This window comes from Arthrobacter sp. TMT4-20 (genome assembly GCF_054510775.1).
The window spans coordinates 1-115,343 of sequence record NZ_JBTNDW010000002.1; the positions used below are offsets into that span (position 1 = coordinate 1).

Genomic DNA, 115,343 nt, shown 5'->3' on the forward strand with positions numbered 1-115,343 from the left:
ATCGACCCAACCCGCAACTATCAATCCAGACAAAAGAAAACACCCCCAGCCGAAGCTGGGGGTGTCGTCGATGTCGCGACTCACATGTAGTCCATGTCGCGACTCATAACACTGTGCGCGGAGGGGGACTTGAACCCCCACCCTCGTTAGAGGACTAGCACCTCAAGCTAGCGCGTCTGCCATTCCGCCACCCGCGCAGGTGATGTTTTCCGTAGCTCTAAACCTCGGAAGCAGCGAAAAAAACTCTAACACGATCAAGGCCCAAGAGTTTAATCCGCTGCTCGCGGGACCCTCCAGACAAAGTGGTTAGGCTGGTGACACAGCTCATTCGCCACCAGGAGGCCCGCACGATGAATATCAAGCCCGAAGACGAAGTTGTCCGCATCTGCCAGGAACTCATCCGCATCGACACCTCCAACTATGGTGACAACGTGGGCCCCGGCGAACGAGCGGCTGCTGAGTACACGGCGGGCCTGATCGAGGAAGTGGGCCTTGGCACCCAGATTTTCGAGTCCGAACCGGGCCGGGCCTCCGTAATTGCCCGGATGCCCGGCTCTGATCCCTCCCTGCCCGCACTGGTGGTGCATGGCCACCTCGACGTCGTCCCCGCCCAGAAAGAGGACTGGACAGTCGATCCGTTCAGCGGCGAGGAAAAGGATGGCCTGATCTGGGGCCGCGGTGCAGTGGACATGAAAGACATGGACGCCATGATTCTCTCGGTCCTCCGCAACATGCAGCGCGAGAAAATCCAGCCCAAGCGCGACCTGATCTTCGGTTTCTTCGCCGATGAGGAGGCCGGCGGTAAATACGGGGCATCCTGGCTGGTCGACACCCAGCCGGGCCTCTTCGAGGGAGCCACCGAAGCTATCTCCGAGGTTGGCGGCTTCTCAGCGAACATCGGCGGTCAGCGCACCTACCTGCTGCAGACTGCGGAAAAGGGCATTTCCTGGCTCCGTCTGGTAGCCCACGGCCGCGCCGGTCACGGCTCGCAGATCAACACCGACAACGCCGTCACCCGGCTGGCCCGCGCCGTCACAAGGGTGGGGGAGTACCGGTGGCCGATTGAGCTGACCCCCACCACCCGCCAGTTCCTCGACGGTGTGACCGAACTCACCGGTGTCGAATTCGATCCTGACAACCCCGAGACGCTCCTCGCCGAACTCGGCACCGTGGCCCGCTTCGTCGGAGCCACCCTGCAAAACACCTCCAACCCCACGGTGCTCAAGAGCGGCTACAAGCACAACGTCATCCCGGGCACCGCCGAAGCCCTGATCGACGTCCGCACCCTGCCCGGCCAGGAGGAACAGGTCCTCGCCACCATCAAGGAGCTCGCAGGCGACGGCGTCGACGTCACCTACGACCACAAGGACGTTTCGCTTGAGGTGCCATTCGCCGGCAACCTGGTGGACTCCATGATCGACGCCCTGCATAGCCAGGACCCCGGCGCGAAGGTCCTGCCGTACACGCTGTCCGGCGGCACCGACAACAAGTCGCTGAGCCGCCTCGGCATCACCGGCTACGGGTTCGCCCCGCTGCAGCTGCCCGACGAACTCGACTTCACCGGCATGTTCCACGGCGTCGACGAGCGGGTACCCACCGAGTCGCTCAAGTTTGGTTCCAAGGTGCTCCACCGCCTGCTCACCACCTACTAGGCTGCGTCCATGGACACCCCCGAGGAAATCCTCCCGGACCGACTCCTGGACACGTTCCGGGAGCGGGCCGCCGGCTACGACGCACGGAACGAGTTCTTCCACGCGGATCTAGCCGATCTCCAAGCCATCGGCTATCTCGCGTTGATGGCACCCGTGAACGACGGCGGCCGGGGGTTGGGCGTCGCAGCGGTTGCCGCGTGCCAACGGCGGCTGGCGTCCGCGGCACCCGCCACCGCCCTGGCCATCAACATGCACCTGGTCTGGACCGGGGTGGCCCTGATGCTGCAACGCCTGGGGGACCACTCCCTGGGTTTCGTCCTGCAGGAGGCCACCCAGGGGGAGCTGTACGCCTTCGGACTGTCCGAGCCGGGCAACGACGCCGTCCTGTTCGACTCCTTCACCACCGCCACACCACAGGCCGACGGCGGGTACTCGTTCACCGGAACCAAAATCTTCACCAGCCTCGCACCCGCGTGGACGCGGCTCGGAATTTTTGGCAAGGCCACCACACCCGACGGCGCCGGGGAGCTGGTGCACGGAATCGTGACCCGGGGGACCGCAGGGGTCCACACGGTCGAGGACTGGGACACCATGGGCATGCGGGCCAGCCAGTCACACACCACCAGGCTGGACGACGTCGTCGTACCCGCCGAACGGATCTTCAGGCACCTCCCGGTCGGCCCCAACGCAGACCCCCTCGTCTTCGCCATCTTCGGGGTCTTCGAGACGCTGCTGTCAGCGGTGTACACGGGGATTGGCGACTGGTCGCTGACCCTTGCCATCGACTCGGCCCGGCAGCGCACCACCGGTCGCGACGGCGTGGCCCTGTCGCAGACGCCCGAGGTGCGCTGGCAGATCGCCGATGCCGCAATGGCCCTCGACTCACTCGATGCCCAGCTACGGTCTGTGGCGCGGGACCTGGACGAGGGTGCAGATCATGGGAGCCAGTGGTTCGCCAAGCTGGTGGGCCTCAAGCTGCGGGCCACCACCGTGGCCCGGCAGGTCAACGACGCGGCAATGCACCTTGCCGGCGGGCGCGGCTACCAGGCTGGTAGCGAAATCGGCAGGCTCCACCGTGACGTGTTGGCGGGCCAGTACCATCCGTCGTCCACCGAGTCGGCTCACCGCACGATAGCGACCGCCTGGTTGGGTCCGCAGGAGGACAGTTAGGGCCTCCGGCTCCTAGGCCGTGCGTTCCACCCGGAGGACCTTGCGCCGCATCCAGTACCGGCGTCCGCCACCGATGTAGATGCAACTGCGTTCCAGTTCCCATTTGCCGTACTCGGCGTGTTCGGTCAGCGCCTGACGGGCGGCGTTCACCGGTTCGCCCGCGTTGACGGTCAACACCAGATACTCGTACCGGCGTTCGACGTCGCGCCGGGGCGCCGTCGTTGCGTTCAGAAATTGTTCTCGCATTTCCCTCCAATTTTGATCACTTTACCGATAACGTCTACCCATGAGTATTGATCCGCGTGTCGCGCTCCAAACCCTGGTTTCGGCGCTTGAGGAGCATCTTAACGCTGCCGCATCCCGGCGCGGGGACGAGGATCCGGCCGTTGAGGCCGCCTACCTGGCCATCGCCGACGCCTTCGACACCTATGAGGAAGTCCTCTACGACGCCCACGGGGAAGTGACGCCGCTGGTCATCTATGAAGACGGCGACGACGACGACGAATCCGACGAGTCCTAGGACTGGGCCGACACTTCGTCGAGCACCGCGGAGATTTGCGCGGGGAGCGGGTCCTGCCCCGCTGACAGGACATCCTTGAGCTGGTGGCTGGTCCGCGCACCGGTCATCGCGGCAGCCACCGTCGGCCGGTGCAGTACCCACCGCAGCGCCACTTCCAGTGGCGCCAGGTCCAGGCCTTTGGCGGCGGTGACCAGTGCCTCGGTGATCCGCTGCGGCCGTCCCGTGAGATACGGCTCCACGTAGGGCGCCCAGAGGTCCGATGCCGCCCGCGAATCCGCCGGGGTCTGACCCCGGTACTTTCCGGTCAGGACCCCACGACCCAGTGGCGCCCACGCCACCAGGCCCACCCCGAGGGCCTCCGCGGCAGGTGTCGCCTCCCGTTCCACGGTGCGGTTCAGCAGCGAGTATTCAGCCTCGTGCGCCGTCAACGGGAAACCAGCTGTGGCCGAGGCGAGGGCAAGTTCCCAACCCGCTTGGTTGGAGACGCCCACGTAGCGGGCCCGCCCCGTCCGGTAGGCCAGTTCCAGTGCCCCGAGGGTCTCATCCAACGGAACGGCATCAAGGCGGGCCGGGGCCAGCCACAGGTCCACGTGGTCGGTTCCCAGCCGAGCCAGGGAAGCATCAAGGGAATCGAGGAGTCCCTTCCGGGACCCGTCAGCGCGCCGCACCCCGCCGTGCTGGCGTGCCGACCCACCCTGGACGGCAAGAACCAGCTCGGACCGGGCGACGGTATCGCCGATCAGGTCCCCGAGCATCGCCTCCGCCCGGCCATCCGAGTAGCGGGCGGCGGTCCCCACCAGGGTGCCGCCGGCCTCGGTGAACAGACGAAGCTGTTCCCGTGCCGTCTCCTCATCCGCGTCCTGCCCCCAGGTCATTGTGCCCAATCCCACACGGGATACCGTCAGACCGCTGCTACCCACGTTTTGCCACTGCATACGGTAAGCCTAAAGCCTCGGGGAGGGCTGTCGCCTACCGGAGGTTGACGGCTGAGTACTCTAAGGTCTTACTTGTGAATTGGATCGAAGCTGCCATCCTGGGCCTGGTGCAGGGCCTGACGGAATTCCTGCCCATCTCCTCAAGCGCCCACCTCCGGATTGTCGGCGAGTTTCTACCGAACGCCCAGGACCCAGGCGCCGCGTTCACGGCGATCACCCAACTTGGCACTGAAACCGCCGTGGTGGTGTTTTTCTGGCGCGACATTGTCAGGATCATTCGGGCCTGGAGTGGGTCGCTCGTCGGGAAAGTACCCACCAGCGACCCGGATGTGAGGATGGGTTGGCTCGTGATCCTCGGCAGCCTCCCGATCGGTGTGCTGGGGCTGCTCTTCCAGGACCAGATCGAGAGCACCCTGCGCAGCATGTGGCTGACCGCCACCATGTTGATCGTGTTTGGGCTCATCCTGGCGGTGGCGGACGCCGTCGGAAAGCAGAACCGGTCCCTGGACCAGTTGACGTACCGGCACGGCATCTTCTACGGCTTCGCCCAGGCGCTGGCCCTCATCCCGGGCGTCTCCCGGTCGGGCGGCACCATCACCGCCGGCCTTTTCATGGGGTACAACCGCGAAGCCGCAGCACGCTATTCGTTCCTGCTGGCCATTCCTGCCGTATTTGCCAGTGGCTTTTTCCAGTTGTTCAAGAGCATCGGCGAGCCGGGCCCCTACGGGCTGGGGGAGACGGCACTGGCCACCGGTATCGCCTTCGTGGTGGGGTTCATCATCATTGGCTGGTTCCTGAAGTTCGTCTCCACCCGCAGCTACGGCCTCTTCGTCTGGTACCGCATCCTGCTGGGCCTGGCCCTGTTCCTGCTCCTCGGATTCGGCATCATCAACCCCTGATTCCCCTGTCAGCAGAACGTCTGGGGCGGATCGCTGGTCGGCTCACCGCTGCAAGGAACGTATTGTAGAAGTGTGATTGCGTGGAACTCTCGACCTATTCCTGTCCTGCCCGGCGAAAGCGCCGATATCGGCCTGTATGACACCAAGCAGCAGCAGTACGTTACGCTGCCGACGGACTCCCGGCATGGCCTCTACGTCTGCGGGATCACACCCTACGACGCCACCCATATGGGCCACGCCGCGACCTATGTGGCATTCGACCTCCTGAACCGCCTCTGGCGTGACTCAGGCGCCGTCGTGAACTATGTCCAGAACGTCACCGACATCGACGACCCGCTGCTGGAGCGGGCGGCCGCCACGGGGGTGGACTGGACTGATCTCGCCACGCAGCAGACGGATCTGTTCCGCGAGGACATGTACGAGCTCAACGTGATCCCCCCGGACCACTACATTGGGGCGGTCGAATCGATCGAGTGGATTGTCCCGGTGATCGAATCACTGCTGGAACGCGGCATCGCGTACCCCGTCGCCGGCGACGGGGCGGAGCCCGACGGCGACATTTACTTCTCCGTGGATGCAGCGTCCGCATCGCTGACAGGACCGGAGGCCTGGTTCCTGGGCGCCGTTTCCCACCTCGGCCAGGAGGAGATGACCGGGCTCTTCGCCGAACGCGGCGGGGACCCTGCCCGCCCCGGGAAGAAGCATCCGATGGACCCCCTGCTGTGGCGGGTGGCTCGGGCTGGTGAGCCTGACTGGGACGGCAACACCCTCGGCAGGGGCCGTCCCGGCTGGCACATCGAATGTGCAGTGATTGCGCAGCGGTTCCTCGAACTGCCGTTCACCGTGCAGGCAGGCGGCTCTGACCTGGTATTCCCACACCATGAGATGAGCGCAGCCCACGCGGAGGCAGCAACCGGCACGCCTCTGGCCAGGCATTACTCGCACGCCGGGATGGTCGGCCTGGACGGCGAGAAAATGAGCAAGTCCCGCGGCAACCTGGTGCTGGTGTCGTCCCTGCGCAGGGACGGCGTGGATCCGGCCGCGATCAGGCTGGCCATTCTCAACCACCATTACAGGTCGGACTGGTCATGGACCGACAAGGTGATTCCCCGTGCCCAGGACCAGCTGTCCAGCTGGCGGCTTGCACTGGGATCGGCGACTGAGGAATCGGCTGCCGCACTGACCGCTGAACTCCGTGCAGCGCTGGCCAACGACCTCGACGCCCCCGCGGGGGTGGCAGCTGTGGACCGTTGGGCCGCCGAAGCACCCATCTCCGGCGGGACAGCTGACGGTGCCGCCGGCGTCGTCGACGCACTGGATGCGCTGCTCGGCATCAGGCTGACCCGCTAGAGGGGTCCTCCGCCCGGACCCTAGCTCAGTCCTTGCGACGCTTTTTCAGGTACCGCTCGAACTCCCGGGCAATCGATTCTCCGCTCGCCTCGGGCAGGTCGGCGGTGTCCTTGGCTTCTTCCAGTTGCCGCACATAGGCGGCCACCTCGGGGTCTTCGATAGCCAGCTCGTCGACACCGCGCTCCCACGCCTCAGACTCTTCGACCAGCACGTGCATGTCCAGGGACAGGTGCAGCATCTCTTCGAGCCGGTTGAGCAGGGCAAGCTGCGCCTTGGGGGACGGGGACTGCCCCACATAGTGCGGTACGGCCGCCCACAGTGACAGCGTCGGAATGTCGGCCAGCAAGCCCACCTCACTGAGCACTCCGACTATCCCGATTGGACCCTCATAGGTGGACGGTTCAATGTCGAGGTTCTCCCGCACCAGATCATCATCCGAGGTGACCGTGACCGGGATGGGCCGGGTGTGCGGCACATCCGCGAGCAGAGCCCCCACCAGGATGATGCAGTCAACATTGAGTTCTTTGGCCGAGGCAATCAGTTCGGCTGTGTACGCACGCCACTTATAGGACGGTTCCACACCGTGCACCAGGATGAGGTCCACGTTCGTCTCGGGGACCGGGGCCTTGCTGATCCGTGTGGTGGGCCACTTGATTTTGCGCCGGCCCTGGGCGTTCCGGCTAACCACCGGGCGGGTGAACTGGAAATCGTAGAACTCGTCAGCGTCGATGCTGGCAACCTTCTCGCTGCCCCAGTACCTGCCCATGAATTTCAGCGCGTCGCTGGCCGCTTCGCCGGCGTCATTCCACCCCTCGAAGGCGGCAAGCATGATCGTCACCCGCCGGTCGGGGGAACCACTGTCCTGGAAAAGGCCACGAATTCCGGGCTGGACGCTCTCATCAAAGGTACTCACCACTTCACCCTAAACCTCCCCGCGCGGTGTTGGCAGCTATTGACTGCACCTTCGCGCAGAGCCAAAGCGGCCGCCGGGCATTAGCCTCCCCGTAGACTGGGGGTATGGCTAATTCCGATCCCAGTACAGTTGCGTCCATTTCCGGGCACGCCACCCACGACGACGACGACGGCCTCCAGGCAGTCCTCTGGGACATGGACGGGACCATCGTCGATACCGAGCCGTACTGGATCCAGGCCGAAAAGGATCTGGTCGCGAAGCATGGCGGCACCTGGTCCACGGCCGACGCCGAAGCCCTGGTGGGGCAGGCGCTGTCCTTCTCGGCGGGGGTCCTGCAACAGGCCGGCGTTGAGCTGGAAATCCGCGAGATCATCGACCACCTGACCACCGAGGTCCAGACCCGGGTCGCCGAAGCTGCGCCCTGGCGACCAGGAGCCGTCGAGCTGCTGGCCGAGCTGAAGGCACAGCACATTCCGTGCGCCATGGTCACCATGTCCGAGGGGCCCCTCGCCGCTGAGGTGGCAAGTCAGCTGCCGGCTGGGACGTTCGAGTTCCTGGTCACCGGGGACATGGTGCGGCGGGGAAAACCCGATCCGGAGGCCTACCTGCTGGGGTTTGACTCCCTCGACGGATCGAGGGGCACGCTATCCAAGCACCGGGTGGTCGCGATCGAGGACTCCCTTCCGGGCGCGACGTCGGCTGGAGCCGCCGGACTGGTGACGCTGACCGTACCCCACATGATGCCGCTCCCGACCGATCGGGGCTGGTATCAATGGCCCACCCTGAGGCAGAAATCCGTGGCTGACCTCAACCGGCTGGTCCTCGACCACGCGGCGTCGCTCACCGAGCCAGCCGTCCCGGCAGAGTCGGCCTCGCGGTGACCTCACCCGAGGCTCCTGGGCTGCAGCGGCGGGAGGGAATTTCCCTGGGGCGGCTTTGGGGGATTCCCATCGTTCTGGCCTGGTCCTGGTTCGTCATCGCCCTGTTTGTGGTGGTGGTCTTCGGCCCGCAGGTGGCCCGCGCCTTTCCCGGGATCGGGGCCGGAGCCTACGGCGTGGCCCTCGGGTACGCGCTGCTGCTCGCCGCGTCAGTGCTGGTCCACGAGCTCGCCCACGCGCTGTCAGCCCGGGTCTTCGGCTGGCCGACCACGCGCATTGTGCTCAACCTCTGGGGCGGGCACACCCAGTTCGAAAACTTCAACGCCAGCCCGGGCCGCTCGCTGATCGTGGCGCTGGCCGGCCCGGCGGCGAACTTTCTCCTCGCCCTCGCTGGCTGGTTGGCGGTCCCACTCTTTGAACCCCAGTCGGTAGGCCGCCTGCTCGCTGACATTTTCGTGTGGGCAAACCTGTTGGTGGCCGTGTTCAACGTGCTGCCGGGCCTGCCCCTCGACGGCGGACGAATTGTTGAATCTGCTGTCTGGAAGGCTACCGGCAACCAGGACAAGGGCACCGTGGCGGCGGGCTGGGCTGGCCGCGTCATCGTGATCCTGCTCGTGGTTGCCGTCCTCGGACTTCCCTTGCTGGCCGGAGGGACGCCCGACCTGATGGTGGTCATCATCGCAGCGGTGATGGGCGCGTTCCTTTGGATGGGTGCGACGGCGGCCATCAACAACGCCCAGATGCGGCTCCGCCTCCCGGCGATCAGTGCCGGCCGGTTGAAGCAGCCAGCCTTCAGCATCCCGGCCGGAACCACCGTGCACACGGTCAGGAAACTCGTCCGGGACAACCCGGGGGCGGCTATTGTCCTGACCGGTGCGGGCGGACAACCCGAAGCAGTAGTCGATACCGGCGCCCTGCTCAGCGTCCCGGACGATGCGGCCGAGACCACACCGATCAATGCGGTGGCCCGGGCACTCTCTCCCGGGGCCTACGTGCCGGAAGCAGCCGTTGGCCAGGAACTGGTGCAGTTCCTGGCCAAGCTGCCCGGCAGCGAATACGCGGTCATCGACCGGATGGGACGGGTCACCGGCCTGCTCCACCAGTCGACGGTGGTGTCGGCGATCACCGGCAAACCCTTCCCCGGCCAAAATTCCTGACCTGCCGCCACCGACGTGTGCGTGCTCTACCCCCAATAGCTAAGGACGATCGTTGATGAACACCCCCGGAAGCACCCCCGCGGAACACCCTCCCCATGGTGCAGCCGTCCGCCGAGGCCCTTTCCGTGCAGGGGAGCGTGTGCAGCTGACCGACGAGAAGGGCCGCATGAACACCATCACGCTGACCCCCGGCGGCGCGTTTCACACCCACAAGGGGTTCCTGCTCCACGATGGGCTGATCGGTTCCCTGGAAGGGACTGTTCTCACCAACACCAGCGGCCAGCTGTATCAGGCGCTGCGCCCGCTCCTGTCGGACTTCGTGCTCTCCATGCCCCGCGGCGCAGCAGTGGTCTATCCCAAGGATGCCGGCCAGATCATCACCATGGCCGATATCTATCCGGGTGCGCGAGTGGTGGAAGCCGGGGTTGGCTCCGGTGCCCTCTCCATCTCGCTGCTCCGCGCCGTCGGCGACGCCGGTTACCTGCATTCTTTTGAACGGCGGGCCGAATTCGCTGACATTGCGCAGGGAAACGTCGAGACCATTTTTGGTGGGCCCCATCCGGCCTGGAAAATCACCCTGGGCGATTTCCAGGAGCAGGTAGTCGAGCAGGAGGAACCCGGCAGCGTTGACCGGGTGGTTCTCGACATGCTCGCACCCTGGGAATGCCTCGACGCGGTAGCCACCGTCCTGGCGCCGGGCGGGGTGTGGATCAACTATGTTGCAACGGTGACGCAGCTGTCCCGCACCGCCGAAGCCATCCGGGCTGATGGGCGTTTCACCGAACCGGACGCCTGGGAATCGATGGTCCGTGGCTGGCACCTGGAAGGGCTCGCCGTCCGACCCGACCACCGCATGGTCGCGCACACCGGCTTCCTCCTGATCACCCGCCGGTTGGCGCACGGGGTCACCGGTCTGACGACCAAGCGGCGCCCCTCAAAAACGGATTTCAGCGCAGAGGATCTGAACGCCTGGACACCCCAGGCTGTGGGTGAGCGTGAGGTTTCGGACAAGCGTCTGCGCCGGGTGGCCCGCGATGCCAGCTCCACGATCCAGCGCGGCGCGCTACCCGCTGACGAGGCGCAGGCCCGTCGTGACCAGATCGCGGACGCTGCCCGTGAGGCGGACGAGCCGACAGAAAGCTAGGGCCGAATGCTACCCGGGGCGGCGACTATCAGGAATAACCCGGCTCACTGCGCTATGGTCGAATGAGAGCATCAATCGAGCACTGAAGGTGGGCGATACGCATGGCTGACTTCGAGAACGTAGACCCTCCGGAACTGTCCGCTGCCGCCCCGCCCGAGGCCGGGGCGGGGGCGAGCCAGCTCGCTGCGACTCAACGGCAACTGAACGTCCTGCGGGACCGGCTGCGCAACATTGACCGGCAGTTATCGTCTGCGGCCCAGAACAACACCAAGCTGGTTGCCGCCCTGGAGGCGGCACGTGCCGAAATTGTCAGGCTCAAGGGGGCCCTCGAGAACGAAGGCGCCACCCCGTTCAGTTTCGGCACCATCATCGAACTCAATGCGCTGCGGCCCGGCGACGCGGCGTCCGCCGCGTCCCAGGACAGTGCTGACATTCTGCAGTCTGGCAGGAAGCTGCGGGTCGCGATCAGCCCGCTGGTTAATCTGGCGCAACTGATGCCCGGCCAGGAAGTACTGCTCAACGAATCCCTGACCATCATCGCGGGGCTGGGGTTCGAACGCTCCGGCGAGCTGGTGACCGTCAAGGAACTCCTGGGCTCCGACCGCGCCCTGGTTATCGGGCGGGCGGATGAGGAGCGGGTGGTCAGGCTCAACGGTCCGCTCCAGTCCGAGCGGATCCGTGTTGGTGATGCGCTCTCGGTCGACAACCGGTCCGGCTACGCACTCGAAAAGGTCCCGCGCAGTGAGGTTGAGAACCTGGTGCTCGAAGAGGTCCCGGACATCGCGTACGAGGACATCGGGGGGCTCGGGCCGCAGATCGAGCAGATTCGCGACGCCGTCGAGCTTCCGTTCCTGCACCCTGACCTCTACCGGGAACACGGTTTGAAGGCGCCCAAAGGCATCCTGCTCTACGGTCCGCCCGGTTGCGGTAAGACCCTGATCGCCAAGGCCGTCGCGAACTCTCTCGCGGCCCGTGCCATTGAACGCACCGGGTCCACCGAGACGCGCAGCTACTTCCTCAACATTAAGGGACCCGAGCTGCTGGATAAGTATGTGGGGGAGACCGAGCGCCACATCCGGCTGATCTTCGCCCGGGCCCGCGAGAAGGCTTCGGACGGCAGCCCGGTGGTGGTGTTCTTCGATGAGATGGATTCCCTGTTCCGGACGCGGGGTACCGGCGTCTCCTCGGACGTTGAAACGACTATCGTTCCTCAGCTCCTCAGTGAGATCGACGGCGTCGAAAAGCTTGAGAACGTCATCGTGATTGGTGCCTCCAACCGGGAAGACATGATCGACCCGGCCATACTCAGGCCCGGCCGGCTGGACGTGAAGATCAAGATCCACCGCCCCGACGCCGAGGGTGCAGCCGAGATTTTCGGCAAGTACATCACCGAGAACCTGCCACTGCACGACGACGACCTCAACGAGTACAGCGGCAGCCGCGCAGCAACCGTGCAGGCAATCATCCGGCGCACGGTCGAAAAAATGTACTCCACCGAAAAGTCCAACGAATACCTCGAGGTCACCTACGCAAACGGTGACACCGAAATGCTCTACTTCAAGGACTTCAACTCCGGCGCTGTCATCCAGAACGTGGTGGACCGGGCCAAGAAGTACGCCATCAAGGATCTGCTCCTGGACGGCCAGAAGGGCCTGCGCATTGAGCATTTCCTCCGGGCCGTCGTCGACGAGTTCCGTGAACATGAGGATCTCCCCAACACCACGAACCCCGATGACTGGGCCCGGATTTCCGGCAAGAAGGGGGAGCGGATCACCTATATCCGCACCATCGTGCAGGGCAAGGCTGGGCAGGAGCCAGGGAAGACCATCGAAACCACGCCCAATACCGGACAGTATCTGTGACACCAGCCGGACACCACGCCGATCCGTCAGTCCTCGACCCCGAACGGTTTTCCGCCCACCGCGTGATGGGCACCGAAACCGAGTACGGAATCATTGCGCCGTCGATTCCGGACGCCAACGCCACAGTCCTGTCGTCCCAGGTGGTGAACGCCTACGCGGCGACCCTGCGGGAGGGTCTCGGCAACCTCGCCGGCACCCGCTGGGACTACACGGATGAGGCACCCCTGGCTGACGCCCGCGGGTGGCAACAGGCCCGGCACGCAGCCGATCCATCCCAGCTGACCGACAGTCCGCCGATCCTCACCGCCGAGCAGGTTGCCCTGGTCGATGCGGCGCTCGACGACGTCGGCCCGCTGGACTCGGCAGTCCTGATGAACCTGGTCCTCAACAACGGGGCACGGCTGTACGTCGATCACGCCCATCCCGAATATTCCTCGCCCGAGGTGACCAACCCGCTGGACGCCGTCCTGTGGGACCGGGCCGGCGACTCCGTGGCGCTGGCAGCCATGCGCCGGATCGCCGCCACCCCGGGCTTCGCTCCAGTCAACCTGTATAAAAACAACACCGACAACAAGAGCGTGTCCTACGGGTCGCATGAAAACTATCTGGTGCCCCGCAGCGTGCCCTTCAACCACATCGCAGCGGTGCTGATTCCGTTCTTTGTCTCCCGCCAGACAATCTGTGGCTCAGGCCGGGTAGGAATCGGCGCCTCCCATCAGTCACCCGGGTTCCAGCTCAGCCAACGCGCCGACTTTTTCGAGAACGAGATCGGCCTGGAAACGACCGTCCGCCGACCCATCATCAACACCCGGGACGAGCCTCATGCGGTCGCCGAAAAGTACCGGCGGCTCCATGTAATCATCGGCGACGCCAATCTGAGCGAAATTTCGAACTATCTGAAGATGGGGACCACCTCCCTGGTGTTGTCCCTGATCGACAGGGACAACGCGCCGATTCCCGAGATCCAGGACCCGGTCCGGGAGCTGCAGGCGGTCAGCCACGACCCCACGCTGAGTCACCGCATCAGGCTGGCAGACGGCCGGTCGGTGACCGCCCTGGACCTGCAGGAAATCTACCTCGACGCCTGCCTGACGGAATCGGACCGGCAGGGTGGAACCGATCCGCAGAGCGCCGACGTGTTGCAACGCTGGGGCGCCCTCATCGATACACTGCGCCGGGACCCCTTCGACGCCGCACACCAACTTGACTGGGTGGCAAAGCTCAAAGTGCTTGAGGCGTATCGCAGCCGCGACGGAATGGCCTGGGATGACCCCCGCCTGGCCCTGGTGGACCTGCAGTACTCCGACCTCCGGCCAGAGAAAAGCATCTACCACCGGCTCAGCGCCCGCGGCCAGATTGACCGATTGGTCACCGATGAGCAGGTGAACGCCGCCGTGTCCCACCCGCCCGAAGACACCCGGGCCTATTTCCGTGGCCGCTGCATCAGCAGTTTTCCCCGCGAAGTGGTCGGCGCCAGCTGGGACTCAATCATCTTCGAGTTGCCGTCCCAACGTCGGCTGCAACGAATCCAGACCCGTGAGCCCCTCCGGGGAACAGCTGCCCTCACCAAAGAGTTGTTCGCTGCATCGGCCGACGCCGAAGAATTTGTTGCGCGGCTTTTGAGCAGGCCCCAATCCAACATGGCACCATAGACATCACTAGGTTTTGCGCATCACATCCTCAGCAATGAAAGGTGCCAGCCATGGCTACACAGGACCGCAGGAATACCGGGTCACGGCCCGAGCAGCAGGACGAACAGCAGGACACTCCGGCCCCGGACACCGGCGGAGCACCCGAGGGCGGCGCACCCACTGCACAGACCCAGGGGGTCGATGATCTGCTGGACGAAATCGACGGGGTGCTCGAATCCAACGCCGAAGAATTTGTCCGCGGCTTTGTCCAGAAGGGCGGCCAGTAACCTTAATGATTCCGGAAGACGCTACCGCGTCGATTGGCCGTGCAGCCTCCACGTCGTTCAGCGGGTATCTGGGGTCGAACCACCCCGATCTGCTGCCCTCCAGCCGGTCGGCCGGAGGGTTGACCCCGGCCAGCGCCGCGACGGTGGCGCCGCACGCCACCACGATCGTGTCCATGACGTACGCTGGCGGCGTCCTGATGGCCGGTGACCGGCGCGCCACGATGGGCAACATTATCGCCAGCCGGCACATCGAAAAAGTCTTCCCAGCCGACATGTTCTCCGTACTCGGCATTGCTGGTAGCGCCGGAATAGCGCTCGACATCATGCGGCTCTTCCAGGTGGAGCTTGAGCACTACGAAAAAATCGAGGGCACCCTGATGAGCCTCGATGGCAAGGCCAACCGGCTGGCAGCAATGATCCGGGCCAACCTCCCACTCGCGCTGCAGGGACTGGCGGTCGTCCCCCTCTTCGCCGGCTTCGACACCGTCCAGCGGGTCGGCAGGCTCTTCTCCTACGACGTGACGGGCGGTCGCTATGAGGAGCAGGAACACCACAGCGTCGGTTCCGGCGCCGCCTTCGCCCGGGGCGCCCTGAAGAAGCTGTGGAAACCGAATCTCGACGAGGACCGCGCGGTTCGGGTCGCCGTCGAATCCCTCTACGACGCAGCCGACGACGATTCGGCGACCGGCGGCCCCGACGTCGTCCGCCAGCTGTGGCCGGTGGTGTACACGGTCAATAGTGCTGGCGCCCGCCGGATTCCGGAGCGGGAGCTGGCGCTGGCCGCCGCGCAGGTCATCGACTCGCGCTCGGTGGCAGGACGGGAGGCATGAGCATGACACAACAGTTCTACGTTTCGCCTGAGCAGCTCACCAAGGACCGGGCCGATTTTGCCCGGAAAGGGATCGCCCGCGGACGATCGGTGGTGGTGCTCAGTTGCCGCGATGGGATTGCACTGGTCGCCGAGAACCCCTCACCGTCCCTGCACAAGGTGGGCGAAATCTATGACCGCATCGCTTTCGCCGCCGTGGGGAAGTACAACGAGTTCGAGAGCCTCCGCCAGGCGGGTGTCCGCTACGCCGATGTGCGGGGATATTCCTACGACCGGGAAGACGTCACCGCCCGCGGGCTGGCCAGTGTCTACGCCCAAAGTCTTGGCGCAGTGTTCACCGCCGACAGCAAACCCTTTGAAGTGGAGCTGGCCGTCGCCGAGGTAGGGCCCCGCACCGACGCTGACCACCTGTACCGCCTCACGTTCGACGGCTCGATCGCCGACGAACGACGGTTCATCGTGATGGGCGGGCAGGCGGATGCCGTCGGTGACGCCCTGACCGATCAGTGGGACGCCGAGCATAGTTTCGCGGAAGCGGTCAGGACCGCGGTGGATGCGCTCCGGCACGGCGGCGGCGCGACCGGCGCTCCCCGGACGCGCCTCAACCCCGAGACCCTTGAGGTTGCAGTCCTGGATAGGGACCCGCTGACCACCCGCGGCGCCCGGCGGGCGTTCCGGCGGATCCTTCCCACCGAAGTGGGAGACATGCTGGGCTTCGGGAAGGACGGCCTCTGATGGACCGCCGGATTTTCGGCATCGAAACGGAATTCGGCATCGCCTACTCGGGGCCCAACTCCCGCCCGCTGTCACCCGAGGAGGTGGCCCGGTATCTGTTCCGCAAGGTGGTCAGCTGGGGACGCTCCTCCAACGTGTTCCTCACCAACGGGTCCCGGTTGTACCTGGATGTCGGTTCCCACCCCGAGTACGCCACGGCAGAGTGCGACGACGTCGCCCAGCTCATCGCGCACGACCGGGCCGGCGAGCTGATCCTGGAGGATCTGGTGGCCGAGGCGCAGCGCAGGCTTGCGCAGGAGGGCTACGACGGACGGGTGTACCTGTTCAAGAACAACACCGACTCGGCGGGGAACTCCTACGGCAGCCACGAAAACTACCTCATTCCCCGGAAGCTCGAGTTCAGCCGGCTGGCCGACATCCTGATCCCGTTCCTCGTCACCCGGCAGCTCCTGGTCGGTGCCGGTAAGGTCCTCAAAACCCAGACCGGCGCGCTTTACGCCTTCTCCCAGCGTGCCGACCACATTTGGGAGGGCGTGTCGTCGGCCACCACCCGGTCGCGGCCCATCATCAACACCCGGGACGAGCCGCACGCCGACGCCGAGTACTACCGCAGACTCCACGTCATCGCCGGCGATTCCAACATGTCCGAGACCACCGCCCTCCTGAAAGTGGGATCGGTTGACCTGATCCTGCGGATGATCGAGGCGGGCGTCATCATGAAGGATTTCCGGCTGGAAAACCCGATCCGCAGCATCAGGGAAATTTCCCACGATCTCACCGGACGCCAGCCGTTGAAGCTGGCTAGTGGACGCACCATGTCCGCGCTCGACATGCAGCAGGAATATCTGGCGCGGGTGCGCCAGTTCGTGGAAACGAACGGGGCCCACACCCCGCATGTTGAACGGATCCTCGAGCTGTGGGGGAGGACCCTGCAGGCAATCGGCACCGGCGACCATCGGCTCATCGACCGTGAGATTGACTGGGCCATCAAGAAGAAGCTGATTGACAGCTACCGGGACCGGCACAGTCTTGGCCTGGAGTCCGCGAGGGTGGCACAACTGGATCTCACCTATCACGACATTTCCCGGGAACGCGGCCTGTATTTCCTGCTCCAGCAGCGGGGGGAGACCGAGCGCGTGGTCACCGACGTCGACATCAAAAATGCCGTGGACATTCCACCGCAGACCACCCGCGCGCGGCTCCGGGGGGAATTCGTCCGACGCGCGAAGGACGCCAACCGGGACTTCACCGTCGATTGGGTGCATCTGAAGCTCAACGATCGCGCCCAGCAAACCATCCTGTGCAAAGACCCCTTCCAATCGGTCGACGAACGGGTCGAAGCGCTGCTCGCCCAGCTGTGAATCCCCGGTGAAACTGCTCGACGGGAGAAACCACCGGCCCTAAACCGTTACGCTGGATAGGTTCATTCACGAAAAATGGCCAGCTTCCTGCGGCCCCCACGGCACGCGCCACCGATCACCTGCGAAAGAAGCACCGTGCGAAAAGCTCTCACCCTTGCTCTGCCCGTCCTGTTAGTGCTGTCCGCCTGCGGCGGTGATACCGGCGACGCTGAACTGAAGACCGCCGGTGACGCCGCGATCCTTGAATCCGTCCGGGTTGAGGGCGGCTCCGATGAGGAAGCTCCCGAGGTGACCTTCGAATCACCGCTGGACGTGACCGGCCCCGCCGCTGCCACGATCACCGCCGGCGACGGCGAGCCAATCGCCGACGGCGACCGCGTCTCCTTCCACCTGGTGGGTCTGAACGCCGAGGATGGCTCAGTCCTCGGCGACACCTATTCCGCCGAGCCGCAGACCCTCGACCTGATCGAGAAGCTGCAGGAAGACGACCCTGAACTCTACGAAGTGCTGGTGGGCACCACCATCGGGTCGCAGATCGCATACACCAATGTGATCGAAGGCCAGGAGCCCCAGCAGCTGATCGTGATGCAGGTACTCAGTGCCGAGGCAGCACCACCGGTGCCCGCGGTGCTCAGCCCCGAAGCCGTTGAAGAGCTCGACGCCGATGGCCAGCTTCCCACCTTCACGTTTGACGACGACGCACCTGTCATCGAGATTCCCGACAACGAACCCTCAGATGACCTGGTCATCAAGGTTCTCGAAGCCGGCGACGGTGAAGTGATCACCGAAGAAGACACCATCGCTGCCAACTATGCCGGGTGGCGCTGGGAAGACGGAGAGCAGTTCGACTCCAGCTACCCCGGTGGTGAGCCGATCGAGTTCCCGCTTTCCGGCGTCATCGAGGGCTGGACCAAAGGACTGGCCGGCCAGACGGTTGGCAGCAAAGTCCTGCTCGTCATCCCCGCACCGATGGGCTACGGGGATCCTGCCCCGGAGGGACGCCCCTCCGGCACCCTGGCGTTCTACGTAGAAATCATCGAAAAAGTGACGGCCGAGTAATTCCGGCCGCCCCCGCCAACCACCACCACTTAGAGGAGAAATATGTCTATCGGATCCAACGGCACCGCCCGCACCAAGCCCGAAATTGAGTTTCCCGGCACCGACGTACCTACCGAACTGGTCATCTCCGACCTGATCGAGGGCTCCGGCGAGGAAGCCAAGGCTGGCGACACCGTCTCCGCCCACTACGTCGGCGTCGCCTTTTCCACCGGCGAGGAATTCGACTCGTCCTGGAACCGCGGTGCACCACTCGACTTCAAGGTCGGCATTGGCCAGGTCATCCAGGGCTGGGATCAGGGTCTCCTCGGAATGAAGGTTGGCGGCCGCCGCCGGCTGGAGATCCCCGCTAATCTGGCCTACGGGGACCGTGGCGCTGGTGGAGCGATCGCCCCCGGTGAGTCCCTCATCTTCGTCGTCGACCTGATGGGTCTGCGCTAACCAGGACACGCACGTCATGATGAGGGCCGGGGCGCAGTGTGCCCCGGCCCTCCTCATGCGGGTACTCTTTCCAACGTGTCAGCTAAACGAACCGAACGCCTTCTCTCCCTGGTCATGCTGCTGCTCTCCACCCAGCGTGGCTACTCCAAAGAGGAACTGTTCCACGAAATAGAGCTCTACGGTGGGGCGCCCACCCCCGCCGCCCGGGAAAAGCTCTTCGACCGGGACAAGGCCATGCTGCGTGAACAGGGCATCCCCGTCCAGTCGTTCAGCGACGACCCGGCGTTCGACCACGACAACTCGATTCGGCGTTACCGGATCGACGCCGCCGAATACCGTCTCCCGGCGGTCACCTTCACCACCGAGGAGTCTGCTGCGCTGACCCTCGCCGCCGGGATGTGGGATGTAGCCACCCTCGACTCGGCCGCCGCCCGGGCGCTGCGGAAGCTCCAGGATCGCGGCGCTGCCCGCGAGGACGCAGCCGCCATGCTCGTGGAACCGCGCATCCGCACCAACGAACCGCACTGGGATGAGGTCTGGCGCGCCACCACCTCCCGCCGGCCCATCTCGTTCGGCTATCGCGCGGCGAGCACCGGCAGGGAGGAACAGCGACAGCTTCAGCCCTGGGGCATGGGTAGCCGCTACGGGCACTGGTATGTGGTTGGCCGTGACCTCGACCGGGGTGAGGAGCGGTATTTCAGGCTCTCCCGCATCACGACCGCGCCAGTCCTGCTCGATGGATCCTTTGACGTCCCCGAAGATTTCACGATGCTTGCCTCGCTGGCCTCCCTCGACCGGGCCCGCGAGCCGTTCGAAGCGGTGGTCGCTGTCCGGCCCGACACCTGCCACCTGTTGCGTACCCGACGCGGTGCGCAGAGCGACGGTGCCAGCGACGGCTGGGACCTGCTCCGGTTTCCGTACGGTGACACCGGCGAAACCGCAGCCGATATTGCAGCCTTCGGCCCGCGGGCGCGGGCGATCGCACCGCCGGAGCTGGTGGCCCTGACGGGGGAGCAGCTCACCCAGGCCGCCGCTACCCAGAACGGGCCGTTCCCTGACCTCGAGTTCACCAAGGCAGCGCGCCGACCGGCCCGCCCCAAGACCTCGGCTGATGCTCATTTGCGCCGCCTCCTCGACCTGGTGCCGTACCTGCTCGATCATCCCGGCGCGGACATGGATGAGACGGCCGCCCATTTTGGCGTTACCCGCACGCACCTGGCCGCCGACCTCGAGCTCCTGTTTGTCAGCGGCCCCCGCTACTACCCGGATGGGCTGATCGAAGTCAGCCTCGACGAGGACCGGATCTTCCTCAGCAATGCCGACAACCTGGCCGAACCGCTCCGCCTGAACCTTGATGAGGCCTGCACCCTCATCGTCGGCCTGGATACCCTCCGGCGGCTACCGGGACTGGACCCGGGCTCAGCGGCAGCCACCGCCCACGCCAAGCTCACCCAGGCGGCCGGCGACGCCGGCCGTGCGGGCAGTGCCATCGCCGCGACCCTGACCGAGGAAGCGGTCGGGTCAACCCTTGAAACCGTCCAGGAAGCCCTCCGGTCCCGGGTCCGCCTGGAACTGACCTATCTGGTGCCCACACGGGACGAGGTTACCCAGCGCACCGTCGAACCGATCCGGGCATTTTCCCGGCACGATAGCTGGTACCTCGAGGCGTGGTGCACCAGCGCCCGGTCGGTCCGGAACTTCCGCCTCGACCGGATGCAGGCCGTCAGACTCACCACTGATCCGGTGGACGCCGGGCGGCAGCCCGAAGCCGACGGCGACGACGGCGTCCTGTTCCGGCCAACGCCCGGCGATGAGCTTGTCACCTTGCTGTTGCACCCGCCGGCCCGATGGGTGGCTGAACACTACGCCGCCGAGCGAACCCAGGAACTCGCTGATGGCCGCCTTGCTGCGGAAATCAGGGTGGCCACCACGGGGTGGATTCCTGGCCTTATCAGCAGGTTGGGGGGAGCTGCCGCTGTCGCCGGTCCCGAGTCACTTCGACGCGAGTGCTCGGTGTGGTTGGCTGCGGCCCTGGCGAACCGTCCCTGACCTCGGTCGAGGCGGGTCCAGCTGTCCCCGCTGCCGTCCCGGCTCCCTTAGACTTGGGGGTATGCCTTGGTGGACGTGGATTGTGATTTGGGTGGCCCTGCTGGCGCTGACCCTGTTGGTACTGGCCGCGCTCGGTTACTTCCTGTTCCGGAAGGTCAAGGCCCTCCTCAAAGAGGTTGAGCACGCCAGCGAGGTGCTGGACCGGACGACCAACCCGCCCACCAGCGCGGACGGAGCCGTCAGGGAGCCCAGCATCGCGGTCTTCAGGGATCCGGGAACGGTCCGGGACGAAGGCGCCGAGGCCAAGGCACTGCGGGTCGCCTACCGCCGGGAACGCCGGATTCGGCGCAGGGTTGGCCGCGGACAGCCGGTAAGCCTTCGAGACCTCCCCCACGTGTGACACCCCAACCGGGGCATCACCTACCAGCGTCACCCCGGTTGAGAACTATGAAAGGATTTCATTATGAGACCTGAAGGTTGGGCACTAGTTGCCATCATTGTCGTCGCCCTGCTGCTCTTCGGTGCCCCGAAGCTGCCCGGACTGGCCCGCAGTGTTGGCCAGTCGTTGCGGATTTTCAAGTCCGAGGTGAAGCAGATGAAGGACGACAACCCGAACGACGCATCCGAACCGGGTTCCCCGGTTGAAGGACGCATTGTTCCTCCGGCGCGCACCGCCACCGACCAGCCGGAGCAGACCGGGACGGCCGCACCTGGACAGCACAATCCACCAGGGTCAGCCGATCCGACCTCCCGCACACCCTAGGGTAAGCGGGCGGTGCCAAAGGTGAGCGGCAGGAGCCGCAAATCCAACCCCGAGGGTCGGATGGCCCTCGGGGAGCACCTGAAAGAGGCCCGAAACCGGCTGATCAAATCGGGCATTGCACTGGTGGTGGCCACCGTTGTTGGTTTCTTCATCTACAACCCGGTCCTCACAGCTCTCTCCGAACCCATCCTGGACCTCAACGCCAGGGAGGGCAGGGAAGCCGTCCTGAACTTCGACGGGGTCGCGTCACCATTCGACCTTCTGGTTCAGGTCTCGGTCTTCATCGGAATCATCCTGGCCAGCCCCGTCTGGCTCTACCAGTTCTGGGCCTTCATTACCCCCGGGCTGAAGACCAAGGAGCGCCGCGTGGCGCTCTCCTTCATCGCCGTCGCGGTTCCCCTGTTCCTGGCGGGCATCTACCTCTCCTGGCTGGTGTTGCCGAACGCGGTGCGGGTCCTCACCGACTTCACCCCCAGCGGGTTCTCGAACATCATCCTGGTGACTGCCTACATCACGTTTGTGCTGCGCCTGATGCTGGCGTTCGGTATCGCCTTCCTTTTGCCGGTGGTCCTATTCGGATTGAATCTGGTGGGGATCCTCACTGGCAAACAAATCCTCAAGGCCTGGCGGATCACCGTCTTCCTGATCTGCGTCTTCGCGGCGATGGCCGCACCGGGCGGCGACGCCCTCGGCATGCTCTACCTGGCGGCACCCATGCTGGTGTTGTTCTTCATTGCCATCATGCTGTGCCTGCTCAACGACAAACGCCGCGATCGCCGGCGGGCCGCCCAGGACGCCGAGGTGGAGGCCAGCGCCGACACAGCATCCGACCTGGACGGACTCTGACGTCCGCCCCGGCTGGTTGCCAGGCGACGAACCGGGAGAGATTAGGCTAGATCGTATGACCTCCCCCGCCGAGCGGTACCAGCTAGCACGGGCGCGTACCGCACACACCACCACTTTACTGTTTCAGTTCGAGCAGACCCTGGGGTTCGACCTCGACCCATTCCAGCGGGACGCCTGCGTCTGTCTCGAGGCCGGCCGCGGGGTGCTCGTGGCGGCGCCCACGGGAGCCGGGAAAACTGTGGTGGGAGAGTTCGCCGTCTACCTGGCCCTCGAGAAGGGCCTGAAAGCGTTCTACACCACCCCGATCAAGGCGCTGAGCAACCAGAAGTATTCCGAGCTCTGCGCGGTGTATGGGGCAGACCGGGTTGGGCTGCTCACCGGCGACACGTCAATCAACCCTGACGCCGCCGTGGTGGTGATGACCACCGAGGTGTTGCGGAACATGCTGTATGCGAACTCGGACACCCTCGACGACCTCGGCTACGTGGTGATGGACGAGGTGCATTACCTCGCCGACCGCTTCAGGGGCGCCGTCTGGGAGGAAGTAATTATCCACCTGCCCTCGGAGGTGCGGCTGGTCTCCCTGAGCGCGACAGTCTCAAATGCTGAGGAGTTTGGCGCGTGGCTGGATACGGTGCGCGGCCAGACCGATGTGGTGGTCTCGGAGCATCGACCGGTTCCCCTCTGGCAGCACGTCATGGTGGGACAGAACCTCCTCGACCTCTTCGCCGGCGACGTGGCCTTCGACGAGGCCGCACCCGCCGGTCCGGATGCGGGAGCCGAGGACCGGTACGAGGTCAACCCTGAACTCCTTGAACTCGCCAGTTCGGAGACCCGGCTCAACCAGCGTGCCGGGTGGGGAGCGGGCGGCGGGTCACGGCGGGGCCGTGGGCCCGCGAAGCGGCCGCCAGCGGCAGCGTCACGGGTCAGGCGTGCCACCCGGCCACAGGTGATCAGTGCCCTGGACCGGGACGGTCTCCTGCCAGCCATCACGTTCATCTTCTCCCGCAACGGGTGTGAGGCGGCGGTCAGCCAGTGCCTCGACGCCGGTCTGTGGCTCACCACCGAACCGGAACGCGAAATCATCAGCCAGCGGGTCGACGAAGCGGCGGTGGACCTGCCGCCCGAGGACCTGGCCGTCCTCGGTTTCTGGGAGTGGCGGGAGGGCCTGATCAGGGGCTTCTCAGCCCACCACGCCGGGATGCTTCCCACCTTCAAGGAAGTGGTGGAGAAACTCTTTGCGCTGGGACTGGTGAAGGCGGTGTTCGCGACCGAGACCCTGGCCCTCGGCGTCAACATGCCAGCCCGTTCGGTGGTGCTGGAAAAGTTGGACAAATTCAACGGCGAGGCGCACGTCAACGTCACAGCGGGGGAGTACACCCAGCTGACGGGGCGGGCTGGCCGACGCGGCATTGATGTGGAAGGGCACGCCGTCGTACTGTGGCAGCCGGGGACGGACCCGGGAGCCGTGGCGGGTCTCGCCTCCCGGCGGACCTACCCGTTGAACTCGAGCTTCAGGCCCACCTACAACATGAGCATCAACCTCGTCGCCCAATTTGGCCAGCACCGATCCCGGGAGATCCTCGAAACCTCGTTCGCCCAGTTCCAGGCGGACCGGTCGGTGGTGGGACTCGCGAAACAGGTGCGGACCCGTGAGGAGTCGCTGCGGGGCTATGAGCAGTCCATGACCTGCCATCTCGGCGACTTCACCGAATACTCGAGGCTTCGCCGTGAAATTTCCGATCTGGAGGATCGGGCAGCGAAAACCAACTCGCGGAGCCTGCGCTCGGCGGCGGCTTCGTCGCTCGAAATGCTGCGACCCGGCGACGTCGTCGACGTGCCGGCAGGACGCAGCCAGGGCTATGCGGTGGTCCTCAGCTCCGACACCTCACGGGAGCCCCGCCCAACGGTCCTCACCGAAGACAAGCAGCTCCGTCGGGTCGGGGTGCAGGACCTCAGCGGGCCCCTTGAGGTTCTCTCCCACATCAGGATCCCCAAAAACTTCAACGCCCGCAGCCCCAAAGACCGCCGGGACCTGAGTTCGTCGCTCCGGAACGCACTCCATGACAAGCGTCCACCCCGTCGCGGTCCCGGCCAGGACGGTTTCCTCTCCGGTGCCACCGAGCGCCAGGAGGCCGCCATCGCAGATCTGCGGCGCAAGCTGCGGTCCCACCCCTGCCACGGGTGCAGCGACCGGGAGCAGCACGCCCGGTGGGCTGAACGCTGGTGGAAGCTGCGCCGCGAGACCGACCGGTTGGCCGGTCAGATCAGGGGCCGCACCAACACGATCGCAAAAACCTTCGACCGGGTGTCGGACGTCCTCCTGCACTACGGGTACCTGCAGGACACCCCGTCCGGGACCACCATCACCGCTGCCGGCCGTAAGCTGCGCCGGGTCTATGGGGAGAAGGACCTGCTGATCGCGCTCTCCCTCGAGCATGGCGCCTTCGAAGGACTCGACGCCGCCGAGACCGCCGCTTTGGCCTCGGTGCTGGTGTACCAGGCCAAACGGGAAGAACGCGGCCTGCGCCCGAAAATGCCCGGCGTCGCACTCGACCCGTCGATCGACGTCGTCGTCCGCCAGTGGTCAGCCCTGACCGATCTGGAGGAGCAGTTCAAGCTTCCGGTCACCGGTGAACCCGAGCTGGGTCTCGTCTGGCCCATGCACAAGTGGGCCAGGGGCAAGGCCCTGCAGGCTGCGCTGAGCGGAACCGAACTGGCGGCCGGCGACTTCGTGAGATGGACCAAACAGGTGGTGGACCTGTTGGATCAGCTCGCCAAAATTGATTATCTGCCTCCCGGCCAACGCCGTCTGTTTATCGACGCGATTGGCCTGATCCGTCGCGGTGTGGTGGCCTACTCGGCCATCAGCGACTAACCACTTATGCCCACCATCTGTCTGGAGCACGAATGACCCCGACCCGCCCAATTCTGTACCGTAACGGCTCCGTGTATAGCGCCGCAGACCCGTTCGCCACCGCGATGCTGGTCGACGGCGACACGGTCGCCTGGATCGGCTCCGAGCATGCGGCCGAATCGCTGGCCGATGCCACCATGACCGTCGTTGACCTGGCCGGCGCCCTCATCACCCCGGGCTTCGTGGACTCCCACGTCCACACCACAGAGACCGGTCTGGCCCTGGAATCCATCGACCTTTCCTCCTGCACCGGCATCACTGACCTGCTGGACCGGGTCGCAGCGGCGGCGCGCACCGGCGTCAGCACCGTGTTGGGGCACGGCTGGGATGAGTCGCGGTGGCCGGAGCGCATGGTCCCCACCGCCGGGCAACTGGACGCAGCCGGCGGAGGTAAGCACGTCTATCTGGCCCGCGCCGATGTTCATTCGGCGGTGGTTTCCGGGTCCCTCGCAGCTGCGCTGGACCTGGCGAACCTCGACGGCTGGGACAACGGCTTCGTGGTGCGCGACGCCCACGTCACGGCGCGGCTGGCCTCGCGCGATCTAGCCGACGGCGAACGCTCCGGCTACCAGAGCGCTGCGCTCCGGCGGGCCGCGGCCAACGGAATCGTGGCGGTCGCAGAGATGGGCGCGCCCCATATCTCACCGGTCGCCGACCTCCAGGCATTGCTCCGGATCGGCCAGGACCCCCTGGGGGAGCAGCTCCCGGAGATCCTGCCGTACTGGGGACAGCCTGTTACGTCGGTCACCGAGCTTCAGGAGGTGCTGGACCTGTTCGGTGGCAGCCTGGCCGGCATCGGCGGAGACCTCAACGTGGACGGTTCCCTTGGGTCCCGGACCGCGGCGCTCCGGGAACCCTATGCCGATGACGTCCATCGGGGTTCGGTTTTCCTCCAGGCCGACGCCGTCGCAGCGCATCTGGGTGCCGCCACCAGCATAGGAATGCAGGCAGGGTTCCACGTCATTGGTGACGCCGGCCTGGACGTGGTCCTGCAGGGTCTCGCCCTGGCAGCCGATGCCGAGGGCATCGAGGCGGTCCGGCGGGCACGCCACCGCCTGGAACACGTCGAACTCGCCGACGCTGAGGCTATCGCCCGACTGGTGCATTTTGGGGTCACCGTCAGTGCCCAGCCGGCCTTCGATGCGCGATGGGGTGCTGCTGGCGGGTTGTACAGCCAGCGCCTCGGAGCTGCGCGGATGACCGGGATGAACCCGTTCGCGAGCTTCCTGGCGGCAGGGGTCCCGCTGTGCTTCGGTTCCGACAGCCCCGTGACATCCCTCAACCCGTGGGCCACCCTCCGGGCGAGTGTGATGCACAACAACCCCGCGCAACGGATCTCCGCTCGTGCAGCCTTTATCGCCCACACCCGGGCCGGTTGGCGGGCCGTAGGCACGGGACACCCGTTGTTGGGCCAGCTTGTCCCTGGTGCTCCGGCGTCGTACGCCGTGTGGGAGGTGGAGGAGCTGATGGTGCAGACGGCTGACAGCAGGGTGCAATCGTGGAGCACCGACCCCAGGGCGGGGACACCGCTCCTTCCTGCCCTCGATACCGGCGCGGACCCGGTGTGTCTTGAGACGGTCCATCGGGGCCGACAGTTGTTCCAGGCCCCAGGTTTCAACGAAATTTCATCGCCCCTACGGTCCGTGTCCTGACCTGCACAAACAAGTGTTTACGCAGGTCAGGGGGCTGTTGACACTCGCTCCACAGCACGTAAGCTGTGGAGTCAACGGGTCAGGAACTCAGAGAAGATTCACTGACCCGACCGAGCCGATTCAACGCAGGTCCTAGGCAGCCACCGTTTTTCAGTGGGCCTCGCCGCGCGTCACGGCATCGGTACCCCGGAACGGGTAGGTTCGCGCGTCAGTAGAAAACAGCTGTGATTCTTGGATCCGTGCTGGCCCGAAGGCGCGCGGATCTACCCGACCCTCCACGGCATCCCGATTCGATCGGCCTGGTGGCTCTTTTTCTGTCCCACGCGGGCATCCAATATACTGGGCGTTTGGTTCCGGGCCCCGGGATCCGTGCGCCACGGCGTATCAGCTACGTGATCGAAGGTTGCCTGAGTGCGAGTCGTCACCATCATTCCCACCTACAACGAGATCGAGTCGCTTCCCCTGACAGTCGAACGACTGCGCCGGGCCGTACCTCACTCCGACGTCCTGGTGGTGGACGACAACAGCCCTGATGGTACCGGCGGGCTCGCCGACACCCTGGCAGGTGCCGACCCGCAGATCCATGTCCTGCACCGCACGGGTAAGGCGGGTCTGGGAGCCGCGTACATCGCGGGATTCACCTGGGCGCTGGACGCTGGCTACGACGTACTGGTCGAGATGGATGCTGACGGCTCCCACCGACCCGAGCAGCTACAGTCTCTGCTCGACAAGGTGGCTGACGCCGACCTCGTCATTGGGTCGCGGTGGGTCCCCGGCGGCAGCGTGGTGAACTGGCCGCGACGCAGGAAATTGCTCTCCCGGGCCGGCAGCACCTACTCCAGGCTGATGCTGGGCATCGATGTCCGGGATATCACCGCAGGCTACCGTGCGTTCCGCCGGGAAACCCTCGAAAAGGTTGAGCTGACAACCGTTGACTCGGTGGGGTACGGATTCCAGGTGGACATGACCTTCCGGGTGGCTACGCTGGGCCTGAAAATTGTTGAGGTGCCGATCACTTTCGTGGAACGGGAGTTCGGGGCATCGAAGATGAGTGGCGGAATTGTCCTCGAGGCCATTGCCAACGTCACCCGGTGGGGACTCGCCGCACGGTGGCGGGCACTGACCTCGCGCGACAAGAAGTAGCTTCCACAACCCGCCAGGACAGAAACAGCCCGCAGTGTCAGGGTTGCCGGTTCCTTCCGGCAATTATTGCTGTCGGGGCCGCTTTTGGGGCTGGCGGGCACGAAAAAGCCGGGCTGACCCTGAGGGTCGACCCGGCTTTTCCAACTTCCTGTACTGCTAGGCGGACTGGCGCTCTCCGCGGCGTTCCCGCAGGATGGTCAACCGGTCCTGGAGGATCTGCTCCAGCTCGTCCATGCTGCGACGCTCCAGCAGCATGTCCCAGTGAGTACGTACTGGCTTGTCACCTGAGGTGTCGGGGCGTTCCCCGTCCACCAGCAACGCTTCCTTACCGGTTTTGGAAACCCAGACCGGTGGGACGTCAGCTTCCGCTGCAAAAGTGACGAACACCCGCTCGCCGTCTCCGCAACGGTATTCAACCCGCTGCCGTGGAGCTGGCTCAACACCGGATTCAGTCTCCATGCTTTGCGCTCCGAGGCGCATACCGCGCAAGCTACGATCGCTCATGTAATCTCCTACTCAACAATTTGGCATCCGTAACGGCGGATGATGGTGCGGTAGTGGCTACCGCAACCTGCCACTTACATAACGCTGTGGACGTGACGTCTGTTCCCGATCTGACCAGCGAAAGTACGGCAAACACCCAATTATACGCCGGGGCAGGGCACAAAAAGAAACCGGACAGCCGACCCGAGCCAGCCGTCCGGTTTCTACGGTGTCAGGCGCTGTGGGTACGGGACGGGCTATCGCCGTCGGGCGCGTCAGCGGTCGCGTTGCCCAGGACGTTACCGATACCCTTGAGCGCTTCACCCACCTCACTGGGAATGATCCACAGCTTGTTGGACGATCCTTCGGCGAGCTTGGGAAGGGTCTGCAGGTATTGATAGGCGAGGAGCTTCTGGGTCGGGTTGCCCTTGTGGATGGCATCGAACACCTTCTGAATGGCCTGCGACTCGCCGTCGGCGCGGAGAATGGCCGCCTTGGCGTCACCTTCCGCGGCGAGGATGGCGGCCTGTCGCTGGCCCTCGGCCGTGAGGATCTGCGACTGCTTGGTTCCCTCGGCAGTCAAAATGGCTGCGCGGCGGTCCCGCTCGGCTCGCATCTGCTTCTCCATCGAGTCCTGGATGGACAGGGGAGGGTCGATAGCCTTCAGTTCCACCCGGGATACCCGGATGCCCCAGCGACCGGTGGCCTCATCAAGCACTCCGCGCAGTTGGCCGTTGATCTGGTCGCGGGAGGTCAGGGCCTCCTCAAGGTTCAGACCACCAACCACGTTGCGCAGCGTGGTGGTGGTCAGCTGTTCCACGGCCTGGATGTAATTGGCGATCTCATAGGTAGCCGCCCGAGGATCAGTGACCTGGAAGTAGACCACCGTGTCGATCGAAACCACCAGGTTGTCTTCGGTGATGACGGGCTGGGGAGGGAATGACACCACCTGTTCGCGCAAGTCCAGCAGGGGCAGCAGCCGGTCCACGAAAGGGATCAGGATGGTCAACCCGGGTTGGAGGGTTCGCTGGTATTTTCCGAGCCGTTCCACCACACCGGCGCGAGCCTGCGGGACAATTCGCACCGACTTCACCAGCACGACCAGAACGAAAATGATCAGGGCAATCAGGACGACTGTCAGTCCGATTGCCCCTGCGTCGGTAGGCATATGTTCCCCTTTTGGTAGGTTGGCGCGATCGTTGGGTAAGTCTGGGCAACCGTGGTTGGGCGGCCCGTCTGGGCAACCGCGTCTAGACAGCCCCGGAGTCGGCGGCTTGCGGGCGGGCGGGGGCACTGATCAGCGCGGTGGCACCGTCGATTCGGGTGACGGCGACACGTTCGCCGGCGGGAATCAGCGACCCGTCGAGGGTGCGGGCCGACCAGGTGTCACCGCCGATCTTCACGGTGCCGGATTCGCCGGTCACGATGTCGAGGGTGAGAGCCGACTCCCCGATGAGTCGGTCCACGTTGCTGAGCTGTTCGGGGGAGCCCCGCTTGAGGTGTTTCAGCGCCACCGGGCGGACCACCAGCACCATCAGGAGCGACACCACGCTGAAGATGATGACCTGCAGGAAGAACGCCGCGCCGAGGAAGGTGCTGATCATGGCTGCGAGGGCACCCATCGCCATCATGACGAAAAACAGGTCAAGAGTCAGGGTTTCCACTGCGGCAAGACCAAGGAAGAGAACCAGCCACAGGATCCAGCCGTTCTCCAAAAGCCACTCAAACATGTCTTCCCCTCTGGCTAAGGCGCCGTGAGCGCATACTGCGTTCTTCAATCATGCCAAAGCGGGGTGCGGAAACCTAGGGGTCGAGGCCTCAGCGGACCGGTTGTTATCGATCCGCAAGCCTCAGCGGTCCTGGTGCCGCCGGAAAACCTGGACGGTGAACCGGGCACTGGCTGGAGTCCGTTCGGGGAGCACCGCCAAATCCGCCCACAGGTCTTCTGGGACCAGATGGTGGCCAGCCGGGCCCATCAGCGCGACATTGTAGATATCGGTGCGGGACAGCTGCAGGGAGAGCTCAACGGTTGCCGAATCGGCCTCGTCGAACAGTCCGGTCAGGCTGGTTGCCACCGCCGTGGCCTTATCCGGGCGCACCTCAAGCAAACCGGCGTCGTCGGCGATTTCGGCAAGGTGCCCCGGCAGGGGGGTGACAACGACCAGCACACCGCCGTGATTCAGCACGCGATGGAACTCTTCGGGGTTGCGGGGCGCAAAAACGTTGAGGATGATGTCGACCCCTGAATCCCGCACCGGCAACTGCCGCCACACATCCCAGACCACGCACACACCGTCCCGCAGGATTCCGGCTGCCCGGCGCAGGGCGAACTTCGAAATATCGAGGGCCAGCACCGCGGCCCCGGGATGTCGGCGCTCCAGTTCGGCCAGATAGTATCCGGTACCGGCGCCGGCGTCGAGGATTACCCTGGGCTCGGCGACGTGCCGTTGCGCCAGGTCGGCCACAACCGCCTGGAGTGGGCCGTAGTGGCCTGCGCCGAGAAAGTCGGTGCGTGCCTGCACCATCACTGCGGTGTCCGACTGGAATTCGGTGCCCCTGCCAGTGAGCAGGTTGAAGTAGCCCTGCTTTGCCGCATCGAACCGGTGACCCGCCCCGCACACCAGCGCGCCCGCACCGTCCAGGAGTCCCAGCGGCGCTGCGCACACGGGGCAGCACAACAGGTTCTCCGGAAGGTGGGGCATAGATTCATCCTAGGGCCGGAATTGGGAACACCCAGCGACTGATCTAGTCTCGGACTTGTGAAACCACATGAGCTGAATCACCTCCAGTCCGTAAGTTCACCGTCGATCTCACCTGATGCGCAGCGTTGTGTTGTGTCGGTGACCCGACCCGATTTCGATGCCGACAGTTATGTTGGGCAGCTGTGGGACATTGCGGTTCCCGGGGGCGCCGCGCGACGGTTGACCCGCGGTTTCCGCGACTCCGCACCCCAGTATTCGCCGGACGGCGCCGCCATCGCCTTCCTCAGGGCAGAGCCCGGCGGCAAGCCTCAGCTGATGATCGTTGACAGCCGCGGCGGCGAACCCCAGCGCCTGACGGACCAGAAAATGGGGGTTGGCTCGTTCAGCTTCTCGCCCGATTCGTCGAAGCTCACCTTCACCTCCCGCGTTCCGGAGCACGGCCGCTACGGGACCGTCGACGGCGTCGGCCCCGGGCTGGAAGATCCCCGCCTGATCAGCACGTTCAAGTACCGGATGAACGGGCTGGGCTATTCCCTGGACAAACGGACCCAGATTTTTGTTCTCGACGTACCGAGCCTCGACGCCGAACCTTTCGTGGAACCGGTCGGCAGGGCAAAGGAAGCTGCGGTGGACCCGGCTGGCAGCGAGAAGCCGGCAGCCAAGGAGAAGGCAACCGGCAAGGGGCTTCCGGAGGCCGTGCAGCTGACCACGGCAGACGCGGATCACAACGAGCCTGTTTTCACCCGCGACGGGCGCCGCATCCTCTTCACCGCGGCGCTGCATTCCGACGCCGACACCACCCTGTACACCGATGTCCATTCGATGGCGGTGGATGGGTCCGACGTCGTGCGGCTCACCAACCGCGGCTCTGGTACCCGGCTGGGCTGCAGCCGGCCGGTCGAAAGCCTCGATGGACACTGGCTGTTCTTCCTGGGCAGCGACCTTTCCGAGGACGGGCTGGACTTCCTGGCCCGGAACACCGCGCTCTACGTTGCACCAGCCGCTGCACCCGGCGAAGCTCGGGCCATCACCGATGCCGAGACCGTGGACCTGGGCGAGGTGGGGGACATCGTGCCGCGCGGCGCCGATTCGGTGCTCGTCTTTAACCGGACCCGGGGCCGCGGCACCCTCCTCGAAGCCTCCGCCGACGGGACCGTCAGCACCCTGCTCGACGGCGAACTCATCGTGACAGGTGCAGCGGCGAAGGGCGACCTGGTGGTTGCCGCCTATACCGATCCCACCACGATGGGGGATCTGGCAGTAGTGTCCGGGGGCTCCCTCAAACCGCTCACAGACCTCTCCAACGACCTCCGGATGCAGACCGCAGTGGTGGCACCCAAAGAAGAAACCTTCACGGCCAGCGACGGGCACAGCGTGCATGGCTGGGTGCTGGAACCCGAGGGCGAGGGGCCCCACCCGGTCCTGCTCAACATTCACGGCGGCCCGTTCGCCCAGTATGGCTGGGGATACTTCGACGAGGCGCAGGTCTATGTCAACGCCGGGTACGCCGTCGTCATGTGCAACCCGCGGGGAGCGGCCGGGTACGGGCAGGAGCACGGCCGCGTGATCAAGGGAGCGATGGGTACCGTTGACCTCCTCGATGTCCTGGGCTTCCTGGACGGCGCACTGGAGAAATACCCGTCGTTTGATCGGGACCGGCTGGGCGTCATGGGCGGGTCCTACGGCGGCTACCTGACCGCGTGGACCATCTCCCAGGACCATCGGTTCACGGCGGCAGTGGTCGAACGTGGCTACCTGGATCCGCCGTCGTTCGTCGGTTCATCGGACATTGGCTGGTTCTTCTCCGATGCCTACACCGGCAACGATCCTGATCAGGTGAGGGCACAGAATCCGTTTGCACACGTCGACAAGGTGCAGACCCCCACCTTCGTGGTCCACTCCGAGGAGGATCTGCGCTGCCCGCTGGAGCAGGCTCAACGCTATTACACGGCGTTGAAGCTGCGCGGAGTGCCAACAGAGCTTCTGGTGTTCCCGGGCGAGACCCACGAATTGTCCCGCGCCGGATCACCGTGGCACCGTCGGCAGCGGTTTGAGCACCTTCTCAACTGGTGGGCCAGATACCTGCCGACGGCGAAGAACCAGCAGCCGTAAGCGGCTAGCCCACAGCGGCTGGCTTACAGCGGCCGGCGGCAGCGCAGCATGGCTGGGGAGCAGGATCTCAAAGCAGGCACCCCCGCCCGGTCGGGAGACCACCGTTGCGCTGCCGCCCGTGCATAACCGGTTGCCACCGTGCCGTCACCTGGAGCAGAATCAGACGATATCGAACGTACTGTTGGATGCTGGTGCGCACGAGGCTAGCGACGCCGTTGGGAGCCGCTGCGGCGACCCCGGCAGTAGGAGAGACGATGAGCACGTCGACGACGACGACCGACCCACACGAGTTACCCTCGCACACCGCCGACCAACATGATCTGATCCGGGTTCAGGGTGCCCGTGAGAACAATCTCAAAGACCTCTCAGTCGACATTCCGAAGCGCCGCCTGACGGTTTTTACTGGCGTGTCCGGATCGGGCAAGAGTTCCCTGGTGTTCGCGACCATCGCTGCCGAGTCGCAGCGGATGATCAATGAAACCTACAGCGCATTTGTCCAGGGATTCATGCCCAGCCTGGCGCGCCCCGACGTCGACCGCCTGGAAGGCCTGACGACGGCGATCATCGTCGACCAGGAGCGGATGGGCGCCAATCCACGCTCGACGGTTGGCACCGCCACCGACGCCAACGCGATGCTCCGGATCCTCTTCAGCCGCCTTGGCTCACCGTATGTGGGACCGCCGACGGCGTTTTCCTTCAACGTGCCCACCCGTAAGGCCAGCGGAGTGATGAGTACCGACAAGGGCGGCCGGGTGGAGAAAAGCGTGGTCAGGGATGCCGTCTATCTGGGTGGCATGTGTGCACGCTGCGAGGGCATGGGATCGGTCTCCGATTTCGACCTGACGGCGCTCTTCGACGAGACCAAGTCGCTGGGGGAGGGAGCACTCACCATTCCCGGGTACAGCATGGACGGCTGGTACGGCCGGATCTTCAGCGGTGCAGGGTTCGACATCGACAAACCGCTGGCCAGCTTCACCAAGAAGGAACTCGACGACCTCCTGTACAAGGAGCCGACCAAGGTGAAGGTCGAGGGCATCAACCTCACCTTCGAGGGAGTCATCCCGAAGATCCAGAAGTCGATGCTGTCCAAGGACGTTGAGGCGATGCAACCTCATATCCGGGCGTTCGTGGAGCGGGCCATCACCTTCCAGCCGTGCCCCGAATGCCAAGGCACCCGGCTCAGTCCTGAAGCCAGGTCCTCGACGATTCAGGGCAAGAACATCGCCGATCTGTGCATCATGCAGATCGATGAGCTGGCGGCCTGGGTGCGATCGTTGCAGGAACCGTCCGTGACGCCCCTGTTGAAGGGCTTGCAACACCTGCTGGATTCTTTCGCGGAGATCGGGCTGGGATATCTATCGCTTGACCGGCCGGCCGGCACCCTGTCCGGGGGAGAGGCTCAGCGGACCAAGATGATCCGGCACCTCGGTTCCTCGCTGACCGATATCACCTACGTTTTTGATGAGCCGACCATCGGCCTGCACCCGCACGACATTCAGCGGATGAACGGGCTGCTGATCCAGTTGCGTGACAAGGGGAATACGGTGCTGGTGGTGGAGCACAAACCCGAGACCATAGCCATCGCTGATCACGTGATCGATCTGGGTCCTGGCGCTGGCACCCAGGGCGGCAGCGTCTGCTTCGAGGGCAGCGTCGATGGCCTGCGTACCAGTGACACCATCACCGGTCGACACCTCGACGACCGGGCAGCTGTCAAGGCAACGGTGCGTCAGCCCTCGGGCAGCCTGGAGGTGCGCGGCGCCGCAACCCACAACCTTCAGAACGTGGACGTTGACGTGCCGCTGGGTGTGCTCTGCGTAGTCACGGGGGTGGCTGGTTCAGGTAAGAGTTCGCTCATCCACGGGTCGGTCGCCGGACGCGAGGGTGTGGTGGTGATCGACCAGGGCGCCATCAAGGGGTCGCGCCGCAGCAATCCCGCCACCTACACGGGACTCCTCGAGCCGATCCGAAAGGCTTTCGCCAAAGCGAACGGCGTCAAACCGGCCCTGTTCAGTTCCAACTCCGAGGGTGCCTGCCCCACCTGCAACGGTGCTGGCATTATCTTCACTGAACTCGGGGTCATGGCCACTGTCGAGTCCACCTGCGAGGACTGCGAGGGGAGGAGATTCCAGGCGTCGGTCCTTGAGTACACCCTGGGGGGACGCAACATCGCCGAGGTACTTGCCATGTCGATGACCGAGGCTGAAACCTTCTTCGGTGCGGGCAACGCCCGCACCCCGGCCGCCCACAGAATCCTTGACCGCCTGGTGGATGTGGGGCTCGGTTATCTGACCCTCGGCCAGCCGCTCACCACCCTCTCGGGCGGTGAGCGGCAACGCGTCAAGCTGGCGACGCAGATGGCCGAAAAAGGCGACGTGTATGTGCTTGATGAGCCGACCACCGGCCTGCACCTGGCCGACGTGCAGAACCTGCTCGGGCTCCTCGACCGGCTCGTCGATTCCGGCAAATCGGTCCTGGTGATAGAACACCACCAGGCGGTGATGGCGCACGCCGACTGGCTGATCGACCTTGGGCCCGGCGCGGGTAACGACGGCGGCCGGGTGGTCTTCGAGGGAACCCCAGCCGAACTCGTCGCCAGCAAAACGACGCTGACCGGCGAGCACCTGGCGGCCTACGTGGGCGGCTGACCGCGCCTAACCCGCCGGCTGGAGCGTAGTGCGCCCAGCGTATGCTCCCCGGTGGCCAGCCGCCCGATGCCGGTCCGGGAGGCGCGCTCCTTCGCCGAAGAACTTTTCCCGGAGGGTCCCGGACCGGTAATCGGACTGGGCCAGGCCCCGCTTTCGCAGTTCGGGCAGGACCCCCTCAATGAAGTCCTGATAGGAGCCGGGAATGGTCTGGTTGATGATGTTGATCCCGTCGATTCCCGCGTCCTGCCAGAATTCGAGCTGGTCGACGATTTGTTCAGGGGTACCAGCAATCTGCTGGTTGTACGCCCGGTAGCGCGCAACATCGGCGATCGTCGGATTCCCGCCAGGGACTGAGGCGAACAGGGCCTCAAGTACGCCGCGGGCGCCGTCGGTACGCACCTCGCCCAGAGTGGTGTCGAGGGGGAGCCCGCCGAGGTCAACCCCGATACCGCCGCCGATGTGCGCCACGATCGTATCCAGGTCCAGGTAGTCGTCGAGCTCAGCCCGCTTTCGCGACACCTCGGCTTCGGTGGATCCGACCACAAAGGAGAGCCCGGCAAAGAATTTGATGTCCTCGTCGCGGCGACCCAGTTCGCGGGCAAGGGCGCGGACCGATGCTGTCGTCTTCCGGGCGTAGTCCACATTGGGTGCGAAGAGGAAGGCTGCTTCAGCGTTGGCAGCGGCAAAGTGCTGCCCCCGTCCTGAGGAGCCGGCCTGGAACAGTAGGGGAGTGCGCTGCGGTGACGGAGCCACCAGGTGGGGGCCCTCCACCGAATAGCGGGCCCCGTGGTGATTGATCTTATGGACCTTCGACGGGTCGGCATGGCGGCCCGTCCGCTTGTCCTGGACGAGGGCGCCGTCGTCCCAGGAGCCCTCCCAGAGCTTGTAGCAGACCTCCAGGTACTCGTCGGCCCAGTCGTAGCGGCTGTCGTGTTCGACGAGCCCGTTGTGGCCGAAGTTCTTGAACGAATTTTCAAGCACGCTGGTGACAATGTTCCAGGCGACCCGCCCCTCGCTGAGATGGTCGAGGGTGGACAGTTGGCGGGCAAACTGGAATGGATGAGACTGAACGACGGAGCTGGTCAGGGCCAAACCGAGATGTTCGGTTGTTGCCGCCAGCGCCGATTGCAGGACCAGCGGGTCGTTGGCGGGAACCTGGAGCCCGCGCTCGATGTGGGACGTCCAGCCGCCCCCATGGTTGCCGTACAGCCCGACGACGTCGGCAAGGAAGAGCGCATCGAATTTCGCTTCCTCCAGCGTTCGCGCCAGGTCTGTCCACAGCCGCAGGTCATTGAATCGGTGTTGTTGGGCTTCGGGGTGGCGCCACTGCCCGCCGAGGATGTGGCTTGTGGTGTTCATCGCGAATGCGCTGAGGAGAAGACGTGGGCGTTCAGTGAAGACTGACATCAGGGGGTACCTCCGGTGGTGGATGAGGGGCGAGCGGTGGCGTCGCCGATGCTGTTCAGGCCAGTGGGGGTGGTGCTGTTGATCAGATAGTCGCCGACTGAGCGCGCTTTGAATAGCGCCGGGTTGTGGGTGGCCACCGTCCTCGCGTTGCGCCAGTGGCGGTCCAGTGCCTTGTCCTTGCCGACCGCCGACGCCCCGGCGACGTCGAATAATTCGCTGGTTGCCGCCAGCACCAACGGGGGAACCGAGACGTGAGCCTGGTCGACAGCCAGTTCGGCGCGGAGGAACGCTGCCTCGGGGGATAGTGCCAATGCCGGGTCGACGGCGGCGTCAAGGTCCCGGGCCGCCGCCGTCACGACGGCTTCGGCGGTGTACACCTTCGATGCCAGGACACCGACATGTTCCTGGATCTGGGGATCATCGCGGAACAGGCCGCCCGATCCCGTGTTGAAAGTCCGGATCCGGGCTTGAACGAGGCTCACCGCGTCGCGGCGGGCAGCGCGGCCGATCCCGGCCAGCACCGCAAGGAGGAAGAGTTGAAAAAACGCTGGTTCGAGCGTACTTGTCACCTTCCGCTGCAGGATGTCCCCGGACTCGACCGGCACCCGGTCAAAGCGCGCGGTGCCGGTCCCCGTCAACGGCTGACCAAAACCATCCCAGTCGTCCACGATCGTCACCCGCGGGTCGTCCGCCCTCACCAGCGCGTACTGTCTCCCTTCGAGCCCCTCAGTGCTCGCCATGACCACCACCCAGTCGGCGAAAATACTGCCGGTGGTGTAGAACTTTTCACCGGTGAGGAACCATTGCCCCTCCTCCTGGTGGAGCCTGGTCCGGGTTGTGCCGAGCGCGTTGCCCGAGCGTTCAGTGGCAGCGTTGCCGAAGATTTGGCCAGCAGCGATACGGGGGAACCAACGGTCCTGAAACTCTGCGGACTGCAGCGCGGCCGTTTCGACAAACGAAAAATGGGAGCGCAACAGGTGGGAGACATTCGAGTCCGCCTCTGCCAGTTCAGTGACGAGCCGGAAGAGGTGTTCATGGCTCACCGGATTGCCGCCGAACCGGGCGGGCACCCGAAGGGTGGTGAATCCTGCGTCCCTGAGCCACCCCACCTGGGCGAAGGGCAGGGTCCGGTCCGCTTCACGGGCGAGGGCGCCGTCGGCGATGCGCTGGAACACGGGCCGGAAACGCGCGGCGAGTTCCTCGTATCTGGCCTCTCCGGTGGCCGTACTCTGCTGTGGTGCGTACGGCTGCGGTACGTCCGGCTGGGGTCCGCTGTGCTGGGCGCTGGTGGTGGTGGTCATGGAGTTGTCCTTACGTGGTTGCGAGGGCGGCAATGCCGCTGCGAGTGGAGGCGTGGGCGCGAAGCCGGTGGCCCGGGTTGGAGTTGAGCAGCAGTTGGGTGTAATCACTGGTGGGATTGCCGAAGACCTCATTAGTGGGGCCCGTTTCGACGAGTTTCCCCCGGTGCATGACGCCAACGGCCGAAGAGATTCGTTCAACCACGTGAAGGTCATGGGAAATGAAGAGGTAAGTCAGTCCGAGTTCTTGTTGCAGGTCTGCCAGTAGGTCGAGGATCTGGGCCTGTGTCAGGACGTCGAGGGCTGACAGTGCCTCATCCAGCACCAAGGTGCGCGCCCCGAGCGCGAGCGCACGCGCAATTGCGACGCGTTGGCGCTGACCACCGGAGAGTTCAAGCGGACGTTTGTCCGCGAGGCTCGACGGAATATTCACCTGATCCAGGAGTTCGGCCACTCGTCTGGCACGGGTTGTCCTGGAGCCGATCCGGTAGTTCCGGAGGGGCTCGCCGATGATGTCGCGGATAGGTAGGCGAGGATCGAGCGCGGAATCGGGGTTCTGATAAACCAGTTGCAGGTGTTTCCACAATTCTCTCCTCTGCTGTCGGGAAGCGGAGGTGACGTCCTGTCCGTGGATAAGGATCTGTCCGGCCCCTGGATCGAGCAGGCGGAGAATCATGCGGGCAGTGGTCGATTTTCCGGATCCCGATTCTCCCACCAGGGCGAAGGTGGTGCCCTGGGCAACGCTGAAGGACACGCCGTCGACGGCCCGGTGCTGCTCGCCCGCCCTGTCAAAGTCCCGGATCAGGCCTCTTACTTCGATGGCCGCCGTTGCACCGGGCGCTGCGGTGGAGGCGGCTCTGGCCACCGCAGGGCTGAGCTGGGGAGCGGCCTCCTCCAGCAGCCGGACCGTGTACTCGTTCGCCGGCGCCGAAAGAATGTCAGCCACCAGCCGGTCCTCGAGGATGCGGCCTTGCCGCATCACGACAATCCGCACGGCGTGGTCGGTGGCTACCGCCAGGTCGTGGGTCACAAAAATGACTGCCGTGCCAAATTCGGTGGCCAGACGCTCAAAAACCTCGAGAATCTTCGCCTGGACGGTCACGTCAAGAGCCGATGTCGGTTCGTCAGCAATGAGCAGCTCCGGCCGGAGGCTGAAGGCAATCGCGATGAGAACACGCTGTTTCAGGCCCCCTGATAACTGGTGCGGGTACTGTTTCAGCCGTTCTTCAGGCCGGTCAATCCCCACCAGATCGAGTAACCGAATGACCTCAGACCGGATCGACTCACGGGATTGCCGGGGACCGCCGGAGTGCAGCCGGAAGACCTCGGACAGCTGGGAACCGATCGTTTTGACGGGATCGAGCGAGGCTCCGGGGTCCTGCGGTACCAGTGAGATCCGTACCCCCCGAATTTTTTCCAGGTCCTTCTCTCGCGCATCAGTGAGCGGGAGGTCTCCCAGGGAAATGGACCCCGCGGTCCGCTGCGCAGCTGCCGGGAGTAATCCGATGATCGATTTGGCCAGGGTGGATTTGCCCGAGCCTGATTCACCGACCAGTGCCACAATCTCACCGCGGCGGATGGTGAGGTCCACACCGTCGACGGCGGTCTTCGCCTCAGTTCCGCGACCATATTCGATCCGCAGTCCCTGGATGGTCAGCAGTGATTCGTCGGTCCAGCGAGGAGTTTGTGCCATTTTTACGGCGGGGTTGGGGCTGGGTCGTGCGTGGGTAACGTCCACTGGATGCTCCTGACTAGATTCTGAAGGTTTTGAGTAGCTGTCGGCCCAGGGTCGCCAGTAAAAGGACCGTCAGGACAATGACGAGGCCAGGCAGCGTGGTCAACCACCAGGCGGTCCCGAGATATTGCCGTCCTTCGGCGATCAGTAGGCCCCATTCCGGGGTGGGTGGTGGGGCGCCAAAGCCGAGGAAGCCCAACCCGGAGATGGCGAGGATTGCCGCACCCAGGTCAACCGCCAGCAACGCGAGGACGGGTCCGCTGGCATTCGGCAGGAGGTGGCGGGTAATGACTGACCAAAAAGTTCCACCGTTGAGGAATGAAGCCTCGATGAAGTCAAGATTGCGCACCCTCAACACCTCTGATCGGACCACTCGGGCGAAGGAGGCGACCGAGGCGATGCCGATGCCGACGCCCAGCGAAATTGGCCCGGGGGAGAAGGCGGTGACTATGACGAGCGAGATGAGAAAGCCGGGCACGGCCAGCAGCACGTCCACCAGCCGCATCGCTGTGGTGTCGGCGGCCCGTCCCGCGGTTGCGGCAATGATCCCGACGAGCGTGCCCACCACCAGACCGATGAGGACCGCGAGTCCCGCGGTGAGGAGGGTCTGACGCGTACCGAACACCACCCGGGTGAAGACGTCCCGGCCGAGATGATCGGTGCCGAAAATGTGGTCAGCGTCGGGTGCACGAAAGTTGTCGCCCGGCACCCCGTCGAGTGGGGAGAACGAGGTGAACAGGTCGGGAGCGAGCGCCCAGGCGGCGACGACGGTCAGGGGCGCCGCCGTCAACCAGAGGGACGGGCTACGAAGCGGTCCGCGCCGTCGTCGGGCTGACGGCACAGGAGCGGTCTCGGGCACCGCCGCCCCGAGGCCGGGACCGCCGTTCCTGCCTGGGCCTGGATCTGCAGTCAGTACTGGAGGGGGGAGATTATTGGTGGTTGGCACAGGGAAACCTTTATCGAAGGGATGTCATCAAGTAGCAAGGGCCCGCGGGGCGCCATCTCGACTGCTGGTGAGGATGCGGGGATCAAGGAGCGGATACAGGAGGTCAACTGCCAGGTTGACCACCACAAAAATCGAAGCCGTCAGGAGCACCAGTCCCTGCACCAACGGCACATCCTGGGTGGTGACTGCCGTCAGGACCACTGACCCGAGACCCGAGCGGGCGAAGACGGTTTCGGTGATCACCGACCCGGCGAAAAGCGTTCCAACCGTGATGCCCATGATTGTCAGGGCGGGACCCGCAGCGTTCTTCAGCGCGTGGCGGAAGAAGATCCAGGACCGTGAGGCACCCTTCGCCCGGAGCACATCAATGAAGGGCTGGTCATAGACGTGGTTGATGCTCTTGAGCAGCACCTGGGCCAGGGGAGCGGACACGACAGTGGCCAGTACCAGTACCGGGACGGCGAGGGACAGAAAGGAACCATCGGGGAACAACGACATGACTCCCCAGCGGATGGAGAGCAGATCGAGCAGCACAAGACCGAGCCAGAATGCTGGAATGGCCGCAAACAGGGGAGGCACGTTCACTAAAACCCGACGGATCACCGTCGAACGGGTGAGTGTCGCGGCGCCAACAAGGGAAACGGCGATGAGTACCGCAGTGATGAAGGCGGCGCCGGCCAGGGCGACGGTCGACCCGGCGACCCCACTGATCCGGTCCCACACTGACTGTCCGGAAGCCAGCGAGTACCCGAAATCACCGGAGAAGAGCCCCACCAGCTGGTTCAGGTATTGCGTCAACAACGGCTGGTCATAGCCGTACTGACTCTTCATGGCGTCGATCGCTGATTGATCGACCGCTGAGTCGGCGGTCAGGAAAATTGTTACCGGATCGCTGGGCAGAAGCTGTACGGCGAGAAAAACCGCAGTGTAGGCGAGCCACACCACCAACAGGGCCTGTCCTATCCGTTGCAAGAGATAGCGGATCATGGACGCTACCCGCCGGTTTTCCAGGCACCCTGGAATACCGGGGCGGTGCCGGACGTGAATTCAATCTGGGTCCCGCTGTGGGCACCGTAAACCTGGACCTCGTCCCAGAGCACCAGGGAGTAGGCCTTATCCACCACCAACGCATACTGTTCGTCGGCCAGCAGCTCATCGCGCTCTTCGAGTGAGGTTGCCGCACGCTCGGCCGCGAAGATAGCGTTGAGGTCTTCGTCGCTGGTGTGCGTCATGGTGTTGTTTTCCGGCTCGAAGATCGGGCCGAGACCGCCGTAGATGAACTGTCGGGTGCCGAAAAACTCCACCGCTGGGTCAGGCATTGCTGAGGCGAGAAAGGTGTTGTCGCCGGCGCGGTTGTTGAGCTTGACACCAATCTCACGCCACTGCTGTTCAATCAGCTCGAAGGCCGGTTTGATGACAACCGAATTGTTGGAACTAGTGACGGTCACCTCGAGTGCTATTCCGTCTTTGGCCCGGATGCCGTCGGCCCCGACTTTCCAGCCCGCCTCGTCGAGCAGCTGCCGTGCTTCCTCGGGCTGGTATTCGAGTTCTTCGGACAGGTCGGTGAAGCCGGGTGCCCGGTGGTTCAGGACCGAGGCAGCCAGTTCGTAGCTGTCGGACAGGACGGTGTCCTTGAGACTTTGCCGGTCAATACCAATCTGCAGGGCCCGGCGGACGTTCTCGTCGGCCAGCTTCCCGCTGCCGACCCGGACCGCGGCCATGTTCACTGTCAGGTCCACGCCCTTCGCCGGGAGAACCTGATTACCGGTCGCAGCAAGGGTTTCCTCATCCACCGGCTGGAGGCCCCTCACCAGGTCGACCTGCCCCGACTGGACCGCCCCAGCACGATGGGCGACCTCCGGCAGGTATTTGACGACGACCTTGTCGAGGTACGCGTCACCCTGGTTGTCAGCGGTTTCCGGCGCCCAGGCGTAGTCCGGGCGCTTGGCCAGTACTACTTCCTCATCAGGCTTCTCGGACTCGAAGGTGAAGGGTCCGGACCCGGATATCTGGGAGATGGCTGATTGCCCTGCCGCATCCAGCTCAAGTGTTGCGGGGGACACCAACCCGGCGGTGACCGAGGTGGTGGCCCGCAGGAAGTTCGCGTTGGGGGAGGACAGCGTCACCAGCACCTGATCAGCACCGATCACCTCGGCCGACTCGTACCCGGCGAAGTCCACATTCGGTTGAATCTGGGCCGCCTCAATCCCAAAGCCCTGGGCGTCGAGGTTCAGTTTGACTGCCTCGGCGTCTACCGGGGTGCCATCACTGAACGTCACATCGGGTCGAATGGTGAAGGTGAACTCGGTTGCGTCTGCGTTGGCGGAGAACTCGGAGGCTATCCAGGGGACAATCTCACCCTGGTCGGCGTCGTAATACGTCAGGCGGTCCAGGACGCTGTTGAGGACATTGGACTTTTCATAGAACCTCGCGGACTGGGTCTGCCAGTTATTGATGGGGGTCACCTCGGCATATACCAGGGTGCCGCCCTCGACCGGCTGTCCACTGGCCACATTTTCACCCGGAGCCGTAGTGGCGGTCGAACCGCAGGCGGTGAGCGCCACTGCCGTAAGGCCGATGAGCGCCGCTACCCGCAGGGACCGCCGGCGTGGACCGGGGTTGGGCGGTAGGACGTTGTGGTGTGAGACGGTGCGGGAAATCATGTCGATCCTCTCAGTCGTGATCGAGGTGCCCTACCCACGCACGCTGAAGCATCTGACCGCCAGGAATGGGGTCGACACCAACGGGGGATAAAACTTTCTCCATCGGTCCTGGCAGTAGCACCGGCCCCGAGGGGTGGTTGCTGCGGCTTCAACGAGCCAGGTCTCTCAGCCGCTCTGGATGGTTGTTCAGTCCGGGGGAGCGATACCCTGCGGACTACGGCGATCTAATCGCATAATGATGGGGCGATCAAGAAAGTCCTGATGTGTACGACTTCCGACGCAACATTCAGCATTGGCAGGCCGGTGCAGGTGGGTATACATTTCGGTATGAGGGAGATCAGCACGGAGTGGCGGGTGATCGATAACGTTGCGACGGCATGGTTCGACGCGCGTTCGCTGACCGTCGGGGCGGCGCTGGCCGGACGCATCCTGGAGTTGACACCCGGGGTCGGGACCGATCTGCGCAGGACCGGCGTCCGAGTGCGCCTCGACTCGGACCGCCACGCCGAGACAGTATCGGCGGCTGCGCAGGATCTTGGGCTAACGGCGAACCCTGCCGTGCTGCAGCAACTGAGCGTCGTCGTCGAATCCCCAAATCCGTCTGGGGTGAGGGCATTCTGGCAACGCGTGCTCGACTACGCGCCTGCTGACAACGGCGGTCTGGCGGATCCGTTGCGGCGCGACCCCGCGCTACGGATCCGGCAGTCGACCGAGCCGCGGCCGTTGCGAAACCGCATCCACCTGGACGTGGTGCGGCCGCCTGCGGAGGTCGAGCGGGCGGATCTTGGTCCCGCATCAGGACCGTTCGAAGTCCGTCACACCGACCCCGACGGCAACGAGGTAGACCTGGTGCCTGGCGCGGCGCTCAGCGGGGGAATCGGCACAGCCGACTGGCAGACGGTGTTCAGCGCGATGGCGTGCTACCGCACCACCTCATCGACCCAGCAGCGAGACCTGACCACCGCAGCAGCGGCCCTGGCCGATAACACGGGCTTCCCGCTGCTCATCGATTTACGCCCCGGGCTGGTGATCTTCGACAGCGGCAAGGACCAGTGGGAGGGCGCCGCCGACGGTCTCGACCCCGATTTCGCCCACCTCGCTGGGGGACTGCAGACCGTGGCACGCGAACTCGGAGCCACTGCGGACCACGGGCTGCCACGCTTCCCCCAACTCTTCTTCGACGCCGCCGACGTCGAGGCGGTTCGTGCGTTCTGGGTCGCCGCACTCGGATACACCCGCGACCAGCGGGCCGGGGTTAGCGACATCCAGGATCCGCTGCAGCTGAACCCCGTGTTGGTATTCCAGGAGATCGACGCTTCCGAAACCGAGCGCCGTCGCCAGCGCAACCGCTTACACGTCGAGCTTGACGTGCCGCCGGACCTTGCGCAGACGCGCCTCGCCACCAGCGTCGCTGCTGGTGGCAGGCTCCTTGACGAATCCGAGGATCACTGGCGGGTCGCCGACCCAGAAGGCAACGAGTTGGTGATCGTCAGTAGTTCATAATCTTCCGTCAGGCTGGCGGTACAGGGAGTTCCCGGATCCGCTGCTGAACTCTTCACACAAACGCCGATAATCTACATTATGTCAACTAACGGATATCTGGTGGTCAGAAACACGAGTCTTTCGTCATGGTCATTTTGATTCGCGCGTCAGAGACGTTGGTGTCCGGCCACTGCTCAGAGCGCACCTCAATTCCCGATGCAGTTCCCTGGCGGACACCTGCGGCGATTGATACTGCGGTCACCACATTAACCTGCTCCCCTGGGCCGATGACGTAGCCCTCAGCCGGTTCGGCCCGGTCCAGTATGGCTTGAACCTCAGGGTCCTTTGTTAGCGTCGAGCTCACGCCGAGGGTAGTGCCTGGGCCTGACTGCATCGGAATAATGTAGGCGTCCTCCACCACCATGTCCTGAGCATCCAGCAGCTTCACTTCCGTGACGGTGACCGGCTGATCTCCGTTGTTGGTGATTATCTCACCAACGAGAGTTTTCCCCTCGCTTGGCGGCACATCCACGAAGCACATTTCGTCGGTGCCCCCATCAGTGAGGACGCTGGAATATCCCGGGCTGACGGAGCAGCCCGCCCCTGCCATCAGGAGGGCAAGTGCGAGCAGGGTGGTCGCGCTGTTTCGCTTCGCATGCATTCTGTCCTCGGTTCAGCGATTCTTGCGGGGCTTCAGCAATTCCACCGACCCTGCTGGAATAATCCCAATCTCGGCCCCAAGCCCGGACGCGCCGCACTCGAAGCTAAACACTCCGAAGTCGCTTATGCAAGAGGTAGATCGACTCCGCCACGTGATCCCCAATGGCGAGCATCCCGGGCGGACCTGTGACCCCGGCGCCGTCGTAGCTCGACAGAGGGGAGCCGGCCTTAGCCGATCGTTGTGCTCGTCCCGTCGGTGCTATCCAGGACATAGACCACCTCGGCGGCGTCCGGCCACCCTTCAAGGAGGCCTTCGACATGATCGCCGCCTTCCTGGTTCGTTACCTCTGCTGTGATGTGGTCAATCATGCCGTCAAGGACTTGTACGAGCACCTGATGTGATGCGCCGTCCGGTCCAATGAAGCGGGCCCGCACCGGATATACCTGGTTGTGTGGCACAGCGCGGGGCAACCCTTCCGGGACCTTGAAGTATGCAGTGCCTGTGAACTCGTCGTCCCAGTAGACCTCCTCGGCGGCATCCAGCTGGGCGCGGAGCTCCTGAGCCCCCCTTTCCTCGCTGGCGCTGAGGATGCCCCCCACCAGTTTTCGAACTTTGCTGTCCAGCGGCCGTACCTGTTCGGACTGATCCTCGAGCATGGCCAGGAACTCCCGCCTTCTGGCTGCAGCACGATCACCAACGAATCCGGCGGCGATGAACGCTGCCGTACCGGCGGCCATCCATCGTCGCGGGTGCTGGATCCCGACCTGGCGCAGCTTGTTCTCCAGTCGCAAATCGATAGCCTCACTGGTGTCAGCGAAACGAAGCGTGGCAGCTCCTGTAACGACCCCGGCCAGAGCCCTGAGCGGTAGCCGCTTGCCGCCGATCGTAACGCCAACGTAGAGCCCCGACACTACGGCCGAGACCACCCGCATGACGCGGCGCTGCTGTCCGTCCAGCCTGGAAGGATCGACGAGCGTGACGGCGCCCATCACGGCGGTTGACGCGACACCGAAAGCGGGTGACGCCGGATCGACGAGTGAATAGCGTTTCTCATTGGTCATGGGTGGTCCTCTCGAGGCGGGTTCTTCACTGGGATCGAACAAACCCCACGTCCCCTACCGCTAGCCTGCTGCGATGGCACGAGCCGTATGAAACGATCTCTACATGTGGTTTGAATCGTGGGATCAGATTATCCGAGTACTCATCATTGGATCGGTATCGTATGCCGCGCTGGTGGTGCTCCTGCGGGCGTCGGGCAAACGTACCCTTAGCCAGCTCAATGCTTTTGACTTCATCGTCACCGTTGCCCTGGGATCTACACTTGCCACCATCCTGCTCAGTGCTGAGGTCTCCTTCGCCCAGGGACTGACTGCACTGGTGCTACTGGCGTCGCTTCAGTTGGTGGTCGCCGCGATGTCGGCACGTTGGCCCCGAATACGTTCGTTGGTCACGGCCAAGCCGGTTGCCCTGGTCCTTGGAGGGCAACTGCAGGCTGACGAACTGCGCAGAAACCGTCTGACGGAATCCGAGGTACGTCAAGCAATTCGCACCGCTGGCTCAGGAGACCTATCTGACATTGCGGCTGTGATACTCGAAACCAACGGCACCCTCAGTGTCATTCCTACGGACAAGATCGGTAGCGGATCCGCGCTCGACGAAGTCACCAATTGGCCAGGTGCCGGTACGCCATGACCAGCCCCCATGACGGAGTAGGCTCCGACTCAGCACTTGGGGTACGCCTGCGATCGGCCGAAGAACTGGCGCGGCGGCTCGACAAACCGATGGGCATCCTGGGCATCATTTTCCTGTTCATAGTGCTCGGACAGGTGCTGGCTGAGGATCCGACGCTTGTCCTGGTGTTCAGTATTGTCGGCTGGCTGTTCTGGGTAATTTTCGTGGGTGAGTTTCTGTTGCGAGCCTACATCGCCAGTTTCAGTGCCGCGTTCTGGCGGAAGAACTGGTGGCAGGTAGTTTTCCTGCTTGTCCCGTTCCTCAGATTTTTTAGGGCGCTGCAGGCGTTCAGGATGTTGCGGGCGGCTCGCTTCGCGCGGTTCGGCGGAATCCTCTCTGCCAGCGTGCGAGGCTCCAGATCCGCTGGCAGACTGCTTTCCGGCAGGATCGGCTGGCTTGGGGCAGTGACAGCAGTAGTGATTCTTGCCGCTAGCCAATTGCTCTATGCCACCGGGTCCCACGAGTCCTACACCGACGCTTTGTTCGAAGCCTCGATGGCAACAATTACCGGTACCGGGATCACTCCGACAGACCATTTCGCCCGCGCACTCCAGGTGCTGCTGGCCATCTACTCTGTGGCGGTTTTCGCGACCCTCGCCGGTTCCCTCGGAGCGTTTTTCCTCAGGGACCAATCGCCCACGGTGGAGTCCGGACAGCCGGCCGACGGCGCTCCCCCGCTTTCGGAAGATAGTGCCCAGAAAAGTGGCTCATCCCCGGCCAAGTGGTTGCGCGACCGTTAGTGTGCTGGTGCACCACTCTTGTGTGACCCAGGGGGTCCAGGGGCCACTTGTGACCGTCACCCAGCACGCGCCCGGACTGCCCACGCCGTCGCGTCGATCATAAACGGCGGTGCGGGAAGCAGTTCGGCGCAGGCCTTCCGGAGATACTCCCGACCCGTGGGGTCCAGCCCGTTCATATAATCACCGGCCGGCCCGACGCCGAGAGTGAAGGGCTCCCACCAGCCGGCGAATGAGTCGAACTCCACCCGCACGCTGAGACTCCCCTGCTCAATCTCGTTCAAACCCGCGGCCTCGAACAATTCGGCCAGGTGCCCATCAGCGGTCCCCGCACGCCTAGCCTCTGATGCCGTGGGTCCGCCGACCTCCTCGACGGCCCGCCAGAAGGTGGCCAGCGGTCCGCGGCCGCCAGCGTTATCCCAGACACACGCTGCCACTACCCCACCGTTGCGCGTCACCCGGCCCATTTCCCGCAGGCCCGCCACCGGATCGCTCATGAAGTGAACCACCAGCTGCGCCAACGCGATATCGAACACGCTGTCAGGAAAGGGCAACTCCTCGGCTGTGCCGGGACGGATGTCGACTCCGGGGAGCCGGGTCCGCGCCGCAGCAACGAACGGCTCTGACGGGTCGACCGCCGCAACCAGGCCAGCGCCCACCCTAGATACCAGCCGGGCCGTCAGAGCTCCGGGGCCGCACCCCACGTCGAGGCACCGGAGGCCAGCTCCGACGTCAACCAGCCGGACAAACTCTGCAGCCAGAGGCACTGAGTACTGGCCCATGAGCCGGTCATAGGCGTCAGCTGCTACGGTGAAACTCACCCTCCCAACCTACTCCGACGGCCTTTACGCCGGTAGGGGCGAAGCGGCTCCGGTTCCGGGCGTCAATGGTTGCCGGGAACCCCCACCGGGCGTAAGGTCCCGTCATGGACATCATTCTGGTTCCCGGTTTCTGGCTTGACGCGTCGTCATGGGATGACGTGACTCCCCCGCTCACGGCTGCTGGACACCACGTCCATCCCCTCACCCTTCCCGGCCTGGAAGCCAAGGATGCGCCCCGGGCCGGCATCGGCCTCCGCCAGCACATCGACGCCGTCGTGGCCGCTATCGATGCAGTGGACCGGCCTGTGGTGCTGGTCGGACATTCGGCGGGCGGTGCCATCATCTACGGCGCTATCGACCAGCGGCCCAACCATGTGCTCCGCGGGATCTATGTGGATAGCGGACCGCTCGGCGAGGGCGGCGTGATCAACGACCAGCTGCCAGCGGACGGCAACGAAATCCCGCTCCCGGCCTGGGATGTCTTCGACGCTGAGGACCTCGTTGACCTCGACGACGACGTCCGGCAGGCGTTCATCCGCCGAGCTATCCCGCAGCCCCTGGGGGTGGCCACCGACCAGCAGCGACTGGTCGACGAAGGCCGCTTCAGGGTGCCGGCGACGGTTATCTGCTGCGAGTTCACCTCTGAACAACTTCAGCACTGGATGGATGCGGGCGATCCGAACGTTTCCGAACTGACCCATATCCACAATGTCGAGTATGTCGACCTGCCCACCGGTCACTGGCCCCAGTTCACCCGGCCGGCGGATCTCAGTGCGGCGATCCTCGCCGCCGTCGACCGCTAGGCTATCGCCGACCGCCACCTCAGGCCAGAAAAGTAGTGGCCCTGCAGGTAAGCGGTAGCGCAACCACTCATCTGCAGGGCCCCCACTTTTCTGCGCAACTGGGTTCCGCGCAACTGGGTTCCGCGCAATTGGATGCCGCGCAACACCGGTGCAGGGAGAGTCCCAGAGCGCTAGGAGCCGTTGATATTGACCAGCCAGGCGACCCCATACCGGTCTTTGCACATGCCGAAACTGTCTCCCCACGGTGCTCGCTCCATCGGGACAGTCACCGTGCCGCTGCCTGATAGTTTGTCCCAGTAGCCGCGGAGCTCCTCCTCGTCCTCGCCGCTCAGCGACACCGAGAAAGTGTCCCCTTCCGTGTACTCCATGCCGGTAGGGATGTCGGCGCCCATCAGCATCAGCCCGCCTTCAGTTTCGAGCTGCCCATGCATGATCTTTTCCGCATCGGCCGGGTCCTGGGCCGCCTGGAATTCATCAAAAGTGCTCATGGTCAGCTCGCCAGCGAAGACCGACTGGTAGAAGGTCATGGCCTCCCGGGCGTTGCCTTTGAAATTGAGGTACGGATTGAGTCGGGTAGCCATGGTGATCTCCTTCGATTTGACGGAAGCTAGCGGGTGCAGGCCCGGGGCCTGTGCGGCGCTCCTACCAACCCGGTGGGAGTCAGCCGGTGGCGGCAAACCGTTTGGCAGACCGTGCCTTGTGTTTCTCGGCTTCAACCTCTCGGTCCTTGGGCGGCGCGGTGGTGACGAGGTCCGCGAGCAGATGCGCTGTCACATGGGCTATGCGTTCGACGGCGGCGTCAAACGCCTCCTGATTTGCCTTCGACGGTCTGGTGGAACCACTGACTTTGCGGACGAATTGCAGGGCCGCCGCGTGAATCTCGTCGTCGGTGGCTGACGGTTCAAAATTGGACAGAGTTCGAATATTTCTGCACATATTCCCTAGCGTAGGCCTAGTTCACCCCGGGGGGAATAGCCTCCTCAGTTCCCGATTGCGCCCTCACCATGCCTAGAGTTGAAGCACTCCCCAGCGAAGGATCACGATGCATTTCGAACGACACGGCAGCGGTACTCCCCTCCTCCTGGTGCACGGCCTGGGCTCAAGCCTTCGCACCTGGGACCCGATCATGCCGGCGCTGACCGCCGGGCGGGAAGTGACCGCCGTGGACCTGCCGGGGTTCGGCAACACGCCGCCGCTCATCGGGCCGGTGACGATCGGCACGCTGACGGATACCGTCGAACGTTTCATCGAAAGCGAGGGCCTACAGGACACAGCTCTGGTGGGCAGTTCGATGGGTGCCCGAATTGTCCTTGAGCTGGCACGGCGCGGCCATCCGGGCAGCACTGTTTCACTTGACCCCGGAGGGTTCTGGACCGACCGTCAACGGCTGATCTTCGGGACCAGCATCACCGCCTCGGTCGCCCTGGTACGCGCAATCCAGCCCGCGCTCCCCTTCCTGACCGGCACAGCCATTGGTCGCAGCGCGCTGCTGGCGCAGTTCTCGGCTAAACCCTGGCAGCTCGATCCTGGTCTGGTCCTCACCGAGCTGCAGGGTTTCGCGTCCTCGCCAGGACTGGACGAGGCCCGCCGGTCCCTGATCGAAGGGCCCACCCAGCAGGGCGCCCCCGCCGGATCCCTCTCCGGCAACGTGGTGATTGGGTGGGGGCGACGCGACCGGGTGACCTTCCCCAGCCAGGCGGCCACCGCCCAGCAGCGCTTCCCTGATGCGACTTTGCACTGGTTCGAGGAGAGCGGACACTTCCCACACTGGGATCAGCCCGCAGAGACAGCCCGGCTGATTCTCGACAGCACCTCGTGAACGTGCCGCGCCTCAGCAAAAACGCCCCCGCCGAAGGGCGGACCCGACCAACCGGCCGAGCCGTAGCGGGCTGGCTTGCTGCGGACCTGGTGCTGATCACTGGATTCGCAGCGACCGGGCGGTCCACCCATGAGTCGGGACTGGCGATCCTCGGCGTCCTGGGCACTGCCGCACCCTTCCTCACCGCCTGTCTCCTCACCTGGGGCGCGTCCAGGGCCTGGCGGTCGCCGTCGGCGCTGTGGCCGACGGGGATGCTGATCTGGCTGGGTACCGCCGTCGGCGGATTGGGGATTCGAGCCTTACTTGGCGGCGGCATGGCGATCAGCTTCCAGCTGGTCGCCGTCCTGGTGCTCGGTGCGGTGCTGCTCCTCCCCCGCGCTATCGCTGCCATGGTCCTGCGGTGGCGGAGCACTTCACGATAAGTTAGCCGAAGAGTTTGTTCCCCAGCCAGTCCCCCACCATTGCCTAGGAGACCCCCAATGATCACCGCATTTGTTTTGATCCAAACTGATGCCTCCCGGATTCCGGAGTGCGCGCAGGAAATTTCCGAAATCGAAGGCATCAGCGAGGTCTATTCGGTGACCGGCGAATGGGACCTCATTGCCATTGCCCGGGTCAGCCGCCATGAGGACCTCGCGGACGTCATAGCCGACCGACTGTCCAAGATTGAGGGCGTGGAGTCGACCACCACCCAGATCGCGTTCCGCTCCTACTCGAAGCACGATCTGGACACCGCCTTCTCGTTGGGCTTCGAAGGCTAGGATGCGCGTTGAGATTGCGGTTCAGGACACTGCCGGGGCGGCGATCGCGTACGACGCCGGTGCGGTGCGGTCCGAACTCTGCGTTGCCCTGCCGCTGGGCGGTCTGACGCCCTCGGTCGGTCTGATTCGGCAGATCAGAACAACAGTCCCCGGGCTGCCGCTGCACGTGCTGATCCGTCCGCGTCCAGGGAGTTTTGTCTACTCTCCCGCGGAACTGGAGCTGATGGCCGGCGACATCTCGGCTGCCGCGGACGAGGGCGCGGCTGGCATCGTGGTCGGGGTCCTGACGGGCTCCGGCGGAGTGGATGCTGGTGCCGTCAGGGCCTTGCGGCAGGCCGCCCCAGGGCTTGAATACACCTTCCACCGCGCGATCGACCACACTCCTTCGCCGCTTGCCGCCCTCGACGCGATCGCTGCTGCCGGTTTCACGCGGGTCCTGACCTCCGGTGGGGCTCCGACCGCGCGGCAAGGCATCGCAGCCCTGCAATCGATGGCGGCCGCTGGCAGCGGCCTAACCATCCTGGCCGGGGGCGGGGTGACCATCGGCGACCTGCCGGCGCTCGCCGCGGCAGGGATTTCCGAAGTCCACCTCTCGGCCAAGTCGGTTCACCGCCCCAGCGGCTCCGGCGTGCCACTCGGCGCGTCAGACACGGAAGGCGCCAGCTATCAGGTCACCGACCCGGTGCTGGTCGCCGCAGTCATAGATCAGGCCACCCGGCTGGGCTAGGCCACACCACCGGTTACCCGCACCCACTTCTCGAGCGAGCCCTGCGCTGCCCCCGAGTCAATCGAATGCTCCGCACGCAGCATTGCCGCATTGATCCGGTCGATCAGCGGCGTGTCGTGAGCCACGTCGAACGCCACCAGGCCTGCGGCAGCATTGAGCACGACGGCGTCCCGGACCGGCCCCCGCTCCCCCGCCAACAGTGCCCGCACCACACGCGCGTTGCTGGCACCGTCGGCCCCGCGGAGGGCCTCGACCGGCGACACCGGCAACCCGAAGTCGGCCGGGTGGACCTGCTGCTCCGTCACCGTCCCGCCGCGGACCTCCCAGATGGTCGAGGAGCCACTGGTCGTCAGCTTGTCCCGACCGTCGCTGCCCCGGAACACCAGGGCCCGGATCCCCCGCGCCGCCAATACTCCCGCCATCAGCGGCGCCATCCGCTCGCTGGCGCATCCCATGGCTTGAGCATCGACCCCCGCCGGGTTGCTCAGCGGCCCAAGAAAATTGAAGGTCGTGGGGACACCCAGTTCACGCCGCGGGACCGCGACGTGGCGCATTGACGGATGGAACACCTGGGCGAAGCAAAAGGTGATTCCCGCCTCCTCGGCCGAACGGGCGACGTCGTCAATCGAGAGATCCAGCCGGACACCCAGCGCCTCGATCACGTCTGCCGCGCCGGCCGACGACGAAGCACTGCGGTTTCCGTGCTTCACCACTTTCGCCCCGGCGCCCACGGCCACCAGCGACGACATGGTCGAGATGTTGAGCGTGTTGAGCCCATCCCCGCCGGTGCCCACAATGTCCAGGGTGGGCCCTGGCACGTCGATGCGGTGGGCCCGAGCCAGCATTGCCTCGACCAGCCCGACCAGTTCACCGACCGTCTCCCCCTTGCTTCTCAAACCGACGAGGAATCCCGCGATCTGGGCATGGGAAGCGTCGCCCTCCATGATCTGGTCCATCGCCCAGCGGGTCTGATCGGAGGTGAGATCGTCCCCCCGGATCAGCGCGGAGATGAGTACGGGCCAGGTCGGGGATCCGCCGTCGGGGCTTGAAATCGTCGTCACACCTCAAGGTTATCTACGAATTGTAGAAAGTCATCTGTTCACTACTTCCGCGCCGTTACTGGGATGCCGAGTCCTTCGCGGTGCCGGGGACGCGCCGGGGCATCCCCAGCATTGGTGAACTGGCCCTTTTTAGAGACATAATGGCTCTGTGACATCTGCGACTCAAGCCCCCAGCACCACGGCGCATCCAACGCTGAACCGCCCCAACATGGTCTCCGTAGGAACCGTCGTTTGGTTGTCCAGTGAATTGATGTTTTTTGCCGGACTATTCGCCATGTACTTCACCCTGCGTTCCACCTCGAGTGAGATGTGGGCAATGGAGACTGAAAAGCTGAACGTACCGTTCGCCTTGATTAACACGATCATTCTCGTGTTGAGCTCGGTGACCTGCCAGTTCGGTGTATTCGCAGCCGAGCGGTTGCAAGCACGCCGCACCGGCAGCGTCTTCTCCCCCCTCAAGTGGGGAATGATCGAATGGTTCCTCCTGACCTTCCTCATGGGTTCCATCTTCGTTGCGGTTCAGGGCTACGAGTACGCGGTATTGGTTTCGGAAGGCGTCTCCCTTTCATCCAACGCCTACGGCTCGTCGTTCTACCTGACCACCGGGTTCCACGGTCTCCACGTGCTGGGCGGGCTGATCGCCTTCCTCTTCATCATTGGCCGCGGATTCGCCGCGAAACGGTTCGGTCATTTTGAGGCCACCTCAGCAATTGTTGTGTCGTACTACTGGCACTTTGTTGATGTTGTCTGGATTGCACTGTTCATCATCATCTATTTCCTGAAGTAACCCTTAGTTGAACACTCTTCTACTAGGTGTAGAATTCCATCAAGTGGTACCGGCAGTGATTGCACGACAGAAGGCAGGAACCAGCAAGTGAAGGCACTTTCGCAAAGGCGACGTCATCCCCTGGCAGCGGTAGCTTTGTTGCTCATCGGATTACTCTTCACGGGCGGCGTCTATGCCCTGGCGAGCAGCACCAATGACGCCCAGGCCCAGTCCTTCTCGGCCGACGAGGTCGACGAGGGCGAGAAGCTCTTCATCGCCAACTGCGCCACCTGCCACGGCATGGGCGCAGTCGGATCCGATAACGGCCCGTCACTGGTTGGCGTCGGCGCCGCATCGGTGGACTTCCAGGTGGGCACCGGGCGCATGCCCATGCAGATGCAGGGACCCCAGGCGCAGGTCAAGCCACCACAGTTCGACGACGAGCAGACCATGCAGATGGCCGCTTATGTCGCCTCCCTGGGTGCCGGACCAGCCATTCCGAGCGAGGACATGCTCGACACGTCCGACGCCGACCCAGCAAACGGTGGAGTTGTCTTCCGCGTCAACTGCGCAATGTGCCACAACGCGGCAGCAGCCGGCGGCGCGCTGACCCGCGGCAAGTACGCTCCAGCACTGTCCGGCTCGACGGCGAAGCACACCTACGAGGCAATGGTTACCGGTCCGCAGAACATGCCAGTGTTCAGCGACGCGAACATCACCCCCGAGGACAAGCGCGACGTTATCGCGTTCCTTGAGACCATCGACGAGCAGGGCTCCCCCGGTGGAGCCGACCTCGGTTCGCTGGGTCCAGTCTCTGAAGGTCTGTTCATCTGGGTCGCAGGGCTAGGCGTCATTATCGCGTTCACTGTCTGGCTGACGGCCCGGTCGTCCTAAACCACATGACGCTCCATCAGCTGCCTCAAGGCTGCACCACCACACTTAACAACAGACCACAAGCGAAGTTTTATCAGAAGGATGCGAGGGATCATGGCCGATCATAGTCACGGCAGTCCAGAGAGTACTGGCGTCGTTGCTAGGCCCGGTCAGGGCGATGTGCAGAAGTTCCAGAACCCTGGCTTGCCTCCACACCGTCCCCGCCTGGCTGACCGGGATCCGCGTGCGGAGAAGCGCGCGGAGCGACAGGTAGCGATTCTGTTCCTGGTGTCGATTATTGGCACCATCCTGTTTTTCGTTGGGTACTTCCTCATCCCCCTGGACGAGACCATCGAGACGCTCCGCCTGCAGAACCTGACGCTCGGCCTCGGCACGGCGTTCGCGATGCTCGGCATCGGCGTGGGAATTGTTCACTGGGCCAAGACACTCATGCCTGACCACGAAGTATCCGAGGACCGGCACGAGATCCGCACCGAAGCCGACCGCGCCGATGCGGAAAAGATCATCAACGACATCGTTGAGGAAACCGGCATCAAGCGTCGCCCGCTGATTCGCAACACCCTCCTTGGTGCGATGCTTCTGGCACCGCTCCCGGCCGTCTTCATCTTCCGCGATCTGGGCCCCTTGCCCGGCAACGTGCTGCGGCAGACCTATTGGGAGTCGGGAACCCGGCTTGCGCGGGACCCGAGCGGCACCCCGATCAAGGCTTCAGACGTCACCATCGGTTCGGCTTTCCACGTCATCCCTGAAGGGCTCTCGGATTCTGAGCACTATCTGGAGGAGAAGGCCAAAGCGGTTGTCCTGCTGATGCGCCTGAACCCCGAGTCGCTGAATCCCTCCCCTGGCCGTGAGGACTGGGGCTATGAAGGCATTGTTGCCTACTCCAAGATTTGCACGCACGTGGGTTGCCCTGTTGCTCTGTACGAACAGCAGACCCATCACCTGCTTTGCCCGTGCCACCAGTCGACGTTCGACCTCACGCAGGAATGCAAGGTCATCTTCGGACCGGCGACACGACCGCTACCGCAGCTGCCCATCGCCGTTGATGACGAGGGCTACCTCATCGCCACGAGCGATTTTCAAGAGCCAGTAGGACCAAGTTTCTGGGAGCGTGGCTGACATGAGCAGCACGACATCACAAAGTACCTACCAACCCAAGACAAGCGTTGGCAAGATCACCAACTACGTTGACTCACGAGTCGGCGGATCCGGGATGGTCAAGGAGTTCGGGCGGAAGATCTTCCCCGATCACTGGACTTTCATGTTCGGTGAGGTGGCGCTGTACTCCTTCGTGATCCTGCTCCTGTCAGGAACCTTCCTGACCTTCTTCTTCGATCCCTCGATGGCAGAAACCCACTATGACGGTAGCTATGTGCCGTTGCGCGGGGTCGAAATGTCCGAGGCATACGCCACGGCGTTGAACATCTCCTTCGATGTCCGCGGCGGGCTGTTCATGCGGCAGGTCCACCACTGGTCTGCGTTGCTCTTCGTCGCAGCAGTCTCCGTGCACATGCTCCGCGTCTTCTTCACCGGTGCGTTCCGGCGTCCCCGCGAACTGAACTGGGTTGTCGGTTGCGTTCTGTTGATCCTGGCCATGGCTGCCGGCTTCACCGGTTACTCACTCCCCGATGACCTGCTGTCCGGTAACGGCCTGCGCATCATCGACGGCGTCATCAAGGCCGTCCCGGTTGTTGGCACATACATCAGCTTCTTCCTCTTCGGGGGCGAATTCCCCGGCACAGTGGTTATTCCACGGCTTTACGTGCTGCATATCCTGCTGATCCCCGCGATCATCCTGCTGATGATCGTCATCCACCTCTTCATGGTGGTGACCCACAAGCACACCCAGTTCCCCGGCCCAGGCCGCACGAACGACAACGTGGTCGGCTTCCCCGTCGGCCCGGTCTACGCAGCGAAAGCCGGTGGATTCTTCTTCATCGTGTTTGGCATCATCGCAGCGATCTCGGCGGCGTTCACGATCAACCCGATCTGGAACTACGGCCCGTACGATCCCTCCCCCGTGTCGGCTGGCACCCAGCCCGACTGGTACATCGGTTGGGTGGACGGTGCGTTGCGCCTCATGCCGGGGTGGCTCGGTGGGCTGCCGTTGGAGTGGAACATCCCGATGCCATGGGGCGTGAACACCCTGTCGCTGAACGTGTTGCTTCCCGCCCTCGTTCCGGCCGGAATCGTGTTCGGCCTGATGTTCGCCTGGCCGTGGATTGAGTCCTGGTTGACCAAGGACAAGCGGGAACACCACCTGCTCGACCGTCCGCGCAACGCACCGTTCCGCACCGCGGTTGGCGTGTCCGGCGTAGTGTTCTACTGCGTCATGTGGGCAGCGGCCAGCTCGGACCTCATTGCCACCCACTTCTTCGTATCCCTGAACGATGTGACCTACTGGCTGCGGGTGCTGTTCTTCGTGGGCCCGATCATCGGCTTCATGGTGGCACAGCGTATTGCTCTGGCTCTCCAGCGCAAGGATCGCGAGATCGCCCTGCACGGTCGGGAAACCGGCCGGATTGTGCGGCTCCCGCACGGCGAGTTCATCGAGGTCCACGAACCACTCGACGAATACAAGCGCTACAACCTGGTCAACTACGAGTCTGCAGGAGTGTTGCCAGCCGAGGCGGATGTCAACGGACACGTCACCCGGACCGAGAAGGCCCGCGGCTGGCTGTCACGCTTCTTCTTCGAAGACAGGGTGGCACCGGTAACGCCTGCGGAGTTGGCGGCAGCGCATTCTCACGCACACCACGACGAGATCGCCGAGCAGCACGACAAAGCGGCAATCTCCAAGTAGCACGACACGATAAAGAACCCGGTCCAGCGCATAGCTGGATCGGGTTCTTTCGTTGGCGCACATCCGGCTATGCGGGACAGCTCCGGCCCGTAGGGCAAGGATGGCCGCTGGGAACCGGCGGATCTGACTCCGGGGGCAGTTCCTGCAGGGTTTGGCCCTACTGGCCTGAAGCGCTAGCTAGGGACTGTTCAACCGCTTCGCCGTATAAGCGCGCGGGGACCGTACGCCGGGGCGCTGGAGTGGCACCCAGAGCTTGTACCGGTCCGCCCGGTAATAGGACACCGAGTAGTCGATCATCGACCTGGCCACGTAGGCGTGCCGCTGGATTTTCAGGAGGGGCGCCCCCAAATCCACGTTCAGCAGCCTGGCGATCGAAGCAGAGGCCGCGGTCGCCTCGATGGTGTCCTCGCCCCATTCCATCAGCAGGCCGAACCGTTCGCTCAAAACGTTGTACAGCGACGTCGGCGCCGGCTCGTCAAGAATCCCCGGCACCCGGTGGGCCGGGATGAAGTTCTCGTCGACGCTCATCGGCTCTCCATCCGCGAGCAGTTGGCGTCTGAACCGGACCACCGGCTGGCCTTGCTCGAGTTGCAGCTCGCGGGCAATCAGCGGGGTTGCCCCGATCTGTTCGAAGCTCAGTACCCGCGCGTCGGGAACCATACCCCGCCGGTGCATCTCCTCGCTGTAGGAGGTGAGCTTCATCTGCAGGTCCAGCTTGGTATGTGCGACGAACGTCCCCAGTCCCACGATGCGTTCCAGCACCTCCTCGGCGACCAGTGCATCGATCGCGTGCCGGACGGTCATGCGTGCCACCCCGAAGTGTCTGGTCAACTCTCGCTCAGAGGGAATGGCGGTACCAGGCTCGGCGTGGTCAATGATCAGCTGGCGGAGGATCTCGCGGAGCTGCACGTGTTTCGGCGCCGTGGACTCAGGATTCAGCCCTCCCTCAAGGGAGAGCAATAGGGTACTCGACAACGGGAGAGCCTTTCAGGAGCCTTGGAAGAACGCGGCTGCTTTCAGTCTAAAGGGCTCCCCCGGATCGTTGATTTACCCGCGAAATCGAGGGTATCGTTGAGTATCGCTATATATCGTTAGATGATTCAAGGGAGAACGCAATGCGGAATTCATACCCAGCAGGCGGGTTCAGCGGAAACAACATTGACGGCATGTGGCAGGCGGTCGAAGAGCTGCGGTCACGGTTCGACAAGCGCACCGGAACCCGGGCGGGACGGGGCGAGGTACGGTCGGCGATCCTTGCCCTGCTCGCGGAAAGGCCCATGCACGGCTACCAGATCATCCACGAAATCGAGGAGCGGAGTGGCGGCAGCTGGAAGCCTAGCGCCGGTTCGGTCTATCCGACCCTGCAGCTACTGTCCGATGAGGGATTTATCAGCGCCGAGGAATCCAACGGTCGGAAAATCTATTCGCTGACCGAAGCGGGTCGGGAAGAAGTTGCCGGTGCGGGCGGAGCAGCGCCCTGGGCTATGGGCCACGAGGCCGGCACCGGGTTCGGCGCGCTGCCGAAGGCCGGAGTTGAACTTGCCCAGGCCGCGGCCCAGGTGGGGCGTACAGGAACACCTGAACAGGTCCAGGAAGCCGTCAAGGTGCTCAATGAAGCCCGACGCCGGCTCTACTCGATCCTTGCCCAGGACTGACGGGCGTGGCATCGGGTCGCCGGGAGCGGACAGAGCAGCTACCCGGCGTTGGGGCGACCCGTGCCCGTTACCGCCGCATCATACGCTTCGCCGCGTGGCATCTGGCGGTCACCTGGTGGTTTGAACTGTTCCTGCCGCGCATCGGCCTCGGCAAAGTGGCGGAGCGCACCCGGACGAAAAGAATGCTGCGCTTTGCCCAGCGCTTCCGTGTCCTGGCGGTGGACCTGGGGGGCCTGATGATCAAGGTCGGGCAGTTCCTCTCATCGAGACTTGACGTGCTGCCGCCGGAGATCACTGCGGAGCTGGAAGGGTTGCAGGACGAAGTCCCGCCAGTCCCCTTCAGAGCGATCCGCGTTCTGGCCGAGTCCGAGCTGGGCGCTCCCCTGGAGCAGGTGTTCGCGTCGGTCGAGGAAGCTCCCATTGCTGCCGCGTCCTTCGGCCAGGCACACCGGGCCCAGCTCCGGTCCCCTGATTCGGCGGACACCGGACTCTCCAGTGTGGTCCTGAAAGTCCAGCGGCCGGGCATCGACGCGATTATCGACATTGATCTGGCTGCTCTCCGTAAAGTGGGCGGCTGGCTCAGCCGTATTCGTCTGGTTTCCAGTCGGGCGGACGTTCCGGCACTGGTGGAGGAGTTCGCCCAGATCAGTCTGTTGGAGATCGATTACCAGCACGAGGCTGCGAACCTTGAGCGGTTTGGTGCCGACTTCGCCGAGGACGACAGGGTGACCGTCCCGGCGGTCGTGTGGGAGCGCAGTACGCGCCGTGTGCTGACTCTCGAAGATGTCACCGCGATCAAGGTCACCGACACGGCAGCCCTGGTGGCAGCGGGCATCGACCCCGCCAGGGTCGCTCCGGTGTTCGCCTCGGTCATGTTCGACCAGATGTTCACCAACGGCTACTTCCATGCGGATCCGCACCCGGGCAACATTTTCGTGACCCCGACCAGGCGCCCTTCAGCAGACGACCAATGGACCCTGACCTTCATCGACTTCGGGATGATGGGCGAGGTTCCGCTCAGCACCCGCAACGGACTTCGAAAACTCCTGATAGCTGCCGCCTCCCGCGACGGCAAGGGACTGGTGGCAGCCATCAGCGACGTTGGTGTGCTGGTGCCCTCGGCCGACACCACCGAGCTGGAACGGGCGATGACTCACCTCTTCTCCCGATTCGGCGGTCTGGGTTTCGCTGAACTTCGTGAGGTTGACCCGCGGGAGTTCCTCGATTTTGCTGTCGAGTTCGGCGACCTGGTTCGTTCCCTGCCGTTTCAGCTCCCCGAAAACTTCCTGCTGATTATCCGGGCGATGTCCCTGACCTCAGGAGTGGCCAGCTCACTGGATGCCCGGTTCAACCTGTGGGATTCGGTGGAACCGTATGCCGCGCAATTGCTCCGCGACGAGCGTGGCAACCTGGTGCAGGATGTGGCTCAGCAAGCGATTGACGCCGCCGGGGTGGCCCTGCGGCTGCCACGGCGTCTGGATAGCCTGGTCACCCGCATCGAGGATGGGGCGATAGCCGTTGCCACGCCACGCCTGGAGCGGCGGGTGGCCCAGCTCGACCGGTCGTTCAAACGGACCGCTTCGGCCCTGGTGTTCGGTGCGCTGCTGATCGCCGGTGCTCTGGTCCGGCCTGATGATCTGGTGCTGGGGAGCGTGCTGATGGTCTCGTCAGCGGTCCCCCTGGTCCATGGGCTGTGGGCGGGCCGCAGCGGATTGTAGGCGCGGAGGACAGCTGTTAACGAACGAGAGGCCCCCACCGTTGTGAACGGTGGGGGCCTCTCGTGTGGTCAGCGCAGACCTGGTTAGTGTGCGTGATCTCCGCGGCTGTACTCGAAGACCCAGCCAACAAGTGCTATCACTACCATGCCAAGGCTGATGTAGAGGATCCAAAAGCCGGCTGCCAGACCCAGGAAACCAGTCGCGGCGGACAGACCGAGCGCCAGGGGCCACCAGCTCCAGGGACTGAAGTGACCCTGTTCGCCGGAGCCCTCGTGGATCTCGGCGTCGAGCCTGTCCTCGGGCCGCATTCCAACCCGGCGGCCGGTGAAGCCCAGATAGAACCCGATCATTCCTGCCAGACCACCAACGAGCAGAATGCCCAGGAAGCCAACGTATTCATCCCAGCCGGTGAGGTATCCGTAGACAACCCCAACGATGAGGAAGAAGGGCAAACCCCAAAAGAAGAGTCCGGTTTCAACCTTCATGGTTTAGGCGTCCTTCCGGTCGGCTGCGCCAAGAGCCTGGCCGACAGCCGAGCTAGGCGTGTGCTGCTGTTGCAGCTCAGGGTGGTGGAGGTCCAGTGCTGGTCGCTCTGACCGGATCCGGGGCAAGGAGGTGAAGTTGTGGCGTGGTGGTGGGCACGAGGTAGCCCACTCGAGTGACGCACCAAAGCCCCACGGGTCATCGACCTCTACCTTCTTGCCGCTGCGCCAGGTGATGTACACATTCCAGAAGAACGGAATCAGTGAAGCACCAAGAACGAAGGACGCGATAGTGGAGAACTGGTTCATCGCAGTGAACCCGTCCTCAGGCAGGTAATCGGCGTACCGGCGAGGCATCCCGATGACGCCAAGCCAGTGCTGGATCAGGAAGGTGCCGTGGAAGCCGAGGAACAGCATCCAGAAGTGGATCTTCCCGAGCCGCTCGTTGAGCATCTTGCCGGTGAATTTTGGCCACCAGAAGTAGAAGCCGGCGAACATGGCGAACACCACGGTTCCGAAGACCACGTAGTGGAAGTGAGCCACCACGAAGTAGGTGTCAGAGACATGGAAGTCGAGCGGGGGTGAGGCGAGGATGATGCCCGTAAGTCCACCGAAGAGGAAGGTCACCAGGAAACCGAGGCTCCACAGCATGGGCGTCTCGAAGGTAATCGAACCCCGCCACATGGTGCCGATCCAGTTGAAGAACTTCACGCCCGTCGGCACCGCGATCAGCATCGTCATGAAGGCGAAGAACGGCAGCAGGACCGCTCCGGTGACGTACATGTGGTGCGCCCAGACGGTCACTGACAAGGCAGCGATTGCGATGGTGGCGTAAACCAGGCCCTTGTAGCCGAAGATCGGTTTGCGACTGAAGACCGGGAAGATCTCGGAAACGATGCCGAAGAACGGCAGCGCGATGATGTACACCTCGGGGTGACCGAAGAACCAGAACAGGTGCTGCCAGAGGATCGCTCCCCCGTTGTCCGGATCGAAGATGTGGGCACCAAATCGTCTGTCGGCTCCCAGGGCGAAGAGTGCGGCAGCCAGTGGTGGGAAAGCCATCAGCACGAGGATCGCGGTGACCAGCGTGTTCCAGGTGAAGATAGGCATCCGCCACATGGTCATGCCGGGGGCCCGCATGCAGATGATCGTGGTGATGAAGTTGACCGCGCCGAGGATGGTGCCGAACCCGGACAGGGCCAGACCAAAGACCCAGAGGTCACCACCGAGCCCCGGAGAGAACGTGGTGTTCGACAATGGGGCGTAGGCGAACCAGCCAAACGATGCGGCACCCTGTGGGGTGATGAAACCGGAGACGGCGATAGTGCTGCCGAACAGGAAGAACCAGAATGCCAGGGCGTTCAGGCGGGGGAACGCCACATCGGGCGCACCGATCTGGAGCGGCATGATGACGTTGGCGAACCCGGCGAACAGCGGGGTGGCGAACATCAGCAGCATGACGGTGCCGTGCATGGTGAAGAGCTGGTTGTACTGCTCCTTGGTCTGCAGGATCTGCATACCGGGTTCAAACAGTTCAGCGCGGATGACCAGCGCCATCACTCCTGCGAAGCAGAAGAAGATGAAGGAGGCGATCAGGTACATGTACCCGATGGTCTTGTGGTCGGTGGAAGTAATCCAACTGACTACCACGCGTCCCTTGGACCTCGGTACTACCCGCGGCGCTACCAGGGTGCCGGTATCTTCAGCCGTGTATTCGTAGGTGGACATCAGCCGTTACTCCCTGCTGTTTCGGATTCAGTGTCCGGGTAGGAATTGCGATCGTATTCTTCCCCGAGCTGGCCGTCTTCAAGGGTGGCCATGTGCGCGTCGAACTCTTGCTGCGAGACAACCGCAACGTTGAAGAGCATCTCCGAGTGGTACTCCCCGCACAGTTCGGCACACTTGCCGTCGAAGGTGCCTTCCCTGGTCGGGGTCAGGGTGATGTAGTTGGTGCGACCAGGAATCATGTCGCGCTTCTGCAGGAACGCCGGCACCCAGAAGGAGTGGATGACGTCGCGGGCGTTGAGCTGTAGCTCGACCGTCTGGTTGACCGGCAGGTACAGGGTCGGGAGGGTTTCGGGGATCCCTTCCTCGCCGGTGAGGTTCGCCTGGACGCCGCTGAAGTACTTGTCCTCATTGACGTAGTTGAAGTCCCAGGACCACTGCTTGCCGCGGACGTCGACGATTACATCAGGGTTGTCGACGCGGGCGTCGATCGCCTGCTGGTCGCGGTCAGTGAAGTAGAAGAACACCAGGACCATGAACAGGGGAATGGTCAGGTAGAACACTTCGAGTGGAAGGTTGTAGCTGACCTGGCGTGGGAATCCGGTCTCATTCCGGCGCCGGCGATAAGCAACGATGCACCAGATGATGAGGCCCCAGGTGATGATGCCGACTATCAGTGCGGCAATCCAGGAATTCACCCACAGATCGATGATTCGGCCGGTGTGGTTAGTGTTGTCGCGCTCAGCGGGCAACCAACCCCTTTGGACTTCAGCTGAACAGCCCGACAGAAACAACGCGCCAATCAGCATAATGCTGGAGATCTTGACGACCCTTGCGCGCCGGGTGCCGGTTCGGTGCTGCGAACTCACAGACGGCCCTTCCTTTTCTTACGTGTCTGCCACCCGTGGCGGCGTTACCCCGTGTGCGCAAAAAGCACACATTTAGTTTTACTACTTACTGTAGAGCTTACCTGTTACCGCCGCCATTGGATGACACAAAGACGGCCTGCCGTGGAACTTTTGGCAGGTCATCTGTGCGTTTGTTTGGGCAGCTGACACGTGCTAGTGGAATGAATCGCCGCACGCGCAGGAACCGCCAGCGTTGGGGTTGTCGATGGTGAAGCCCTGCTTGGAAATGGTGTCTTCGAAATCGATGGAGGCGCCTGCAAGATAGGGAACGCTCATCTTGTCGACGATGACCTCGACGCCGTCGAAGTCCCTGATGGCGTCGCCGTCGAGGGTTCGTTCGTCGAAGTACAGCTGGTAGATCAAACCGGAGCAGCCGCCGGGCTGCACGGCGACGCGCAGGCGCAGGTCGGTGCGGCCCTCCTGTTCGAGGAGGCTGCGTACCTTGTCGGCAGCTACCTCAGATAGCGCCACCTCGTGTGCGGCCAACGCGGCCTCGGTGGTCTCTGTGGTGGTTTCGCTGGTGGAAGTACTCATTACGGGTTTCTCCTCGCTGTGGACACGTGTCGCGGTTTTGCGTCCTACCCAATGGTACGTCGGCAGTCCCGTTCGGGACCAACCCCCGGCTTTTCACAACCCGTCGGTATTGATCCGGGACAGCATGAGGGCCTCGGCGAGGACTGCCTTCTGGAATTCGGCAAGGTGCAGCGATTCGTTGGCACTGTGTGCCCTGGAGTCCGGATCTTCCACCCCAGTGATCAGAATCTGCGCGGAGGGGTAGACCTCGGTGAGATCGGCGATGAACGGGATCGACCCGCCCATACCGGCTTCAACCGCCGGGACCCCCCACGATTCTTCGAGCGCCCAGAGTGCGGTCTTTGCTGCCGGTGCGGTGGTGTCGGCAGCGAAGGCGTTGCCGGTCTCCCCCGCGGTGAACGTGACCCTCGCGCCAAAGGGGGCGTTGCGTTCCACATGGTCCCTCACCGCGGCCATGGCCGACGCCGGGTCCTGGCCGGGGGCGAGTCGCAAGCTGAACTTGGCTCGGGCCCGGGGAAGCAGGGTGTTGGACGAGAGCGCAACCGTTGGTGCGTCGATCCCGATGATGGAGAGTGCGGGTTTGGTCCAGAGCCGCGAAGCGATCGATCCGGTGCCGGCGAGACGAACGCCGTCGAGCACTGACGCATCGGCCCGGTAATCGGCCTCGGGGTAGTCGACCGTCGCGTCGTCACCGCCGGCCAGACCGGCGATCGCGACGTCACCGGCGTCGTCATGGAAGGTAGCGATCAGACGGGACAGCAGGGTCGGCGCGTCGAGCACCGGTCCACCGAACATTCCCGAATGAACGGCATGCTCCAGGACCTGCACCTCGACGGTCCCATCGACGAGGCCACGCAGGCTCGTGGTCAGCGCCGGAACCCCGACCTTCCAGTTGCTGGAATCTGCCACCACTATGACGTCTGCCTGCAGCAGTTCCCGGTGGGTTTCGAGGAAGGTCCTGAAGGTCGGCGAGCCGGCCTCTTCCTCACCCTCGATGAACAAGGTGACGCCGACGCCGAAGTCCTCCCCCAGCACCTGGTCGAGTGCACGCAGTGCACCTAGGTGCGCCATAATGCCCGCCTTGTCATCGGCGGCTCCCCTGCCGTAGAGCCGGCCGTCACGTTCGACGGCGGTAAACGGTTCACTGTCCCACAGCTCCAGATCGCCGGGAGGCTGGACGTCGTGGTGGGCATAGAGCAGCACGGTCGGTTTGCCTGGGGCGGCGGGGCGACGCGCCACGACAGCCGGGCCGCCCGGCACCCCGTCCGTGCTGACCCGCAGCACCTGGACGTCGCTGATGCCTGCGGCGCCGATGAGCTCGGCGACGGCGGCGGCGCTGCGATCCAGTTGCGCCGGGTCGAAGGCTTCCCAGGCGATTCCCGGAATGGCCACCAGGCCGACGAGCTGACTGACCGTCTGGTCGAACCCGGCGGCTACTGCCGCCCGGAGTTCCTGTACTGAATAGTCGGTGCTGGACGAAGGCTGTTCGGGAGTCATGCTGTCGACCTTACACAGTGACCGGGACCACGGGTCCGATCAGGCCGGGTATCCTTGGAGGGTGTTTGGACGAAAAAAAGAGGCCCCTGAGGCCCCAGTAGACCAGTTACCCGCAGAGCGCCCAGTAGGCAAGGGAGCGCCGACGCCACGCCGTAGCTCGCAGGAGGCTGCGCGGAAACGGCCGTTGGTGCCTGATGACCGGAAGGCAGCCAGGGCCGCAAGCCGTGATGCGCAGCGGGCAGAGCGGCTCAAAACGCGCCAGGCCCTCGATACCGGCGATGAACGGTACCTACCGTTGCGAGACAAGGGCCCAGCCCGTCGTTACATCAGGGATTTCGTCGATGCCCGCTGGAACCTCGGAGAATTCCTGATGGTTGCCGCCCTGGTGTTTGTGCTCCTGAGCTTTGTGCAGAACCTCCAGGTACAGGCGATCGTGTTGAACGCCTTCTGGATCCTGATCCTCGCCGTTGTGCTGGACTGTTTCCTGTTGCGGCGTTCACTTAAGTCGAAGCTGACCGCCAAGTTCGGCGAGCCTGCCCGCGGTGACCTCTGGTACGGAGTCACCCGTGGGCTGCAGCTCCGCCGGCTGCGGCTGCCCAAGCCGCTGGTGAAGCGCGGCCAGTACCCCGCCTGACTATCTCTAGAAAAATAACCCCGGGGCGCCCAGCGGCCCGGGGTTATTTTTTTCGGGGTTATTTTTGCGGGGTCACTGTTTCGGGGTCACTGCCGTGCCGCGAGCAGGGCTTCCAGGCGCCGGTTGATGTGCCGGGCCCAGAATGGTCCTTCGTAGAGGAACGCGGTGTAGCCCTGCACCAGGGTGGCGCCGGCATCGAGGCGTTCGAGGACGTCCTCCGCTGACTCGACCCCGCCCACCGACACGATCGCCAGGTTCTCACCGGCGGCGGCGCGGAGACGGCGAAGCACCTCGAGCGAACGCTGCTTCAGCGGCGCCCCGCTGAGGCCGCCGACTCCACACTTCATGACGGTCGCGTTGTCGGTCACCAGCCCTGACCGTGTGATGGTGGTGTTCGTCGCGATCACGCCGTCCAGTCCAAGGTCGACGGCGAGGGCCGCGACGTCGTCGATGTCCTGGTCCTCAAGATCGGGTGCAATCTTGACCAGGAGGGGAACCGGCCGCCCGGCGGCCTCATCGGCCGCTGCCCTGACGGCAGTGAGCAGGGGTCGGAGCGATTCGACGTTCTGCAGGAGGCGCAGGCCGGGCGTATTTGGTGAGCTGACGTTGACCACCAGATAGTCGGCGGCGGGCGCCAGCTCGCGGGTACTGACCAGGTAGTCCTCGACGGCGTCGCGGAGATTGACCGACTTCGTCTTCCCGATGTTGACCCCGATCATCGGCCGGTTGGCGACGTACCGCCGTTCGAGTTTGGTGCGTGCCGCCCTCAGCCGCGGGGCAACGGCCGCGGCGCCGTCGTTGTTGAAGCCCATCCGGTTGATCACTGCCCGGTCGGCGACCAGTCTGAACAGCCGCGGGGTCGGGTTGCCCGGTTGCGCCTGCCCGGTGATGGTGCCCACCTCGATGTGCCCGAATCCCAGGCTGGTGAGTGGGGTGATGCCGTGCCCTTCCTTGTCGAATCCGGCGGCCAGACCGAACGGGGAAGGGAAGGTGAGCCCGAAGGCTGAGGTCTGCAGGCCCGGGTGCGGTTTGGTCAGGTGCCGCAGTACCAGGCCGGCCGGCGTACGCTCGGCCACGCGAATCAGCCGGAAACCAATGCGATGGGCCTTTTCGGCGTCCATGCGGGCAAAGACCAGTTGAAAAAGGGCAGGGTAGATTCGCATGATCTAAAACTCCCACGCTGGGGCGGTCAACAACAACTTGCGTTGCACGCACCGACCAGCGAATCTGCTGGACCCGTGGTGAGACGGGCTACAGTTTTCGAATGGGGCTGACATGGAGACCGGATTATCTGGGCGACGGATTCACCGCCGCCGACCTCAAACTGGCTGCTGATGATGAGGGGCCCTGCGTCGCCACACTGGTGACCTACACGCCGCCAGTCACCGCTGAAACTCCCCCGACGCCGGAGACCTCCCCCGGCCTGCAGCACCTGGCCAACTGGTGGTCCCGCTTGACGGCTCGGCTGGCCCCCGTCCCGGAGGCCCCGAGCGTCGCCCCTCCCCCAGTCAGCGCCGTCCTGTACATCCACGGTTGGAGCGACTACTTCCTGCACCGTGGCCTGGCTGCCTTTTGTGCCGACCGCGGCGTTGAGTTCTATGCGCTGGATCTGAAAAAGTACGGGCGTAGTCTCCGTGACGGGCAAACCCCCGGCTATGTGGCGAACCTCGACGAGTATGACGAGGATATTGACGCTGCGCTGCAGGCGATTGAATCCCGGGTCAGGGCGCGCCACGGCGTGGGAACCGACGTGTTGATTCACCTGATGGCCCACTCGACGGGCGGGCTGATCGCTTCCCTGTGGGCCCACCGCAACCCTGGCAGGATCGAGAGCCTGATCCTGAACAGCCCCTGGCTCGATGTGCAGAGCAACCCGATCCTGCGTGGCGCAACCCAGGGCCTGTTGGACCCCATCATCCGGTTCAAGCCGAAAGCGAAGCTGATCTTGCCGGAGTTTGGCTTCTATTGGCGCAGCATCAGCAACGCCGCCGACGGCGAGTGGGAAATCCACCCACAGTGGCGACCCGAGTTCGGCTTCCCGATCCGGGCCGGCTGGGTTGCAGCAGTGTTGGCGGGCCACGCACAGGTGCGGAGGGGCCTGGCCATCGACGTGCCCGTCTTGGTTCTGGCCTCGGCCCGCTCGTCGGTCAGCCCGGTCTGGAATGACTCAATGCTGACCTCGGATAGCGTGCTCGATGTCACCCTGATGACCCAACGGGCGCTCCAGCTCGGCCCCACCGTCACCGTCTGCCGGTTTGAGGGCGCCCTGCACGATGTCCTGCTGTCCCGGGAACCTGTCCGCCGCGGGGTATACCGATCCCTGGATCGGTGGCTGCGCTGCCAGCAGCAGGCAGGCTGAACCTGCCAGCCACTAAGGGGACGCTACCGGGTCACCACCGGGACGCTACCGGGTCGGCCGTGGCGGCATTATTTGGTCGCTGGCGACGACTGATCCACGGCGCCCCCGAACCGTCGGTCACGGCCCGCGTATTCGCCGATGGCCCGCCACAAAACCCGACGGTCGACGTCGGGCCACAGCACGTCCATGAACACCATCTCTGCGTAGGCGGACTGCCACAGCATGAAATTGGAGAACCGTTGCTCCCCGGACGTCCTCAGGAACAAATCCACGTCCGGGAGGTCGGGTTCATCAAGGTACTTTTGGATGGTTTTCTCGGACACGGCCGACGCACGCAGCCTACCGGCCTCCACTTGCTCGGCGATCGCTTTGGCGGCGTCGGCGATTTCGGCGCGGCCACCATAGTTGACGCACATTGTCAGGGTGCAGGTAGTGTTCCCCAGGGTCTGCTGTTCGGCTACTTCGAGTTCCTTGACCACCGACTGCCACAACCGTGGCCGCCTGCCCGACCAGCGAATCCGCACCCCCCACGCGTCGAGTTGATCACGTTGCCGGCGCAGCACATCCCGGCTGAACCCCATCAGGAAACGCACTTCCTCGGGCGACCGTTTCCAGTTCTCGGTGGAGAAGGCGTACACGGACACGTGCTTCACCCCAATCTCGATGGCGCCGGCCATCACATCGAGCAGCGCAGCCTCACCCGCCCGGTGCCCCTCTGTCCGGGGCAACCCGCGCTGGTTGGCCCATCGGCCGTTCCCGTCCATCACAATCGCCACGTGCTTTGGCACGAACTGCGCCGGGATAGCCGGTGCCACCTCGCCCGATGGATGGGGCCATGGCCGGACGGGGCGGGTACCTGGTCGGTCCTGGTTCACTGACGCTCCACTAGTTTGAGAGATTTGACGACGCGTTCGAGGTGCCACTGTAGATAGCTTGCCACCAATCCCGCCGCCTCCCTGCGGGATTGCGGACTGGAGGCATCCGCTGTTCCCCAGTTTCCGGACAGGAGGGCGGCGAGCAGTTCCATAGACTCCGGCGCTGGCGATGCCGCACCGGGTGGCCGACAGTCGGGGCAGACGCCGCCACCGAGCGGTGCCGAGAACGCGGTATGAGGGCCGGGCGTGCCGCAACGGGCGCAGTCGGTGAAGCTCGGCGCCCACCCCGCGGTGGCAAGAGCCCGCAACAGGTAGGAGTCGAGGATCAGCTCCGGCGCGTGCAGTCCCCTGCTCAGGGCGGACAGGGCCCCCACGATCAGGTTGTACTGCGCACCGGAGGACTCGCCGTCGGCGTCGGTCAGCCGCTCGGCGGTCTCCGCGATCGCCGCAGCGGCGGTGTACCGTCCGTAGTCGGCAGCGATCCCATGCCCGTAGGCTCCCTTGGTCTGCGCCTGCGTGACGACGTCGAGGTTGCGGCCAGCCACCAGCTGCAGATCGACCGTCATATAGGGTTCCAGCCGGGACCCGAACTTGCTGCTGGTCCGTCGCACGCCTTTGGCTACCGCCCGGACCTGCCCATGGTCGCGGGTCAGGAAGACAATAATCCGGTCAGCTTCGCCCAGCTTGTAGGTGCGCAGCACCACGCCTTCGGCGCGGTAGGTGCGGGAGGCGAAGGACGAAGACACAGACCTATTTTCGCACCCCTTGGGCCGCACGTGTGCATCCGTCGGCGGTGAGCCCCACCCGATGGATGCACACGCGGCGCCACGTGGCTGCTGCAGCTAGCTGGGCTGCTGCTGGTCGCGGATCGCCCGGTTTACGGCAGAAATGACCGCCTTCAGTGCGGCCATGGTGGTGTTGGCATCGATGCCGATACCCCACAGCACGCGTTCCCCGATGGTGCACTCGACATAGGCTGCGGCGCGGGCGTTGCCGCCAGCGGACAGTGCGTGCTCGGTGTAATCGAGCACGCGCACATCCACCCCGTCTTCGCCGAGAATGGCGAGCAGCGCAGCGATCGGGCCGTTCGCCTGGGAGGAGCGTCGCTGCTGGACGCCGTCCACGAGCAGGGAGGCGGTCAGTTTGAAGGAGTCGTCCTCAGCAGTCGCGGTGTTGACGCTGGTGAGTGCGTAGTGGCCCCAGGTGCCCGCTCCTGCGGCGCGACTCGGCAGGTACTCGTCCTGGAACACCTTCCAGAGTTCGGCTCCGCTGATTTCCCCACCGACGGTATCCGTGCGGCGCTGGATGACCCCCGAGAACTCGATCTGCGCGCGGCGGGGCAAATCGAGGCTGTGCTCGTTTTTCAGCAGGTACGCCACGCCACCCTTGCCGGACTGCGAGTTCACCCGGATCACTGCCTCATAGCTGCGCCCGATGTCCTTCGGATCGATGGGCAGGTAGGGGACCGCCCAGGGGATGTCCTGGACTGTTGTTCCAGCCTCGGCGGCGTCGCTCTCCATTCGCTCGAAGCCCTTCTTGATCGCATCCTGGTGTGAGCCGGAGAAGGCTGTGAACACCAGGTCGCCGCCATAGGGTGAGCGTTCGGGGACGGGGAGCTGGTTGCAGTATTCCGCGGTCCGCCTGATGTGATCGATGTCGGAGAAGTCGATCATCGGGTCGATGCCCTGACCGTAAAGGTTCATGCCGAGGGTGACCAGGTCCACGTTTCCGGTGCGTTCACCATTGCCGAACAGGCATCCCTCGATCCGATCAGCCCCCGCCAGGTAGCCGAGCTCCGCCGCTGCTACCCCGGTGCCACGATCGTTGTGGGGGTGGAGCGACAGGATGATGTTTTCACGGTTGTCCAGGTTCCGGCACATCCACTCGATGGAGTCAGCGTAGACGTTGGGGGTGGCCATTTCGACGGTTGCCGGGAGGTTCAAAATCATCTGGCGGTCGGAACTCGCCTCAAGCACAGCCGCGACCTCGTTGCTGATTCGTGCGGCGAATTCCAGTTCGGTGCCGGTGAAGGACTCGGGAGAGTACTCGTAGGTGACCTCGGTGTTCCGCAGGGTCTCCTCGAACTTCTTACACAGCCGCGCCCCGGTCAGTGCGATGTCGATGATGCCGTCCATGTCCTGGTTGAACACCACCCGGCGCTGCAGCACCGACGTCGAGTTGTAGAGGTGGACGATGGCCCGGTCTGCGCCCTCGATCGACTGGTAGGTGCGCTCGATCAGGTGTTCCCTGGCCTGGGTGAGGACCTGGATGGTGACATCGTCGGGAATCCGGTCCGTCTCGATCAGCTGGCGGACGAAATCGAAATCGGTCTGTGATGCCGACGGGAATCCGACCTCAATTTCCTTGTAACCCATCTGAACGAGCAGGTCGAACATCTTGTGCTTGCGTTCGGGGCTCATCGGGTCGATGAGGGCCTGGTTGCCGTCCCTCAGGTCAACGGCGCACCAGCGTGGCGCCTGGGTGATGACCTTGTCGGGCCAGGTGCGGTCGGGCAGCTGAACCGAGATCTGATCCTGGAAGGGCGTGTATTTATGGAACGGCATTCCGGAGGATTTTTGTGCGTTGCGCATGGGGTGTGGCCTGTTCTGTGGAGGTTCGCGGGGCAGACTCTTCAGCAGTCCATGTGTCGGGACTAAAACCAGATATCTGGGCTGGGGCCGGGCATTACAGACTCCGCAGCGGGGAATCGGCCTTGACCGTGTCGTGTTGACTACCTGGTCGTGATGGCCCCGCCGCGGCAGCTAAGAAGGAGCAGTTCTGCGCGCACAAGCCAACCCTAGCACGGAGCATAGGATGGGCTTCGGACTGATTCGACTCACACCAGTTAGGAAAACCCATGGCATTGGCAGGGACCACAGAGGCGGCAACAGACACCGACGCGAGGGTGCAGGACGACCTGTTCCGGCACGTCAACGGGACCTGGCTGAACTCCACGGAGATTCCTTCGGACCGGCCCCTCGAAGGAGCATTCACCCAGCTGCGGGATGCCGCTGAACTGGCCGTGCGGCAGATCATCGAGGATGCCGCGGCCACAGCTGATCCGGCCGGCGACAACTTCAGGATCAAGGCTCTCTACAGTTCATTCATGGCTGAGGAGCGGATCGAGCAGCTGGGTGTCGCACCGGTGCTTCCGCTCCTCGATCGGATCAACGCCGTAACGTCGACCGCGGAACTGGTCGCTTTGGACGGTGAGCTCACGCGGTCCGGAATTGCCGGCCTTGCGCTGCCCTATGTCAGTAACGACGCCGGGAAACCCGAGCGCTACCTGCTGCACCTGCACCAGTCCGGCCTCGGAATGCCCGACGAATCGTATTATCGGGAAGAAAAATTCAGTCAGACCCGAGCCGAGTACCTGACCCTGCTCGTCGCCCTGCTCACCGCGGCGGGTGACCCCGAGGCTCAGACTCGCGCGGAGGCAGTCGTCGAACTGGAGACCCGGCTCGCGTCCTCCCACATGGATGCCGTCACCCGCCGCGATCCGCAGGCCACCTACAACCTGCTGACCGGCGACGCACTGGCCGAGCTCGCCCCCTTCAGCAGCTCCTGGCTGGAGCAGCTCACCCGGGGGCGTGAGGGAACCGACGAAGTGGTCATCAATCAGCCGGACTATCTGGCAGCTGTGGACCAGCTGCTGGCGGTCGAGGATCTGAGTGTCTGGAAGAGCTGGCTGACCACTCGGGTGCTGCTGCACGCGGCAGGCTATCTCAGCAGTTCCTTTGTGGACCCGGCTTTCGCCTTCTACGGCACCCACCTCAGTGGCACACCCGAGATCAAGGACCGCTGGAAGCGTGGGGTGGCGCTGGTTGAGGGTGCTGTCGGCGAAGCTGTGGGGCGGGAGTACGTCGCGAGGCATTTCCCACCGACCCACAAGGCCATCATGCTCGACCTGGTCGAAAACCTTCTCGCCGCGTACCGGGTAAGCATTACCTCGCTCGACTGGATGACCGACGAGACGAAGACCCGTGCCCTCGCCAAACTGGACCGGTTCCACACCAAGATCGGTTTCCCGGACCAATGGATCGACTATTCGTCACTGGAGATTGTCGACGGCGACACCTACGGCAACGTTCGCCGCTCCACCGCATTCGAACTGGACCGCCAACTCTCCCGACTGGGTGGTCCGATCGACCGGGGTAACTGGCTGATGACCCCGCAGACCGTGAACGCCTACTACATGCCGACGATGAACGAGATTGTGTTCCCGGCTGCGATCCTGCAGCCACCGTTCTTCGACGTCGACGCCGACCCGGCAGTGAACTACGGGGCAATCGGGGCGGTGATCGGTCACGAGATCGGTCACGGCTTCGACGATAAGGGCTCCCAGTACGACGGCAGCGGGCGCCTCGAAAACTGGTGGAGCGACCAGGACCGTGCTGCCTTCGACTCGCTCACCCAGCGGTTGGTGGACCAGTATGATGCGCTCTGCCCTGCTGAGGCGCCAGGAAGTTCAGTCAACGGCAGCCTCACGCTGGGCGAGAACATCGGGGATCTGGGCGGTCTGTCGATCGGCTACCGCGCCTATCTGCTGAGCCTGGACGGCGCCGAGCCGCCAATCGTGGCTGGGCTGACCGGGGCCCAGCGCTTCTTCTTCTCCTGGGCCAGCTGCTGGCGGCAGAAGATCCGCGCCGAGGAAGCGCTCCGCCGCCTGACCATTGACCCCCACTCCCCCAACGAGTTCCGCTGCAACCAGGTGGTGCGGAACCTTGACCAGTTCCATGACGCCTTCTCGGTCACGGACACCGATGACCTGTGGTTGGACCCGGCTGAGCGGGTCCGGATCTGGTAGCCGTTTTCGGCTGCTCTAGGACTGGCAGGTCACCTGATCGGCGGTCTGGCCCGTCAGGGTCGGCGGGAGCCCGTCGGTGTCGACGGTCGAGCCGGCGGTGAAATCAGTGCCAACGCTCAACGCCAGACCCACGGTGGCCGGGCTGGACAGGACCTGCACCTCAGCGAGTCCGAACAGTTCGGCCACTGCCACGCCGATTGCCTCATAACCCGATCCGACGAAGAGCTGGGTTGCCGGAGTTGCCACGTCCTCGGTGACTACTGCCTGGGTGTAGCCCTCCTCCACGAGAAGGTCCTGGATCTCCTCACCCCGATCGGTCTTTCCCGAGGAGTCGATGATGGTGAACGGAACGGCTGCCGGATCGAAGTCGAGGACCGGCTCGTCGGTCGGCTCGGCGTCGGGCGAGGCGGAAGCATCGGTGGTTCCCGACGGGTCTGACTCCGACGGCTCCGGCTCGGGTTCGCCGACGATGCTGCGATCGGCGACCAGCGCCTCGAACAGTTCCTCGGCTGGTTCCGCATCGGGGATCAGCCGGTTCAGGTCAGGCTCGTAGGGCAGCACGGGCATTGTGACGAAGGCTACCTTGGCAAGGTCAACGTCCTTGAGCCGGTCGGCCAACCGCAGGAGATCGGGAATCTGGCTCAGGCCGTCGTCGACCGTCAGGTTCTTGGTGATGGTCTCGGCGATCGCGTACATCCGGGGCAGGTTGGTGAGGGTGCCCTCGTCCTGGATTTTGCGCGCCATCGACGCCATAAACGACTGTTGTGCGCGGATTCTGCCTTCATCCCCACCGTCGCCAAAGGCATGCCGGGTCCGCAGGAAAGCCAGGGCCTGTTCGCCCTCCACCTCGGAGGTGCCGGCGGGAAGGCTCAGCCCGGAGTAGGTATCCTCAACCGCGTTGTTGACACAGACCTCGACCCCACCCAGAGTCGACGAGAGTTCCTTCACCGCGTTGAAATCCGCCATCATAAAGTGGTCGATTTTCAGCCCGGTGAGCTCGTTGATTGCGGCCACCGTGCACCCCGGCCCACCGTTGCCGAGCGCACCGTTGAGCATCGCGAGGTCCTGCGAGGGGGTCATTGTCCCGGTCTCCGGGTCCAGGCAGGCGGGCAGCGGGACCAGCAGGTCGCGGGGGAAACTGACCATTGTGACATTCTCGCGGTCGGCCGAGAGGTGCATCAGCATCATCACGTCGGAGTTGCCGGTTTCGGTGGTGAATTCGGCTCCGCCGTAGGCAGCGTTTTCGGCGCCCTCACGGGTGTCGGTTCCGAGAACGAGAATCTGGACCGGGTCCCGGTCAAGATTGGCCTTGTCGGTCTCGTTCCGGTCCGTCGAGAGGTTCAGCGGCTGGGTTGCCACATTGCCCTGCAGCCGGAGAAGCTGCACTGAAGCGAACCCGACTCCAGCGACGAGGACGGTTGCCAGGGCGATAGCGATAATCTTCAGGACCCGCGGTGGTGCCTGGTGGCCCAGGTGGCGTCCCACGGGGGCTCCCGCCGAATCCTCAGCGTTCTGGCCAGCATCGGCGTGTCGACGACTCATGCGTTGCAGCCCTTTCGAAGAATTCGGTCGGTAGTCGTTGGCGTGCGTGCCAGCTGAGCAAATAGCTCCCAGCCACTAAAAACAACGTGTGTTGCAGCCGGGTAGTGCCCGGTCAGAAGCCCAGGCGCACCAGCTGCTTGGGATCGCGCTGCCAATCCTTGGCAATTTTGACGTGCAAGTCAAGGTAGATCCGGGTGCCCAGCAAAGCTTCGATGCTCTGGCGCGCGTTGGTGCCAACCTCGCGGAGACGCGCGCCGCCCTTCCCGATGATGATCGCCTTCTGGGAGGAACGTTCGACGAACAGGTTCACCCTGACGTCGAGGAGCTGATTGTCGGCGCTGCGACCCTCCCGCGGAACGATTTCGTCCACCACCACGGCGAGCGAATGCGGCATTTCGTCGCGGACACCCTCCAGGGCGGCCTCTCGCACCAGTTCAGCAACCATCACGGCTTCCGGCTCGTCGGTGAGCGCGCCGTCAGGGTACAGGGCTGGTGATTCCGGCATATGCGAAACGAAAACGTCGCCGACCGTTTCGACCTGGAACCCGTCTGCAGCGGACACGGGAACGACATCGGCCCAGCCTTGTTCCCCCAATACTTCCTCGCCGAGGGCGACGACGGCCATCAGCTGGCGGGTCAAGGCCGCCCGGTCCACCAGGTCGGTTTTGGTGACGACGGCGATCAGTGGTTTCCGCTGCAACCGGGAGAGCTGCGAGGTGATGAACTTGTCACCGGGGCCGATTGGCTCGTTGGCCGGGATGCAAAACCCGATGGCATCCACTTCGGCCAGGGTGTCCGCGACGAGGTCGTTCAACCGCTGGCCCAGCAGGGTGCGGGGACGGTGCAGGCCTGGCGTGTCGACGAGGATCAGCTGGGAGTTCTCGCGGTGCACGATTCCCCTGATGGTGTGACGGGTGGTCTGGGGTTTGGACGAGGTGATTGCCACCTTCTGTCCCACCAGCGCGTTCGTCAACGTCGATTTGCCTGCGTTGGGCCGGCCGACCAGGGAAACAAACCCGGCCCGGTGCTTCTGTTCGCTCATGATATTCCGCCGTGTCCTTGAAGTTGTGCGGGATTCCGGTCCCGGCCGTCGTCGTCGAATGCTGGTTCCCGTTTCCACACAATAAGGTGCGAGACCCGGTTGCGGCGCCCCTCGACACGTTCGGCGCGGAGGCCGATACTGCCGACAGTTACCTCGCTGCCCACGATCGGGACCCGGCCCAGTGTCTTGGCGAGCAGTCCACCAACGGTGTCCACCTCGTCGTCTTCCAGGTCCACGTTGAAGACTTCGCCCAGGTCATCAATTCCCATCCGTGAGCTGATCCGGTATTCGCCGTTGCCCAGTTGTTCAAGTTCCGGCACCTCCGAGTCATACTCATCGACAATCTCCCCAACGATTTCCTCAATGAGGTCCTCAAGCGTGACCAGCCCTGCCGTTCCACCGTACTCGTCGATGACGATGGCGACGTGGGTCGATTCCCGCTGCAACTCCTGCAGGAAATCGCTGACCGGCTTGGACTCGGGGACGTAGCGCACTCCCCGGCAGATACCGTCGACCAGGTCCTCGTCGCGACCGTCGGGCCCATGCAGTTGGGCCACGACATCCTTGAGGTAGAGGATCCCGATGATGTCGTCAGCACTGTCGCCAATCACCGGGATCCGCGAATAGCCAGAGCGGAGGAAAAGCGACATCGCCTGTTTCAGGGTGGACCCGGTTTCGATGGGAACCATGTCGGTGCGGGGCACCATCACTGCCCGCACCTTGGTGTCACCCAGTTCGAAGACTGAGTGAATCAGTTCCGCTTCGCTGTCCTCGATCATTTCGGCGTCGTTGGCACGGGAGAGCAGTTCGCGGAATTCCTCTTCAGTGAAGAACGCCGCCTCGGCCCGGGCCGCACCCGGGGTAATGGCACTTCCGAGCGCAACGAGCCACCGCGGGATCGGTCCGAGGATCCCGCACAGGAATCTCACCAGACCCGCGGTCGCTGGAACCACTTTGCTCGCGTGGGTCCGGCCGAGCTGGCGCGGTGAAACGCCAACGAGCACGAATCCGACGGCGGCCATGGTGGCGGTGGCGAGCAGACCGGCAATCCAGACGTTGTTGAGCAGGTCGTGGAAGAGGATTGCGACCGCCACAGCGGCTGCCATCTCGAACCACACCCGCCAGAACCTGAGGGCATGCATGTGGGCGATCGGTGAGGCGAGGATACGCTGCAGCGACCGGCCAGATTTGCCGGCCAGAAGTTCTTCGCCTTCCTGGCGGGGCAGGTAACTGAAGGCGGCCTCGGCTGCGGTTACCAACGCTGCGACCAGAACAAACCCCAAGGCCATGAAGGCCAGCAGCCAAATGATCAACTGATTGTCTCCTCGGGCGCTTTTCCGCCCAGATAATCGGCCAGCAGACGGCGTTGCAGACCGAACATTTCAGCCTCGTCCTCGGGTTCGGCGTGGTCGTATCCGAGGAGGTGCAACAGTCCGTGGGTGGTCAGCAGCAGCAACTCTTCCTGGGTTGAGTGCCCTGCCTTCTCGGCCTGGGTCTGCGCCACCTCGGGGCAGAGGACAACATCACCGAGCACTCCCGCTGGTGTGAGCCGCCCCGCCGTGCCTGGTCGTAGCTCGTCCATGGGGAAGGACAGGACGTCGGTGGGACCCGGTTCGTCCATCCATTCGATATGCAGTTTCTCCATTGCGGTGGTGTCGACCAGGATGATCGAGAGCTCAGCTTCCGGGTGCACGAAGAGACTGTCGAGCAGGAACCGGCCCAGGCGGATCAGGTTTTCCTCGTCCGCCGCTATCCCCGACTCGTTGTTGACCTCGATGCTCATGGTTTGCCTCCAGCCGGTTTGGCCCCGGCATGACCGCGCGGGCCACGGTGATCCCGGGCAGCTGAGGCCCGCTGGTTCTCGTCCCAGGCACTGTAGGCCGTGACGATGTCGCCCACCAGCCGGTGCCTGACGACGTCGGAGGCGTCGAGGGTGCGGAAGCTGACGTCCTGCACACCCTGAAGTATTTCACTGACCACCCGTAGCCCTGAGTTGGTCCCGCCGGGCAGGTCCACCTGGGTGACGTCGCCGGTGACCACCATCTTCGAACCGAACCCCAGGCGGGTGAGGAACATCTTCATCTGCTCGGGGGTGGTGTTTTGGGCCTCGTCCAGGATGATGAACGCATCGTTGAGGGTACGGCCCCGCATGTAGGCGAGAGGTGCCACCTCGATGGTGCCGGCCGCCATCAGTCGAGGGATGCTGTCCGGGTCCATCATGTCGTGCAGCGCATCGTAGAGCGGACGCAGGTACGGGTCGATCTTGTCGCTGAGGGTGCCGGGCAGGAATCCGAGCCGCTCCCCCGCTTCGACGGCCGGGCGGGTGAGGATGATCCGGTTGACTTCCTTATGCTGCAGCGCCTGAACAGCTTTGGCCATGGCAAGGTAGGTTTTCCCGGTGCCCGCAGGGCCGATGCCAAACACCACCGTGTGCCGGTCAATCGCCTCGACGTAGTCCCGCTGGTTCAGGGTCTTTGGCCTGATAGTCCTGCCACGGGAGGAGAGGATGTTCATGGTGAGGACATCGGAGGGACTACTCACCGACTGATCCTTCAACATGGACACCAGCTGTTTGAGAACCTGGGGGTTGACGGTGGTGTTGTTGGCTGCGAGGGTGCGGATCTCGGAGATCAGACGTTCGGTGCGCGCGACGTCGACGGCTGGGCCCGTGATCGACAGCTCATTACCCCGGACGTGAAGATTGACCCCCACGAAAGTGCTCTCGATCAGCCTCAGCGCCTCATCGTTGGTTCCAAGCGCTTGAACCATTTGTTCCGTCGAATCGAAGTGGACCACCTTCGTGTCCAAGCCCACTGCGCTGATGCCAACTGAAGAATCGGTCATATAATCGGCCCTCGCGGCCTTCCATCTCTCCTTGAATCGGTTGGTGACGGCATACCGCCCCTTGACTAATCTTACGTTACGTCCCTGCCCGGCGGCCGTCCCCGGCCACCGGATTCCGCCGTCGACGGAACCGGAGGTTTTGCGGCGTCTCCGCGCGCTCAGGAAGCAGATGATCTCATCTGGGCAACGGCCCGGTTTCAATCCTGTCTCAGTCCGGCGACGACTTGGCTAAACCCCGTTCGGAGCCTGTTGCCATATGCGAAGCTGGAAACGTTGCTTTGAGTGCATTACTCGGCGGCGCACCAATCCGGCCGAGTGGCACAGCGAAAGGACAGGACGCGAATGGAGTGGTCCTTTCAACGCGATGCTGCCCGGCGCTGGCCTGGACGCGCTCTCTCGGTCACCGCGCTAATCGTCCTCGCTGGTCTGGGCCTGGGTGGCTGCGCACCGGTCCCCGGCGATGATGCGACGGCCTCGCTTTCTGGACGACCAAACACGTCAGCTGGCCCACCGTCGGCAGAGCACTCCGCAGTGACGGAATCCGCTACCCTGCGCAACCTGCTCCCCGTCTACTGGATGGGAGACAACGACGGAAGCATCCAGCTCTACCGGGAGTTCCTGGACGGCGGGAACGGTGGTGACCCAATCGCGGCGGCGGTCCAGGCGATGACCGCCAACTCACCAATCGATCCCGACTACTTTGGGTCGTGGTCCCCCGCCGAGTCTGTCAGCGCATCAATCTCCCCCGACAACGTTATTACGGTCGATATCTCGGCCGAGGCCTTCGATGCGCAGCTCGACCAGGGTGCCGCCTATCGTGCCATCCAGCAGCTCGTATACACAGCCACAGCGGCGGCGGCCAACGCGGGCCTGGTCTCGGGCGGTGACCCCAGCCGCGTCGTCGTCCTGGTGGACGGAGCGGCGGGGTTCAACGCTTTCGGCCACATCGAACTCGGTGGCCCGTTGCAGCGGGACTCGGCGTTGATGGCTCCGATCTGGATCATCGAACCCCAGCATGGGGCGGTCCGCGACCAGCCGACGATCACCGTGTCAGGCAGCGGAATGACGGAAAACGCGGTCCTGCACTGGCGGATCGACGAAGTGGTCGGCGATGAGCTGGAATCGTACCGCACTGGAACGGTGGGACTGGACGCCAGCGCCAGTTCCCCCGGACTCTTCGAGTTCACGATCGCCCTGGTGCCCGGTGAATACGAGATCAGCGTTTTCGACCGTCCGCAGGGCGTCCAGGAGAACCGTGAACTCGATACCGACACCAAGCGCGTCACGGTGCAGTAGGCAGCTGAGCCTCCTGCTTTCCTTCCCGGGGCTTGCTATTCCCGGGTGAGCACGGGACCTTATTCCCGGGTGAGCACGGAACTGAACCGGCTACCAGCGGCCCAGCAGTTGGCTCAGGACCGCGAGGGCGGCGGGTCCGGCGGTGGAGGAGCGCAGCACCTGGCCGCCGAGCCTGGCCGGATGTGCACCGTTCGACACGAACAGCTCCAGCTCCTGCCCGCTGATGCCCCCCTCGGGGCCGACCACCACTGCAATGCTGGTGGGCGGGGTGTCGGCCTGTGGCCCAACCAGTGCCCCAACCCCATTTTCAGCGTCCTCGTGGAGGATCAGGGCGAGGTCCACGCCGGCAAGCCAGGCTGCCAGAGACCCGCTGTCGTGCAATGGCAGCACCTCGGGGAGGGTGGCACGCCGTGATTGTTTGGCGGCTCCCCACACCGTGGACTCCCATTTTCGCTGCCCTTTGAGCGCCTTGTCGGCGCGCCAACGGACAATACTTCGATCCGCCTGCCAGGGAATAACCGCATCGACGCCCAGTTCAGTGGCGGCCTCGACCGCCAGTTCATCCCGGTCCCCCTTGGCCAGTGCCTGCACCAGGATGAGACGGCAGGCGGGGGCCGGCTCGTCAATCACCGTTCGCACCTCGAGGGTGACTTCCTGCCCGGCGCTGGCCGTGACCACGCCGACGATTCTGCGCCCGCGGCCGTCGGCGACGTCAATCGTCTCGCCGGCTGCCAGCCGTTTGACGGTCGCCGCGTGCCGGGCCTCGGCCCCGGTGAGGGTGAAACTGGCTCCGGGGAGGACAGCAGCCAGCGCCTCAGGGTCTCCGAAGTAGAGTGCGTTGCTCACCCCTAGAGATTACCCAACCGCTCCCGCAACTTCGCGAACACCCCTGAACCGCTGCTGGCCAGCTGACCCTCAACAAATTCCTCGCCGCGGAGCTCGGCAAGTTTGCGCAGCAGCTCTTCCTGCGCCTGGTCAACGTTGCGCGGAGTCTCGACGTTCAGGTGCACCTTGAGGTCACCACGCCCGTACCCGCGGAGGTGGGTGACGCCAAGTCCGCGAAGAGTCACGATCTCGCCCGACTGCGTGCCTGCTTTGATCCCCAGTTCCTGGTCGCCGTCGAAGGAGGCGAGGTTCACGGTGGTGCCCAGGGCGGCGGCGGTCATCGGCACGCTGAGGGTGACGTGGAGGTCATCACCCTCACGGAGGAAGGAGGGATCCGGGTTAACCCGGATCTCCACATAGAGGTCGCCCTGCGGTCCGCCGGCCATACCGGCCTCGCCCTGGCCCCCCAGTTGAATGCGGGTGCCGGTCGACACGCCTGCGGGCACCTTGATGGTGAGGCTCCGACGGCTACGCACCCGACCGTCGCCGTTGCATTCGTTACAGGGGTTCGGGATGACGGTGCCATACCCCTGGCAGGTGCCACACGTGGCACTGGTCATGACCTGGCCCAGAATGGACCGCACCGCACGCTGCACCTGACCCGACCCGCCGCAAATGTCGCAGGTTCGGGGGGAAGTGCCGGGCTGGCAGCAGGACCCGTCGCAGGTGGGACACACTGCTGCGGTATCGACGTCGATCTTTTTGTTGATCCCGAAGACGGCGTCGACCAGGTCGATCCGCACGGCGATCAGGGCGTCCTGGCCGCGACGGGTGCGCGACGGCGGGCCGCTGGCACCACCGCCACCGAAGAATGTTTCGAAGATGTCCTGGAAGGCGAAGCCCGGCCCGGCGTGTCCGCCGCCGAATCCGTTGTCGGTCCCGTTCTCGTTGCCGGTCGTGTCATACACGCGCCGTTTCTGCGGGTCCGAGAGCACCTCGTAGGCACGGGTGACCAATTTGAACTCTTCAGAGGCATCCGGCCCGGAGTTGACGTCCGGGTGCAGCTTTCGCGCGAGCTTGCGGTAGGCCTTCTTGATTTCCTCGCCGCTCGCATCGCGGTTCACACCGAGGACTTCATAGTGATTACTCACTCCTGCACTTCACTTCCTATGTCACTGACCGGTGCAGGGCTTGGTGCCCTGCCGGTATGGGGTCGACTGTTTCTACAACAAGTTCGCTGATGCGGTTACGTCAGGGTTAGTCCGTCAGGATCCGCGATAGGTACCGGGCTACCGCCCGCACCGCCGACATCGACGTCGGGTAGTCCATTCGGGTTGGCCCAAGGACTCCTACCTTGGCCAACGAGTCGGGACCGTATCCGGTGGCAATCACCGAGGCTTCAGCGAGGCCGCCGTGCGGGTTCTCCCGGCCGATCCGCACCGAGACGCCAAACGCATCCTGCTTCATTTCGGAAAGCAGGCGAAGCATTACTACCTGCTCCTCCAGGGCCTCGAGCACCGGCCCGATGCTCAGGGGAAAGTCTACGGTGGATCGGGCCAGGTTTGCTGTACCAGCCATCACAATCCGGTCATCCCGGTTGATCCCGGCCAACTGTTCGAGCGCCCGCGCCAGCACGGTGCCCGCCCTGCGTTGCTGGAACGACAGGGCTCCCACGGCGAGTGCGAGTTCCTGCGGAAGGGACGCCAGCTTGGTGCCGGCGACGGAACCGAGGAAGTGCTGCCGAAGCTCGGCGAGGGATGATTCGGGCACCGGTTCGGGCAGCGGGACAACCCGCTGCTGGACTGTTCCGTTGGTCGCTATGAGCACCACCAGTACCTGGTTGGGCGCCAGTAGGACGAACTCCAGGTGCCGGACGGCTGCGCTACCCAGATGTGGGTATTGGACCACCGCAACCTGATTGGTCAGGTGGGAGAGCAGCCGCACTGTCCGGTCCATGACGTCGTCGAGATCCTCTGCCTCCTCCAGGAGCGCCTGGATGGCGCGCTTTTCGGCAGCAGACAGAGGCTTGACCTCGGAAATCTGGTCGACAAACAGTCGGTAGCCCTTGTCGGTGGGGATGCGACCCGAGCTGGTGTGAGGCGCAGTGATCAGCCCCTCTTCCTCCAGGACAGCCATATCATTACGGATGGTGGCCGATGATACCCCCAGCTGATGCCGCTCCACGAGTGCTTTGGAGCCCACAGGCTCGCGGGAATGCACATAGTCCTCGACGATGGCACGCAACACTTCAAGTCTGCGTGGTTCGCTCACTTTTCACCTCCGCACACGTTTACTGTCTCTTCCGGCAGATCTGGCACTCGACACGCCCAAGTGCCAAGTCTAGTACGTTCGAAGGGATTGTTAGCATTGAAAATCCCTGGCCGGACCGTCCAGCGGCGAGTCGGGAAGTGAGCAACAATTTTGTCCAGTTATGAATGGGGCGCCCAGGACATCTCAGCCCCCCGCCAGGTTTCCCTGCCAAAGGTTCCGGTCAGCCGGGGCCTGGTTCTGGAGGATGTGCAGAGCGGTTACGTTGGCGCAGTGGTCCGGGTGGAGAAATCTGGTGGCATGCACGTCATGGTGCTCGAGGACCGGCGCGGCAGACTCAAGACTTTCCCGCTCGGGTTCGGGTTCCACGTCGACGGCGGGCCCGTTGAGGTGGTGGCACCCGCGCTGGCACCACCAGCGCCAGCCCGCAAGGTGACGGCGTCGGGATCGGTCAAAGTGGAGGGCGCCCGCGCGAGGACCGCCCGGGCCAGCAGGATCTGGGTGGAGGGACAGCACGATGCTGAGCTGATCGAAAAAGTGTGGGGCGACGATCTGCGTCTTGAGGGGATCGTCGTCGAACCGCTGCACGGCGTTGACGACCTTGCCGGGATGATCCGCACCTTTAGTCCTGGACCGAACCGCCGGCTCGGTATCCTCGTCGACCATCTGGTAGCGGGGTCGAAGGAACAGCGCATCGCCCAGGAAGCCATGAAGGTTCCGGGAGCCGCCGCCAACGTCCTGGTGGTGGGACACCCGTATGTCGATGTGTGGCAGGCAATCAAGCCGGCGGCCGTCGGGCTCACCGCGTGGCCGGTGGTACCACGGGGCCAGGACTGGAAGACCGGAATACTCGCCGGCCTCGGCTGGCCGAACGCCGACAAGGCAGCGGTGGCACATGGCTGGAAGCGGTTGCTGGGGTGCGTCAATAGTTACTCCGACCTTGAACCGTCGCTGCTCGGGCGGGTCGAAGAAGTGATCGATTTTTTGACCCCTCCCGGAGATTTCGACGCGACCACCTAAGCCCCAGTGCACGTTTGCTGGCGACGAAGTATCCTAGATAGGAAGGCTCCTGATCAAGGCTGCCCCGAAGCAATAGAGGATGTTCAGTTGTCTAACCCCGCCGACCAGCACGGACACCACGGATCCGAGGACGGCCACGGCCAGCCCCGATCCGCTTTTGAGGGTGCCCCGGCGAATGCCCTGCCTCTGACCGCGACGGAAGACCGGCAGTGGGCAACCCTGTCGCACTTCGGGGGAATCCTCGGTTTCATCCCGTCGCTGCTCATACTGCTGATTTTCAAGAACCGGGGACCTTTCACCGCCCAGGAAGCACGGGAGGCGTTCAACTTCACCTTCCCGCCGACGGTGTTGGCGTTCGTGGCCTGGCTGCTCTCCCTCTTGCCAGCGGTCGGCGGCATGTTCGCCGTCGTCAACGCCCTGATCTGGGTAGCAATCGCCGTATCCTCGGTCATTGCCGGGATTCAGGTCAACCGTGGCCGCCCCTACCGGTACGCGTTCAACCTGCGGCTCTTCCGTTAGGAGCTAATCGGGTAGTAGCCTGCGGACGACCGCGTCGGCGAGCAACCGGCCCTTGCCAGTGAGCGTGATCGTTCCGGCGAAGGCCTCCGCTGCAACGATCAGTTCATCAGCAATCAATCCGGCGACGGCAAGCCGCCCCCCTGGGTGCAGCACCCGGGTTGGTAGGCCCTCGCGCAGCCTGGCGCGAAGCATCACGTCCTCGGTGTAGCGGGTCTCCGCGTCCAGGATTTCGCGGCCAGCGGCCGGTGACACTCCGGTTGAGAGGCGCTGGGCGTACGCGGTCGGGTGCTTCACATTCCACCACCGCACACCGCCCAGATGCGAGTGCGCGCCGGGACCAGCTCCCCACCAGTCGTCGCCACGCCAGTAGGCAAGATTATGCCTGCACTCGTCCGCAGGTGTGCGGGCCCAGTTGCTCACCTCGTACCATCCCAGTCCGGCGGCTGCCATCGCGCGTTCGGCCAGGGCGTACTTCTCGGCGTGATCGTCGTCGTCGATGTCGGGCACCTCGCCACGGCGGATCCGGGCCGCAAGTTTGGTGCCGTCCTCGATAATCAGTGCGTAGGCAGAGACGTGGTCCGGACCGTAGGACAGCGCCGCGTCAAGGGTCTGCTGCCAGTCGGCTGCGGACTCCCCCGGGGTGCCGTAGATCAGGTCAAGGCTGACGCGCAGCCCGGCTTCCCGCGCCCATTGCACGGCCAGTGGCACCCGTTCGGGCGCATGGGTGCGGTCCAGAACCTTCAGCACGTGCGGAACAGCCGACTGCATCCCGAACGACACCCTGGTGAAACCCGCCTGCGCCAGCACCGCAAGAGACTCGGGCGTGACCGAATCGGGGTTGGCCTCCGTGGTGACTTCAGCGCCTGGTGCGAGCCCCCAGTGCCCGACGGCGGTGCGCAGCACCGTCGCCAGATCAGCTGCGGGGAGGAGGGTGGGAGTGCCGCCACCGAAGAACACTGTCGATAGCTGGCGGGGCGCGGTGCCGGAAGCGGTCAGGACACCGGCTGCGAGGTCCAGTTCAGCACTGACCGTTGCGGCATAGCGGTCTTGCGATGCGCCCCCACCCAGCTCAGTGGCCGTGTAGGTGTTGAAGTCGCAGTAGCCGCAGCGCACAGCGCAGAACGGGATGTGGACGTAGAGCCCCAGCTTCCGGTCGGCGCTGCCGACGGCGGCCTGCTCCGGCAGCAGGCCGCTTTCCGGCGCTGGCAAGCCAAGAGGGAGGGCACCTGGCATTGCTACTTCTTGACCTTGTCCTTGGACTCGTCGGTGGTGAGGGCCGCGATGAAGGCTTCCTGCGGGACTTCGACGCGTCCCACCATCTTCATCCGCTTCTTGCCTTCCTTCTGTTTCTCCAGAAGTTTGCGTTTACGGGTGATGTCACCGCCGTAGCACTTCGCGAGGACGTCCTTGCGGATGGCCCTGATGCTTTCCCTGGCAATAATCCGTGACCCGATGGCCGCCTGGATGGGGACCTCGAACTGCTGCCGTGGGATGAGTTCACGCAGCTTGCCGGTCATCATGACGCCATAGGCGTAGGCCTTGTCGCGGTGGGTGATGGCCGAGAACGCATCGACCTGTTCGCCCTGCAGCATGATGTCGACCTTGACCAGGTCGGCGACCTGGTCGCCGTCGCTCTTCCAGTCCAGCGAGCCGTACCCGCGGGTCCGGGATTTGAGGATGTCGAAGAAGTCGAACACGATCTCGGCCAGTGGCAGTCGGTACCGGATCTCCACCCGGTCCTCGGAGAGGTAATCCATTCCGCCCATCACGCCGCGCCGGCTCTGGCACAGCTCCATGATGGCACCGACGAACTCGGTGGGCGCCAGGATGGTCGCCGAAACCATAGGCTCGCGGACCTCGGCGATCTTCCCGGTCGGGTACTCGCTGGGGTTGGTCACATGGACCATCTTTTTGTCCTCGAGCGTCACCAGGTACTCCACGTTGGGTGCCGTGGAAATCAGGTTGAGGTTATGCTCGCGCTCGAGCCGCTCCCTGGTGATCTCCAGGTGAAGGAGCCCGAGGAAGCCCACCCGGAACCCGAAGCCCAGTGCCGCGGAGGTCTCGGGTTCGTAGACGAGCGCTGCATCGTTGAGCATCAGCTTTTCCAGCGCGTCGCGAAGCACCGGGTAATCGGTGCCGTCTAGCGGGTACAGACCGGAGAAGACCATGGGCTTCGCATCGGCATATCCGGGCAGGGATGCCTGGGCTGGCTTGGCCAGGTTGGTAACCGTGTCACCCACCTTGGACAGCCGGACGTCTTTCACACCAGTGATGAGGTAGCCGACCTCGCCCACGCCAAGCCCCTTGGATGGGGTGGGCTCCGGGGAGCTGACGCCAATTTCGAGGAGTTCGTGACTGGCGCGGGTGGACATCATCTGGATCCGCTCGCGGGGATGCAGCATGCCGTCGACCACGCGGACGTAGGTGACGACACCGCGGTAGGTGTCATACACGGAGTCGAAGATCATCGCCCGTGCGGGGGCGTTGGGGTCACCAACAGGAGGCGGCAGGTCCCTGACAATCTTGTCCAGCAGTGCTTCGACCCCCATACCGGTCTTCCCGGAGACCCTGAGGACGTCGTCGGGGTCGCCACCGATCAGGTTCGCCAGCTCGGCAGCATACTTCTCGGGCTGGGCGGCGGGCAGGTCGATCTTGTTCAGGACCGGAATGATGGTGAGGTTGTTTTCCATCGCCAGGTAAAGGTTGGCAAGTGTCTGGGCTTCGATCCCCTGGGCGGCATCGACCAGCAGGATCGCCCCTTCGCAGGCCGCGAGCGACCGGGAAACCTCGTAGGTGAAGTCAACGTGGCCTGGCGTGTCGATCATGTTCAGCGCGTGGCTGACACCGTCGAGTTCCCAGGGCAGCCGCACCGCCTGGGATTTGATGGTGATGCCACGTTCACGCTCGATGTCCATCCGGTCCAGGTACTGGGCCTTCATGTCACGCTGCTCGACGACGCCGGTGAGCTGCAGCATCCTGTCCGCCAGGGTGGACTTCCCATGATCAATGTGCGCGATGATGCAGAAGTTTCTGATAATCGCCGGATCAGTGGCGGCGGGCACCGGTGAGGTGCGGGCCTTGGGTGACACTGGACATTCCTTACTGTTGCGAGGGCTGCTGCGCGGCAACCGTTTCAACTACAACGACAGGGTTTGGAGCGAGGTGAACCCACCCCTCGGGCGGGTTTTGTTAAACCAGCCCCGGTTAACAGTCTCCCACGAGCTGGCGGGTGATCTGGAATTGCCTGGACTGGCCAAACTGTATCCTTTACCGCATGTCATTTGATTCCCGATCCTTCCTGCGGCTGGCCCGCACCGTTGTGCGGGCGCTGCAGCCGCCGAAGCGGCGATCCGGACCGGCCCGGAAACCAGCCGCCTACCCTGGTGATTTCACCGGCACCCCGAAGGTCAGCTATTCGCCCCGAGCCGATGATGTCCCGGATGCGGGGGAAATTGTCTGGGCCTGGGTGCCCTATGAAGAGGACCACCGTCAAGGCAAGGACCGCCCGGTCCTGCTGATCGGCAACCACCGGGGCAGGCTGCTGGGGCTGACGCTGACTAGCCGGGACCGGAACGGAACCGGCGGATCGGATCCGGCCTACGTCGATATCGGGTCCGGCTCGTGGGACGTCAAGGGCAGACCGAGCGAAGTGAAAACCGACCGGATCATTCAACTGGCACCGTCGGATGTCAGGCGGATCGGCGCTGTACTCCCCCGGGCGCAGTTTGATCGTGTGGTGGCGCGGCTTGGCTGAGTTATTGTGGCTGCCCAACTTTCCATGCGGGACCTTCCACATGCGGCGCCGCGCTCAGACAGACCGGCTGCCGGGACTAATCCGTGCATCTCTGGTAATCTAGACAGCTGTGTGTCCGCGCAGGTCGACGGGCACTTTAGTCCAATCGCCTACGGTATCCCCACGCCGCTCAGTCATTGGTTGAACTGAATTACCCTCACGACCAGTCCGCAATACAAAGAGAGTTCTAAATACGTGGCAAATATCAAGTCCCAGAAAAAGCGCATTCTCACCAACGAGAAGGCGCGCCAGCGCAACAACTCGGTTAAGTCCGAGCTGAAAACGGCCATCCGCGCCGTAAACACTGCGATCGGCTCAGCTGACAAGGAAGCTGCAACCAGCCTCCTCCAGTCGGCAAGCCGCAAGCTGGACAAGGCTGTCAGCAAGGGTGTCGTGCACAAGAACAACGCAGCGAACCACAAGTCTGCGATCTCGAAGAAGGTCAACGCTCTCTAACCAGAGCCTGATCGTTCGACGATTTCCAGATGGCTGGCCTTCGGGCCGGCCATCTGTCGTTTAACCGGTTGATCCCTTCGCCTTACGCGCCTTCAACCGACCAACGCCGCCTAAAACGGCTGCCGCGCCACATATAACTACAGCGCGAGACGATACCTACCGCGCGAGACGGTACCTACCGCGCGAGACGGTACCTACCGCGCGAGACGGTACCTACCGCGCGAGACGGTACCTACCGCGCGAGACGGTACCTACCGCGCGAGACGGTATCTACAGCGCGAGACGGGTCAGGCGCGGTACGTTCAGGTCGCAGAGAGTGCAAGCGGGTGCGCAGTGACTCGGAGCGCCGTCCGGGCCTAGCGGCACTTCAGACCGTACAGAGCCGCTAGCCGCGGCCAGCGAGGGCGATGGTGGTGACTGCGCGTTCGACGGCGTACACCGGGTCCCGGGAGGCGCCCTTCACCTGGGCATCGGCTTCCGCAAGCACCTGAATGCACTCAACCAGACCTTCGGAACTGAAGCGCTGGGCGTCGCGTCGGGCCTGGTCTACCTGCCAGGGCGCCATCCCGAGCTCTTTTGCTAGCTGTGCGGAGCTCCCCCGCACCTGATGGACCTTCGCAACGGCCCGGACCTTCATCGCAAGGGCCGCCGTCAGGAGTACTGGATCGGCGCCGGTCGCCAGGGCATGCCGGAGCATTGACAGGGCCTGTCCTCCACGGCCAGCCAATGCCGCGTCTGCCACCTTGAACCCGGTGACCTCCACCCGGCCGCCGTAGTACTTCTCGACGGTCTCCTCGGTGATTTCACCGGCCGTATCAGAAATCAATTGTTGACAGGCTGCCGCCAGTTCGGCGAGCTGGGACCCAACTGCTGCCACCAGCGCCCGCAGGGCTCCACCGCCGATCCGCCGGCCCGCGGCCCTGAACTCCTCGACAACAAAGTCTGCCTTGTCCGAGTCCTTCTTCAACGGCTGACAGTCGACAACGGTTGCCCCGGAAGACTTGAGTGCGTCAAGAAGCTTCTTGCCACGGTTTCCGCCGCTGTGATGCATCACCAGCACGACATCGGGGGCAGGATCGGCCAGGTATCCGAGCGTGTCCTGAAGAAAGTCGTCGTTCATCTGGGCGAGGCCGCTCACCTCGATCAATTTGGCCTCCCCAAACAGGGATGGGCTCCCGTGGATGGTGAGATCGCCTGCCTCGTACTTGCCGGCGTCCAGCTTCACGTCTTCAAGGTCTGGACGTGCATCCCGCAGGCTGCGACGAATGCGTTCGACTGCCTGGCCGGCGGCATACTCCTCGGGGCCGCTGAGCAGCACCACTGGTGCGGGTACAACGGTTCGCCAGTGCATCCCTGAGCTTCCAGCTGATTCCTTGCGGGATGCGGCGGGCCTGGAAGTCACTTAGTTGCTCCTGGTGGTTGGTGGATGGAACGAGTCCTCAGCGTCAACTGTGCCACGGGCTGGACCTGCCGCAAAGCGGACAAGGGGGTCAACGGTGGACGCGGAGTGAGTCGTCCTGAATGGAGACCAGAAACGTTCCCAGCTGGTCGGTTCTGGCCACGGTAATCCCCGCCGCAGACAATCCGGCAGTGATAGTTGGGTGTGGATGCCCGTAGTCGTTATCCCGGCCAGCGGAAATCAGGGCAAGCCGTGGTTTGAGGGTGTGGGCCAGGTCGAGCCCACCGTTGCGGGCACCGTGGTGGGCTACTTTCAGGATCTGCACCCCCCGCTCACTGAGTCCGGGGCTGGCTCTCAACATGGCACGCGCCGCGTCCTCCTCCAGATCACCAGTCAGCAGGACGGCCACATCGGGGGCGGCGTCAGTGTCGATGACGACGTCGAGCACAGCGCTGGAATTATTCTCGGAATCTATTGGTGCTCCGGCCTCTGGCCAGAGCACCGTCCAGCTGACGCGGCCATAGGAGCCACCGTCGCCATGTTCTCCAGTCATGCCGGCAATGAGCCGCTCGGGTGATACCTGTTGCGCAGGGACCGCGGTGACAGTCGTGGGAAGTGCTGGTTCTGAGGAGGAGTACAGGATTCTTTGCACCGTCCTGTCCCTCGACACTCCTTCGATTCCACCATAGTGATCGGCATGGAGGTGGGTAAGCACGAGCAGTTCCACGGTGTCGACCGCCAGCCGGTCCAGACAAGCGTCGACGTCGTCCGGTTCGGGACCCGTATCGATGAGGATCACGCTACGTTCGCCGGTCCGGACAGCGAAGGCATCGCCCTGCCCGACGTCGCAGGCAGCAATGTGCCAGGTTCCATTGTCTGGTCTGCCCGGGGGCCACAAGGTGACGGCTGCAAGGCCCGCCACACAACCTACCGCGAGCCACAGCAGGGCACCGATCCCGCCGTGACCGGAATGGGCTTCATTCCGGTTGAACCCGGGTAAAGGGTTCACCTTCGTCGACCTGCCTGGGCCGGGAGTAACAGTCCGGCGCCGGGGGCTGAAAGTCACCGCCAGCACGATTGCCGCCGAGAGCATTCCGGTGAGAATCACTCCCACCGGACCGCCTACCCACGGCAGGGTCGCCCCGGGCGCCGAGGCGAAAAAGGTTGCAACTGCGCCTACCCACGCTGTACCCCAACCGGCCACCAGGACCAGGGGTACCGCCAGCGGTTCCGCGACGGCGATCAACCCGACAGCCGCCATCCCCACGATGGTGACGAACGGTACCACCGGGCTGGCTGCGAGGTTCGCCGGAACCGAGTACAGCGGGAGAGTTGACTGCAACAGCGTCAGGATCGGCGCGCAGAACAGTTGCGCCGCAATCGGAACAGCAACGAGCTGGGCGACCAGCAGCGGCATGAAACGGCTCAGCCTCAATGCCAGTACCGGACCGAACAGGATCAGTCCGGCCGCGGCGGCAACGGACAGCATGAACGCGAAGGAGGCGTGCAGCCAGGGATCGATGGTAAGGAGGACCACCACGGTGAGCAGCAAAAGTGCCAGCGGCACTTTCCCTCGCCCGGATAACACCGCTGCAACTCCGATGCCGCCCATCAGCGCTGCGCGCAACACACTTGGCTCGGGTCGAACCAGGATGACGAAACCAATCAGTGCAAGGACGCCCAGGACCGCCGACGGGAGTCGCGGCAGTCGCAGAGCGCGGGCACCGAGGAAAACGAAGGCCAACAGGTAACTGCAGTTGGCACCGCTGACCGCTGTCAGGTGGGTCATCCCGGTGGTTTGCATATCTGCTGCCAGGCGTTCGTCCAGTGTGCTCCGGTCGCCGATGACCATGCCTGGCAGCAGCCCGCCCTCCCCCGTCAGCCGGGAAGAAAGCTGCGAAAAGTCAGTTCTTAATTCGGCTGGAACGGTAGTCCAGCCGGCAGGCGAGGTCACCTGCGGGCTGGTCGCGGCGATGAGCAGTGCGGCTGCCCGGTCGCCGGATTTGGTGGGTAGCAGGCGCCCGGCCGTGCGCACCGAGTCAGACGCGGCGACCGGATGCCAGGACACCGGGCCAATCACCACCACCGGCGTACCCGCGGTGAACCTGACCCCGTCAAGCGTTCCAGCCGTCAACGTCCCTTCCACCATAAACCGGGAGGATCCGGTAAACCGGTCGGGGCTGATCATCACTGCATCCGACGTCGCGTGCACAACAGCGGTGATCGCGGACTGCTCCTGGACCGCAGTCGATACCGGGCCGGAGGTCCGTGCGGCAAGGCTGGCTGAGGCGGGCGCGCAGACCAGGGTAGCGATGGCCAGCGGCACCACACAGGGTACCGCCACCCGCCTGACTCTGCCCGAGGCAAGGCAGCCGATCACACTGCAAAGGGCCAGCGTCGCCAGCACAACGGCGCCGAGCAGTGCGGAGGAGGCGTCCAGCCGGGTCACCCCTGCTGCCGTGATCCACGCCACCGCGGCGGCAGGCAACAACCGTAAGTCCCGGTGACGGGGTTCGATAACGGCTGTTCGGCTGTCCCTACCCCGCTTCTCCCGCAGAAACCTCTTCCGCCAGCTCGTCAGGGGGCCGATCGGTGTGCTTCGACTGCGCGCCGCCGTCAGGGTCGCTACCGCACGGCCCGCTATAGTGCCGCTCACAGGGACGCTTGCTACAGGGCCGGTCGCAGCAGTACCGCTCACCACAGGGCCGCTCGCTACAGGGCCGGTCGCAGTAGCACCGCTCGCCACCGGGACGCTTGCCACAGGGCCGGTCGCAGCAGCACCGCACACCACCGGTGCGTCGCCCGTCTGGGCGCCCCTTCGGGCGTCCGCCCCCTCCGTCGCGGCCCGGACATACCTCGTCCAGTTGTGCCGTGGTCTCATGACCTAGACACTGACCTAGACACTGACCAGTGGGAGAAGTGCAGCGAGCATGGCCTCACCGATGCCTGGCACTGCGTCGAGATCTTCGGGCCGGGTGAACGCCCCGTGTGCGGCACGCCATTGGACGATCCGCTCTGCCAGCACGGGGCCAATCCTCGGAAGTGTCTCCAGTTCGTCGACTCCAGCCGTGTTGATGTTCACCGGGGCCGCCGGGCCAGTGGAACCCAGAGGATTCGCGGGCGACCCGCCGTTGGCTGCGCCATCAGGGGCAACCGGAGCCGGGGTCTCGCCCTGCAGGGGTACGCGGATCTGCAGACCATCCTGTATCTGAGCGGCCAGGTTGATTGCGGCGAGATCGGCATCGGGGAGTGCTCCCCCGGCCTGATCGATCGCCTCAAAGACGCGGGATCCTGAGGCGAGCTCAACAATTCCGGGACGGGTCACCGCCCCCGCAACATGGACGAGCAGACGTTCGGAGGCTGCCTCCTCCCCCGGCGGCGGAGCCCCTGAGCGCGGTGCTCCAGCTGGCTGCGCCCCGGCAGGCGGTGCACCCGAAGACAGTGTTCCCGAGGACAGTGTTCCCGAGTACGGTGCACCTGACGGCGTGGGTTTCGATGAGGCTGGTGCACCTGACGCGAGGACCGGAGGTGCCGGCTGCCCAGCAAACGGACTATCCAGCGCGACCGAGGTGATCTCCGGTGCCGGCGCGCCCCGGAGCAGGAAAAGCCCGAAGGCGATCGCAAGTGCCAGACCAAGCACCACGAAGGATACGCCACGACCGATTGCCCACCGGCGCCCACTATCGGCTGGCGGACCGGGCGGATCTAAAGCCTCGGAATCCTCATATCCCAGGGAGGGATCAGCAGCCCCGATCGGATCCGGTCGAAACCCCAAAGCGCCGCGGGGCGGTGGGCTGGTTGCCCAACGATGTCTGGCCATGGGTCGAGCCTAGGATTTACCGCCAGGGGAGGGAGACCGTACGGCTGCGTATGTGGGTAAACCCAGTAGCACTCAGTCGGGAGTGGACGGTCGAGCGTCGCCGTCGTCGTCAATCCGCCCTGCCACGGCGATAGCGATGACTCCCAGCCCGGTGTGGGCAGCCAGCACTGCCGGGAGTTGCGCCAGGACTGTCCGAACTTCGGGGTGGCGCTCCTGGAGGTTCAGTGTCAGCTCCTGCACCTGGGATTGATTGCCGAAGTAGTGGAAGGCGACCACGGCGCCGGGCCTCCCGGCAAGGTCCGCTTCCACCAGGTCCAACAGGCGGGCGGTAGCCTTGGGCAGGGACCTCACCTTTTCGAGCGGCAGGATCCGCCCCTCCTGCACACTGAGGATCGGTTTCACCGACAACAGTGTTCCCAGCATGGACGCTGCCGCACCGATCCGGCCCCCTTTACGAAGCTGCTCCAGGCTGGGTACCAGAAATCTGACCGTCGACGAATCACAGACCGCGCGCGCTACCGCTGACGCCCCAGCAAGGTCGACCCCGTCACGCGCAGCCGCCTGGGCCGCCGCCACACCGAAACCCATCGCCATCCCGACCGTCCGGCAGTCGAGCACCTCCACCGGGATGGAGACGGCCGCCGCCGCCCAGCGCGCCGCGTCGGTGGTCCCCGACAGGTCGCCCGAGAGGTGCACCGAGAGGATTCCCGTCGCTCCGTCGGCTTCGAGCCGCCGGTAGACACTCTCGAACTGGCCCGGCGACGGCCGGGACGTGCGCACCTCGGCGCCTTCGGCCAACGCCACCGACAGCGGCCCGGTCAGGTCGTCCGTGCCCTCACCGAAGATCCGTCCGGCGATCATCACCGGCATGGGCACGACGACGACGCCACGCGCGGCACCCCCGGCTGCCAGCCACTCGGGCGGTATAGCCGCAGCCGAGTCGGTCACCACAGCGATGCGGGACGGTGCGGCGGCCTCCTGCGCGGCACGGGATCCCGACGGACGGACCCACAGTCGCTCCAGCCACCTCATCGAGTACCAGGCCGCAGAACCGGTTTTTGCCGGCGTCCGTGGTGCCTGTTCCGCGGCCGACGGGCGTGGTTCAGCCGACGCCGGACCACCCTGTCCTGCTGGAGACTTCACTGCTTTGTCGGCCCGCATGGTTACTCCGGAACGATATTGACCAGCTTCGGAGCCCGCACAATGATCGTCCGGATTCCCCTGCCGTCGAGGGTCTTCTGGATCTGGGGACTGGCCAGCGCCAACTCCCGCAGCGCATCCTCGGTGATGTCCGGGGACACCTCCAGCCGGTCACGGACCTTGCCCTGCACCTGTACGACGGCGACGACAGTCTCCTGCACCAGCAGCGAATCGTCGACCGCGGGCCAGCCCGCTGTTGCCACCGAGGCTGGGTGCCCCAGCCGGTTCCACAGGTCCTCGGCGGTGTAGGGAGCGAAGAGGCTCAGGATGATCGCCACCGCCTCCGTGGCTTCGCGGACAGCCGGGTCGGCGCCCCCAACGCCCGAGTCGATCGCCTTGCGGGTTGCGTTGACCAGTTCCATCACACGGGCAATGACCACGTTGAATTTGTTGCCCTGCAGCAGGGCAGCGCTGTCCGCCACGGTCCGGTGGGTGATGGACCGCAGCGCGCGGTCGCCACCTGAGACGTCGACGCCGGGCGCACTGGTCACGTCCTGACCGAGCCGCCAGGCACGGGCCAGGAACTTCGACGAACCCGACGGCGAAACATCCGCCCAGTCGACGTCGTCCTCGGGCGGGGAAGCGAACACCATGGTCAGCCGGATGGCGTCAACGCCGAACTTGTCCAGCTGCTGGCTCAGGTCGACGCCATTGCCGAGCGACTTGCTCATGGCCTTGCCGCCGTTGAGCACCTGCCCCTGGTTCAGGAGCGCCGAGAACGGTTCGGTGAACCCGATCAGGCCCAGGTCGAACAGCACCTTGGTGAAGAAGCGGCTGTACAGCAGGTGCAGAATGGCATGCTCAACGCCGCCCACGTACTGTCCGACGGGCAGCCAGCGGTTCACTGCGTCGGTATCGAACGGCGCGTCGGTGGTGTCAGGGGATGCGAACCGCAGGAAGTACCAGGAGGAATCGACAAAGGTGTCCATCGTGTCGGTGTCCCGTTTGGCGGGCCTGGCGCACTGCGGGCAGGGCACATTGACCCAGTCCTCGACGGCGGCGAGCGGCGAGGTCCCCTTCGGGGACAGGTCGCCGCCGCGCAGGTCTTCCGGCAGCGTGACGGGCAGCTGGTCGTCGGGGACCGGTACTTCGCCGCAGGTGGCGCAGTGGATGATCGGGATCGGGGTGCCCCAGAATCGCTGCCGGGACAACAACCAGTCGCGCAGCCGGTAGTTGACCGTGTGCTCGCCGGTGCCGTGCTCGGCGACCAGATCGATGGCGCGGGCAATGGCTTCGTCCTTGCCCAGTCCGTCCAGCTCACCGGAGTTCACCAGGGTGCCGTCGCCGGTGGTGGCGATCCCCGACACCGCCGGATCCTCGGCACCGGTGTCCACGACCATTCGGACCGGCAGCTCGAAGGCGCGGGCGAAGTCCAGGTCGCGCTGGTCGTGGGCGGGAACGGCCATGATGGCGCCGGTGCCGTAGTCGGCCAGCACATAGTCGGCGGCCCAGACCGGCAGCTTCTCCCCATTCAGGGGGTTGATCGCCCAGCGGCCGGTAAACACGCCGGTCTTTTCGCGCTCGGTCGACTGCCGCTCGATCTCCGACAGGGACTTGATGCCCTCCCGGTATTCTTCCAGCTCGGCCCGGTGGGATTCGGTGACCAGGTCCAGGGCCAACGGGGCGTCTGCCGCCACCACGAAGAACGTGGCGCCGTGCAGCGTGTCCGGCCGGGTGGTGAACACGGGAACGCTCTGGGCCGGCTGCCCGTCGGCCTCTGCGATGACGAAGTCGACGTGGGCACCCTCGGAGCGACCAATCCAGTTGCGTTGCATGGCCAGGACCCGCTCGGGCCAGTGACCCCGCAGCTGGTCCATATCGTCCAGCAGACGATCCGCGTAGTCGGTGATCTTGAAGTACCACTGGTTGAGGCTCTTCTTGGTGACTGGGGTGCCGCAGCGCTCGCAGGCGCCATTGACTACCTGCTCATTGGCCAGCACCGTCTGGTCTTTCGGGCACCAGTTGACCGGCGAGTTTTTCCGGTACGCCAGACCCTTTTCGAAGAAGCGCAGGAACAGCCACTGCGTCCACTGGTAGTACCCGGGGTCGGACGTGTGCAGCCGACGGGACCAGTCAACGCTGATCGCGTAGCGGCGGAACGAGTTGGCCTGCGTCTCGATGTTGGTATAGGTCCATTCGGACGGGTGTGCGTTGCGCTGGATGGCCGCATTTTCGGCGGGCAGCCCGAACGAGTCCCAGCCGATGGGGTGCAGGACGTCGAACCCCTGCTGCCGGTAGTAGCGGGCGACGACGTCGCCCATCGCGAACGCCTCGGCGTGCCCCATGTGCAGGTCACCTGAGGGGTACGGGAACATGTCCAGCACATACCGGCGCTCCCGTGAGCCGTCGTCGGCTGGCTTGAACGGCTGGAGCCGGTCCCACTCCGCGGGCCATCGGGCTTCGATGTCAGCGAAACTGTAGGTGTTCTCGTCCGGTTGCCCGGCGTCGGGTTGCGTGCTCACTGTTGTTGCCCTGTCCTCTTGATCAATTGCCCCTAGACACACAAAAGCCCCTCATCCAGGGAGGGGCATGCCGCACGGTTGACTGTGCGGCTAGCTAAGGAGTTGTACTACAGACATGCGACCACTCTAGCGCAGATTGGCGACGGCGACCTGTGGCGCGGGTTACGATGATCCTGGTACGCGCGCACGCAGGTCGCGCACTGCCACGCCGAGGCGGAGTGCGCCCCCGGCTGATCGGCCACCGGCCCCGCAAGGGGAATACCACCTGATACCAGGAACCGATGACAGTGGCCCGTCACATTGTGAGGCACGATCGCATGACACAGCTCTTTCCCACAGCCGATCCCGCTCCCGCAGACCTGGGTGACGACGCCGTCGCGCTGGTCCGCCGCTGGCTGCACCTGGACGACGTCCGGCGCCCCGAACCGACAGTCACCCGTGGGTCGCGGTCGGCGCAGCTCCTCGCCGAGGTCCTGAAGGACGACGCCGGGCTGCAGTTCACACTGGGCTTCGTTGACCGGGTCATCCGGCCCGAAGACAACGCGGTCGCTGCACGCAACCTCTCAAAGCTGGCGCGGCAGACGCCGTCGTTCCTGCCCTGGTACATGCGCGGCGCCGTGAAGCTTGGCGGCGCGCTCGCCCCGACGCTGCCCGGCATCGTGGTCCCGGTGGCGCAGCGGGTGCTCCGCGAAATGGTGGGACACCTGATCGTTGACGCCCGCCCCCAGAAGCTGGGCAAGGCCATCGCCGGTTTGCGGGGCGAATCTGTTCGACTCAACATTAATCTGCTCGGCGAAGCGGTACTCGGTCATGAGGAGGCAGACGCGCGCCTCGCGGGAACCAAGAAACTGCTGGCCCGCGACGACGTCGACTACGTCTCCGTCAAGGTGTCCTCGGTGGTGAGCACCATGAATCTGTGGGACTTCCACGAGACGGTGGAGCGGGTCGCGGAGCGGCTGCGCCCCCTGTACCGGTTGGCTGCCTCCTCCCCGGCGCCGAAGTTCATCAACCTCGACATGGAGGAATACCACGACCTTGACCTGACCGTGGCGGTCTTCAAGCGCATCCTCGACACCGAGGACCTGCTGCATCTCGAAGCGGGGATCGTGTTGCAGGCCTACCTGCCGGACGCGCTCGGCGCGCTGCAGGACATCACCAGCTGGGCCACCGAACGTCGTGCTCGTGGCGGTTCGGCCGTCAAGGTGCGGCTGGTCAAGGGCGCCAACCTGGCAATGGAACTCGTCGACGCGAAGGTTCACGGGTGGGAGCCCGCCACCCTGCCGTCGAAGGAAGCGACCGACACCAACTACAAGCGCTGCCTCGATTGGGCGTTGCGTCCGGACAACGCGGAGGCGGTCAGGATCGGCGTCGCCGGTCACAACCTGTTCGATATCGCCTTCGCACGCCTGCTCTCCTTGGCGCGCGGCGTGGAGGATCGTATCGAGTTCGAAATGCTGCTCGGGATGGCCGAGGAGCAGGCGGAGGAGATCAAGAAGGACGTCGGCTCGCTCCTGCTGTACACGCCGGTTGTGCACCCGGCCCAGTTCGACGTCGCCATCAGCTACCTGATCCGCCGGCTCGAAGAAAACGCGAGCCAGGAAAACTTCATGTCGGCTGTCTTTGAGCTGAACAAGAGTCCGCACCTGTTTGAGCGTGAGAAGCAGCGTTTCCTCGCCTCACTGGCCGCTGTGGATGCCGTGGTGCCGGGTCCCAACCGGGCGCAGAGCGTTGACCGGTTCGTGGAAACTGCACCCGGCGAGTTCGCCAACCAGTCCGACTCCGACCCGTCGCTGCCCGCCATCAGGGACTGGGCCAGCGAGATTCTTCAGCGGGTTCCGGAGTCAACCCTGGGGGTTGAGTTGGTGGAAGCTTCCTGGCTGGACACCAACGACGACGTCGAGCGCACCATCGCGGCGGCCCTTGCCGGCCAGCAGGAATGGGCGTCCCGGACCGGCGCCGAACGGGCCGAGGTGCTGCGGAACGCAGCGGCCCGGCTCGCAGCGATCCGTGGTGACCTGGTGGAAGTTGCTGCCAGTGAGACCGGCAAGACGGTTGCCGAGTCCGATCCGGAGATTTCCGAGGCGATCGACTTCGCCAACTATTACGCACTGCTCGCCGAGGAACTGGACCAGGTGGAGGGCGCCGAGTTCGTGCCTGCACGCCTGACGGTCGTCACGCCGCCGTGGAACTTCCCGGTGGCCATCGCCGCGGGGTCGGCTCTGGCACCATTGGCGGCGGGCAGCGCCGTCGTCGTGAAGCCTGCACCGCAGGCCAAGCGTTGCGCGGCAGTGCTGGTCCAGGCGCTGTGGGACGCTGGGGTGCCCCGCGAGGTGCTGCATTTCGCGGATGTTGAGGAGGGGCCGGTGGGTCAGCACCTCATTTCGCATCCGTCGGTGGACCGGGTCATCTTGACCGGTGCCTACGACACCGCCAAGCTGTTCCGCAGCTGGCGCCATGACCTGCCGCTGCTCGCGGAGACCAGCGGCAAGAACGCGCTGATCGTCACTCCCAGTTCGGACCTCGATCTTGCCGCGGCCGATGTCGTCAAGTCCGCGTTCGGTCATGCCGGGCAGAAGTGCTCGGCCGCGTCGCTGGTGATTCTGGTGGGTGCGGCCGGGAAGTCGGCGCGGTTCCGCAACCAGCTGGTTGACGCAGTGGCGTCGCTGAAGGTTGGTTACCCGGAAGATGCGGCCACCGAGATGGGCCCTGTCATCGAGCCTGCTGAGGGGAAACTGCGCGACGCGCTGACTACTCTTGGCGAGGGTGAAACCTGGCTGGTCAAGCCGAAGCAGCTCGACGACACCGGACGGCTGTGGAGCCCCGGCGTCCGCGCTGGAGTGAAACCGGGCAGCTACTTCCATCTCACTGAATTTTTCGGTCCGGTCCTCGGCGTGATGCACGCGGACTCGCTGGCACAGGCGATCGAATGGCAGAACGCCAGCCCCTACGGGCTGACGGCAGGCATTCACACCATGGATGGCGATGAACTCGCCCAGTGGCTGGACGCTGTCCAGGCAGGCAATCTGTATGTGAACCGCGGCATTACCGGTGCAATTGTTCAGCGCCAGCCGTTTGGTGGCTGGAAGCGTTCGGCTGTCGGGCCGGGCGCGAAGGCTGGTGGCCCCAACTATCTGATGCACCTGGGCAGCTGGAACCCCGTCGAGCTGCATCCCGGAAACGTTCATGCTCCGTTGAGTGGGCCGGTCCGGGATCTGCTGCACGCAGCCGATATCCCCGCCGTCGACCAGGGGTTCCTGGCCCGGGCGACCGCGGACGATCAGCGTCATTGGGTCAGGTCCTTCGGTGCCAATCGCGATGTGTCGGGCCTCGGGGTGGAACGCAATGAGTTCCGTTACATTGCCGGTGCTGTGACGGTGCGGCTCAACGAGGCCGGCACCCTCGCTGGTTTGGTCCGGGTCCTCGCTGCCGGCCTGCGTGCCGGTGCCTCTCTGCGGGTTTCGACGGCTCACCCGCTACCGCCGGCTCTCACAGCGGCGCTCTCGGCGCACAACATTGAACACGGCGTGGACGACGACGCCGCGTGGCTGAAGCACGCACCCACGGCTTCCCTTGGCCGGGTTCGGCTGATCGGCGGCGGCTATTCGGAACTGTGCGCGGCCACTGACGGGGATCCGGATGTTGCCATCTACGCCGGACCCGTCACTGAGTCGGGTCGGATCGAGATGCTTCCGTTCCTGCACGAGCAGGCTGTCAGCATCACAGCCCACCGGTTCGGCAACCCGGACAGCGTGTCGCACACGGTGCTCGGCTAGCGGATTCGTTCGCGCTAGACAGCAAAGACAGATTGTTCCAGGCCTGGGAATGACTCATTCCGGTGGCCGGAACAATCTGTCTGAGGCATCCGCTGGTAACGACGGCGACCACAATGCCCCGGCTCCCGTCGATCGTGGCGACCTTTCCCTGCTGCTGAGGCGGCCTCCGCGGTCTACTGCTCGGCCGCGTTGCGCAGTATGGCAGCAATCTCCTGGAAGCCTAGGGAGGTGGCGTGCTGCAATGGCGTCAGACCATCGCGCTGGGAAGGGAGCCTCACATCGGCGCCGCCTTCGACGAGCAGCCGCACGGTCTCCACGTACCGGGGCGAGCCATCGCCCAGGATGATCGCCTCGTGCAGTGCGGTCCAGCCCGGAATGTTGACGTGGTTGACTGAGACATCGGTCTCCAGCAGCCTTCGAACCACGTCCGCGTGGCCACGCTCCGCGGCGCGGATCAGAGCGGTGCCGTTGAAGCTGTCGCGCGCGTCGACGTCCGCGCCGCTACGCAGGGTCAGGTTCAGCAGCTCGAGGTAGCCCTCACTCGCTGCGATCAGGAAAGCGCTCTGTTCGGTCTCGTCCTTGTAGTTGACGTCAGCGCCAGCTGCGATGAGCCGGCGAGCTTCGTCGACGTCGTTGTCCCAGGCCACCTCGATCAGGTTTTGATTCAGCGCGATCAGCTCGCCGGGGGCGAGCGACTTGGACGTAGCCGGTCGACTGCTCGGGGAGACCCCCGCAGCAGACTCCGTAGTTGGCGGCGACGTGCTGGACGGGCTCGACGTGCTGGACAGGCTCGCGGACCCTGAAGGCGTCAGTTGGGTCGGACCGGTCACCTCGCCGTGCTCGGTGCAACCGGTCATCAGTAGCAGTACGGCCAAAACGCCGCCTGGTACAAAGGCCCTCACCGGGACGCCTGTCGCGGAGCCACCGGGGCGGCACACCAGAAAACCAGCGGAACCATCACCATGCTTGCAAGCATACCCGAGCCATAAATCGGCCCCCGTAGGCAGGCACGGATCAGCGGGCGTCACCGGCGTTCGCCAGATCCGGTGGCCGGTCCCAGATGAGTGGAGCTGGCGTCGGCCGCCGGACCTCAGCGCGTCAGCGGCCGTCATGCTGGGTGGCCTCTCTGGACCCGCACCGCGGGAACCGGCTCCTTGCTCGGTGCAGGGTGCGCTCGCGAAGCGCACCAGTTCCCTGGTATTAGGACCGTGTCGACCGTCATGTCGGATCGGACACGATCGACGATATTCGAGGGTTCCCTGCCAGGTGAGATCCCATCAGGCATCTGGCATCGGTAACACAATGTGGCCCATCGATTTGCTCTTTCGGCTCCTCGACAGGCACGGGCGGGCACTGGGATCGACCGGTTGTTGGCGTAGGTCGGGCAGGAACAGACGCGGTCCTTTTGTGAAGGCTGGTGTTGTCCTATTTGGGCGAAGACGCCTAGGAGTGGGTCATCCCCTTACTTCCAGGATGACCCGGTCCCCAAAGGCTCCCGGACCGAACGATGGGCTTGTTTTAAGGCCAGCTAATGCCGTCGAGCTCTGCTTTGATCGGGCCGCGAGAATAGTTCCTCGGCCGCCAGATCGCGCACCCGCTGACGAACCCATTGCACGGCCTTGGCGTCGAGCAGGGCGCCGACCTCCCGCAGCGGGGAACGGTGCTGCCCGTAGGGCTTGCCGTTGACCAGGACGCTGCCCGACGTCGGCCGGTCCAGTCCCATGATCAAGCGCATCGTCGTGGATTTGCCGGCACCGTTCGGGCCGAGGAACCCGGTCACTGTGCCGGGCGCAATGCTGAAGCTGAGGGTGTGCACGGCGGTTTTGTCGCCGTAGCGCTTGGTGAGCTCGTGTGCCTCGATCATGACCGGGACCTTCCTGAGTGGTGGTGGGATTGGCGGATTTGATGCGGCGGTTCGGCGTGCCCGTCGTGACGGGTCGGTGGGGGGACGACGACGTTGCCGCGCTGAAGGTCGGTGTCGACGATGCGGTGGTCCTGGATGCGCATTCGGTGACCTGACCGTCCGGTAGGGGCCTTGGTAGGCCCCTACCGGACGGGGATTGCTCTTGAGTTCACGCTCGCTGCTGGGCGCGAACGGCTTCACGGTCCGGGCTGGTCGGCATGGTCGCCGACGGTGCGGTGCGGGGCCAGGTCCAGGCGGAGCGCAGGATGAAGGCCAGGATCAGCAGCTCGACTCCAATAGTGAGGCCGTAGTAAAAGGCCCAGTCCCAGGTCGCCCCTGCCGCGTTGAAGATGGAGAGGGGGATGAAAAGCAAGGCAACGGCCAGGTTCGTGGCGCGGTTCGCCCGGGCGGGCAGCGCCATCGAGAGCAGCACCATCAGGCTCGGGATCGCTATGATCACGAAGAAGATGGACACCAATGTCCCGGTGATGTCGAAGACAAAGATCTCGCCACCCCGGATTACGTCAATTTCGCCGGGCTGGTAGAGGTGAAAGTAGTCGATGTAAATAACGAGGAACATGAAGCTGGTCCAGGCGGCCGCGAGCTTGGCCTGCACGGGGATTCGCGGGTTGTCGAGCAGTTTCGGGGTTTTCGTTCGGAGGGTCATTGGTTGTTCTTTCGATTCGAGCGGTCCGTCCGCCGGAGAGGCGGCAGGTTGGGGCGTGCATTCGCACGGGGTGGGTCGTTCTCGTCGGTCCGGTCGTCAGACGGTGATCACGACCTTCCCTCGGGTGTGGCCAGCTCCGACGTAGCGGAGGGCGTCGGCCGCTTCGTCCAGCGGGTAGGTGCGGTCGATGACGGACCTGACCTGCCCGGCCGTGAGCAGCTCGGCCAGGGTGAGCAGGTCCTGGCGCTTCCCAACCGACATGAAGGGCAACAGCAGCTGACGGGTGAATCCGGACAACACACGCGCTTTGACGATCCGACCGAGGGGGCCGAACCAGCGGCCGCCGCGTCCGCTGTTGGGGATCAGGGTGCCGGTGGGCGTCAGCGCTCGGCGGACAGCCGCCAGGGGCTGGGCTTCCGCGTTGTCGAGGATGACGTCGTAGCGCTTACCAGTGCGGGTGAAGTCGGTCCTCGTATAGTCAATGACGTTGTCGGCACCGAGTGACCGGACCAGATCGATGTTGCGGGTGCTGCACACACCCGTGACCTCGGCACCAAACGCCTTGGCGATCTGTACAGCGAAGGAGCCCACACCGCCTGACGCGCCCGTGACCAGCACCGTCTGGCCCGGTCGAACATTCGCGATCTTGCGCAATGCCTGCAACGCCGTCATCGCCGAGGTGGCCACCGCTGCCGCGTCCACGACCGACAGGTTGGCAGGCACGGGCACGAGATTGTCCGCCGGGACGCAGGCGTACTCCGCGAGTGCTCCAGCGGTGCTCCAGCCGAACACCTCGTCGCCGGGGCGGAGAGCGGTGACATCCTTCCCGACTGCTACCACCACGCCGGCGAGGTCCATGCCAGGGATGCCGTGGCGCGGCCGGCGGAGCCCGTACACCAGGCGCACCATGTACGGCTCGCCGGTCATGACGAAGTAGTCGCCAGGGTGTACCGAGGCCGCGCCCACCCGGACGAGGACATCACCCCGACCGGGTAGCGGTAGCCCGACGTCGGACACCTCGATCACGGAGGGCGGGCCGTAGCGATGCTGGACGGCGGCCCGCATCGTCGCCGCCCCGTCCAGATTCGCCCCCGGCACCAGGGGTGTTCCGGCCTTCGATCGCTGTTCGTTTGTCACAGAAACCTCCTTACGTCCGAGCAACGACCTTCGCTGCTCGTACACCGTACGACGTACGTTGTACGATAGAGTGTGGGCGTACGCTGTACTAATGTCAAGCACTTTGAGAAAGCGAGGAATTTGTGTCCGCTAGGGAACAACGCCAGGTCGCGTCAGACGCGGGGCTGACCAAGCACCGGGTGGTGGTCGAGGCGATCCGGCTTGCCGACCGCGAGGGGGTCGAAGGGTTGAGCATGCGCCGGCTGGCTCGCGAGCTTGGCGCGGGCGCGATGTCCCTCTACCACTATGTGGCGAGCAAGGAGCAGTTGCTGGACGCGATGATCGACGTCGTGTTCGAGGAAATTGAGCTCCCGCCCGAAGGGACAGACTGGCAGTCGGCGATGCGACGGCGTTCGATATCCGCCCGACAGGTTCTGGCGCGCCACCCGTGGGCGATTGGCCTGATGGACTCGCGGACGTCGCCGGGGTCCGCGCACCTCCGCCACCGCGAGGCTGTCACCGCATGCCTGCGGAGGGCCGGCTTCTCGGTTCTGATGGCGACGCACGCCAACTGGTTGCTCGACAGCCTTGTCTACGGTTACGCCCTGCAGGAAGCCAACCTGCCGTTCGATACAGCCGATGAGTTCGCGGACATGGCCGAGGACGTCTACCTGCCCCAGCTTCCTCCGGGCGAGTTCCCCTACCTCAACGAGTCCGCCGCCGCACTCGTCGCTGCTGGCTACGACCCGTCGGAGGAGTTCATCTTCGGACTCGATCTCGCCCTGGCCACCCTCGAACCCCTGAGAGCCTCCGCATAGCGACGCTCACAGACCGTCCCGCGGACCTCTGTACGGCAGTTCCGCTCCATAACCGTCGTGTTGTAGCGGGCTCCTAGCGGCCGTGCGCATGGGGTGCCTTCCTGACTTCGTCGACTGCGTCTGCTGCGCTGGCAACAGCAGTCACAGCAGCCACACCCAGTTGTCTGTATCTAACAACATTCGCTGCTGAACTCCCCGCGGCTTTCGACCAGATCGAGGCTCCTGCCGACCCTCGAAGTAAGACCGGCGCGTGTGCCGGCGCCTTAACCGCGGGTGGCTACTGGAGTTGGCCGGAAGGAAGCTCCCTCATTGGCGGCCTACATCCCTTACCTGTCATTTGCGGTCGCCATTGCTGCTGCCTTCCACTGGATAGGTCGACGTCATTTCGAAACTATCCAGCGACCCCGACAGTGTCAGACGATTTCCTCTACCAACGCCGCAGCTTCTTTGCCCCGGAGTTTCCCGGACATGAGCTGTGGATGAAGCGCATCCCGAATGGTAACCAGGGAATGATTTTCGGTCTGGCTTTCAAACCCAGGCTCCACAAAGCTTCCATGTACTCATTCTGGTTGACCACAACTTCTGGTGACGGGACGCGTACCAGTTCATCAAGCTGTCGCCGCTGAATGTGGCCCCCAGGCCCGCAAAGGCTCCCGCACCGAACGATGAGCTGGTTTTGGGGCCAGCCAATACGGTCCGACTCTGCTCCGATCGGGCCACGAAAATAATTCAAAATTCTTTTCCGTACCCCCTCCCACGCAACTCATTCTGTCAGAGGCGAATGATGGAATGGAGGTATGAAAAGCAGTAAAGCTTCTTCTACCGGACCGGGATTCTCTCCCGAATTCGGCGCGGGTTTCGCCTCCAACGGCGGGTCCGCGGATACGTCCGCCCGGACTTCGGGGACCACTGCGGCTGCGGGAACTGCGACCGGGTACGGTCCCGGCGGTCCGCTGAGTGTCGAAGCGATATGGACGGCTCCCTTGGCTGACACCGTCCCTGACTCACCGGATACCCAGTCGCCGGATGGCAAGTCGTCGGATGCCCCGTCGCCGGACAGCCAGTCACCGGATGCCCCGTCGCCGGATACCCGGGCGTTGGCGGGATGGCTGGGGTTAACTGCGGTCGGTGAGCTGGACGGGGCTCAGGCGTTGGACGCGTTGCGGGACGTCAACAGGGCGAGGTCCTGGCTCGATGCGCAGGAAGCGAAGATCACCACTCGCCTCCTTGACCTGACCACCGAATCGATGGGCCCCGCTGGCCGCCTCGGGTATGCCCGGACACTGACGGAATCAGAAGTTGGAGCCGCCCTGCATATGCCGGAGCGGACTGCCGGGAGCCTGATCGAACACAGCGAACTCCTGACCCGGCATTATCGGGTGGCTTTGGCGGCCCTTGAGGACGGGAGGCTATCGAGGCGCCATGCCTGGGCCGTAGTCGAAGAGGCCACCAGTATCCCGGACGCCGCGCCCGAGGTATTGGCGGCATTCGAGAAACGCCTGGTCGACATGGCGTGCAAAACCACTGTGAGTCGGTTCTGCTATCAGGCCAGACGGCTACGCGAGCAACTGCACCCCGAATCCACCACCACTCGGCATAAGAAGGCCGTCGAGGGTCGGTTGCTGCAACTAACTCCTGCGTATGACGGGATGGCGTGGCTTGAAGCGTATCTGCCTGTAGAACAAGCCGCAGGGATCTTCCATCGGGTCGACACCGCCGCCCGTAACCTCCAGGGACCGGATGAGCCCCGGACCCTCACCCAGTTGCGAGCTGACGTGTTTGCTGACGTCCTCACCAGCTCCGGGCCGAGCGCCGATCAAGCCGGTGGAGCCAGCTATCAGGGTGTTCAGGCGAAGGTGTTCGTCACTGTTCCAGTGATGACCCTCCTTGGCGGGGATGTACCGGGAGAACTTGAAGGGTATGGGCCCATCAACCCCGACCTGGCCCGCAAACTCGCGGGGCATGCGCCGTCGTTCACACGCATCCTCACCCACCCCTTTACCGGGGCACGTCTCGGTGCCGATGCCACCACCTATCGGGTGCCGAAGGACCTGCGAGACAGCATCAGAGTGCGGGACCGGACGTGTCGTCATCCAGGCTGCAACCGGTTGGCAGTGTTTTGCGAACTCGACCATACAAAACCCTGGGCCAACGGTGGAAAGACCAGCTACGGCAACCTCGCTGCCTTGTGCAAGCGTCACCACCGGCTCAAATCCGAAGGCTACTGGCATTATCGACAACCCGAGCCGGGGACCATCATCGCCATCTCACCGGCAGGCGAAACCTACATCACACGGCCGGACCCACCACCGGCACCGCCGCCACCGGACCCGGCACCGTTCTAACCGCGCCGGCCGTGCTGAAAAAATGCCGTCGAGGCGTTAGCTCTGGAGACTCCGAACACCGTCGGCCCGCCACAGCCAGCTACTCGGCGGAGGTTCTGATCGGCGGAAGTACTGACCGGCTAAACGTGAGGTACCGGCAGGCAGATCACGCGGAAGGGGCGGTGACCATCCTTTCGGATAACCACCGCCCCTTCCGGTCAAGCCTGGAGTGAAAGTAGGGCTTACTTCACGTCCTCGTCAACCCAGTCGAACGTCCGGGTGACAGCCTTCTTCCAGAGCCGCAGCTGGCGGTCGCGCTCCCCCGCATCCATGGATGGCGTCCAACGCTTGTCCTCGGCCCAGTTGGTAGCCAACTCGTCGGTGTCCTTCCAGAAACCCACCGCCAGACCTGCCGCATAGGCTGCGCCCAACGCGGTGGTCTCAGTGACCTTCGGCCGGATCACCGGGATACCGAGGATGTCGGACTGGAACTGCATCAGCGCGTCGTTGGCGACCATACCGCCGTCGACCCGCAGATCCTCCATGTCCACTCCCGAATCGGCGTTCGCCGCGTCCAGCACCTCGCGGGTCTGGAACGCGGTGGCTTCGAGGGCGGCCCGCGCGATGTGCCCCTTGTTCACGAATCGGGTGAGACCCACAATGGCGCCGCGGGCTTCGCCGCGCCAGTACGGTGCAAACAGGCCGGAGAACGCTGGCACGATGTAGACCCCACCGTTGTCCTCGACCGTTCTGGCAAGCTCCTCCACCTCGGGAGCCGACTTGATGATGCCGAGGTTGTCCCGCAGCCACTGGATCAGCGACCCGGTCACAGCGATCGAGCCTTCCAGCGCGTAGACGGCCTTGGCGTCGCCGAGCTTGTAGCAGACGGTAGTCAACAGACCATTCTTTGAGTGAACAATCTCCTCACCGGTATTGACGATCATGAAGTTACCGGTGCCGTAGGTGTTCTTGGCGCCGCCCTTCTCGAACGCCGCCTGACCGAACGTTGCCGCCTGCTGGTCGCCCAGGATGCCGGCAACCGGCACCTCGCGCAGCAGCTGGGAGGTGTGGACGGTCCCATAGACCTCGGAGGAGGACTTGATCTCCGGCATCATGGACCGCGGCACACCAAAGGCCTCAAGGATTCCGTCGTCCCAGGACAGGGTCTCCAGATCCATGAACATGGTCCGCGAGGCGTTGGTGACATCGGTGATGTGTACGCCGCCGTCGGTGCCGCCGGTGAGGTTCCAGGTGACCCACGAGTCGGTGTTTCCGAAGATCAGATCGCCGGCCTCAGCCTTGGCCCGGGCGCCCTCGACGTTGTCCAGGATCCACTTGATCTTGGTGCCCGAGAAATAGGTGGCCAGCGGCAGCCCGACCTTCTGCTTGAACCGGTCCGGCCCCCCATCAGCCGCCAGCTCGTCAACGATCGACTGGGTCCGGGTATCCTGCCAGACAATCGCGTTGTAGACCGGCTGTCCGGTCGTCTTGTCCCAGACCACAGCAGTTTCACGCTGATTGGTGATGCCGACGGCGGCAATATCGTGACGGGTCAGGTTGGCCTTCGACAAGGCGTTGCCGATAACCTCCCTGGTGTTGTTCCAGATCTCCAGGGGATCATGCTCGACCCAGCCGGCCTTGGGGAAAATCTGTTCGTGTTCCTTCTGGCCGGAGGACACAATGTCCCCGCTGTGATCAAAGACGATCGCCCGGCTGGAAGTAGTGCCCTGATCAATCGCAATTACATACTTCGACATGTAGTGCTCCTCTTTGAGTGTTCCGTCGGTGAATGATGCCGGCGCGGACGGTCGTAGGACCGCCCGGCCGGTTGAGTGCTAGCAAGTGATTGCGCTAGCGGGGCATTGCTACCCGGTAACCGCGGGGAAGGTGACCAACATGGCGACCAGACCGCCGAGAACGCCACCGATCAGTGGACCAACCACTGGAACCCAGGCGTAACCCCAGTCGCTGCCGCCCTTGCCCTTGATGGGAAGCAATGCGTGGACGATCCTGGGGCCGAGGTCACGGGCTGGGTTGATGGCGTAGCCGGTGGGCCCACCGAGTGACGCACCGATGCCGACAACCAGGAGCGCAACCGCCAGCGGACCGAGGCCCGAGGGCGTGCCAGCAAACGAAATGACCACGAATACCAGCACGAAAGTACCGATGACTTCAGTAATCACATTCCAGGCATTCGACCGGATCGCTGGTCCGGTGGAGAACACGCCCAGCTTGTTGGCTGGGTCAGGCTCAGCGTCGAAGTGTTGCTTGTATGCCAACCAGCAGAAGAAGGCACCAAGCATGGCTCCAATGATCTGCGCAGCAAAATACAGCAGCACGTTCATGAAGGTCTTGTCGATATCGGGGCCCAGCGTCGCAACGTCTGAGTTGACGAGCAGGCCGACCGTAACGGCGGGGTTAAGGTGCGCGCCGGATAGGGCCGCCACATAGACGCCAGCAAAGACGCCGAGACCCCAGCCGAAGTTCACCATCAAAAATCCGCCATTGTTGCCCTTGGTACCGGCCAGAGCGACGTTGGCAACGACACCTGTACCCAGCAGCAACAGCAGCATGGTGCCGAACATTTCGGCAACGAATGCTTCCAGAGACATCTTTGACTCCTCTAATTATTCTTTTTTATCGAACCCAGCCCGCGGCTGTGGCTCTCTTGCTCCCCCCGGCAACAGCTGCCGTTGGTCCTGCATCCGCTCCGGGAGCGGCAATGGTTGCGCGGCAGATCCCGGCTACGCCACCAAATCTTCAACGTGAACGTTGTGCCATTCCCGCAGCACCCGTTCAGCCAGCTCAATCTCAGCCTGCACCAACTCGCCGCTCCAGCCCAGCAGCGGCGCGAGCGTGTCCGCTAGCTCGTGCAACAGTTCGGTACTGACCAGTCCCCTGAAGGCGATCGAGGTCCGGCGGATCAACACGTCAGCCACATGGCCTACCTGTTCCTGTTCGACCATGTACGCCAGCTCGCGGTGGCTGAGCTCGCTGGTGGAGGTAAAGGTTTGATCCTGGCCCGCCCGCAGGTACTCGATGACGTCGACGGCACGGGTCCCGTATCGGGTCAGCAGACCCTCGACCCGCTCTGCCGACAGCCCCGGTTCGATATGGGCGCTCACCCAGGCCTTCTCCGCGGAGGGAGTTCTCGGGAACCCCTTCCCGCCGCCGATGGCGAGACCCGCCGTCGTCGTCGTCCGGCGCTTGCCGAGGATTTCCAGGACGTCGTTGGTCATGTGCTCTGACAGCGCGCGGAAAGTGGTCCACTTGCCGCCGACCAGGCTGAGCGTGGTCACCGTCCGGGCGCCGGAGCGATCCTGGCGCTTCTCAATCCGGTAGTCCCGGGAGACGAAGCCCGGCTGCGTGTCGTCGTGCCGTGGCAGTGGTCGGACACCGGAGAAGCTGTAGACCACATGGCCGTGCTCGACGACGATGGCCGGGAAGACGTGTCCGATCAGTTCAATGAAGTAATCCACCTCTTCGGGGGTGCACACGGCCGGGGTGTCCACATCGGTATCGATGTCGGTGGTGCCCACCAGAACGCGGTCGCCGATCGGGTAGACCAGCACAATCCGGCCGTCGGTGTGCTCGAAGAAGATTTCACGCCCTGCGCAGGCGGCCAGCAGTTCGGGGTGGTCGAGGACAATGTGGGAGCCCTTGGTGCCGCCCATGAACTTGCTGCGTTCGCCCAGGGAATCGTTGGTCCCGTCCACCCAGGCGCCGGTCGCGTTCACGACGACGTCGGCGGCGAAGGCGAATTCCTCGCCAGTGAGCTCGTCGCGGAGCAGCACCGAATCGCCGTCACGGCC

The 115,343-nt window shown here is 64.3% G+C and carries 101 protein-coding genes, 1 tRNA gene, 1 pseudogene and 1 riboswitch (1 of these 104 running past the window's edge); of the genes and pseudogenes, 51 read left to right on the forward strand and 52 right to left on the reverse strand.

The features are described 5' to 3' along the window. Positions 1 to 114: 114 nt before the first annotated feature. Positions 115 to 197, reverse strand: a tRNA-Leu gene (locus ACX80Z_RS03080). A gap of 153 nt (positions 198 to 350) precedes the next feature. Between ACX80Z_RS03080 and ACX80Z_RS03085 the strand changes: the two genes are divergently transcribed. Next, on the forward strand, positions 351 to 1,652 hold the full coding sequence (locus ACX80Z_RS03085) for a M20/M25/M40 family metallo-hydrolase (protein WP_019482697.1): 1,302 nt from the start codon (positions 351 to 353) through the stop codon (positions 1,650 to 1,652). Positions 1,653 to 1,661: 9 nt separating this feature from the next. Beyond that, positions 1,662 to 2,822, forward strand: a complete 1,161-nt coding sequence (locus tag ACX80Z_RS03090; RefSeq protein WP_459314885.1) for an acyl-CoA dehydrogenase family protein — start codon at positions 1,662 to 1,664, stop codon at positions 2,820 to 2,822. A gap of 12 nt (positions 2,823 to 2,834) precedes the next feature. Here ACX80Z_RS03090 and ACX80Z_RS03095 read toward each other — a convergent pair whose 3' ends face one another. Next, positions 2,835 to 3,068, reverse strand: a complete 234-nt coding sequence (locus ACX80Z_RS03095) for a DUF5703 family protein (RefSeq protein ID WP_019482699.1) — start codon at positions 3,066 to 3,068, stop codon at positions 2,835 to 2,837. Between the two features lie 40 nt (positions 3,069 to 3,108). On the opposite strand from ACX80Z_RS03095, the gene ACX80Z_RS03100 reads away from it, so the two are divergent. After that, positions 3,109 to 3,342, forward strand: a complete 234-nt coding sequence (locus ACX80Z_RS03100) for a hypothetical protein (protein ID WP_116777799.1) — start codon at positions 3,109 to 3,111, stop codon at positions 3,340 to 3,342. Here the strand turns inward: ACX80Z_RS03100 and ACX80Z_RS03105 are convergent. Further along, positions 3,339 to 4,277 (reverse strand): aldo/keto reductase, encoded by a 939-nt coding sequence (locus tag ACX80Z_RS03105; protein WP_116777800.1) that lies wholly within the window; start codon positions 4,275 to 4,277, stop codon positions 3,339 to 3,341. The two genes, ACX80Z_RS03100 and ACX80Z_RS03105, sit on opposite strands and share 4 nt — an antisense overlap. Positions 4,278 to 4,351: 74 nt before the next feature. On the opposite strand from ACX80Z_RS03105, the gene ACX80Z_RS03110 reads away from it, so the two are divergent. Beyond that, positions 4,352 to 5,176, forward strand: coding sequence for an undecaprenyl-diphosphate phosphatase (locus ACX80Z_RS03110; RefSeq protein WP_019482702.1), 825 nt, complete (start codon positions 4,352 to 4,354; stop codon positions 5,174 to 5,176). 72 nt (positions 5,177 to 5,248) lie between these two features. Then, a complete protein-coding gene (mshC, locus tag ACX80Z_RS03115; protein WP_459314886.1) occupies positions 5,249 to 6,526 on the forward strand; it encodes a cysteine--1-D-myo-inosityl 2-amino-2-deoxy-alpha-D-glucopyranoside ligase in 1,278 nt (425 codons plus the stop codon). Positions 6,527 to 6,551: 25 nt separating this feature from the next. Here the strand turns inward: mshC and ACX80Z_RS03120 are convergent, their stop codons facing one another. Further along, positions 6,552 to 7,406: a PAC2 family protein gene (locus tag ACX80Z_RS03120; protein WP_237742118.1), complete on the reverse strand. Its 855-nt coding sequence runs from the start codon at positions 7,404 to 7,406 to the stop codon at positions 6,552 to 6,554. 137 nt (positions 7,407 to 7,543) lie between these two features. On the opposite strand from ACX80Z_RS03120, the gene ACX80Z_RS03125 reads away from it, so the two are divergent. The 18 genes from ACX80Z_RS03125 to ACX80Z_RS03210 all read left to right on the forward strand — a co-directional run bounded on the left by ACX80Z_RS03125 (position 7,544) and on the right by ACX80Z_RS03210 (position 28,190). Next, positions 7,544 to 8,320 (forward strand): HAD family hydrolase, encoded by a 777-nt coding sequence (locus ACX80Z_RS03125; RefSeq protein ID WP_019482705.1) that lies wholly within the window; start codon positions 7,544 to 7,546, stop codon positions 8,318 to 8,320. Beyond that, positions 8,317 to 9,474 carry a site-2 protease family protein gene (locus tag ACX80Z_RS03130; protein WP_116777804.1) on the forward strand — a complete coding sequence of 386 codons (1,158 nt, stop codon included), beginning with the start codon at positions 8,317 to 8,319 and terminating at the stop codon, positions 9,472 to 9,474. Before ACX80Z_RS03125 ends, ACX80Z_RS03130 begins: the two co-directional genes overlap by 4 nt. 55 nt (positions 9,475 to 9,529) lie before the next feature. Continuing rightward, positions 9,530 to 10,618 carry a tRNA (adenine-N1)-methyltransferase gene (locus ACX80Z_RS03135; protein ID WP_459314887.1) on the forward strand — a complete coding sequence of 363 codons (1,089 nt, stop codon included), beginning with the start codon at positions 9,530 to 9,532 and terminating at the stop codon, positions 10,616 to 10,618. A 101-nt stretch (positions 10,619 to 10,719) separates the two neighbouring features. Further along, positions 10,720 to 12,480, forward strand: coding sequence for a proteasome ATPase (gene arc, locus ACX80Z_RS03140; protein ID WP_116777805.1), 1,761 nt, complete (start codon positions 10,720 to 10,722; stop codon positions 12,478 to 12,480). Between the two features lie 65 nt (positions 12,481 to 12,545). Next, positions 12,546 to 14,132: a depupylase/deamidase Dop gene (dop, locus tag ACX80Z_RS03145; RefSeq protein ID WP_083850895.1), complete on the forward strand. Its 1,587-nt coding sequence runs from the start codon at positions 12,546 to 12,548 to the stop codon at positions 14,130 to 14,132. 50 nt (positions 14,133 to 14,182) lie between these two features. Continuing rightward, complete coding sequence (locus ACX80Z_RS03150) at positions 14,183 to 14,398, forward strand: ubiquitin-like protein Pup (protein ID WP_019482710.1); 216 nt, start codon at positions 14,183 to 14,185, stop codon at positions 14,396 to 14,398. A gap of 5 nt (positions 14,399 to 14,403) precedes the next feature. Beyond that, on the forward strand, positions 14,404 to 15,228 hold the full coding sequence (gene prcB, locus ACX80Z_RS03155) for a proteasome subunit beta (RefSeq protein ID WP_019482711.1): 825 nt from the start codon (positions 14,404 to 14,406) through the stop codon (positions 15,226 to 15,228). Positions 15,229 to 15,230: 2 nt separating this feature from the next. Next, positions 15,231 to 15,962: a proteasome subunit alpha gene (gene prcA, locus ACX80Z_RS03160; protein WP_459314888.1), complete on the forward strand. Its 732-nt coding sequence runs from the start codon at positions 15,231 to 15,233 to the stop codon at positions 15,960 to 15,962. Further along, the gene (gene pafA, locus ACX80Z_RS03165; RefSeq protein WP_019482713.1) at positions 15,962 to 17,323 is read left to right on the forward strand and encodes a Pup--protein ligase; all 1,362 of its coding nucleotides are present in this window, start codon (positions 15,962 to 15,964) and stop codon (positions 17,321 to 17,323) included. Before prcA ends, pafA begins: the two co-directional genes overlap by 1 nt. Before the next feature lie 135 nt (positions 17,324 to 17,458). Further along, positions 17,459 to 18,382, forward strand: a complete 924-nt coding sequence (locus ACX80Z_RS03170; RefSeq protein ID WP_459314889.1) for an FKBP-type peptidyl-prolyl cis-trans isomerase — start codon at positions 17,459 to 17,461, stop codon at positions 18,380 to 18,382. A gap of 42 nt (positions 18,383 to 18,424) precedes the next feature. Continuing rightward, the gene (locus ACX80Z_RS03175; RefSeq protein WP_019482715.1) at positions 18,425 to 18,820 is read left to right on the forward strand and encodes an FKBP-type peptidyl-prolyl cis-trans isomerase; all 396 of its coding nucleotides are present in this window, start codon (positions 18,425 to 18,427) and stop codon (positions 18,818 to 18,820) included. Between the two features lie 75 nt (positions 18,821 to 18,895). After that, entirely contained in the window at positions 18,896 to 20,869 is a 1,974-nt protein-coding gene (locus ACX80Z_RS03180) for a helix-turn-helix transcriptional regulator (protein ID WP_459314890.1), read from the forward strand. 61 nt (positions 20,870 to 20,930) lie between these two features. Then, complete coding sequence (locus ACX80Z_RS03185; RefSeq protein ID WP_026041066.1) at positions 20,931 to 21,269, forward strand: hypothetical protein; 339 nt, start codon at positions 20,931 to 20,933, stop codon at positions 21,267 to 21,269. 63 nt (positions 21,270 to 21,332) lie between these two features. After that, entirely contained in the window at positions 21,333 to 21,632 is a 300-nt protein-coding gene (gene tatA, locus ACX80Z_RS03190) for a Sec-independent protein translocase subunit TatA (protein ID WP_459303758.1), read from the forward strand. Between the two features lie 60 nt (positions 21,633 to 21,692). After that, the gene (tatC, locus tag ACX80Z_RS03195) at positions 21,693 to 22,478 is read left to right on the forward strand and encodes a twin-arginine translocase subunit TatC (protein WP_019482719.1); all 786 of its coding nucleotides are present in this window, start codon (positions 21,693 to 21,695) and stop codon (positions 22,476 to 22,478) included. 55 nt (positions 22,479 to 22,533) lie between these two features. Then, a complete protein-coding gene (locus tag ACX80Z_RS03200) occupies positions 22,534 to 25,356 on the forward strand; it encodes a DEAD/DEAH box helicase (protein ID WP_459314891.1) in 2,823 nt (940 codons plus the stop codon). A 32-nt stretch (positions 25,357 to 25,388) separates the two neighbouring features. Next, complete coding sequence (locus ACX80Z_RS03205; RefSeq protein ID WP_459314892.1) at positions 25,389 to 27,047, forward strand: amidohydrolase; 1,659 nt, start codon at positions 25,389 to 25,391, stop codon at positions 27,045 to 27,047. 411 nt (positions 27,048 to 27,458) lie between these two features. Continuing rightward, positions 27,459 to 28,190: a polyprenol monophosphomannose synthase gene (locus tag ACX80Z_RS03210; RefSeq protein WP_024477044.1), complete on the forward strand. Its 732-nt coding sequence runs from the start codon at positions 27,459 to 27,461 to the stop codon at positions 28,188 to 28,190. A 156-nt stretch (positions 28,191 to 28,346) separates the two neighbouring features. Here the strand turns inward: ACX80Z_RS03210 and ACX80Z_RS03215 are convergent, their stop codons facing one another. The 4 genes from ACX80Z_RS03215 to ACX80Z_RS03230 form a co-directional block, all read right to left on the reverse strand. Next, positions 28,347 to 28,694 (reverse strand): RNA polymerase-binding protein RbpA, encoded by a 348-nt coding sequence (locus ACX80Z_RS03215; protein ID WP_024477045.1) that lies wholly within the window; start codon positions 28,692 to 28,694, stop codon positions 28,347 to 28,349. Between the two features lie 211 nt (positions 28,695 to 28,905). Then, positions 28,906 to 29,841 (reverse strand): SPFH domain-containing protein, encoded by a 936-nt coding sequence (locus ACX80Z_RS03220; protein WP_019482723.1) that lies wholly within the window; start codon positions 29,839 to 29,841, stop codon positions 28,906 to 28,908. 82 nt (positions 29,842 to 29,923) lie between these two features. Then, positions 29,924 to 30,403: an NfeD family protein gene (locus tag ACX80Z_RS03225; RefSeq protein WP_019482724.1), complete on the reverse strand. Its 480-nt coding sequence runs from the start codon at positions 30,401 to 30,403 to the stop codon at positions 29,924 to 29,926. A 120-nt stretch (positions 30,404 to 30,523) separates the two neighbouring features. Next, a complete protein-coding gene (locus ACX80Z_RS03230) occupies positions 30,524 to 31,375 on the reverse strand; it encodes a putative RNA methyltransferase (protein ID WP_459314893.1) in 852 nt (283 codons plus the stop codon). 132 nt (positions 31,376 to 31,507) lie between these two features. Between ACX80Z_RS03230 and ACX80Z_RS03235 the strand changes: the two genes are divergently transcribed. Together ACX80Z_RS03235 and ACX80Z_RS03240 are read left to right on the forward strand one after the other, a co-directional pair. Next, positions 31,508 to 33,487, forward strand: a complete 1,980-nt coding sequence (locus tag ACX80Z_RS03235) for a S9 family peptidase (RefSeq protein ID WP_459314894.1) — start codon at positions 31,508 to 31,510, stop codon at positions 33,485 to 33,487. 254 nt (positions 33,488 to 33,741) lie between these two features. Beyond that, positions 33,742 to 36,135 (forward strand): ATP-binding cassette domain-containing protein, encoded by a 2,394-nt coding sequence (locus ACX80Z_RS03240; RefSeq protein ID WP_459314895.1) that lies wholly within the window; start codon positions 33,742 to 33,744, stop codon positions 36,133 to 36,135. Positions 36,136 to 36,141: 6 nt separating this feature from the next. Here the strand turns inward: ACX80Z_RS03240 and ACX80Z_RS03245 are convergent, their stop codons facing one another. The 6 genes from ACX80Z_RS03245 to ACX80Z_RS03270 all read right to left on the reverse strand — a co-directional run bounded on the left by ACX80Z_RS03245 (position 36,142) and on the right by ACX80Z_RS03270 (position 44,184). Next, positions 36,142 to 37,542, reverse strand: a complete 1,401-nt coding sequence (locus ACX80Z_RS03245) for an NtaA/DmoA family FMN-dependent monooxygenase (protein WP_019482728.1) — start codon at positions 37,540 to 37,542, stop codon at positions 36,142 to 36,144. Next, a complete protein-coding gene (locus ACX80Z_RS03250) occupies positions 37,542 to 38,843 on the reverse strand; it encodes an acyl-CoA dehydrogenase family protein (RefSeq protein WP_459314896.1) in 1,302 nt (433 codons plus the stop codon). Before ACX80Z_RS03250 ends, ACX80Z_RS03245 begins: the two co-directional genes overlap by 1 nt. A 10-nt stretch (positions 38,844 to 38,853) precedes the next feature. Further along, positions 38,854 to 40,578, reverse strand: a complete 1,725-nt coding sequence (locus tag ACX80Z_RS03255; RefSeq protein WP_459314897.1) for a dipeptide ABC transporter ATP-binding protein — start codon at positions 40,576 to 40,578, stop codon at positions 38,854 to 38,856. 13 nt (positions 40,579 to 40,591) lie between these two features. Next, entirely contained in the window at positions 40,592 to 41,365 is a 774-nt protein-coding gene (locus ACX80Z_RS03260; protein WP_019482731.1) for an ABC transporter permease, read from the reverse strand. Between the two features lie 183 nt (positions 41,366 to 41,548). Beyond that, positions 41,549 to 42,508 carry an ABC transporter permease gene (locus tag ACX80Z_RS03265; RefSeq protein ID WP_459314898.1) on the reverse strand — a complete coding sequence of 320 codons (960 nt, stop codon included), beginning with the start codon at positions 42,506 to 42,508 and terminating at the stop codon, positions 41,549 to 41,551. 5 nt (positions 42,509 to 42,513) lie between these two features. Continuing rightward, on the reverse strand, positions 42,514 to 44,184 hold the full coding sequence (locus ACX80Z_RS03270; RefSeq protein ID WP_459314899.1) for an ABC transporter substrate-binding protein: 1,671 nt from the start codon (positions 44,182 to 44,184) through the stop codon (positions 42,514 to 42,516). A 96-nt stretch (positions 44,185 to 44,280) separates the two neighbouring features. Then, positions 44,281 to 44,369, reverse strand: a riboswitch (SAM riboswitch). Between the two features lie 142 nt (positions 44,370 to 44,511). Between ACX80Z_RS03270 and ACX80Z_RS03275 the strand changes: the two genes are divergently transcribed. Next, positions 44,512 to 45,687: a VOC family protein gene (locus tag ACX80Z_RS03275; protein WP_459314900.1), complete on the forward strand. Its 1,176-nt coding sequence runs from the start codon at positions 44,512 to 44,514 to the stop codon at positions 45,685 to 45,687. 103 nt (positions 45,688 to 45,790) lie between these two features. On the opposite strand, the gene ACX80Z_RS03280 is transcribed toward ACX80Z_RS03275, so the two are convergent. Together ACX80Z_RS03280 and ACX80Z_RS03285 are read right to left on the reverse strand one after the other, a co-directional pair. After that, positions 45,791 to 46,327 (reverse strand): hypothetical protein, encoded by a 537-nt coding sequence (locus ACX80Z_RS03280; protein ID WP_019482736.1) that lies wholly within the window; start codon positions 46,325 to 46,327, stop codon positions 45,791 to 45,793. A gap of 227 nt (positions 46,328 to 46,554) precedes the next feature. After that, positions 46,555 to 47,388, reverse strand: coding sequence for a hypothetical protein (locus ACX80Z_RS03285; protein WP_459314901.1), 834 nt, complete (start codon positions 47,386 to 47,388; stop codon positions 46,555 to 46,557). A 103-nt stretch (positions 47,389 to 47,491) separates the two neighbouring features. Here ACX80Z_RS03285 and ACX80Z_RS03290 point away from each other — a divergent pair, with 103 nt between their 5' ends. Both ACX80Z_RS03290 and ACX80Z_RS03295 read left to right on the forward strand, forming a co-directional pair. Further along, a complete protein-coding gene (locus ACX80Z_RS03290; RefSeq protein WP_019482738.1) occupies positions 47,492 to 48,019 on the forward strand; it encodes a DUF421 domain-containing protein in 528 nt (175 codons plus the stop codon). Then, positions 48,016 to 48,798, forward strand: a complete 783-nt coding sequence (locus ACX80Z_RS03295; protein ID WP_459314902.1) for a hypothetical protein — start codon at positions 48,016 to 48,018, stop codon at positions 48,796 to 48,798. Before ACX80Z_RS03290 ends, ACX80Z_RS03295 begins: the two co-directional genes overlap by 4 nt. 56 nt (positions 48,799 to 48,854) lie before the next feature. On the opposite strand, the gene ACX80Z_RS03300 is transcribed toward ACX80Z_RS03295, so the two are convergent. After that, entirely contained in the window at positions 48,855 to 49,616 is a 762-nt protein-coding gene (locus ACX80Z_RS03300; protein WP_459314903.1) for a class I SAM-dependent methyltransferase, read from the reverse strand. 104 nt (positions 49,617 to 49,720) lie between these two features. Here ACX80Z_RS03300 and ACX80Z_RS03305 point away from each other — a divergent pair, with 104 nt between their 5' ends. Further along, on the forward strand, positions 49,721 to 50,419 hold the full coding sequence (locus ACX80Z_RS03305; protein ID WP_019482741.1) for an alpha/beta fold hydrolase: 699 nt from the start codon (positions 49,721 to 49,723) through the stop codon (positions 50,417 to 50,419). A 170-nt stretch (positions 50,420 to 50,589) separates the two neighbouring features. On the opposite strand, the gene ACX80Z_RS03310 is transcribed toward ACX80Z_RS03305, so the two are convergent. Together ACX80Z_RS03310 and ACX80Z_RS03315 are read right to left on the reverse strand one after the other, a co-directional pair. Beyond that, positions 50,590 to 51,000, reverse strand: coding sequence for a VOC family protein (locus ACX80Z_RS03310; RefSeq protein WP_024476560.1), 411 nt, complete (start codon positions 50,998 to 51,000; stop codon positions 50,590 to 50,592). 79 nt (positions 51,001 to 51,079) lie between these two features. Then, positions 51,080 to 51,355, reverse strand: a complete 276-nt coding sequence (locus ACX80Z_RS03315; RefSeq protein WP_019482743.1) for a DUF2277 domain-containing protein — start codon at positions 51,353 to 51,355, stop codon at positions 51,080 to 51,082. A gap of 106 nt (positions 51,356 to 51,461) precedes the next feature. Between ACX80Z_RS03315 and ACX80Z_RS03320 the strand changes: the two genes are divergently transcribed. Genes ACX80Z_RS03320 through ACX80Z_RS03335 form a run of 4 tightly spaced genes read left to right on the forward strand, consistent with a single transcriptional unit; the run spans position 51,462 to position 53,726 of the window. Next, positions 51,462 to 52,238, forward strand: a complete 777-nt coding sequence (locus ACX80Z_RS03320) for an alpha/beta fold hydrolase (protein ID WP_459303774.1) — start codon at positions 51,462 to 51,464, stop codon at positions 52,236 to 52,238. Next, positions 52,235 to 52,660 (forward strand): DUF3054 domain-containing protein, encoded by a 426-nt coding sequence (locus ACX80Z_RS03325; RefSeq protein WP_019482745.1) that lies wholly within the window; start codon positions 52,235 to 52,237, stop codon positions 52,658 to 52,660. The genes ACX80Z_RS03320 and ACX80Z_RS03325 overlap by 4 nt, the downstream gene beginning before the upstream one ends. Positions 52,661 to 52,717: 57 nt before the next feature. Next, entirely contained in the window at positions 52,718 to 52,999 is a 282-nt protein-coding gene (locus ACX80Z_RS03330; protein ID WP_019482746.1) for an Lrp/AsnC family transcriptional regulator, read from the forward strand. Between the two features lies 1 nt (position 53,000). Beyond that, positions 53,001 to 53,726, forward strand: coding sequence for a copper homeostasis protein CutC (locus ACX80Z_RS03335; RefSeq protein WP_459314904.1), 726 nt, complete (start codon positions 53,001 to 53,003; stop codon positions 53,724 to 53,726). Here the strand turns inward: ACX80Z_RS03335 and trpD are convergent. Continuing rightward, a complete protein-coding gene (trpD, locus tag ACX80Z_RS03340; protein ID WP_459303776.1) occupies positions 53,723 to 54,787 on the reverse strand; it encodes an anthranilate phosphoribosyltransferase in 1,065 nt (354 codons plus the stop codon). The two genes, ACX80Z_RS03335 and trpD, sit on opposite strands and share 4 nt — an antisense overlap. A gap of 148 nt (positions 54,788 to 54,935) precedes the next feature. Between trpD and ctaE the strand changes: the two genes are divergently transcribed. From ctaE to qcrB, 4 genes are all read left to right on the forward strand, one after another. Next, a complete protein-coding gene (gene ctaE / locus ACX80Z_RS03345; protein ID WP_024476554.1) occupies positions 54,936 to 55,574 on the forward strand; it encodes an aa3-type cytochrome oxidase subunit III in 639 nt (212 codons plus the stop codon). 87 nt (positions 55,575 to 55,661) lie between these two features. Further along, on the forward strand, positions 55,662 to 56,447 hold the full coding sequence (gene qcrC, locus ACX80Z_RS03350; RefSeq protein WP_024476553.1) for a cytochrome bc1 complex diheme cytochrome c subunit: 786 nt from the start codon (positions 55,662 to 55,664) through the stop codon (positions 56,445 to 56,447). A 93-nt stretch (positions 56,448 to 56,540) separates the two neighbouring features. After that, positions 56,541 to 57,566 carry a cytochrome bc1 complex Rieske iron-sulfur subunit gene (qcrA, locus tag ACX80Z_RS03355; RefSeq protein WP_459314905.1) on the forward strand — a complete coding sequence of 342 codons (1,026 nt, stop codon included), beginning with the start codon at positions 56,541 to 56,543 and terminating at the stop codon, positions 57,564 to 57,566. 1 nt (position 57,567) lies between these two features. Beyond that, positions 57,568 to 59,250 (forward strand): cytochrome bc1 complex cytochrome b subunit, encoded by a 1,683-nt coding sequence (qcrB, locus tag ACX80Z_RS03360; protein ID WP_024476551.1) that lies wholly within the window; start codon positions 57,568 to 57,570, stop codon positions 59,248 to 59,250. A 177-nt stretch (positions 59,251 to 59,427) separates the two neighbouring features. On the opposite strand, the gene ACX80Z_RS03365 is transcribed toward qcrB, so the two are convergent. Then, the gene (locus ACX80Z_RS03365; RefSeq protein ID WP_035747752.1) at positions 59,428 to 60,210 is read right to left on the reverse strand and encodes a GntR family transcriptional regulator; all 783 of its coding nucleotides are present in this window, start codon (positions 60,208 to 60,210) and stop codon (positions 59,428 to 59,430) included. A gap of 155 nt (positions 60,211 to 60,365) precedes the next feature. Here ACX80Z_RS03365 and ACX80Z_RS03370 point away from each other — a divergent pair, with 155 nt between their 5' ends. Both ACX80Z_RS03370 and ACX80Z_RS03375 read left to right on the forward strand, forming a co-directional pair. Then, positions 60,366 to 60,905: a PadR family transcriptional regulator gene (locus tag ACX80Z_RS03370; protein ID WP_019482754.1), complete on the forward strand. Its 540-nt coding sequence runs from the start codon at positions 60,366 to 60,368 to the stop codon at positions 60,903 to 60,905. Between the two features lie 5 nt (positions 60,906 to 60,910). Continuing rightward, the gene (locus tag ACX80Z_RS03375; RefSeq protein ID WP_459314906.1) at positions 60,911 to 62,623 is read left to right on the forward strand and encodes an ABC1 kinase family protein; all 1,713 of its coding nucleotides are present in this window, start codon (positions 60,911 to 60,913) and stop codon (positions 62,621 to 62,623) included. Positions 62,624 to 62,706: 83 nt separating this feature from the next. Here ACX80Z_RS03375 and ACX80Z_RS03380 read toward each other — a convergent pair whose 3' ends face one another. The 5 genes from ACX80Z_RS03380 to ACX80Z_RS03400 all read right to left on the reverse strand — a co-directional run bounded on the left by ACX80Z_RS03380 (position 62,707) and on the right by ACX80Z_RS03400 (position 67,769). After that, complete coding sequence (locus tag ACX80Z_RS03380) at positions 62,707 to 63,108, reverse strand: cytochrome c oxidase subunit 4 (protein WP_019482756.1); 402 nt, start codon at positions 63,106 to 63,108, stop codon at positions 62,707 to 62,709. 3 nt (positions 63,109 to 63,111) lie between these two features. Further along, positions 63,112 to 64,833, reverse strand: coding sequence for an aa3-type cytochrome oxidase subunit I (gene ctaD, locus ACX80Z_RS03385; protein ID WP_019482757.1), 1,722 nt, complete (start codon positions 64,831 to 64,833; stop codon positions 63,112 to 63,114). Then, positions 64,833 to 65,699, reverse strand: a complete 867-nt coding sequence (gene ctaC, locus ACX80Z_RS03390) for an aa3-type cytochrome oxidase subunit II (RefSeq protein WP_019482758.1) — start codon at positions 65,697 to 65,699, stop codon at positions 64,833 to 64,835. The genes ctaD and ctaC overlap by 1 nt, the downstream gene beginning before the upstream one ends. Before the next feature lie 192 nt (positions 65,700 to 65,891). Then, positions 65,892 to 66,272 carry a HesB/IscA family protein gene (locus ACX80Z_RS03395; RefSeq protein ID WP_459314907.1) on the reverse strand — a complete coding sequence of 127 codons (381 nt, stop codon included), beginning with the start codon at positions 66,270 to 66,272 and terminating at the stop codon, positions 65,892 to 65,894. A gap of 93 nt (positions 66,273 to 66,365) precedes the next feature. Then, complete coding sequence (locus ACX80Z_RS03400) at positions 66,366 to 67,769, reverse strand: M20/M25/M40 family metallo-hydrolase (protein WP_459314908.1); 1,404 nt, start codon at positions 67,767 to 67,769, stop codon at positions 66,366 to 66,368. Between the two features lie 61 nt (positions 67,770 to 67,830). Here ACX80Z_RS03400 and ACX80Z_RS03405 point away from each other — a divergent pair, with 61 nt between their 5' ends. Then, complete coding sequence (locus ACX80Z_RS03405; RefSeq protein ID WP_116777933.1) at positions 67,831 to 68,403, forward strand: DUF3043 domain-containing protein; 573 nt, start codon at positions 67,831 to 67,833, stop codon at positions 68,401 to 68,403. A gap of 86 nt (positions 68,404 to 68,489) precedes the next feature. Here the strand turns inward: ACX80Z_RS03405 and ACX80Z_RS03410 are convergent, their stop codons facing one another. Next, the gene (locus ACX80Z_RS03410; protein ID WP_019482762.1) at positions 68,490 to 69,566 is read right to left on the reverse strand and encodes a quinone-dependent dihydroorotate dehydrogenase; all 1,077 of its coding nucleotides are present in this window, start codon (positions 69,564 to 69,566) and stop codon (positions 68,490 to 68,492) included. 101 nt (positions 69,567 to 69,667) lie between these two features. Here ACX80Z_RS03410 and ACX80Z_RS03415 point away from each other — a divergent pair, with 101 nt between their 5' ends. Beyond that, positions 69,668 to 70,762 carry an alpha/beta hydrolase gene (locus ACX80Z_RS03415; RefSeq protein ID WP_459314909.1) on the forward strand — a complete coding sequence of 365 codons (1,095 nt, stop codon included), beginning with the start codon at positions 69,668 to 69,670 and terminating at the stop codon, positions 70,760 to 70,762. Between the two features lie 68 nt (positions 70,763 to 70,830). Here ACX80Z_RS03415 and ACX80Z_RS03420 read toward each other — a convergent pair whose 3' ends face one another. The 3 genes from ACX80Z_RS03420 to leuA all read right to left on the reverse strand — a co-directional run bounded on the left by ACX80Z_RS03420 (position 70,831) and on the right by leuA (position 74,228). Next, complete coding sequence (locus ACX80Z_RS03420; RefSeq protein WP_019482764.1) at positions 70,831 to 71,637, reverse strand: isoprenyl transferase; 807 nt, start codon at positions 71,635 to 71,637, stop codon at positions 70,831 to 70,833. After that, on the reverse strand, positions 71,634 to 72,383 hold the full coding sequence (gene recO / locus ACX80Z_RS03425) for a DNA repair protein RecO (protein ID WP_019482765.1): 750 nt from the start codon (positions 72,381 to 72,383) through the stop codon (positions 71,634 to 71,636). The genes ACX80Z_RS03420 and recO overlap by 4 nt, the downstream gene beginning before the upstream one ends. Positions 72,384 to 72,479: 96 nt before the next feature. Next, positions 72,480 to 74,228 (reverse strand): 2-isopropylmalate synthase, encoded by a 1,749-nt coding sequence (gene leuA / locus ACX80Z_RS03430; RefSeq protein ID WP_459314910.1) that lies wholly within the window; start codon positions 74,226 to 74,228, stop codon positions 72,480 to 72,482. A 266-nt stretch (positions 74,229 to 74,494) separates the two neighbouring features. Here leuA and ACX80Z_RS03435 point away from each other — a divergent pair, with 266 nt between their 5' ends. Next, positions 74,495 to 76,444, forward strand: coding sequence for a M13 family metallopeptidase (locus ACX80Z_RS03435; protein WP_459314911.1), 1,950 nt, complete (start codon positions 74,495 to 74,497; stop codon positions 76,442 to 76,444). A 15-nt stretch (positions 76,445 to 76,459) separates the two neighbouring features. Here ACX80Z_RS03435 and ACX80Z_RS03440 read toward each other — a convergent pair whose 3' ends face one another. The 5 genes from ACX80Z_RS03440 to ACX80Z_RS03460 form a co-directional block, all read right to left on the reverse strand. Next, positions 76,460 to 77,986 (reverse strand): LCP family protein, encoded by a 1,527-nt coding sequence (locus tag ACX80Z_RS03440; protein WP_459314912.1) that lies wholly within the window; start codon positions 77,984 to 77,986, stop codon positions 76,460 to 76,462. Positions 77,987 to 78,098: 112 nt separating this feature from the next. Further along, positions 78,099 to 79,028 (reverse strand): GTPase Era, encoded by a 930-nt coding sequence (gene era / locus ACX80Z_RS03445; protein WP_019482768.1) that lies wholly within the window; start codon positions 79,026 to 79,028, stop codon positions 78,099 to 78,101. Beyond that, positions 79,025 to 80,317 (reverse strand): hemolysin family protein, encoded by a 1,293-nt coding sequence (locus ACX80Z_RS03450; protein WP_443110918.1) that lies wholly within the window; start codon positions 80,315 to 80,317, stop codon positions 79,025 to 79,027. Before ACX80Z_RS03450 ends, era begins: the two co-directional genes overlap by 4 nt. 20 nt (positions 80,318 to 80,337) lie before the next feature. After that, a complete protein-coding gene (ybeY, locus tag ACX80Z_RS03455) occupies positions 80,338 to 80,811 on the reverse strand; it encodes an rRNA maturation RNase YbeY (RefSeq protein WP_019482770.1) in 474 nt (157 codons plus the stop codon). Further along, on the reverse strand, positions 80,808 to 81,872 hold the full coding sequence (locus tag ACX80Z_RS03460; protein ID WP_459314914.1) for a PhoH family protein: 1,065 nt from the start codon (positions 81,870 to 81,872) through the stop codon (positions 80,808 to 80,810). Before ACX80Z_RS03460 ends, ybeY begins: the two co-directional genes overlap by 4 nt. A gap of 342 nt (positions 81,873 to 82,214) precedes the next feature. Between ACX80Z_RS03460 and ACX80Z_RS03465 the strand changes: the two genes are divergently transcribed. Then, on the forward strand, positions 82,215 to 83,168 hold the full coding sequence (locus ACX80Z_RS03465; RefSeq protein ID WP_459314915.1) for a GerMN domain-containing protein: 954 nt from the start codon (positions 82,215 to 82,217) through the stop codon (positions 83,166 to 83,168). A 90-nt stretch (positions 83,169 to 83,258) separates the two neighbouring features. Here the strand turns inward: ACX80Z_RS03465 and ACX80Z_RS03470 are convergent, their stop codons facing one another. The 3 genes from ACX80Z_RS03470 to hrcA form a co-directional block, all read right to left on the reverse strand. Next, positions 83,259 to 84,014: a 16S rRNA (uracil(1498)-N(3))-methyltransferase gene (locus tag ACX80Z_RS03470; RefSeq protein ID WP_459314916.1), complete on the reverse strand. Its 756-nt coding sequence runs from the start codon at positions 84,012 to 84,014 to the stop codon at positions 83,259 to 83,261. A gap of 2 nt (positions 84,015 to 84,016) precedes the next feature. Beyond that, positions 84,017 to 85,144, reverse strand: a complete 1,128-nt coding sequence (gene dnaJ, locus ACX80Z_RS03475; RefSeq protein ID WP_019482775.1) for a molecular chaperone DnaJ — start codon at positions 85,142 to 85,144, stop codon at positions 84,017 to 84,019. A 106-nt stretch (positions 85,145 to 85,250) separates the two neighbouring features. Continuing rightward, on the reverse strand, positions 85,251 to 86,264 hold the full coding sequence (hrcA, locus tag ACX80Z_RS03480; RefSeq protein WP_019482776.1) for a heat-inducible transcriptional repressor HrcA: 1,014 nt from the start codon (positions 86,262 to 86,264) through the stop codon (positions 85,251 to 85,253). Between the two features lie 150 nt (positions 86,265 to 86,414). On the opposite strand from hrcA, the gene ACX80Z_RS03485 reads away from it, so the two are divergent. Both ACX80Z_RS03485 and ACX80Z_RS03490 read left to right on the forward strand, forming a co-directional pair. After that, entirely contained in the window at positions 86,415 to 87,281 is an 867-nt protein-coding gene (locus ACX80Z_RS03485; protein ID WP_024475924.1) for a DUF3097 family protein, read from the forward strand. Between the two features lie 87 nt (positions 87,282 to 87,368). Beyond that, a complete protein-coding gene (locus tag ACX80Z_RS03490; protein WP_024475925.1) occupies positions 87,369 to 87,800 on the forward strand; it encodes a DUF4870 domain-containing protein in 432 nt (143 codons plus the stop codon). A 3-nt stretch (positions 87,801 to 87,803) separates the two neighbouring features. On the opposite strand, the gene hemW is transcribed toward ACX80Z_RS03490, so the two are convergent. Both hemW and lepA read right to left on the reverse strand, forming a co-directional pair. After that, positions 87,804 to 89,033 carry a radical SAM family heme chaperone HemW gene (gene hemW, locus ACX80Z_RS03495; RefSeq protein ID WP_459314917.1) on the reverse strand — a complete coding sequence of 410 codons (1,230 nt, stop codon included), beginning with the start codon at positions 89,031 to 89,033 and terminating at the stop codon, positions 87,804 to 87,806. Between the two features lie 2 nt (positions 89,034 to 89,035). Continuing rightward, complete coding sequence (lepA, locus tag ACX80Z_RS03500) at positions 89,036 to 90,889, reverse strand: translation elongation factor 4 (RefSeq protein ID WP_116777831.1); 1,854 nt, start codon at positions 90,887 to 90,889, stop codon at positions 89,036 to 89,038. 185 nt (positions 90,890 to 91,074) lie between these two features. Here lepA and ACX80Z_RS03505 point away from each other — a divergent pair, with 185 nt between their 5' ends. Both ACX80Z_RS03505 and rpsT read left to right on the forward strand, forming a co-directional pair. Beyond that, positions 91,075 to 91,554 carry a type II toxin-antitoxin system PemK/MazF family toxin gene (locus tag ACX80Z_RS03505; RefSeq protein WP_459314918.1) on the forward strand — a complete coding sequence of 160 codons (480 nt, stop codon included), beginning with the start codon at positions 91,075 to 91,077 and terminating at the stop codon, positions 91,552 to 91,554. Between the two features lie 234 nt (positions 91,555 to 91,788). After that, the gene (rpsT, locus tag ACX80Z_RS03510; protein ID WP_019482781.1) at positions 91,789 to 92,049 is read left to right on the forward strand and encodes a 30S ribosomal protein S20; all 261 of its coding nucleotides are present in this window, start codon (positions 91,789 to 91,791) and stop codon (positions 92,047 to 92,049) included. 385 nt (positions 92,050 to 92,434) lie between these two features. Here rpsT and holA read toward each other — a convergent pair whose 3' ends face one another. From holA to leuS, 5 genes are all read right to left on the reverse strand, one after another. Then, positions 92,435 to 93,400 (reverse strand): DNA polymerase III subunit delta, encoded by a 966-nt coding sequence (holA, locus tag ACX80Z_RS03515; RefSeq protein ID WP_459315007.1) that lies wholly within the window; start codon positions 93,398 to 93,400, stop codon positions 92,435 to 92,437. A 139-nt stretch (positions 93,401 to 93,539) separates the two neighbouring features. Then, positions 93,540 to 96,104: a ComEC/Rec2 family competence protein gene (locus tag ACX80Z_RS03520; RefSeq protein ID WP_459314919.1), complete on the reverse strand. Its 2,565-nt coding sequence runs from the start codon at positions 96,102 to 96,104 to the stop codon at positions 93,540 to 93,542. Between the two features lie 240 nt (positions 96,105 to 96,344). Continuing rightward, complete coding sequence (locus tag ACX80Z_RS03525) at positions 96,345 to 97,268, reverse strand: helix-hairpin-helix domain-containing protein (protein ID WP_459314920.1); 924 nt, start codon at positions 97,266 to 97,268, stop codon at positions 96,345 to 96,347. A gap of 72 nt (positions 97,269 to 97,340) precedes the next feature. Then, positions 97,341 to 98,429: a DegV family protein gene (locus tag ACX80Z_RS03530; RefSeq protein WP_459314921.1), complete on the reverse strand. Its 1,089-nt coding sequence runs from the start codon at positions 98,427 to 98,429 to the stop codon at positions 97,341 to 97,343. Between the two features lie 2 nt (positions 98,430 to 98,431). Next, positions 98,432 to 100,930 (reverse strand): leucine--tRNA ligase, encoded by a 2,499-nt coding sequence (leuS, locus tag ACX80Z_RS03535; RefSeq protein WP_459314922.1) that lies wholly within the window; start codon positions 100,928 to 100,930, stop codon positions 98,432 to 98,434. Between the two features lie 317 nt (positions 100,931 to 101,247). On the opposite strand from leuS, the gene ACX80Z_RS03540 reads away from it, so the two are divergent. Then, the gene (locus tag ACX80Z_RS03540) at positions 101,248 to 104,703 is read left to right on the forward strand and encodes a bifunctional proline dehydrogenase/L-glutamate gamma-semialdehyde dehydrogenase (protein WP_459314923.1); all 3,456 of its coding nucleotides are present in this window, start codon (positions 101,248 to 101,250) and stop codon (positions 104,701 to 104,703) included. A 173-nt stretch (positions 104,704 to 104,876) separates the two neighbouring features. On the opposite strand, the gene ACX80Z_RS03545 is transcribed toward ACX80Z_RS03540, so the two are convergent. Next, entirely contained in the window at positions 104,877 to 105,578 is a 702-nt protein-coding gene (locus tag ACX80Z_RS03545) for an ankyrin repeat domain-containing protein (RefSeq protein ID WP_459314924.1), read from the reverse strand. A gap of 701 nt (positions 105,579 to 106,279) precedes the next feature. After that, a pseudogene (locus ACX80Z_RS03550) lies at positions 106,280 to 106,567 on the reverse strand (ATP-binding cassette domain-containing protein); the annotation flags it as partial. A gap of 29 nt (positions 106,568 to 106,596) precedes the next feature. Here ACX80Z_RS03550 and ACX80Z_RS03555 point away from each other — a divergent pair. Continuing rightward, positions 106,597 to 106,722, forward strand: a complete 126-nt coding sequence (locus tag ACX80Z_RS03555) for a hypothetical protein (RefSeq protein ID WP_459314925.1) — start codon at positions 106,597 to 106,599, stop codon at positions 106,720 to 106,722. A gap of 53 nt (positions 106,723 to 106,775) precedes the next feature. On the opposite strand, the gene ACX80Z_RS03560 is transcribed toward ACX80Z_RS03555, so the two are convergent. Next, the gene (locus ACX80Z_RS03560) at positions 106,776 to 107,273 is read right to left on the reverse strand and encodes a DUF6326 family protein (RefSeq protein ID WP_459314926.1); all 498 of its coding nucleotides are present in this window, start codon (positions 107,271 to 107,273) and stop codon (positions 106,776 to 106,778) included. Positions 107,274 to 107,369: 96 nt separating this feature from the next. Continuing rightward, positions 107,370 to 108,410 (reverse strand): NAD(P)-dependent alcohol dehydrogenase, encoded by a 1,041-nt coding sequence (locus tag ACX80Z_RS03565; protein ID WP_459314928.1) that lies wholly within the window; start codon positions 108,408 to 108,410, stop codon positions 107,370 to 107,372. Between the two features lie 122 nt (positions 108,411 to 108,532). Here ACX80Z_RS03565 and ACX80Z_RS03570 point away from each other — a divergent pair, with 122 nt between their 5' ends. Together ACX80Z_RS03570 and ACX80Z_RS03575 are read left to right on the forward strand one after the other, a co-directional pair. Beyond that, complete coding sequence (locus ACX80Z_RS03570) at positions 108,533 to 109,207, forward strand: TetR/AcrR family transcriptional regulator (RefSeq protein WP_459314929.1); 675 nt, start codon at positions 108,533 to 108,535, stop codon at positions 109,205 to 109,207. Positions 109,208 to 110,004: 797 nt separating this feature from the next. Next, on the forward strand, positions 110,005 to 111,552 hold the full coding sequence (locus ACX80Z_RS03575) for an HNH endonuclease signature motif containing protein (RefSeq protein WP_459314930.1): 1,548 nt from the start codon (positions 110,005 to 110,007) through the stop codon (positions 111,550 to 111,552). A 221-nt stretch (positions 111,553 to 111,773) separates the two neighbouring features. Here the strand turns inward: ACX80Z_RS03575 and glpK are convergent, their stop codons facing one another. From glpK to ACX80Z_RS03590, 3 genes are all read right to left on the reverse strand, one after another. Continuing rightward, a complete protein-coding gene (gene glpK, locus ACX80Z_RS03580) occupies positions 111,774 to 113,288 on the reverse strand; it encodes a glycerol kinase GlpK (protein WP_019482796.1) in 1,515 nt (504 codons plus the stop codon). A gap of 108 nt (positions 113,289 to 113,396) precedes the next feature. Further along, entirely contained in the window at positions 113,397 to 114,143 is a 747-nt protein-coding gene (locus tag ACX80Z_RS03585) for an MIP/aquaporin family protein (RefSeq protein WP_459314931.1), read from the reverse strand. Between the two features lie 132 nt (positions 114,144 to 114,275). Next, a protein-coding gene (locus tag ACX80Z_RS03590) for a glycerol-3-phosphate dehydrogenase/oxidase (RefSeq protein ID WP_459314932.1) crosses the window boundary here: on the reverse strand, positions 114,276 to 115,343 show its 3' portion. It continues 681 nt past the right edge of the window; the window shows 1,068 of its 1,749 coding nt (coding positions 682-1,749); the start codon falls outside the window, past its right edge; the stop codon is at positions 114,276 to 114,278.

Bases quoted from the DNA above. Each gene is read 5' to 3' on its own strand.
- ACX80Z_RS03085 (WP_019482697.1), top strand. From the start codon at position 351: ATGAATATCAAGCCCGAAGACGAAGTTGTCCGCATCTGCCAGGAACTC.
- ACX80Z_RS03090 (WP_459314885.1), top strand. From the start codon at position 1,662: ATGGACACCCCCGAGGAAATCCTCCCGGACCGACTCCTGGACACGTTC.
- ACX80Z_RS03095 (WP_019482699.1), bottom strand. From the start codon at position 3,068: ATGCGAGAACAATTTCTGAACGCAACGACGGCGCCCCGGCGCGACGTC.
- ACX80Z_RS03100 (WP_116777799.1), top strand. From the start codon at position 3,109: ATGAGTATTGATCCGCGTGTCGCGCTCCAAACCCTGGTTTCGGCGCTT.
- ACX80Z_RS03105 (WP_116777800.1), bottom strand. From the start codon at position 4,277: ATGCAGTGGCAAAACGTGGGTAGCAGCGGTCTGACGGTATCCCGTGTG.
- ACX80Z_RS03125 (WP_019482705.1), top strand. From the start codon at position 7,544: ATGGCTAATTCCGATCCCAGTACAGTTGCGTCCATTTCCGGGCACGCC.
- ACX80Z_RS03135 (WP_459314887.1), top strand. From the start codon at position 9,530: ATGAACACCCCCGGAAGCACCCCCGCGGAACACCCTCCCCATGGTGCA.
- arc (WP_116777805.1), top strand. From the start codon at position 10,720: ATGGCTGACTTCGAGAACGTAGACCCTCCGGAACTGTCCGCTGCCGCC.
- dop (WP_083850895.1), top strand. From the start codon at position 12,546: ATGGGCACCGAAACCGAGTACGGAATCATTGCGCCGTCGATTCCGGAC.
- ACX80Z_RS03150 (WP_019482710.1), top strand. From the start codon at position 14,183: ATGGCTACACAGGACCGCAGGAATACCGGGTCACGGCCCGAGCAGCAG.
- prcB (WP_019482711.1), top strand. From the start codon at position 14,404: ATGATTCCGGAAGACGCTACCGCGTCGATTGGCCGTGCAGCCTCCACG.
- prcA (WP_459314888.1), top strand. From the start codon at position 15,231: ATGACACAACAGTTCTACGTTTCGCCTGAGCAGCTCACCAAGGACCGG.
- pafA (WP_019482713.1), top strand. From the start codon at position 15,962: ATGGACCGCCGGATTTTCGGCATCGAAACGGAATTCGGCATCGCCTAC.
- ACX80Z_RS03175 (WP_019482715.1), top strand. From the start codon at position 18,425: ATGTCTATCGGATCCAACGGCACCGCCCGCACCAAGCCCGAAATTGAG.
- ACX80Z_RS03185 (WP_026041066.1), top strand. From the start codon at position 20,931: ATGCCTTGGTGGACGTGGATTGTGATTTGGGTGGCCCTGCTGGCGCTG.
- tatA (WP_459303758.1), top strand. From the start codon at position 21,333: ATGAGACCTGAAGGTTGGGCACTAGTTGCCATCATTGTCGTCGCCCTG.
- tatC (WP_019482719.1), top strand. From the start codon at position 21,693: ATGGCCCTCGGGGAGCACCTGAAAGAGGCCCGAAACCGGCTGATCAAA.
- ACX80Z_RS03200 (WP_459314891.1), top strand. From the start codon at position 22,534: ATGACCTCCCCCGCCGAGCGGTACCAGCTAGCACGGGCGCGTACCGCA.
- ACX80Z_RS03205 (WP_459314892.1), top strand. From the start codon at position 25,389: ATGACCCCGACCCGCCCAATTCTGTACCGTAACGGCTCCGTGTATAGC.
- ACX80Z_RS03215 (WP_024477045.1), bottom strand. From the start codon at position 28,694: ATGAGCGATCGTAGCTTGCGCGGTATGCGCCTCGGAGCGCAAAGCATG.
- ACX80Z_RS03220 (WP_019482723.1), bottom strand. From the start codon at position 29,841: ATGCCTACCGACGCAGGGGCAATCGGACTGACAGTCGTCCTGATTGCC.
- ACX80Z_RS03225 (WP_019482724.1), bottom strand. From the start codon at position 30,403: ATGTTTGAGTGGCTTTTGGAGAACGGCTGGATCCTGTGGCTGGTTCTC.
- ACX80Z_RS03230 (WP_459314893.1), bottom strand. From the start codon at position 31,375: ATGCCCCACCTTCCGGAGAACCTGTTGTGCTGCCCCGTGTGCGCAGCG.
- ACX80Z_RS03240 (WP_459314895.1), top strand. From the start codon at position 33,742: ATGAGCACGTCGACGACGACGACCGACCCACACGAGTTACCCTCGCAC.
- ACX80Z_RS03245 (WP_019482728.1), bottom strand. From the start codon at position 37,542: ATGTCAGTCTTCACTGAACGCCCACGTCTTCTCCTCAGCGCATTCGCG.
- ACX80Z_RS03250 (WP_459314896.1), bottom strand. From the start codon at position 38,843: ATGACCACCACCACCAGCGCCCAGCACAGCGGACCCCAGCCGGACGTA.
- ACX80Z_RS03265 (WP_459314898.1), bottom strand. From the start codon at position 42,508: ATGATCCGCTATCTCTTGCAACGGATAGGACAGGCCCTGTTGGTGGTG.
- ACX80Z_RS03270 (WP_459314899.1), bottom strand. From the start codon at position 44,184: ATGATTTCCCGCACCGTCTCACACCACAACGTCCTACCGCCCAACCCC.
- ACX80Z_RS03275 (WP_459314900.1), top strand. From the start codon at position 44,512: ATGAGGGAGATCAGCACGGAGTGGCGGGTGATCGATAACGTTGCGACG.
- ACX80Z_RS03280 (WP_019482736.1), bottom strand. From the start codon at position 46,327: ATGCATGCGAAGCGAAACAGCGCGACCACCCTGCTCGCACTTGCCCTC.
- ACX80Z_RS03285 (WP_459314901.1), bottom strand. From the start codon at position 47,388: ATGACCAATGAGAAACGCTATTCACTCGTCGATCCGGCGTCACCCGCT.
- ACX80Z_RS03290 (WP_019482738.1), top strand. From the start codon at position 47,492: ATGTGGTTTGAATCGTGGGATCAGATTATCCGAGTACTCATCATTGGA.
- ACX80Z_RS03295 (WP_459314902.1), top strand. From the start codon at position 48,016: ATGACCAGCCCCCATGACGGAGTAGGCTCCGACTCAGCACTTGGGGTA.
- ACX80Z_RS03305 (WP_019482741.1), top strand. From the start codon at position 49,721: ATGGACATCATTCTGGTTCCCGGTTTCTGGCTTGACGCGTCGTCATGG.
- ACX80Z_RS03310 (WP_024476560.1), bottom strand. From the start codon at position 51,000: ATGGCTACCCGACTCAATCCGTACCTCAATTTCAAAGGCAACGCCCGG.
- ACX80Z_RS03315 (WP_019482743.1), bottom strand. From the start codon at position 51,355: ATGTGCAGAAATATTCGAACTCTGTCCAATTTTGAACCGTCAGCCACC.
- ACX80Z_RS03320 (WP_459303774.1), top strand. From the start codon at position 51,462: ATGCATTTCGAACGACACGGCAGCGGTACTCCCCTCCTCCTGGTGCAC.
- ACX80Z_RS03330 (WP_019482746.1), top strand. From the start codon at position 52,718: ATGATCACCGCATTTGTTTTGATCCAAACTGATGCCTCCCGGATTCCG.
- ACX80Z_RS03335 (WP_459314904.1), top strand. From the start codon at position 53,001: ATGCGCGTTGAGATTGCGGTTCAGGACACTGCCGGGGCGGCGATCGCG.
- qcrA (WP_459314905.1), top strand. From the start codon at position 56,541: ATGGCCGATCATAGTCACGGCAGTCCAGAGAGTACTGGCGTCGTTGCT.
- qcrB (WP_024476551.1), top strand. From the start codon at position 57,568: ATGAGCAGCACGACATCACAAAGTACCTACCAACCCAAGACAAGCGTT.
- ACX80Z_RS03370 (WP_019482754.1), top strand. From the start codon at position 60,366: ATGCGGAATTCATACCCAGCAGGCGGGTTCAGCGGAAACAACATTGAC.
- ACX80Z_RS03380 (WP_019482756.1), bottom strand. From the start codon at position 63,108: ATGAAGGTTGAAACCGGACTCTTCTTTTGGGGTTTGCCCTTCTTCCTC.
- ctaD (WP_019482757.1), bottom strand. From the start codon at position 64,833: ATGTCCACCTACGAATACACGGCTGAAGATACCGGCACCCTGGTAGCG.
- ACX80Z_RS03395 (WP_459314907.1), bottom strand. From the start codon at position 66,272: ATGAGTACTTCCACCAGCGAAACCACCACAGAGACCACCGAGGCCGCG.
- ACX80Z_RS03400 (WP_459314908.1), bottom strand. From the start codon at position 67,769: ATGACTCCCGAACAGCCTTCGTCCAGCACCGACTATTCAGTACAGGAA.
- ACX80Z_RS03410 (WP_019482762.1), bottom strand. From the start codon at position 69,566: ATGCGAATCTACCCTGCCCTTTTTCAACTGGTCTTTGCCCGCATGGAC.
- ACX80Z_RS03415 (WP_459314909.1), top strand. From the start codon at position 69,668: ATGGGGCTGACATGGAGACCGGATTATCTGGGCGACGGATTCACCGCC.
- leuA (WP_459314910.1), bottom strand. From the start codon at position 74,228: ATGCGCAACGCACAAAAATCCTCCGGAATGCCGTTCCATAAATACACG.
- ACX80Z_RS03435 (WP_459314911.1), top strand. From the start codon at position 74,495: ATGGCATTGGCAGGGACCACAGAGGCGGCAACAGACACCGACGCGAGG.
- ACX80Z_RS03440 (WP_459314912.1), bottom strand. From the start codon at position 77,986: ATGAGTCGTCGACACGCCGATGCTGGCCAGAACGCTGAGGATTCGGCG.
- era (WP_019482768.1), bottom strand. From the start codon at position 79,028: ATGAGCGAACAGAAGCACCGGGCCGGGTTTGTTTCCCTGGTCGGCCGG.
- ACX80Z_RS03450 (WP_443110918.1), bottom strand. From the start codon at position 80,317: ATGGCCTTGGGGTTTGTTCTGGTCGCAGCGTTGGTAACCGCAGCCGAG.
- ybeY (WP_019482770.1), bottom strand. From the start codon at position 80,811: ATGAGCATCGAGGTCAACAACGAGTCGGGGATAGCGGCGGACGAGGAA.
- ACX80Z_RS03460 (WP_459314914.1), bottom strand. From the start codon at position 81,872: ATGACCGATTCTTCAGTTGGCATCAGCGCAGTGGGCTTGGACACGAAG.
- ACX80Z_RS03465 (WP_459314915.1), top strand. From the start codon at position 82,215: ATGGAGTGGTCCTTTCAACGCGATGCTGCCCGGCGCTGGCCTGGACGC.
- hemW (WP_459314917.1), bottom strand. From the start codon at position 89,033: ATGCCAGGTGCCCTCCCTCTTGGCTTGCCAGCGCCGGAAAGCGGCCTG.
- ACX80Z_RS03505 (WP_459314918.1), top strand. From the start codon at position 91,075: ATGTCATTTGATTCCCGATCCTTCCTGCGGCTGGCCCGCACCGTTGTG.
- holA (WP_459315007.1), bottom strand. From the start codon at position 93,400: ATGCACTGGCGAACCGTTGTACCCGCACCAGTGGTGCTGCTCAGCGGC.
- ACX80Z_RS03525 (WP_459314920.1), bottom strand. From the start codon at position 97,268: ATGGCCAGACATCGTTGGGCAACCAGCCCACCGCCCCGCGGCGCTTTG.
- ACX80Z_RS03530 (WP_459314921.1), bottom strand. From the start codon at position 98,429: ATGCGGGCCGACAAAGCAGTGAAGTCTCCAGCAGGACAGGGTGGTCCG.
- ACX80Z_RS03540 (WP_459314923.1), top strand. From the start codon at position 101,248: ATGACACAGCTCTTTCCCACAGCCGATCCCGCTCCCGCAGACCTGGGT.
- ACX80Z_RS03560 (WP_459314926.1), bottom strand. From the start codon at position 107,273: ATGACCCTCCGAACGAAAACCCCGAAACTGCTCGACAACCCGCGAATC.
- ACX80Z_RS03575 (WP_459314930.1), top strand. From the start codon at position 110,005: ATGAAAAGCAGTAAAGCTTCTTCTACCGGACCGGGATTCTCTCCCGAA.
- glpK (WP_019482796.1), bottom strand. From the start codon at position 113,288: ATGTCGAAGTATGTAATTGCGATTGATCAGGGCACTACTTCCAGCCGG.
- ACX80Z_RS03585 (WP_459314931.1), bottom strand. From the start codon at position 114,143: ATGTCTCTGGAAGCATTCGTTGCCGAAATGTTCGGCACCATGCTGCTG.